At 49.4% G+C, this 115,343-nt stretch carries 103 protein-coding genes, 7 tRNA genes and 1 pseudogene (1 of these 111 running past the window's edge); 31 read left to right on the top strand and 80 right to left on the bottom strand.

Annotated features, from left to right (window positions below; all coding sequences use genetic code 11):
- The 7 genes from ACI955_RS00555 to ACI955_RS00525 all read right to left on the bottom strand — a co-directional run.
- Positions 1–943 carry the 5' portion of a quinone-dependent dihydroorotate dehydrogenase gene (locus tag ACI955_RS00555; protein WP_415241781.1) on the bottom strand. It extends 83 nt beyond the left edge of the window, so the window shows 943 of its 1,026 coding nt (coding positions 1–943); it begins with the start codon at positions 941–943; its stop codon lies off the left edge, out of view.
- Between the two features lie 90 nt (positions 944–1,033).
- Entirely contained in the window at positions 1,034–1,690 is a 657-nt protein-coding gene (locus ACI955_RS00550; protein WP_415241780.1) for a phosphoadenosine phosphosulfate reductase family protein, read from the bottom strand.
- 223 nt (positions 1,691–1,913) lie between these two features.
- Positions 1,914–4,577: an aminopeptidase N gene (gene pepN / locus ACI955_RS00545; RefSeq protein WP_415241779.1), complete on the bottom strand. Its 2,664-nt coding sequence runs from the start codon at positions 4,575–4,577 to the stop codon at positions 1,914–1,916.
- A gap of 18 nt (positions 4,578–4,595) precedes the next feature.
- Positions 4,596–5,435: a DUF2797 domain-containing protein gene (locus ACI955_RS00540; RefSeq protein WP_415241778.1), complete on the bottom strand. Its 840-nt coding sequence runs from the start codon at positions 5,433–5,435 to the stop codon at positions 4,596–4,598.
- 4 nt (positions 5,436–5,439) lie between these two features.
- Positions 5,440–5,718 (bottom strand): YeaC family protein, encoded by a 279-nt coding sequence (locus ACI955_RS00535; RefSeq protein WP_415241777.1) that lies wholly within the window; start codon positions 5,716–5,718, stop codon positions 5,440–5,442.
- 88 nt (positions 5,719–5,806) lie between these two features.
- Entirely contained in the window at positions 5,807–6,655 is an 849-nt protein-coding gene (locus tag ACI955_RS00530; protein WP_415241776.1) for a rhomboid family intramembrane serine protease, read from the bottom strand.
- A complete protein-coding gene (locus ACI955_RS00525; protein ID WP_415241775.1) occupies positions 6,648–7,541 on the bottom strand; it encodes an NAD(+) kinase in 894 nt (297 codons plus the stop codon). Before ACI955_RS00525 ends, ACI955_RS00530 begins: the two co-directional genes overlap by 8 nt.
- A gap of 180 nt (positions 7,542–7,721) precedes the next feature.
- Between ACI955_RS00525 and ACI955_RS00520 the strand changes: the two genes are divergently transcribed.
- Positions 7,722–8,585 (top strand): DUF1853 family protein, encoded by an 864-nt coding sequence (locus tag ACI955_RS00520; protein WP_415241774.1) that lies wholly within the window; start codon positions 7,722–7,724, stop codon positions 8,583–8,585.
- On the opposite strand, the gene ACI955_RS00515 is transcribed toward ACI955_RS00520, so the two are convergent.
- The 5 genes from ACI955_RS00515 to ACI955_RS00495 form a co-directional block, all read right to left on the bottom strand.
- Positions 8,582–9,427 (bottom strand): 1-aminocyclopropane-1-carboxylate deaminase/D-cysteine desulfhydrase, encoded by an 846-nt coding sequence (locus ACI955_RS00515; RefSeq protein ID WP_415241773.1) that lies wholly within the window; start codon positions 9,425–9,427, stop codon positions 8,582–8,584. The two genes, ACI955_RS00520 and ACI955_RS00515, sit on opposite strands and share 4 nt — an antisense overlap.
- A 93-nt stretch (positions 9,428–9,520) precedes the next feature.
- On the bottom strand, positions 9,521–10,864 hold the full coding sequence (locus ACI955_RS00510; RefSeq protein ID WP_415241772.1) for a hypothetical protein: 1,344 nt from the start codon (positions 10,862–10,864) through the stop codon (positions 9,521–9,523).
- A gap of 185 nt (positions 10,865–11,049) precedes the next feature.
- Positions 11,050–11,126, bottom strand: a tRNA-Asp gene (locus ACI955_RS00505).
- An 80-nt stretch (positions 11,127–11,206) separates the two neighbouring features.
- Positions 11,207–11,283: transfer RNA gene (locus tag ACI955_RS00500), tRNA-Asp, on the bottom strand.
- A gap of 19 nt (positions 11,284–11,302) precedes the next feature.
- Positions 11,303–11,378 (bottom strand) — tRNA-Val (locus ACI955_RS00495).
- A gap of 261 nt (positions 11,379–11,639) precedes the next feature.
- On the opposite strand from ACI955_RS00495, the gene queD reads away from it, so the two are divergent.
- Complete coding sequence (gene queD, locus ACI955_RS00490; RefSeq protein WP_415241771.1) at positions 11,640–11,996, top strand: 6-carboxytetrahydropterin synthase QueD; 357 nt, start codon at positions 11,640–11,642, stop codon at positions 11,994–11,996.
- A gap of 618 nt (positions 11,997–12,614) precedes the next feature.
- Positions 12,615–13,589, top strand: a complete 975-nt coding sequence (locus ACI955_RS00485; RefSeq protein WP_415241770.1) for a porin — start codon at positions 12,615–12,617, stop codon at positions 13,587–13,589.
- A 170-nt stretch (positions 13,590–13,759) separates the two neighbouring features.
- Here the strand turns inward: ACI955_RS00485 and ACI955_RS00480 are convergent, their stop codons facing one another.
- The 7 genes from ACI955_RS00480 to ACI955_RS00450 all read right to left on the bottom strand — a co-directional run bounded on the left by ACI955_RS00480 (position 13,760) and on the right by ACI955_RS00450 (position 21,187).
- Complete coding sequence (locus tag ACI955_RS00480; RefSeq protein ID WP_415241769.1) at positions 13,760–15,928, bottom strand: PQQ-dependent dehydrogenase, methanol/ethanol family; 2,169 nt, start codon at positions 15,926–15,928, stop codon at positions 13,760–13,762.
- 88 nt (positions 15,929–16,016) lie between these two features.
- The gene (locus tag ACI955_RS00475) at positions 16,017–16,589 is read right to left on the bottom strand and encodes a lysophospholipid acyltransferase family protein (protein WP_415241768.1); all 573 of its coding nucleotides are present in this window, start codon (positions 16,587–16,589) and stop codon (positions 16,017–16,019) included.
- Between the two features lie 134 nt (positions 16,590–16,723).
- Complete coding sequence (locus ACI955_RS00470) at positions 16,724–17,554, bottom strand: crotonase/enoyl-CoA hydratase family protein (RefSeq protein WP_415241767.1); 831 nt, start codon at positions 17,552–17,554, stop codon at positions 16,724–16,726.
- A 2-nt stretch (positions 17,555–17,556) separates the two neighbouring features.
- Positions 17,557–18,114: a nitroreductase family protein gene (locus ACI955_RS00465; RefSeq protein WP_415241766.1), complete on the bottom strand. Its 558-nt coding sequence runs from the start codon at positions 18,112–18,114 to the stop codon at positions 17,557–17,559.
- The gene (locus tag ACI955_RS00460) at positions 18,114–18,632 is read right to left on the bottom strand and encodes an SRPBCC family protein (protein ID WP_415241765.1); all 519 of its coding nucleotides are present in this window, start codon (positions 18,630–18,632) and stop codon (positions 18,114–18,116) included. Before ACI955_RS00460 ends, ACI955_RS00465 begins: the two co-directional genes overlap by 1 nt.
- A gap of 118 nt (positions 18,633–18,750) precedes the next feature.
- The gene (locus tag ACI955_RS00455; protein ID WP_415241764.1) at positions 18,751–19,167 is read right to left on the bottom strand and encodes a PilZ domain-containing protein; all 417 of its coding nucleotides are present in this window, start codon (positions 19,165–19,167) and stop codon (positions 18,751–18,753) included.
- Between the two features lie 142 nt (positions 19,168–19,309).
- The gene (locus ACI955_RS00450) at positions 19,310–21,187 is read right to left on the bottom strand and encodes a beta-ketoacyl synthase (RefSeq protein ID WP_415241763.1); all 1,878 of its coding nucleotides are present in this window, start codon (positions 21,185–21,187) and stop codon (positions 19,310–19,312) included.
- A gap of 104 nt (positions 21,188–21,291) precedes the next feature.
- On the opposite strand from ACI955_RS00450, the gene ACI955_RS00445 reads away from it, so the two are divergent.
- The 7 genes from ACI955_RS00445 to ACI955_RS00415 all read left to right on the top strand — a co-directional run bounded on the left by ACI955_RS00445 (position 21,292) and on the right by ACI955_RS00415 (position 28,331).
- Positions 21,292–22,281, top strand: coding sequence for a GlxA family transcriptional regulator (locus ACI955_RS00445; protein ID WP_415241762.1), 990 nt, complete (start codon positions 21,292–21,294; stop codon positions 22,279–22,281).
- 154 nt (positions 22,282–22,435) lie between these two features.
- Positions 22,436–23,611, top strand: coding sequence for a thiolase family protein (locus ACI955_RS00440; protein ID WP_415241761.1), 1,176 nt, complete (start codon positions 22,436–22,438; stop codon positions 23,609–23,611).
- Positions 23,612–23,896: 285 nt separating this feature from the next.
- Positions 23,897–24,730: a S1 RNA-binding domain-containing protein gene (locus ACI955_RS00435; RefSeq protein WP_415241760.1), complete on the top strand. Its 834-nt coding sequence runs from the start codon at positions 23,897–23,899 to the stop codon at positions 24,728–24,730.
- Between the two features lie 48 nt (positions 24,731–24,778).
- Entirely contained in the window at positions 24,779–25,195 is a 417-nt protein-coding gene (locus tag ACI955_RS00430) for a pyridoxamine 5'-phosphate oxidase family protein (protein ID WP_415241759.1), read from the top strand.
- 326 nt (positions 25,196–25,521) lie between these two features.
- Positions 25,522–26,655, top strand: coding sequence for an NAD(P) transhydrogenase subunit alpha (locus ACI955_RS00425; protein WP_415241758.1), 1,134 nt, complete (start codon positions 25,522–25,524; stop codon positions 26,653–26,655).
- A 9-nt stretch (positions 26,656–26,664) separates the two neighbouring features.
- Positions 26,665–26,955 (top strand): NAD(P) transhydrogenase subunit alpha, encoded by a 291-nt coding sequence (locus ACI955_RS00420; RefSeq protein WP_415241757.1) that lies wholly within the window; start codon positions 26,665–26,667, stop codon positions 26,953–26,955.
- Entirely contained in the window at positions 26,955–28,331 is a 1,377-nt protein-coding gene (locus ACI955_RS00415) for an NAD(P)(+) transhydrogenase (Re/Si-specific) subunit beta (RefSeq protein WP_415241756.1), read from the top strand. The genes ACI955_RS00420 and ACI955_RS00415 overlap by 1 nt, the downstream gene beginning before the upstream one ends.
- Before the next feature lie 67 nt (positions 28,332–28,398).
- Here the strand turns inward: ACI955_RS00415 and ACI955_RS00410 are convergent, their stop codons facing one another.
- Positions 28,399–28,866: a MarR family winged helix-turn-helix transcriptional regulator gene (locus tag ACI955_RS00410; protein WP_415241755.1), complete on the bottom strand. Its 468-nt coding sequence runs from the start codon at positions 28,864–28,866 to the stop codon at positions 28,399–28,401.
- Positions 28,863–29,345 carry a glutathione peroxidase gene (locus tag ACI955_RS00405; protein ID WP_415241754.1) on the bottom strand — a complete coding sequence of 161 codons (483 nt, stop codon included), beginning with the start codon at positions 29,343–29,345 and terminating at the stop codon, positions 28,863–28,865. Before ACI955_RS00405 ends, ACI955_RS00410 begins: the two co-directional genes overlap by 4 nt.
- A gap of 185 nt (positions 29,346–29,530) precedes the next feature.
- Between ACI955_RS00405 and ACI955_RS00400 the strand changes: the two genes are divergently transcribed.
- Positions 29,531–30,844 (top strand): flagellar hook-length control protein FliK, encoded by a 1,314-nt coding sequence (locus ACI955_RS00400; RefSeq protein WP_415241753.1) that lies wholly within the window; start codon positions 29,531–29,533, stop codon positions 30,842–30,844.
- The gene (locus tag ACI955_RS00395) at positions 30,841–31,122 is read left to right on the top strand and encodes an EscU/YscU/HrcU family type III secretion system export apparatus switch protein (RefSeq protein ID WP_415241752.1); all 282 of its coding nucleotides are present in this window, start codon (positions 30,841–30,843) and stop codon (positions 31,120–31,122) included. Before ACI955_RS00400 ends, ACI955_RS00395 begins: the two co-directional genes overlap by 4 nt.
- A gap of 10 nt (positions 31,123–31,132) precedes the next feature.
- Here the strand turns inward: ACI955_RS00395 and ACI955_RS00390 are convergent, their stop codons facing one another.
- From ACI955_RS00390 to selD, 6 genes are all read right to left on the bottom strand, one after another.
- Positions 31,133–31,933, bottom strand: coding sequence for an energy transducer TonB (locus ACI955_RS00390; protein WP_415241751.1), 801 nt, complete (start codon positions 31,931–31,933; stop codon positions 31,133–31,135).
- A gap of 22 nt (positions 31,934–31,955) precedes the next feature.
- On the bottom strand, positions 31,956–32,915 hold the full coding sequence (locus ACI955_RS00385) for a response regulator (RefSeq protein WP_415241750.1): 960 nt from the start codon (positions 32,913–32,915) through the stop codon (positions 31,956–31,958).
- Between the two features lie 3 nt (positions 32,916–32,918).
- Positions 32,919–34,682 carry an ATP-binding protein gene (locus ACI955_RS00380; protein WP_415241749.1) on the bottom strand — a complete coding sequence of 588 codons (1,764 nt, stop codon included), beginning with the start codon at positions 34,680–34,682 and terminating at the stop codon, positions 32,919–32,921.
- A 483-nt stretch (positions 34,683–35,165) separates the two neighbouring features.
- Positions 35,166–35,582, bottom strand: coding sequence for an MAPEG family protein (locus tag ACI955_RS00375; protein ID WP_415241748.1), 417 nt, complete (start codon positions 35,580–35,582; stop codon positions 35,166–35,168).
- A gap of 306 nt (positions 35,583–35,888) precedes the next feature.
- Positions 35,889–37,007: a tRNA 2-selenouridine(34) synthase MnmH gene (mnmH, locus tag ACI955_RS00370; protein WP_415241747.1), complete on the bottom strand. Its 1,119-nt coding sequence runs from the start codon at positions 37,005–37,007 to the stop codon at positions 35,889–35,891.
- Entirely contained in the window at positions 37,004–38,059 is a 1,056-nt protein-coding gene (gene selD, locus ACI955_RS00365) for a selenide, water dikinase SelD (RefSeq protein ID WP_415241746.1), read from the bottom strand. Before selD ends, mnmH begins: the two co-directional genes overlap by 4 nt.
- Before the next feature lie 310 nt (positions 38,060–38,369).
- Between selD and ACI955_RS00360 the strand changes: the two genes are divergently transcribed.
- Entirely contained in the window at positions 38,370–38,552 is a 183-nt protein-coding gene (locus tag ACI955_RS00360; RefSeq protein WP_415241745.1) for a hypothetical protein, read from the top strand.
- A gap of 186 nt (positions 38,553–38,738) precedes the next feature.
- Here the strand turns inward: ACI955_RS00360 and ACI955_RS00355 are convergent.
- The 13 genes from ACI955_RS00355 to uvrB all read right to left on the bottom strand — a co-directional run bounded on the left by ACI955_RS00355 (position 38,739) and on the right by uvrB (position 49,727).
- Positions 38,739–38,815: transfer RNA gene (locus ACI955_RS00355), tRNA-Pro, on the bottom strand.
- A 43-nt stretch (positions 38,816–38,858) separates the two neighbouring features.
- A complete protein-coding gene (locus ACI955_RS00350) occupies positions 38,859–39,215 on the bottom strand; it encodes a MerR family transcriptional regulator (protein ID WP_415241744.1) in 357 nt (118 codons plus the stop codon).
- The gene (gene ihfA / locus ACI955_RS00345; RefSeq protein WP_103685879.1) at positions 39,196–39,498 is read right to left on the bottom strand and encodes an integration host factor subunit alpha; all 303 of its coding nucleotides are present in this window, start codon (positions 39,496–39,498) and stop codon (positions 39,196–39,198) included. Before ihfA ends, ACI955_RS00350 begins: the two co-directional genes overlap by 20 nt.
- A 4-nt stretch (positions 39,499–39,502) precedes the next feature.
- Positions 39,503–41,866 (bottom strand): phenylalanine--tRNA ligase subunit beta, encoded by a 2,364-nt coding sequence (gene pheT, locus ACI955_RS00340; protein ID WP_415241743.1) that lies wholly within the window; start codon positions 41,864–41,866, stop codon positions 39,503–39,505.
- Positions 41,867–41,932: 66 nt separating this feature from the next.
- Entirely contained in the window at positions 41,933–42,949 is a 1,017-nt protein-coding gene (pheS, locus tag ACI955_RS00335) for a phenylalanine--tRNA ligase subunit alpha (protein WP_415241742.1), read from the bottom strand.
- A gap of 166 nt (positions 42,950–43,115) precedes the next feature.
- A complete protein-coding gene (gene rplT, locus ACI955_RS00330) occupies positions 43,116–43,472 on the bottom strand; it encodes a 50S ribosomal protein L20 (protein ID WP_368376402.1) in 357 nt (118 codons plus the stop codon).
- A gap of 31 nt (positions 43,473–43,503) precedes the next feature.
- Positions 43,504–43,698 (bottom strand): 50S ribosomal protein L35, encoded by a 195-nt coding sequence (gene rpmI / locus ACI955_RS00325; RefSeq protein WP_368376403.1) that lies wholly within the window; start codon positions 43,696–43,698, stop codon positions 43,504–43,506.
- A gap of 56 nt (positions 43,699–43,754) precedes the next feature.
- The gene (gene infC, locus ACI955_RS00320) at positions 43,755–44,291 is read right to left on the bottom strand and encodes a translation initiation factor IF-3 (protein WP_415241887.1); all 537 of its coding nucleotides are present in this window, start codon (positions 44,289–44,291) and stop codon (positions 43,755–43,757) included.
- A 2-nt stretch (positions 44,292–44,293) separates the two neighbouring features.
- Positions 44,294–46,219, bottom strand: a complete 1,926-nt coding sequence (gene thrS, locus ACI955_RS00315) for a threonine--tRNA ligase (RefSeq protein ID WP_415241741.1) — start codon at positions 46,217–46,219, stop codon at positions 44,294–44,296.
- Between the two features lie 136 nt (positions 46,220–46,355).
- On the bottom strand, positions 46,356–46,634 hold the full coding sequence (locus ACI955_RS00310) for a DUF1488 family protein (RefSeq protein ID WP_415241740.1): 279 nt from the start codon (positions 46,632–46,634) through the stop codon (positions 46,356–46,358).
- Between the two features lie 66 nt (positions 46,635–46,700).
- Complete coding sequence (locus ACI955_RS00305) at positions 46,701–47,159, bottom strand: thermonuclease family protein (protein WP_415241739.1); 459 nt, start codon at positions 47,157–47,159, stop codon at positions 46,701–46,703.
- Positions 47,160–47,553: 394 nt separating this feature from the next.
- Positions 47,554–47,630: transfer RNA gene (locus ACI955_RS00300), tRNA-Val, on the bottom strand.
- Between the two features lie 72 nt (positions 47,631–47,702).
- The gene (uvrB, locus tag ACI955_RS00295) at positions 47,703–49,727 is read right to left on the bottom strand and encodes an excinuclease ABC subunit UvrB (protein WP_415241738.1); all 2,025 of its coding nucleotides are present in this window, start codon (positions 49,725–49,727) and stop codon (positions 47,703–47,705) included.
- Between the two features lie 191 nt (positions 49,728–49,918).
- Between uvrB and ACI955_RS00290 the strand changes: the two genes are divergently transcribed.
- Positions 49,919–49,994, top strand: a tRNA-Asn gene (locus ACI955_RS00290).
- A gap of 219 nt (positions 49,995–50,213) precedes the next feature.
- Here ACI955_RS00290 and ACI955_RS00285 read toward each other — a convergent pair.
- On the bottom strand, positions 50,214–52,424 hold the full coding sequence (locus tag ACI955_RS00285) for an alpha/beta hydrolase-fold protein (RefSeq protein WP_415241737.1): 2,211 nt from the start codon (positions 52,422–52,424) through the stop codon (positions 50,214–50,216).
- A 606-nt stretch (positions 52,425–53,030) separates the two neighbouring features.
- Here ACI955_RS00285 and ACI955_RS00280 point away from each other — a divergent pair.
- Positions 53,031–53,405, top strand: a complete 375-nt coding sequence (locus ACI955_RS00280) for a hypothetical protein (RefSeq protein WP_415241736.1) — start codon at positions 53,031–53,033, stop codon at positions 53,403–53,405.
- Positions 53,406–53,418: 13 nt separating this feature from the next.
- Here the strand turns inward: ACI955_RS00280 and ACI955_RS00275 are convergent, their stop codons facing one another.
- The 14 genes from ACI955_RS00275 to gyrA all read right to left on the bottom strand — a co-directional run bounded on the left by ACI955_RS00275 (position 53,419) and on the right by gyrA (position 69,793).
- Positions 53,419–55,191 carry an SLC13 family permease gene (locus ACI955_RS00275; protein WP_415241735.1) on the bottom strand — a complete coding sequence of 591 codons (1,773 nt, stop codon included), beginning with the start codon at positions 55,189–55,191 and terminating at the stop codon, positions 53,419–53,421.
- 1 nt (position 55,192) lies between these two features.
- Entirely contained in the window at positions 55,193–56,164 is a 972-nt protein-coding gene (locus tag ACI955_RS00270) for a DHH family phosphoesterase (RefSeq protein WP_415241734.1), read from the bottom strand.
- Positions 56,165–56,206: 42 nt separating this feature from the next.
- On the bottom strand, positions 56,207–56,908 hold the full coding sequence (gene pyrF, locus ACI955_RS00265; protein ID WP_415241733.1) for an orotidine-5'-phosphate decarboxylase: 702 nt from the start codon (positions 56,906–56,908) through the stop codon (positions 56,207–56,209).
- 9 nt (positions 56,909–56,917) lie between these two features.
- A complete protein-coding gene (locus tag ACI955_RS00260; RefSeq protein ID WP_415241732.1) occupies positions 56,918–58,114 on the bottom strand; it encodes a lipopolysaccharide assembly protein LapB in 1,197 nt (398 codons plus the stop codon).
- 6 nt (positions 58,115–58,120) lie between these two features.
- Positions 58,121–58,414 carry a LapA family protein gene (locus ACI955_RS00255; protein WP_368376418.1) on the bottom strand — a complete coding sequence of 98 codons (294 nt, stop codon included), beginning with the start codon at positions 58,412–58,414 and terminating at the stop codon, positions 58,121–58,123.
- Positions 58,415–58,490: 76 nt separating this feature from the next.
- On the bottom strand, positions 58,491–58,787 hold the full coding sequence (gene ihfB, locus ACI955_RS00250) for an integration host factor subunit beta (protein WP_103685775.1): 297 nt from the start codon (positions 58,785–58,787) through the stop codon (positions 58,491–58,493).
- 119 nt (positions 58,788–58,906) lie between these two features.
- Positions 58,907–60,586, bottom strand: a complete 1,680-nt coding sequence (gene rpsA / locus ACI955_RS00245; protein ID WP_415241731.1) for a 30S ribosomal protein S1 — start codon at positions 60,584–60,586, stop codon at positions 58,907–58,909.
- A 138-nt stretch (positions 60,587–60,724) separates the two neighbouring features.
- A complete protein-coding gene (gene cmk / locus ACI955_RS00240) occupies positions 60,725–61,417 on the bottom strand; it encodes a (d)CMP kinase (RefSeq protein ID WP_415241730.1) in 693 nt (230 codons plus the stop codon).
- Positions 61,418–61,422: 5 nt separating this feature from the next.
- Entirely contained in the window at positions 61,423–62,724 is a 1,302-nt protein-coding gene (gene aroA, locus ACI955_RS00235; RefSeq protein ID WP_415241729.1) for a 3-phosphoshikimate 1-carboxyvinyltransferase, read from the bottom strand.
- A gap of 38 nt (positions 62,725–62,762) precedes the next feature.
- Positions 62,763–63,659, bottom strand: a complete 897-nt coding sequence (locus ACI955_RS00230; RefSeq protein WP_415241728.1) for a prephenate dehydrogenase/arogenate dehydrogenase family protein — start codon at positions 63,657–63,659, stop codon at positions 62,763–62,765.
- Positions 63,652–64,767 carry a histidinol-phosphate transaminase gene (hisC, locus tag ACI955_RS00225; protein ID WP_415241727.1) on the bottom strand — a complete coding sequence of 372 codons (1,116 nt, stop codon included), beginning with the start codon at positions 64,765–64,767 and terminating at the stop codon, positions 63,652–63,654. The genes ACI955_RS00230 and hisC overlap by 8 nt, the downstream gene beginning before the upstream one ends.
- 33 nt (positions 64,768–64,800) lie before the next feature.
- Entirely contained in the window at positions 64,801–65,946 is a 1,146-nt protein-coding gene (gene pheA / locus ACI955_RS00220) for a prephenate dehydratase (protein WP_415241726.1), read from the bottom strand.
- A 4-nt stretch (positions 65,947–65,950) separates the two neighbouring features.
- Positions 65,951–67,030 carry a 3-phosphoserine/phosphohydroxythreonine transaminase gene (serC, locus tag ACI955_RS00215; RefSeq protein WP_415241725.1) on the bottom strand — a complete coding sequence of 360 codons (1,080 nt, stop codon included), beginning with the start codon at positions 67,028–67,030 and terminating at the stop codon, positions 65,951–65,953.
- Between the two features lie 105 nt (positions 67,031–67,135).
- The gene (gene gyrA, locus ACI955_RS00210) at positions 67,136–69,793 is read right to left on the bottom strand and encodes a DNA gyrase subunit A (RefSeq protein WP_415241724.1); all 2,658 of its coding nucleotides are present in this window, start codon (positions 69,791–69,793) and stop codon (positions 67,136–67,138) included.
- A 272-nt stretch (positions 69,794–70,065) separates the two neighbouring features.
- On the opposite strand from gyrA, the gene ACI955_RS00205 reads away from it, so the two are divergent.
- From ACI955_RS00205 to ACI955_RS00190, 4 genes are read left to right on the top strand one after another with little or no spacing between them, the layout of a single operon-like run.
- A complete protein-coding gene (locus ACI955_RS00205; protein ID WP_415241723.1) occupies positions 70,066–71,394 on the top strand; it encodes a TRZ/ATZ family hydrolase in 1,329 nt (442 codons plus the stop codon).
- Position 71,395: 1 nt separating this feature from the next.
- On the top strand, positions 71,396–72,127 hold the full coding sequence (ubiG, locus tag ACI955_RS00200) for a bifunctional 2-polyprenyl-6-hydroxyphenol methylase/3-demethylubiquinol 3-O-methyltransferase UbiG (protein ID WP_415241722.1): 732 nt from the start codon (positions 71,396–71,398) through the stop codon (positions 72,125–72,127).
- Positions 72,127–72,792, top strand: coding sequence for an HAD-IA family hydrolase (locus tag ACI955_RS00195; RefSeq protein WP_415241721.1), 666 nt, complete (start codon positions 72,127–72,129; stop codon positions 72,790–72,792). The genes ubiG and ACI955_RS00195 overlap by 1 nt, the downstream gene beginning before the upstream one ends.
- 15 nt (positions 72,793–72,807) lie before the next feature.
- Positions 72,808–73,569, top strand: coding sequence for a YciK family oxidoreductase (locus tag ACI955_RS00190; RefSeq protein ID WP_415241720.1), 762 nt, complete (start codon positions 72,808–72,810; stop codon positions 73,567–73,569).
- 191 nt (positions 73,570–73,760) lie between these two features.
- On the opposite strand, the gene ACI955_RS00185 is transcribed toward ACI955_RS00190, so the two are convergent.
- The 3 genes from ACI955_RS00185 to ACI955_RS00175 all read right to left on the bottom strand — a co-directional run bounded on the left by ACI955_RS00185 (position 73,761) and on the right by ACI955_RS00175 (position 77,559).
- A complete protein-coding gene (locus ACI955_RS00185) occupies positions 73,761–74,603 on the bottom strand; it encodes an HDOD domain-containing protein (protein ID WP_415241719.1) in 843 nt (280 codons plus the stop codon).
- Between the two features lie 178 nt (positions 74,604–74,781).
- Positions 74,782–75,960, bottom strand: a complete 1,179-nt coding sequence (locus ACI955_RS00180; RefSeq protein WP_415241718.1) for a pyridoxal-phosphate-dependent aminotransferase family protein — start codon at positions 75,958–75,960, stop codon at positions 74,782–74,784.
- Positions 75,961–76,074: 114 nt separating this feature from the next.
- Positions 76,075–77,559: an exonuclease domain-containing protein gene (locus ACI955_RS00175; RefSeq protein ID WP_415241717.1), complete on the bottom strand. Its 1,485-nt coding sequence runs from the start codon at positions 77,557–77,559 to the stop codon at positions 76,075–76,077.
- 247 nt (positions 77,560–77,806) lie between these two features.
- On the opposite strand from ACI955_RS00175, the gene ACI955_RS00170 reads away from it, so the two are divergent.
- From ACI955_RS00170 to ACI955_RS00160, 3 genes are all read left to right on the top strand, one after another.
- Positions 77,807–78,361 carry a glutathione peroxidase gene (locus ACI955_RS00170; RefSeq protein ID WP_415241716.1) on the top strand — a complete coding sequence of 185 codons (555 nt, stop codon included), beginning with the start codon at positions 77,807–77,809 and terminating at the stop codon, positions 78,359–78,361.
- Between the two features lie 23 nt (positions 78,362–78,384).
- Positions 78,385–79,464 carry a DUF3080 family protein gene (locus tag ACI955_RS00165; RefSeq protein ID WP_415241715.1) on the top strand — a complete coding sequence of 360 codons (1,080 nt, stop codon included), beginning with the start codon at positions 78,385–78,387 and terminating at the stop codon, positions 79,462–79,464.
- Between the two features lie 318 nt (positions 79,465–79,782).
- Entirely contained in the window at positions 79,783–80,304 is a 522-nt protein-coding gene (locus tag ACI955_RS00160) for a fasciclin domain-containing protein (protein WP_415241714.1), read from the top strand.
- Between the two features lie 196 nt (positions 80,305–80,500).
- Here the strand turns inward: ACI955_RS00160 and ACI955_RS00155 are convergent, their stop codons facing one another.
- The 3 genes from ACI955_RS00155 to ACI955_RS00145 form a co-directional block, all read right to left on the bottom strand.
- The gene (locus tag ACI955_RS00155; RefSeq protein WP_415241713.1) at positions 80,501–80,761 is read right to left on the bottom strand and encodes a hypothetical protein; all 261 of its coding nucleotides are present in this window, start codon (positions 80,759–80,761) and stop codon (positions 80,501–80,503) included.
- Positions 80,762–80,966: 205 nt separating this feature from the next.
- Positions 80,967–81,137 carry a hypothetical protein gene (locus tag ACI955_RS00150; protein WP_415241712.1) on the bottom strand — a complete coding sequence of 57 codons (171 nt, stop codon included), beginning with the start codon at positions 81,135–81,137 and terminating at the stop codon, positions 80,967–80,969.
- 157 nt (positions 81,138–81,294) lie between these two features.
- Positions 81,295–82,761, bottom strand: a complete 1,467-nt coding sequence (locus tag ACI955_RS00145) for a RimK family protein (RefSeq protein WP_415241711.1) — start codon at positions 82,759–82,761, stop codon at positions 81,295–81,297.
- A gap of 242 nt (positions 82,762–83,003) precedes the next feature.
- Between ACI955_RS00145 and ACI955_RS00140 the strand changes: the two genes are divergently transcribed.
- Together ACI955_RS00140 and ACI955_RS00135 are read left to right on the top strand one after the other, a co-directional pair.
- The gene (locus ACI955_RS00140) at positions 83,004–84,113 is read left to right on the top strand and encodes a GNAT family N-acetyltransferase/peptidase C39 family protein (protein ID WP_415241710.1); all 1,110 of its coding nucleotides are present in this window, start codon (positions 83,004–83,006) and stop codon (positions 84,111–84,113) included.
- A gap of 10 nt (positions 84,114–84,123) precedes the next feature.
- On the top strand, positions 84,124–85,434 hold the full coding sequence (locus ACI955_RS00135; protein WP_415241709.1) for a flavohemoglobin expression-modulating QEGLA motif protein: 1,311 nt from the start codon (positions 84,124–84,126) through the stop codon (positions 85,432–85,434).
- 210 nt (positions 85,435–85,644) lie between these two features.
- Here the strand turns inward: ACI955_RS00135 and ACI955_RS00130 are convergent, their stop codons facing one another.
- The 10 genes from ACI955_RS00130 to ACI955_RS00085 form a co-directional block, all read right to left on the bottom strand.
- Positions 85,645–85,926: a pyrimidine/purine nucleoside phosphorylase gene (locus ACI955_RS00130; protein ID WP_415241708.1), complete on the bottom strand. Its 282-nt coding sequence runs from the start codon at positions 85,924–85,926 to the stop codon at positions 85,645–85,647.
- Positions 85,927–85,993: 67 nt separating this feature from the next.
- A complete protein-coding gene (locus ACI955_RS00125; RefSeq protein WP_415241707.1) occupies positions 85,994–89,098 on the bottom strand; it encodes an efflux RND transporter permease subunit in 3,105 nt (1,034 codons plus the stop codon).
- Positions 89,099–89,173: 75 nt separating this feature from the next.
- The gene (locus ACI955_RS00120; protein ID WP_415241706.1) at positions 89,174–90,334 is read right to left on the bottom strand and encodes an efflux RND transporter periplasmic adaptor subunit; all 1,161 of its coding nucleotides are present in this window, start codon (positions 90,332–90,334) and stop codon (positions 89,174–89,176) included.
- Positions 90,335–90,961: 627 nt separating this feature from the next.
- The gene (locus tag ACI955_RS00115) at positions 90,962–91,258 is read right to left on the bottom strand and encodes a helix-turn-helix domain-containing protein (protein ID WP_415241705.1); all 297 of its coding nucleotides are present in this window, start codon (positions 91,256–91,258) and stop codon (positions 90,962–90,964) included.
- A 428-nt stretch (positions 91,259–91,686) separates the two neighbouring features.
- A tRNA-Ser gene (locus tag ACI955_RS00110) sits at positions 91,687–91,778 on the bottom strand.
- 145 nt (positions 91,779–91,923) lie between these two features.
- Positions 91,924–92,103, bottom strand: a complete 180-nt coding sequence (csrA, locus tag ACI955_RS00105) for a carbon storage regulator CsrA (protein WP_269617968.1) — start codon at positions 92,101–92,103, stop codon at positions 91,924–91,926.
- Between the two features lie 77 nt (positions 92,104–92,180).
- On the bottom strand, positions 92,181–93,410 hold the full coding sequence (locus ACI955_RS00100; protein ID WP_415241704.1) for an aspartate kinase: 1,230 nt from the start codon (positions 93,408–93,410) through the stop codon (positions 92,181–92,183).
- Between the two features lie 111 nt (positions 93,411–93,521).
- A complete protein-coding gene (gene alaS / locus ACI955_RS00095) occupies positions 93,522–96,146 on the bottom strand; it encodes an alanine--tRNA ligase (RefSeq protein WP_415241703.1) in 2,625 nt (874 codons plus the stop codon).
- A 183-nt stretch (positions 96,147–96,329) separates the two neighbouring features.
- A complete protein-coding gene (locus ACI955_RS00090) occupies positions 96,330–96,515 on the bottom strand; it encodes a Trm112 family protein (protein ID WP_415241702.1) in 186 nt (61 codons plus the stop codon).
- 88 nt (positions 96,516–96,603) lie between these two features.
- The gene (locus ACI955_RS00085) at positions 96,604–97,434 is read right to left on the bottom strand and encodes a M23 family metallopeptidase (RefSeq protein ID WP_415241701.1); all 831 of its coding nucleotides are present in this window, start codon (positions 97,432–97,434) and stop codon (positions 96,604–96,606) included.
- A 78-nt stretch (positions 97,435–97,512) separates the two neighbouring features.
- Between ACI955_RS00085 and greB the strand changes: the two genes are divergently transcribed.
- On the top strand, positions 97,513–98,013 hold the full coding sequence (gene greB / locus ACI955_RS00080) for a transcription elongation factor GreB (protein WP_415241700.1): 501 nt from the start codon (positions 97,513–97,515) through the stop codon (positions 98,011–98,013).
- A gap of 173 nt (positions 98,014–98,186) precedes the next feature.
- A complete protein-coding gene (locus tag ACI955_RS00075; protein WP_415241699.1) occupies positions 98,187–99,473 on the top strand; it encodes an alpha/beta hydrolase fold domain-containing protein in 1,287 nt (428 codons plus the stop codon).
- A 67-nt stretch (positions 99,474–99,540) separates the two neighbouring features.
- Here the strand turns inward: ACI955_RS00075 and ACI955_RS00070 are convergent, their stop codons facing one another.
- The 3 genes from ACI955_RS00070 to ACI955_RS00060 form a co-directional block, all read right to left on the bottom strand.
- Entirely contained in the window at positions 99,541–100,137 is a 597-nt protein-coding gene (locus ACI955_RS00070; protein ID WP_415241698.1) for a DUF1134 domain-containing protein, read from the bottom strand.
- A gap of 55 nt (positions 100,138–100,192) precedes the next feature.
- Positions 100,193–100,795 carry an NUDIX domain-containing protein gene (locus tag ACI955_RS00065; RefSeq protein WP_415241697.1) on the bottom strand — a complete coding sequence of 201 codons (603 nt, stop codon included), beginning with the start codon at positions 100,793–100,795 and terminating at the stop codon, positions 100,193–100,195.
- A gap of 625 nt (positions 100,796–101,420) precedes the next feature.
- Positions 101,421–101,723, bottom strand: a complete 303-nt coding sequence (locus ACI955_RS00060) for a hypothetical protein (RefSeq protein WP_415241696.1) — start codon at positions 101,721–101,723, stop codon at positions 101,421–101,423.
- 529 nt (positions 101,724–102,252) lie between these two features.
- Here ACI955_RS00060 and gcvP point away from each other — a divergent pair.
- The 3 genes from gcvP (at position 102,253) to ACI955_RS00045 (ending at position 109,433) form a co-directional block, all read left to right on the top strand.
- Positions 102,253–105,129, top strand: coding sequence for an aminomethyl-transferring glycine dehydrogenase (gcvP, locus tag ACI955_RS00055; RefSeq protein ID WP_415241695.1), 2,877 nt, complete (start codon positions 102,253–102,255; stop codon positions 105,127–105,129).
- Positions 105,130–105,369: 240 nt separating this feature from the next.
- Entirely contained in the window at positions 105,370–108,051 is a 2,682-nt protein-coding gene (locus ACI955_RS00050; RefSeq protein ID WP_415241694.1) for a hypothetical protein, read from the top strand.
- Positions 108,052–108,119: 68 nt separating this feature from the next.
- The gene (locus tag ACI955_RS00045) at positions 108,120–109,433 is read left to right on the top strand and encodes an OmpA family protein (RefSeq protein ID WP_415241693.1); all 1,314 of its coding nucleotides are present in this window, start codon (positions 108,120–108,122) and stop codon (positions 109,431–109,433) included.
- 87 nt (positions 109,434–109,520) lie between these two features.
- On the opposite strand, the gene dinB is transcribed toward ACI955_RS00045, so the two are convergent.
- Positions 109,521–110,615: a DNA polymerase IV gene (gene dinB, locus ACI955_RS00040; RefSeq protein WP_415241691.1), complete on the bottom strand. Its 1,095-nt coding sequence runs from the start codon at positions 110,613–110,615 to the stop codon at positions 109,521–109,523.
- Positions 110,616–110,744: 129 nt separating this feature from the next.
- Between dinB and ACI955_RS00035 the strand changes: the two genes are divergently transcribed.
- Entirely contained in the window at positions 110,745–111,146 is a 402-nt protein-coding gene (locus ACI955_RS00035) for a hypothetical protein (protein ID WP_415241689.1), read from the top strand.
- A 29-nt stretch (positions 111,147–111,175) separates the two neighbouring features.
- On the opposite strand, the gene ACI955_RS00030 is transcribed toward ACI955_RS00035, so the two are convergent.
- Positions 111,176–111,472 (bottom strand): DUF1244 domain-containing protein, encoded by a 297-nt coding sequence (locus tag ACI955_RS00030; protein WP_415241688.1) that lies wholly within the window; start codon positions 111,470–111,472, stop codon positions 111,176–111,178.
- Between the two features lie 123 nt (positions 111,473–111,595).
- Between ACI955_RS00030 and ACI955_RS00025 the strand changes: the two genes are divergently transcribed.
- The gene (locus ACI955_RS00025; RefSeq protein WP_415241687.1) at positions 111,596–112,126 is read left to right on the top strand and encodes a hypothetical protein; all 531 of its coding nucleotides are present in this window, start codon (positions 111,596–111,598) and stop codon (positions 112,124–112,126) included.
- 37 nt (positions 112,127–112,163) lie between these two features.
- On the opposite strand, the gene ACI955_RS00020 is transcribed toward ACI955_RS00025, so the two are convergent.
- The 4 genes and pseudogenes from ACI955_RS00020 to ACI955_RS00005 form a co-directional block, all read right to left on the bottom strand.
- Complete coding sequence (locus ACI955_RS00020) at positions 112,164–113,333, bottom strand: helix-turn-helix transcriptional regulator (protein WP_415241686.1); 1,170 nt, start codon at positions 113,331–113,333, stop codon at positions 112,164–112,166.
- A gap of 84 nt (positions 113,334–113,417) precedes the next feature.
- Positions 113,418–114,206, bottom strand: coding sequence for an SDR family oxidoreductase (locus ACI955_RS00015; RefSeq protein WP_415241685.1), 789 nt, complete (start codon positions 114,204–114,206; stop codon positions 113,418–113,420).
- Positions 114,207–114,520: 314 nt separating this feature from the next.
- Positions 114,521–114,922 (bottom strand): group III truncated hemoglobin, encoded by a 402-nt coding sequence (locus ACI955_RS00010; protein WP_415241684.1) that lies wholly within the window; start codon positions 114,920–114,922, stop codon positions 114,521–114,523.
- A 74-nt stretch (positions 114,923–114,996) separates the two neighbouring features.
- Positions 114,997–115,343, bottom strand: a pseudogene (locus ACI955_RS00005) (ribosome biogenesis GTPase Der); the annotation flags it as partial.

The raw sequence follows: 115,343 nt of genomic DNA, 5'->3' as shown, positions 1-115,343 counted from the left end.
GTACTAGGGACGCCCCAGCCGCGATTTTTTCCACTGCGGATGCACCATCGCTAATACCGCCCACTCCAATAATAGGCAGGCGACCCTGTAATGCGTCTGCCAAAATTCGAATAACCGTGGTCGAACTATCTCGAACCGGTAGGCCGCTCAAACCGCCCATCTCGTCACAGTGGCGAAGCCCAGCTACGGCATCCCGCGCAATCGTAGTATTAGTGGCAATCACACCATCTATGCCCTGCTCAACAAACACCTCGGCAACGCGACGAATATCATCTTCCGCCATATCCGGCGCAATTTTCACCGCCATAGGAACATAGCGACCATATTTTTCAGCCAGCTCTAACTGGGCTTTTTTAAGCGCGGCGAGTAAATCAATCAAGGGCTGACCAAACTGTAAATCCCGCAAACCCGGCGTATTAGGCGAGGACAAATTCACGGTGACGTAACTGGCGAAGGAATAAACTGCGCGCAAACCTATCAAATAATCATCAACTGCATGCTCAGCAGGGGTATCTTTGTTCTTGCCAATATTAATGCCAAGTACGCCCTTGAATCCGCTAGCCTTAACCTGCTCAAGCAAATGTTCTAGCCCTAGATTATTAAACCCCATACGATTAATAATCGCTTCCGCTTCGGGCAAGCGAAACATGCGTGGCTGAGGATTACCCGCTTGCGCCTTTGGCGTTACCGTACCGACTTCTATAAAGCCAAACCCTAGGGCCGACAGACCATTTATATACTTGGCGTCCTTGTCTAAGCCCGCCGCCAACCCCACAGCATTAGGGAATTCTATACCCATCACGGTAAGCGGTGATGACACCATTGGTTTGGCAAACAAGCGGCTCAAACCTAGTTTTTGCATTAACCACACCGAGCCTAAAGACAGATTATGTGAGGTTTCAGCGGGTAGGCAAAACAATATGCTACGTAAGACAGAATACATAATGGTAAACCTTAACTCAGAAGCGGCAGGATAACGAAAATGACGGGATGGAGGAAGGTTTGCAGGCCAGCAAAAACTGACCAAAGGAGCTTACGCTGAGGTATGCAAACCGCATTCACGATTTTCTGCCACCTTAGTTGGATCGAAATAATGTTTGGATGACGGCAGTTTATGCGCTGCCATAAAAGCCAACACGTCAGTTTCTTGCCAATAAAAAATAGGCGCCACTTTTAAAATACCGCGACCATCCCATGACAATATATCTAAATTCTGACGAAACGCGGTTTCCTCTTTACGAATACCCGTCACCCAGATTTTTGGAGCTAAATCGGCAAACGCACGACTAAACGGCTCCAGCTTTACCTGCCGAGTAAACTCCTTATGTAAATCTGGATTGTCGTCAGGATGGGGAATACCGCCCATGATGGCATTGCGATGCTCAGCCGTTATTTCGGGAATATATAATTTCAGGTTCGGGTTCAGCAGCTTTTTCAACTGTTCAGCAACCCGATACGTATCTGGCACATTATAACCGCTGTCTGCCCAGACCACAGGCATGTCTGGCGCTACATCGGTAATGAACTTAAGCATCACCGCAGCATTCGGTGCAAAGCTGGTTGAACCCATCATTGGCTCGCCAAGAGACATTGCCCACTTAATAATATCGGCAGCCGACTTGTGGCGAAGCTCAGCGTTTAATGCTTTTAGGTCCAGATCCATCATTTTCATCAATTCGAGTCTAATCAAGCGCGCAACTGTACCACAAAGCATTCAAAAATTAGAATAAAAGCTTTAAAATCATACGCTTATAACTTAAGCATATAATGTTATAACAATTTGAACAGTTATTATAAAATAAACATCGCAGGAAAAACCAAGCTCACTGGGCCCAACGGTGAAGAGTTACCGCTCGCCAAGCTGCCCCCAGATGACACCTTGAATAAAGGCCAGCCGGGGACAATTAGATTTTTTACTGATAGTCCTGCAAACTTTTTGACACCACCTCATAAACATCACTAGACAGCTCTGGATCTGCAAGCACGCGCTGTAATTCCGCGCACATGAGCTGCTGAGCCGCCGGCAAGTATTTGCGCCACTTAGTCAGCGGCACCAACAATCGAGATGCTATTTGTGGATTACTGCGGTTAAGTAGCAAGACCTGATCTGCTAGAAAACGATAGCCAGCGCCGTCTTCAAGATGAAAATTAACTCCGTTTTGGCCGCAGAAGGCCCCAATCAATGCGCGCACTTTATTGGGATTGCGAATATCGAAAGCCGGATGCGACATTAGTCCCTGCACAACTTCCAAGGTGCCCGGCAAGCGACACATGGCCTGCACCTGAAACCACTGATTTATCACCAAGGGTTCATGCTGCCACTGCTGATAAAACCGCAGCAGAGCCTCTGCCTTGTAAACCGCAGCACTGTTTACTAAATACGTCAGCGCCGCAAGGCGGTCAGTCATATTGCTACTGCTCTCGAACTGGCGAACTGCCAAGGCGATACACTGTTCATCGTCTAACAACATCAGGTATGAGAGCGCGATATTCTTTAAGCTGCGACGGGCAATTTGAGCCGCGTCTGGCGCATAGGCCTCGTCACTTTCACAACGAGCATAACAGGCACTAAATTCACCGCTAAGTGCAGTTGCTAGGGCTTTGCGCAAGGCTTCTCGGGCATGATGAATGCCATGGACATCAACTGGATGAATAATCTCTGCCAAATAAGCCTCTGAAGGCAACTGCAGCATCAGCGCAACCATCGCCGCATCGAGCGATGCATTTGCCAGCAACTCGCGACAGGCACTTATATACTCAGGGTCAGCAGAGACCTGCTGGCCCGCAGCTAGGGCCGTAATCGCCCGTTTAATTTCTACTAAACCAAGCTGCTGGCTGGCATCCCAGCGACAAAAGCCGTCACTGTCACTGCGCATAAGGCGCAACAACTGAGCGCCGCTGTAATCAAAATCAAGTTTTACCGGCGCAGAAAATCCTCGCAGCAAACTCGGCACTGGCTCTTCTTGAATATTTGCGAATACAAAATGCTGCTCTGGCTGAGTGACGTTGAGCACCAGCTCGGTATTATCCGGCGACTCGATATTAGGCGCCGCTTCTGCTAACTGCAAAGCAAGCTGCCCCGCCTCACCGATTAGCGCAACCGCCAAGGGAATATGGAAAGGCGCTTTCTCGGTCTGACCGGGCGTTGATGGACAAGACTGCTTAACCGCCAAGGTATACGTTTGCGCCTGCTCGTCGTATATGCCGCTGACGTGCAACCGCGGCGTACCCGCTTGGGAATACCAGTGACGGAACTGCTTAAGATCGATGCCGCTGGCGTCTTCCATTGCCAAGACAAAATCTTCGCAGGTCACTGCCTGACCATCATGGCGATCAAAATACAGATCACTGCCTTTGCGGAATAATTCAGGCCCCAGCAGGGTATGAATCATGCGCACGACTTCCGAGCCTTTTTCATAGATCGTCACGGTATAAAAATTAGAAATTTCTATAAAGGAGTCGGGCCGGATCGGGTGCGCCATCGGACCCGCGTCTTCGGCAAATTGCGCGGTCCGCAATAAGGTCACGTCTTCAACCCGCTTAACCGTGGGCGAGCCCATGTCTGAAGAGAATTCCGAGTCCCGAAATACCGTGAAGCCTTCCTTAAGACTCAACTGAAACCAATCGCGACAGGTGACGCGATTGCCAGACCAGTTGTGAAAGTATTCGTGGGCGACAACCCCTTCCACGCGCTGAAACCCGGCGTCAGTAGTGGTCTCTTGTTTGGCCAGCACGCAGGAGGTATTAAAGATATTGAGGCTTTTGTTTTCCATCGCCCCCATATTGAAATCGTCTACCGCCACGATATTAAATATATCGAGGTCGTATTCGCGCCCGTAAACCTCTTCATCCCAGCGCATTGCGTTCTTGAGGGACAACATGGCGTGATCACATTTATCGATATCTTTTTCGTCAACATAAATTTTGAGATCGACACTGCGTCCACTCGTCGTCAGGAACTGGTCTTCCACCACCGCAAGCTTGCCAGCAACCAGGGCGAACAAATACGCCGGTTTGGGGAAAGGGTCGTGCCACACAGTTTTATGAATACCATCCGCCAAGCTTTCAGTCTCAATGAGGTTGCCATTAGACAGCAATACCGGATACCGCGACTGGTCAGCAATAATCTCTACGGTAAACACCGACATTACATCTGGCCGGTCGAGGTAATAGGTTATTTTTCGAAAACCTTCCGCCTCGCACTGAGTGCAAAACATACCACTAGATTTATAAAGGCCCTCGAGTGAAGTGTTATCTTGCGGTCGAAGACGGGTTTCGCAGCACAAACTAAAGGAAGCAGGCACATTGACTATGCTTAGCTGCTCACCGCTCTGCGACCATTCACTGTCATCTAACTGACGGCCATCAATACTCAAAGAAACCAGCTCGAGCTCAGTACCATGAAGCTGCAATGGCGCATCTTGGCTGGCTGCGTCTGGGTTGCGCCTGAGCGCAAGAACTGAGCGCACGAGACTGCTAGCTTCCCCCAACTCAAACCGTAAGGTGGTGCTATCGATTAAAAAGTCAGGGACGCGGTAATCGCTTAAAAAGATAGTGCTAGGCTGCGCATCGCGCATGAAACAACTCCTGAATCTCTAAGATTCACTGCGTAATTCAATATGGTATCCGGCGTATTTACGAATATTAATCACGCCAGTGTCAAAGATCAGATACTGACCCTTTATGCCGATCAAAGTGCCCTCAACTACCGGCACTTTATCTAAGTTGAATGATTTAACTTTCAGTAGATAGGTCTCGACCGGAAAACGAATATGCTGCACCGGAATATCACTAATGGCTTGGATCGCCTGCAGACCATGGCTCTCTTGCAAGTCCTTAAGGCCGAGCTGGCAAAGATCAAAAAGCTCATCGCGGCGCGCGGCTAAATCTACTTCGTCTGGCTCACCTTTTAACATCGCCTGCCAGCTGGTCTTATCCGCAACATGAGCTTTATATAAGGTCTCAACCAAACCGGACTGCAAACGATTACTAACCCGAAAAATTGGCAATGCGGCTACAGCGCCCTGATCAATCCAGCGGGTGGGCACTTGGGTGCCGCGGGTAATACCCACTTTTATACCTGAAGAGTTTGCCAAATATACAATATGATCAGTCAGGCAGTGACTTTCGCCCCACTCCGGCTCCCGGCATGTGCCCTCAAAATAGTGACATTTTTCAGGACTCATTATACAACTATCACACTGTGCTAAACGCTGAAAACAAGGGTAACAATAGCCTTGATTGAAACTCTTTTTGGTCAATCTGCCGCAGTGCACACAGTTAATCTGCTGCCGAAACTCCATCCGCAAGGTGCGACCAATTAAAGCATTCATTCCAAGCAGATCATCGCCGATAGGCATGCTGTACACGGCTAGATCATCGACCAACAGAGTTTTCATTTTTGCGACAGGACCGACTAGCGCGGATATACTCATTGAATTATTCCGCCCACTTTAATACTTGATCTTTCTCGGGGTCGTCATGACTATGGTCATCACCACAGACTTCACCCTCAGCTTTCCTGCCACGGTCTATAAAACCGACGCGCTGTTCCTCGGCACTGGTCTTTAAATCGTAGGCAATGACTCCAGCCATACAATGCTCGCGCTGCTCAGGTGATACTACTCGACCGTCTGGCCACCTTCCTATTTCTACCGCGCGCTTGAGCCCCTCGTAAATTGTTGGGGTGATATTGTCAACTAACTGCTCATAATCCATCACAACTCTCACTGTCTTCTGGCGCTATATTCTTTCACTACCGCCTATCACCGCCGCTGGATAGCGGTCGCAGATTATATACCAAAACTTATATCGGTTTGCGATCTAGGAGCGCGGCCGCAAGACCTAAGACAAAGCCTAATAACAAACCACTGACGTGAGCGGTATTAGCAATCGAGCCGAGACCCAATAACTCGGTGAAGCCAGCCACACAAATTAACAGCCACACCAACATTATTGTCGCGACGCCTTTAGCCAGCGGAAACACCTGAGTGGGCCGCAGGCGATTCCATATCACGATATAACCCAATAAACCGTATATCACCCCAGACATACCGCCGAATAAGGAAACGCTACTGATGGCCTGCGCAATATTCGATCCCGCCGCAATGAGCAAGACTAATCCGAGTATCCGCACCGCGCCCTGACGGCGCTCGATCATACCGCCCAACTCCCACAGCCAAAGACTATTAAACACGATATGCAAGACGCCAAAATGCAAAAACGCTGGGGTAATCACTCGCCACAATTGTCCAATCGGCCAATCGCCGCGCAGGGTGCCATCAACAACATAGAGTTGATAAAAACTCAGGTAGGGCAAGTATTGATAGTCGCGATCAAGAGCGGGCAATAAGGCCCCGAGAAAACTCAAAAAAAGTAATATCGCCACCACAGGTACGCTGAAGAAACGGCGATACCATGCCCGCTTAGGCTGCACACGACGGCGCTCAATAGTGCCTGCAAGCTCTGGATCGCCGGTCTGCAAGCGCTCATAAAGTGTTTTTACCTGCGCCGCATGTTGGTCCGAGCCAACCCAAAGCACCTGCATGCCACGCTCTTCGGCAATGCGGTGGGGTATTGAATCCTGCCATAGCAATAAAGAAAATCTCGCTAAATCTGTACTTAAGGGCAAGCGTAAACCCACTACTTCAGACATCTGAATCCTCTTTACCGATATGCGTTCCCCAGCCCAACTTATCTCTACAACTTGCATAAAAACTGTGATCTAAGGGATGCACCAAGCGCAATTTGTGCGGCTTTTTACGCACATAAATAACATCGCCAGGCTGGGACGTAATTTTCACCTGACCGTCGCAGGTTACCGGCGGATGAACCACATTCCCGCGGCCAACCACCATTTTAATTTCACTTTTCCCATCGATCACGATCGGGCGACTGCTGAGGGTATGTGGAAACATCGGCACAATGGCTATCGCATCAAGGCGCGGGTGCATTATTGGGCCACCTGCAGATAGCGCATAGGCTGTTGAACCGGTCGGGGTCGCGATAATCAACCCATCGGAGCGTTGGCGATACACAAACTCCCCGTCAACAAACAACTCAAACTCCATCATATGGCCCGAGGTGCCAGAATTCAGCACCACATCATTCAGGGCGTCGCCGCGACCGACAGGTTCGCCGTCGCGCAGCACTTCAACATCCAGTAAAAATCGCTGCTCTAGCCGGTAGCGGCCATCTAGTACCGCGCCAACTTGGGTTTCTATTTCATCTGGAGAAATGTCGGTTAAAAATCCAAGGCGGCCGCGGTTAATACCGAGAACAGGCGCATTGTGACGAGCCAACGTTCTGGCTGCGCCTAGCAGGCTACCGTCACCGCCAACAACTATAATAAGATCACAAACCTCACCAATCATACGGCGCGAACTCACACGTAGATCGTGATCATCTAATAATTCAGACACCGCCTCGTCAAGTACTACACCCAACTCTCGGACTTGAAGAAATTCAATCAGACGCCTTAGAGTTTCAGCAACACCGTTGCCTTCGCGCCCTATCACACCTATATTGCGAAACTGTTCCATAGTACCTACTGTCGATTATTGGGCATTCATTGTACTAAAAGCGCAGGCCAGTTGGGCGCCATTGGCGAGTTTGGGACATAACAACGCTAAGCCGCAAGTAAAAACCCGCAGATTTCTAGCAAGATCACCTGCCTTAAAGTCAAAGTTGACCTATGGAGCCTCACCATCACTGCCGCCACATTGCCCTATTTTAAGTCTCACCTCGTTCGCGCCCTAGCCTGGAGCTGCTTTAGCGAAACTCTTATTAACGAAATAACGGCCCCAAGCACGCCCATCCGCCGCCCGAACTTCCCACTAACTGCTTATCGCCTGAACTGGTTACAAAAGCTTGATGCCGACGATCTCGCTCTTAAAGAGTATCTACACCAACACTGTCACAGCACGCGGCTAGGATTAGTATTTGAAAGCTTATGGCATTTCTTTATGCTGGAGGATCCCGACACCGAACTGGTCGCCCATAATATCCCCGTGCGAGACGGCAAGCTAACGCTGGGAGAGTTCGACCTGATTTATTATTGCCGAAACTCCAAACGCCACATTCACCTTGAACTCGCAGTGAAATTCTTTCTTGGTATTCCCAATAAGCACAAGACACCCGATCTGGATCAATGGTTTGGCCCCAACCGCGCCGACCGCCTAGATCGCAAACTTGCCCGACTCACCCAACACCAATTGCCACTTGCCTATACCAAGGCAGGCCAAGCAGTTATTAAGCAAATGGGCATCAATTGTATTGACCAAGAACTCCAGGTTAGCGGCATTTTATTCCACGCCAATATCGAGGATACCGAGAATCCACCTTTGAACCCCAATCACCAACGGGGCGATTGGCTCAGTATCAGCGCATTCCAACTAGCCCAGTCAAAATCAGGCAAGCAAGATGGCTGGCGGTATATCGAAAAACCCAGCTGGTTGGGAGCCGAGTTTAATACCGCAACACTATTGACAGATAAGCATCTAGAAATGGCGACTCATAAACCCATCATGCTGATTAATGCCCAACAGCAACGGCGCTTTTTGGTCGCTGACGACTGGGCAGACTAGCGATCTGCCGCGTCCAAATCCAAGCCAAAACCACGCCGCCCCTGCAGGCCGCCAGTATGAATAAGCAATAATCGGCTGCCGGGGTCAAACTCCTTATTGTCGACCATATACTGAACCGCATACGCCGCTTTGGCGGTATACACCGGATCAAGTAAGACATTCTGACGGCGCTCGAACGCCGTCATATATTCCGCCACATGCTGCGGCAATCGTGCATAAGCATCACCGTGAAAACGATGGTCAAGCTGCCAATTTCCCCTGTCGCGACCCAAGTCTGACAATAATATCGCAATATCCGTGGCCATAAATTTCTCGGCCTTTAATACCGGTATTCCTATCACCTTTACCCCATCGGCAATCTTTGATGCCACGCCGACTAAGGTTGTGCCGGTGCCACAGGCTAGTACTATCGCAACATAGGCTTGACCGGCGGCCGGAATCAAATCGACGATACTTCCGCACCCCTGAGCGCCAAGCGCATTGGCGCCGCCTTCAGGAATCATATAAGTATTAGGATATTGAGCGCGCAGCTCAGCAATAAATTCCGCATCGCCACGGCGACGATAATCACTGCGACTTAAATAATGAAGATACATTCCCCAGTCTTTGGCATCTTGCAAGGTTGGTGTTAGCTGGGAATTCACATCTGCACGCACGCAGCCAATAGTTGCGATCCCTTTGGCGCGGCCCACTGCTGCAAGAGCATGCAAATGGTTTGAGTATGCACCGCCAAAGCTTAGCACGCTGCGAGCGCAGGTATTTTCGGCAGCGACGATGTTTGGCAATAACTTAAACCATTTATTGCCAGGAGCAAGACTGTCGAGTGCATCTAATCTAAGCACATCGACTCTTACCCCGCTCACTGAGGTATACAAATACTGAATCACTTGGACCTTATACCACCTTGATTAAATCAGCGGAAAAAAGCAAAGCCCTCACGCCAACCCTGAGGTGCTATGTTCGTGACAGCGATCGCTTTCACCCGAACGGAACAACATAGGCCGCATCACTTTCTTGATAGGTTGACCACAATATTGCATCTCATCATCAGTCGCCCTGCATATTGGTAAACGATAATGCGCAAGCCACTCTCGATACTGTGTATCCGACACCTCGCATCGCGACGCAATGTAAGCCAGCGGGTCACAAAGATATTCCGGCATTTCATCTTGGGAGATAACCAAATGTTCAACGCCAGGGTGGTAAGCAATAAACACTACGCCTTTTTCAACCATGGCCTTAAGCAGCTTATCGTCACTATCCACCATTAGCCTACGATTTTGCTCTCGCAGCGTACTTAACTCACCACGCAACTCGACAATTTCAGTGGCGCGATCATAAAGTTCTTGTTCGCGCCGACGCAGAGCATCCTCTAAATGAATGGCTTGATCTTTTAAGCGGCGCTCCAGTTCATCAGCGTACTCCTTACGCAAGCCCGCCATTTGACTCTGGTAGTCCTGTCCGCCTTTTTCAAACAAGGCTTCCAAGTCTTCGGTCTTTTGCGCCATTAAGCGCTGCTGGCGATCTAAACGGGACTGCACCTCTTGCTCTAAGACCAGTGATTCGTCCAGTTTGACCTTTTGGTTCCTGATCAATGATTCACGATCTAAAAGCTGGCGAGTAAAACCCTCCGCCTGCAACTCGAGCGCGCGACTAAAGGTTTCCGCTTGGGTGGCAAGCTTTAGCTGCTCGGCCCTGCGTATGGCCTGTAATTTATTGCGATATCGACGATGAAATACCGGACCCGCCACCGAGCTGGTGGTCGTCAAGTGCTCTGCCTGCGGCGCACCATAAGCCGGGATTTTAAAAAAATCAGCTACATGTGCTCGAGAAACGACACGATCGGCACCCTCGCTAATAATGCCTAGCCGGTTGCGCAGCGCTGCCGCACTAATTCGACTAAACGTGCCAGCCGCAGTGGTGTCTGGATCCCACAGCTGTCGACGATACCATGCGACAGGGCAGGCGCTGCGGCAGGCCACACGGATAGGCCCAGCGCCCAAGTCAGGTCCGTAGCTAGAGTGATCAAGGAGATGACGAAGGGGGATATTCCACTGTCCTGTTACTTTTCCGCGGCTGTCAAAACTGATGGTAAAAAACACCACACCAGTGACCCTTAAGGTCTCATCGATTTGCACGAAAGCAGCTTGAATCTCATCGTTCGCGAAATCGGGAATACCGACCACATCATCCAGCACTGCCTCAAACTCTGCAAAGAACATTTCTTTAACGACTTCCGCGTCTTTAAAGAAAACGACCGCTTCCGTTAACCCAGCCAAATAAACCCCCAGGAATACTTTATTTTGTCGGTTGTACATGCACGCAGAACGTAACACGCAATGCCTTAGCAATACGGCATTACCTACGTAGAATTATAGGGGAGAAATACAAGGTACAGGAAAAAATCACGTAGCAAAGAAACGAAGGCGGGGATTTAGGGGAATGGTGCAATAATAAGATTTGTTGGCGGACCGGACGAGACTCGAACTCGCGACCTCCGGCGTGACAGGCCGGCATTCTAACCAACTGAACTACCGGTCCAGATATAAACATAAGCCACAGGCATCAGGCGAGCCATGCGAAATATGAGACAAACAAGAGGAGGTCTACAACTTAAAAGTTGGCGGACCGGACGAGACTCGAACTCGCGACCTCCGGCGTGACAGGCCGGCATTCTAACCAACTGAACTACCGGTCCGCATACTTTTACTCGATTATGGTGGGTGATGACGGGATCGAACCGCCGACCCTCTGCTTGTAAGGCAGATGCTCTCCCAGCTGAGCTAATCACCCTCTCAATCGAGTGAGGCGCATTCTACAGGAATCGCTTTGGGTGTCAAACGCTGCGCGGTTTTTTTTCACAATTTCTTTGGAAAAAAGCTATAACACTGATTTTGCTCATTTTTTATCCAACTTCCCCCGGCCCAGAAACGACCAGCAAGCCAATCAAGTAAGACGAGCTGTACAGCGCCCTGCTAGCTGATTAACATTGGCGCCCAATACATTAACTGATACCAAGCAAGCGCTCTTGCATCATAAAACCGAGACTGACACGTGGAAATATACAAAGAGTTTACCTTTGAAGCGGCTCACCGACTTCCCAACGTTCCCGAAGGGCATAAATGCGCTCGGCTACACGGCCACAGCTTTCTGGTCAGAATATTTATCGCTGGTGATATCGATCCCCACACAGGCTGGCTTATGGACTTTTCAGAGGTGAAAAAAGTGTTCGCGCCAATTTACGAACAATTGGACCACAATTACTTAAATGATATAGACGGACTCGAAAATCCTACCAGCGAAAATATTGCGATCTGGATATGGACGCAATTGAAGCCCTTACTCGGCGCACTAAGTCAGGTCGAAATCCGAGAAACGTGCACTAGTGGGTGCATTTATAAGGGAGGGTAATTTTTAGGCCGCGCACAGCTAGTGAACATCATAGAAAAAATACTCAGTAATAGGTGCAAATACGTAACAGGTAACATCATTTAAGCCTTGACGTAACACTTATTCACAGATAGGCGGCCAAGAGGAGAAACTTGCCGCTTAGAGCAACAAAGTCACATCGAGAATTACAATTAACCCGCAAGTCATTGTTTTTAATCATTTTTATTAAAGTGACTGTTTTTTGAACAATTTGTTAAAATGCCGATTACCACTCTCTCTCCTGCGACAACCTACAAGTTATCCACCAAGTTATCCACAGATACTGTGGACAACATTTCATCTCAATAACAGCAGCAAGACGTTACTACAAGAATTTTTTTATATTAAATTTATCCATCAAGGGCTTGCAATTCCTAATCGCCATGAGGCGCCGAGCCACAGATACCCTCTCTATCTCGCCCAGAAATCAATCCACTTTAACCTCAGCAATTCAAGAACCTTAAGCTGTAATAATTCCGTCATAATAAAAGACAAACTGTCATATTATTGTAATAAATTGGAGGGCGAATGAAACTTCAACACCAAAAATAAGAAAAGTGATCCCAGCACCTACCTGACATCACACTGAGACATATATATATGAAACAACAAGTGCTACCTACCATACTAATACTCTGCGCTGCGCCGCTCGCGCACGCAGATGTCTCCTTTTATGGTAAGGCTAATGTCTCATACCAAAACACCAAACGGGAAATCGGCTCAAACACTAATCAATGGGAATTAAATAGCAACGCCTCAAGAATCGGTGTAAAGAGCAAAATCCCAATTGATGACAGTAAAATAAGTGCAATTATTCAAATCGAGTACGAAGTTGCTATAGATGATGGCGAGACCGGGAACAACCAAAGCCTAAAGCAGCGCGACACCTTTGCGGGCCTAACAGGCAGCTGGGGCAGTATGGTTGCAGGACAAATGAATACCGCAACTAAAAATATGAGTCGAGAAGTCGACTTATTCAACAACCTTGCTGTCGGAGACGTCAAACACTACTTGAGCGGTGAAAATCGGCTGAAAAACACTATTCGCTATAGCACACCCCGCCTACTCAACCACCTAAGCGGCAGTATTGCGGTGATACCAGGCGAGGACAGCGGCAGCAACAAAGAGGGCACAGCCGACGGTTCAACCGTCTCAGTGCGCTACGATGGCGACGGTGTGGCAGTTGGATTTGCGCATGACCAAGACGTTAATGGCAAGAACCTTAATCGCGCGATTGCACATCTAAAGATCATGCATGTTGACCTTGGCATACTCATTCAAACATCCGAAGTCAGTAAACCAATGAATAATAACGACGAAGACGAACAAGCCGGCGTATTAAGTCTATCCTACCACGCCAACATAAAGCTCGATTTTAAAATTCAAATAGGCCACACCGAGATCGATTTATTTAATGGCGACAAACAGTTAAATCAAATTGCGACGGGTGTCGACTATAGAATCAGCAAGTCATTAATGGCTTATGGCTACAGCGCCCAAGTGACAAGTAAATCCAGTGCAAGCAGCACTTCAAAAGACCGCACTACCGGTATCGGCATGGTACTGCGGTTTTAGTAAGCCAAATGGCTGCGACGGGAACGGTGGTTGATTGTTGAGGTATATGCTCTTTAACAAGCATATAAAGTCAACTCCAGCCCTCCCCTAAAAATAAACTCCGACGATCGGCTAGCGATCAACACAAAACTGCGCAACATTATCGCCGTTAGACTTTATGATGACCTTGACTAGCTAAAGCTCATCGCAAAACCTAATAACTTAGCAACCACACCGTAAACCCACGTCTTGATGGTTTTCCACCACTCAGGCTGCTCGCGGCTCTCCTTATCTACATTGGCCTGCTCTAAAATATACGCGTGTAATGCATAGGCATCCGCGTCACTTAAAACTTCAGAGAAACCAACCATCCCCGCTTTCGCCATAATACCATCGAGCACAATCGCATTAAAATTATCATGGAAAGCCTTGGGCAAATGACGTAAATCAGGGATTGCTCCGTTTGAAATAGCCTCGGTGCCGTGGCAGGCACTGCAGTAGGCGTAATACAGCGTTCTACCCTTCTCAAGCACTGCTTTATCTGCCGTTAAGCGCGCTGGTGGCTCGTGCATTTGTTTGAGTGGGTTGGCTGGTAATGGCGCCGCCACACCTCCTAACTTAAAGGTCAACACGCGACTTGGCGGCGGTGACACCTCTTGCTCTAGCCCGGCGATCAAACCAAAAGCACCGCCCCAGCCGGCTAAAATTGTTACATACTGCTCGCCGTCAACGCTGTAAGTGACTGGCGGCGCCATAACACCAGTATTTGCGTCAAATGACCAAAGCTCTTCGCCATTACCCGCACGAAACGCCAGCACCTCACCCTCCGCCGAACCTTGAAATACCAGACCGCCCGCAGTCGCTAATATGCCACCATTCCACGTTAGCTTATGCGGCACCTGCCAGGCAGCTTCTTGCTTAACAGGATCCCAGGCCAACAACGCGCCCTGCGTGATTTTACGGACCAAGATTTGGGCTAAAATAGGGTCTGCAACGGACTGCTGCTGCATATGCACACCTAAATTCCACTGCCCCCACTCATATAAATAATCATCCACTGCTTTATATTCAAACAAGCTATTAATAACAGGGATATACACCAAGCCGGTTTGTGGACTATAAGCCATTGCCTGCCAATTATGGGCGCCCATAGATGACGGTCTAACCAATTGCGCGCCGTCCAAATAACGAGCATTTTCAGTTTCGACAGGACGGCCAGTTTCTAAATCGTAGTGACTTGCCCAGTTCACATCAACATAGGGCTCAGCGGAAAGTAATTTGCCATTGAGTCTGTCTAAAATGAAAAAGAAGCCATTTTTAGGTGCATGCCAAATAACCTTGCGCGATTCACCTTTAACGTCCATATCAGCAAGCATAATATGCTGCGAGGCGGTGTAATCCCAGGATTCGGCCGGCGTTTCCTGATAGTGCCAAATGTATTCGCCACTGTCGGGGTTAAGCGCAACAATCGACGATAAATAAAGATTGTCGCCACCTTCCGGACTGCGTATTTTCGCATTCCACGGCGATCCGTTACCGACACCGATATAAAGTTGATCTAATTCATTATCGTAAACAATAGAATCCCAGACCGTGCCGCCGCCACCGTTCTCCCACCACTTACCGGTCCAGGTCTCCGCCGCAGCTCTCATCGCCTCGTTTTCAAAGCCGTCTGCAGGGTTAGCGGGAACCGTGTAAAAGCGCCACAATTGCTCACCGGTGTTCACATCGTAGGCGCTGACATAGCCGCGCACACCATATTCCGCCCCGCCATTACCAATAAAAACTTTACCCTTGGCTACCCGCGGCGCGCCCGTAATCGTATAGGGATAGGCCTTGATATCAGCGGTTGCCACTTCCCAAACTTTCCCACCAGTCGCAGCATCTAAGGCAATTAAGCGCGCATCGAGGGTACCGAATATTATCTTGCCCTCGTAGGCTGCCACGCCGCGATTAACCACATCACAACAAGCCATCTTCGCCCACTCACGAGGAACCTGCGGATCATACTTCCACAGCAACTCGCCACTTCGGGCGTCCAGTGCGTAGACCACACTCCAGTTACCCGTTAAGTACAACACACCGTCTATTGCGATTGGCGTTGCCTCAAGACCGCGATTAAAATCAGTATCAAATGACCACGCCAAACTTAAATCTGCAACATTGCCGACATTGATTTTATCTAGTTCACTGTAACGCTGCTCTTTGTAATCCTTGCCATAAGACAGCCAATTGTCCGGCGAATTAGCAACGATACTCTCGGTATTAACCGTTGTTGCATCGGCATAACCAAACAATGAATGGAATACCATACCGGCAATAAATACCGCCGACATAATATTGCTACTGATTTTTACCATGTTCATTTCTCACTATTATTATATTTTATTAGCTGTCAATCATTGCATACCGAGGTAAAACAGCATTCAACCCGAGGCACTATTCACTCTAGGGGTTAAACCCGACCTTATCGCTGTAGAACGCTTTTATCTCAGCAAGATCTTTTTCGTAGTTGCCACTAGGATAAAATACTTTGCCAATGCCGGTCTGCCGCTTTTTGGTGTCAAGAAAAGCAAAATAAATTGGCACGCCAGCGCCGATCGCAATGTGATAGAACCCTGCCTTCCAATTGTCGACCTTGCTTCTAGTGCCCTCTGGCGCTATCAATACCAGCAGATCATCTCGCAAAGCGTACTGCTCAATAATTTGATCAACGGTGTTATTGGTTTTACGTCTATCAATACTAATGCCGCCAAACCAACGCATGACAAAGCCCACCACTCCCTTGGGAAACAAAGTGTGTTTACCGATCCAGTGGACGTCTAAACCCAATACAAAAGCTGCCCCCATCATCGTAGGAAAATCCCAGTTGCTGGAATGCGGCGCTGCAATCAATATATATTTCTTATGGCTAGGTTTTTCACCTACTACTTCCCAGCCTCGAAGCCAAGTAAGAGTTTTAAACACCAAACGGAAAAAGTCGCGCACAATAGGCGTATTAAAGACAGTACGGGTTTGCATGAATCAGAATCACTCTGGCACAACTAAACAGACGCTACATCATTGTTGCGCTAATTTTTGATTACGGGGAGTTTACCAACAAGCAGGGTCAGTACAAGCACCCTGCCCTTGTGAACAAGGTATTTAAACGAATCTTAATCTTTAAAATCGGCAGTCTTACCTTCGCTCGTCGCGGCAATGGCTTGCATCACATCCTCAAAACTCAGCATGCCCGCATTCCACGTCGCTTGGTAATTTAAGGCATCTGCGACGCTGTGATCACGGGTATAAAGCAACATTTGCTTGCAACCGCGAATCGCCAATGGCGACTTACGAGCAATATCTTGAGCAAGCGCGGAAACCGCTTCAATCATTTCCTCATAGCTATCAAAACGTTGATTGACCAAACCAATACGCTCTGCCTCAACTGCATCCACATTGCGACCCGTATAGGCAAGTTCACGCATCACCCCGGCGGGAATAATATGCGGCAGCCGCTGCAGGGTGCCGACATCTGCCACCATGCCTATATCGATCTCCTTTATCGAAAATTTAACCCCATCACAGCAATAGCGCATATCGCAGGCGCTAATAACATCAACACCGCCACCCACACAACTGCCCTGAATAGCTGCCAAAACCGGCTTTCGACAGCGTTCAATAGCGGTTAAATTTCCCTGCAAACGCAAAATTACTGAGCGAAATTGTTCAACAAAGCGAGATCTTTCTAGTTCATTTTCCCCACCACCCAAACCCGCAAACATTGCCAAATCAATACCGGCGCAAAAGTGGCGACCTTCACCGCATAACACCACAGCACGCACAACTGGCTCTTGATCTAACCATTCAAAGCAGGCCTGAATCTCATCCCACATTACTTGGTTAATCGCATTAGCTTTGTCGGGACGATTAAACGCAACCCAAGCGACATGCTCTTCCATTCGCACTTGCAAGGTGGTGTAACTAGGGGGAACCACATTATTCATTATTATCTCCACTCTTTCATAAAATCAGTCTGAGCCAACTCAGGAAGGGGTTTTGACTTTCCATCCTGTGTCCCCAGATATAAAAATCCGGAAATTTCCTCGTAGCTCTCTAGATTTAAGCCACAGCGAACCACTTGATCACTGGCGTTGGCACCTGTGCGCCAAATACCTGCGTAGCCCAAGGCTTCGGCGGCCAGTAGTGCACCATGTGCAGCGCAGCCCGCCGACAGTTGTTGTTCAATTGGCGGTATCGTCGGATGCTCATTAATACAGGCGATCACGACTAAAATAAGTGGCGCACGCAAGGGCTGCTGCCGACAGCGCTGAAGATTTGCCTCACTCGCATTGGCATCACGCTGCTGTGCGGCATCAGCGAACAGCTCACCCAGAGCCGATAAAGCGTCTCCACGAACAATCAGGAACCGCCAGGGCCGCAGACGACCATGGTCAGGCGCCCGACTCGCACACGCGAAAATTTCAGCCAGCGCATTATCATCTGGCCCCGGCGCGCACAATCTGGCCGCCGAATTACGACTTTTAAGTAGCGTTAGTGCATCCATTATGCCGCCTGCTTGGCGCTGACACGAAGTTGCTTCAATTGCTCAGGACTCACTGGCTCTCCACTTTCATAGTATTGCTTCATACTTATTGCCACATCACGGATAACGCCTCGAAATACTTTGTGTAACAAGCGCTCATGCAGAAATCGGCCAAATCCGCCCCAGCGCATATCGAACATAAGGCTAGTGGTGAGTGCCGTGCAGTTATGACCGGCGTCATCCAAGCGGTAGCGAAACGCGGCCCTAGCGAACGGCGATGGTGCGCCCTTCTCGCCGTTGTGAAGCCGAATTAAAAAACCCTGCCCGTCATACCATTCCGACACCGTTTCATCCAGCGGCTTACCCGATGCCTGAAACACTCTGCGGCTGGCATCCACGCCCTCAGTCTTATCTGTGGTTATTTCAGTGCGAGTAATGCCTGGCACGTAATTATGGGCAAGCGACAAATCCTTTAGCAAATTCCACGCCTGCTCCTTTGGAATATTTATAACGACTCGCGCAGCCGCCTCATATCTCATTGTCCATTTCCTCTAGGCAAAAAAACTCCCGAAATTTCGGGAGATCTATTCAACCATGAATTCAATTAGCTGTCTCGACTTGAAAAGCATCTATTAGACATTTAGGGCTGCTGAGGGATTAGGAAAATCGGCGATTAAAATCCTCTGCGTAGGCAGCTATCCATTCAACCGCCGCCTCTTCGGGATCAAGCTCCCGACCCTCACGCTTTTTTACTTCGCGGCGATAGCTCTCAATCTGACAAACCTGCTCAACCATCCGTGTGCGATAAGCATCTTGCTCATCTTCAAACGCTACACCTAAGCGATAGCTAGAGCGCAGTGGCCGACACCATATAACGCGCCCACGCCCAGCTGACTCGTCAGACAGAGATGGCACATAGTAGTCTATTCTACTGCCGACCGTAATTTTACACGCTACATCAAAGGAAAGACCTGCAATGCTGACGTCGTGCAAACACCCGAGCCGACAAGCTGACTCCCCTATCACTTTTACAGCAACCGGAAAATCGCTGGCATGACGAATAAATTTCCGCATACAAGCCCCTTTAGGTATTCTGTGTAGCGCAACACACCTTAAAGTGGGCCACATATGCTGGCACTTACCTATCCGTACTTACCCGTGCCCCAACGTCGCATTAGCGACATAAAAACATAATGAGTAAGCAGCTGCCGCTTAGTTAGTCCTTAGATTTCAACCACGATGCATAGGGCGACTCAAACTCAAGCGCCACTTTTTCTGCCCAGCCCTTAATACCGATACCCGCGCGACTCATCTCAAGATCGCCGCCATCAAGCACGTTTTCACCAAACTGGTAGCGCACACTAAAACCGGTTTCACAGGCGGCGTTATCATAAGCCGCAGCTGCAGCCTGAACCTGTTCTCGACGACCCAAATAGGCCTGCCACGCTTTATTGCCGTGACGTCCCCTGAGCATTTTTTCACTGAGTTGCGGCGCCAAGAGGGCAACACTGGCATTGTTGCCACCGAAACCCTTGGCATTCAAGATTGCAACATCAAGGCTATCGGACTCAACATGCATATGCTCTTTTTGCAGACGTAGATTACTTTGATGAACATCGTCAGCGATATGATCGATAGTTGCTATCCCAGGCAGGATATTGTCCTGCCACACCCCTAGGCTGGCGATAAGCTGATCACCAGAGGACGCACCGATACTGTGGCCGATATAAGCTTTTATCGCAGCGACAGGCCAATTCTCGATACCAAATATTTTGGCCGTCTCATTCAAAATATGCGACTCCGTGACCCTGTTTTGTGGGGTGCTTGTACCGTGAGATTGCACAAAGCTTCGCGTCTTTATTGCCTTGTCGCCAATAATGCTGGCTGCTGCCGCTACCGCCTTAGCCGCCGTCAAATAATTACCAACACCGGGGGAAGAAATCGATTTTTTGTAGCCGTCGGCATTAGTAAAAACATCGGCCACTGCCCCGTGGATTTGGGCGCCAAGCTGCAAAGCAAGTTCGTCGTCAAATAACACAATAAACTGCGAAGACTCTGAAATCGTAAACCCACAGTTGCTACTAAATGGCCGACTTGCACGGCGGTAATCTGGTTCGGTAAGACCGTTTTCCGCATCAAGCTTCAGTAAATCTGCATCCGAGGCCAAGGCGCCCATAGTGTAATAGCCGTCAATAACACGGGGATCAACCCCCGACTCCGCAACGCCAACGACAGCCACCTTGGTAAGACCATTACGAATATCATTGACTGCTTGGCGCAGATTGTAAAAGAAGGTCGCGCAAGCACCCAAACTAGGGCCGCTAGTGCCAACATTGCCCAGAACATAGGCACTCACAAAGTCGGCTGGCATATCCGCCAAACCCAAAGCCAATTGTTTAGAACTCACCCGGCCACCATTGGCACGCGCGCCCAGCAAGCCACCAAAGCCATTTTCATCTAACTGCGCCATTGCCGAGCTAGCATATACCCCCATTTGATCTGGGCGGATATTATCCATCACCGTCTGCCACTCCAGCCCCATTGACTTTAAGGCATCTGAGGCTCCGCAGATGGCCATTTGTAATCCACGCGGATGATTTCTAGAGGCGTATAAACTGGCCGGATCAAACCCGGTGGGCAACTGCCCCGCTGAAGACACCTCAATTTTTCGAGTGGTCGGCACTAAAACATGACAGTCTTCACCCACGCGGACCGACACCTTTCCGCCACCCAGCTCCGTCACTTCCCAGCCACCGGGCAAGGTATCAGGCAAATCCCGAGCGCGCGTTACAAACTCCAAAACGCCGTCAGCACCGCTTAGCGCCATGCGCTTATTCCACGCGACCTGATCTGTATCGAAAATATTGCCTTCAATTTTGCGAATCAAGGTGTGATCGCGCATATATTGACGCTGCGTATCTAAGCCGGCCTGATCTGCAGGGATACCCATTATTGCTGCCAAACTGCGGTAGGTGCGCGCAGCCTTGTCCTCGGGTAGAGCGTCTAATACCAAGCGGCGATAACCGTGATGAAATGAACTCCGGCCGGCAGCGTTGACGCCCCCAAACCCGACTATAATTGGCAACTTACTCACATTAAATCCCTATACACGGCATAAACTATATTAGCGCTAGTCTATCGATGTTGGTCAGATTGAAATAGAATATAACCGCCAATAGATAAAACGATTACGCCAACATGAAAAACATTGCCCTGCTTGCTTTTAACGATGCACTCGCCACCAGTATTAGCCTACCCAATGAGCTGTTAACGGCGGCAAACAGCGTGTCACGTCGAGACCAGCGCCAGCCCATTATGCATTCAGAATTTATCGGCCTAGACCCCTCGCCTATTAGCGTGTCTGGGGGTATGCAGATTCTGCCAAATGCCGATCTCTACAGTGGCAAGGAATACGACTTTATTATCATTCCGAGTCGCTGGCGTCACCCGCATCGCGGCTCGCCCACTCGAACCGACGTACAGCAGTGGCTCCAAGAGCATGCCGCCAGGGGCGCTGAAATTTGCGCGGTCGGCAACGGCAGTTATTTTCTGGCCGAAGCAGGCTTGCTCAATGGACGAGTGGCGACCACTCACTGGCACTATTTTGACGATTTTGCCGCCCGCTACCCACAAGTCTCACTACACCGTGACTACCTCATCACCCAAGCTGACAATATTTACTGCACCGGTAGCGTAAATTCCGCCGCTGATCTCATTATTCATCTTATTGATCGCTACTGGGGGCCCTCTATTGCCAATCGGGTAGCTCAACAATTTTCACCCGAAAGCCGGCGACCTTTTTCCCGTAACAGCTACCGCGTCAATCGTAGCGATTTACACCGTGATGAAGTTATTGCACTCGCCCAAAACTGGCTGGCCCGCAATATCGCCACCCCCCTTAATATTCCGGAGCTAGCCAAGCAAAGTGGACTCAGTGAGCGCAGCTTCCATCGTCGCTTTCGCCAAATCACTGGCCTACCGCCATTGCAGTACCTGCAAAAATTACGTATCGACCTCGCCAAGGACTTATTGCAAAACAGCAATCTAAGCGTTGAAGAAACTGGCCAACAATGCGGCTATAGCGATACCAGCTACTTTTGTCGACTGTTTAAGCAACACAGCAGTGCAAGCCCCGGCGAATACCGCCGCGCCGTCCGCCGGAAACTGTTTGAAGTCAATAAAACATGATAGTTGGCATCACCGATGGAAATGCCGTAAAACCTTGAAAAATGGGCCTTCACGTGGCTAAATATGTCGCCTCTAAAAGTTCATTTTTTCAAAATTAGCGTCTAAAGATCGCGTATCTTGCGCATCCAAACGCATATCAACAGGAAAACATCCTATGTCTCACGTATATATTGTTTCCGGCGCGCGCACGCCTATGGGTGGCATGCTGGGCGTATTTAGCTCGCTCACCGCGGTAGAACTCGGCGCAACCGCCATTGCTGAAGCGGTAAAACGCGGCAATATCGACGCAGCAAAAATTGAAGACGTGATAATGGGCTGTGTCTTACCTGCTGGCCTAAAACAAGGCCCCGCGCGTCAAGCCGCTATCGCTGCAGGTATTCCAAAATCCACCGGCGCAGTCACGGTGAACAAACTGTGTGGCTCTGGTATGCAAGCGACCATCTACGCACACGACCAAATTAAAGCGGGCAGCTGTGACATCATTGTCGCTGGCGGCATGGAAAGCATGACCAATGCACCACACATTGTATTGAACGCGCGTAAAGGTGTCGGCACCGGCGGCAAGGCGCTTGAAGACCATATGTTTATCGATGGCTTACAAGACGCTTACAGCGGCCGCATGATGGGCAGCTTTGCCCAGCAAACTGCCGACGATAATGATTTTACCCGTGAACAAATGGACGCCTACGCGATTGAATCCTTGACCCGGGCTCGCACCGCCATTGAAAACGGCTCGCTTAAAGCCGAAACCGCGCCAGTGACAGTTAAAACGCGTCACGACGAAACCATCATCAGTGATGACGAACAGCCACTCAAAGCTCAACTGGAAAAGGTACCTACACTGCGGCCAGCCTTCGCTAAAGACGGCACTATTACCGCGGCAAACGCCAGCTCGATTTCTGACGGCGCCTCTGCCATGGTTTTAATGAGCGAAAAAGCGCTTAAAGAAACCGGCGCAACGCCCATGGCACGTATTGTTGCTCACACCCGTCAATCTTTAGATCCCGCGCTGTTCACCACCGCACCTGTTGGCGCCATGCAAAAACTGCTGGCTAAAACTGGCTGGAATAAAGACGATGTTGATCTTTGGGAAATTAACGAAGCCTTTGCCATGGTAACCATGCTGGCGATTCGTGATCTTGAACTCGACCATGCCAAAGTTAACGTTCACGGCGGCGCCTGCGCCCAGGGCCATCCTATCGGCTCTACTGGCGCACGTGTTATTATTAGCCTGATGTATGCCTTACAACAATATGGCAAAAAGCGCGGTATCGCCTCGCTATGCATTGGTGGCGGCGAGGCACTTGCCGTGGCAATTGAGCTGGTCTAGTAAACACTAGCTTGGCGGCCAGAGGCTTCGCTGGTCGCTATCTCCATCACCCTTTAAATCGTATAACTTCAATTTTCATTTCCAACATCACTGCGTCGCGTATAATCTCGCACAGCGCGCGCGGCACGAACCCAACTTTTACTTTTTGGCAAGATAAGCGCAGACAATAGGGCCGTTTATAATTATAAATAAACCATTACCCAAACTGTTAACAACGCCAGAGACCAAAACAACGTTGATACAACGATCTCACTATTATTTTCTTTCTGTAATGAGGAACACCCCATGACCGCAATCGGTCGCACTAGCCGCCTTACCATCAAACGTCACACCCAAGCTGGGTATTACTTAGACGGCGGGAAGCTCGGGGATATTTTTTTAAGCCGCAAGAGCGCGCCGGAAAATTGTGAACTAGACGACGTCTTAGAGGTGTTTGTTCATCATCATAGTGACGGCAGCTTAATCGCAACCACCAAAACACCTTTTGGCCAATTAGGTGATGTGCTGCCATTAACCGTCTCGCAGATCAACGATACCGGTGCCTTCCTAGACTGGGGCTTAGACAAAGAATTACTCATGCCCTATGCAGAACACGTGGGTGAGATCACTGCCGGCAAAAAAGTCCTGGTCAAAATCTATCTCGATAAAAGCTATCGTATCGTCGCGTCCATGAAGCTGGATGAGTTTATTGAAGACACCGCGCCGCATCTCAGCCGCGGTCAATCGTTCACGGTCACGGTTGCCAATAAAACTGAACTTGGCTACAAGGCGGTGATAGAAAATCAGTACTGGGGACTACTCTATGACAGCGATCTCGTTCGCCCAATACGCAAGGGCGAAAGACTCACGGCGTACGTTAAAAAAGTGCGTGACGATGGCCGCATCGATTTAAGCATTCAGCCCGTGCAAACTGCTGGCGGCAGCGATATAGCAAGTAAAATAATTAGCCAGCTTGAAGCGAATGATGGTTTTCTTGAGGTCGGAGATAAAAGTTCACCAGAAAAAATCTATGCTCAGTTCGGGGTGAGCAAGAAGATTTTCAAACAGGCAATCGGTCGTCTTTACAAGCAACAGCGCATCACCATTGAAGATACTGGCATTCGATTAATAGAATCATAACTATTCTTCCTTAGCTCAAACACAATTAATATAACGGAAAAAAACGCAATGGATGCCCTGACATTCCTAAACACGCAAAGCAGCCCCATTAGATTAGCCGTTATTGATGACGATGGTTTCCCCATCGTCTGCTCGCTTTGGTTTATCCTTAATGATGATCATATCCTTTGCGCTACCCACGCTTCTGCGAAAATAATTCGGGTGCTAAAAAAAAATCCACACTGCGCATTTGAGGTTTCAATTAACGAAATGCCATATAAGGGCGTAAGAGGTAAAGCACTTGCTAGCCTTGAAAAAGATAGCGGAGGCCACGTGCTTGAGCAATTATTAGAGCGCTATGTTGGCAGTTCACAACCCAGCTTGACGAAGTGGTTACTGAGTCGCAGCCAAGATGAATATGCCATCCGGCTAGATATAAAGACCATGTCGACCTGGGATTTTAGCGAGCGAATGCAGGGCAAGTAGTGGCCCTACGAGCAGCGGTGAGAACGGCTGCCGCTGCATGGCCACGTAACAAAAGATTACCCGTACTCGGCTTATATTATTCCTTTTAATTGGCTGCTTGGTGGGGCCAAGACCATCAAATACTATAAGGATAAGGGCTTAAATCAAGCAAGCCAGACAAGCACTATCAAGCTAATATATGGCGCTATCATAGTAATTTATGAAGCATTTCCGTTCCGTTAGGCTACTTAGTTAAACCACACTGTTATCGCTTCTTACGCTCAGTTGTAATATCCTACGCCGTTTTACGCAAAACTAAATTGTTAACCATTAATGGATCTACAACAATGCTCATAGGAATCCCAAAAGAACTCGCAAACGGTGAAAACCGCGTAGCGATCATTCCGACAGATGCCAAAAAGCTAATCAGGGCCGGTGCTACGATTCAAATCGAAGCGGGCTTAGGCTTAGGCAGCGGCTTTAGTGACGAAGAATATACCGACGCTGGCGCCACTATTATTACTGACCGCAACGTCGTACTGGCGAGTGCCGATATCATTTTACGTATCAGCAAACCCAGCTTGGACGAAATTGGACAGATGAAGTCCGGCTGTATCCACGTCAGCTATCTGGATCCATTCAACGAACACGACCTTATTAAAGCGTTCCGTGATCGTGGTATTAGTGCGATCAGCATGGAAATGATACCCCGTAGCACGCGCTCGCAAAAAATGGACGCACTGAGCTCACAAGCTAGCTTGGCAGGATATGTGATGGTATTGCTTGCCACCACTAAACTCCCGCGCATCCTTCCCATGATGATGACACCAGCCGGCACCTTGAAGCCGTCTACTGCCTTCATCATCGGCGCTGGTGTTGCCGGCCTCCAAGCCATTGCCACCGCCAAACGTCTTGGCGCCAAAGTTGTCGCGTTTGACACCCGCAGCGTCGTTGCCGAGCAAGTGCGCTCACTGGGCGGCAAGTTCCTAGAGATTGACTTGGGCGAAACCGGACAGACCAAAGACGGTTACGCACTAGCACTAACTGAAGAGCAGATGAAACTGCAGCTCGAAGGTCAGAAGAAGCAAATTGCCGAGTCTGACATCGTGATCACAACGGCTCAGCTATTCGGCCGCAAGCCACCCGTCCTAGTAACCAGCGACATGATTAAGGGCATGAAACCCGGCTCTGTGATCGTTGATATGGCAGCTGAAAGTGGCGGTAACGTGGAAGGCTCTGTTGCTGGCAAAACCGTGGTTGTAGACGGTGTCACCATTATTGGCGACGGCAACTGGTCGAATTTCGTTAGTCGAGATGCTAGCCAAATGTACTCTGCCAACCTCTTCAACTTAGTTGATGAAGGCTGGATCGCCGATGACAAGAAAATGGTTATCGACATGGAAAACGATATTCTGCAGGGCTGTGTGATTACCCACGGCGGCGAGATCGTTAACGAAACCATTAAAAACCTGATTAACTAGGAGAAGATGATGGAAAACGCTGTCTTTTTGGCTTTCATCTTAATGCTGTCTATATTTTTAGGCTTTGAGCTGATCAATAAAGTACCCGCAACCCTGCACACCCCGCTGATGTCTGGGTCAAACGCGATCTCCGGTATTACTCTGGTTGGCGCACTGACCTCGGCCGGCGCCGAACACGCCCTGCTTGCAACTATTCTTGGTACCGTGGCAGTCGCCATGGCAACCATCAATGTTATTGGTGGCTATATGGTCACTGACCGCATGCTAGCCATGTTTAAGAAAAAAGGGAGCGCTAAGTAATGGGTATTGAATTACTGGTCAACCTATCTTATGTGATAGCGGCCGCGCTGTTTATTTTTGGTCTTAAAATGCTGGGCTCTCCAGCGACTGCCCGTAAAGGTAACCTAATATCTGCACTGGGTATGTTTATCGCGGTAGTAGTTACTTTGCTCGATCAAAGTATTATTGACTACAAATATATCGTTGCTGGCATCGTTGTCGGTGGTTTAATCGGCGCAGTAATAGCACGCCGCGTTGAAATGACCGGCATGCCAGAAATGGTAGCGCTCTTTAACGGTTTTGGCGGTGTCGCGAGCTTATTCGTTGGTTGGGCCGCACTGTACGGCATGCAAGATCCCCACACCTTTGTATTGATCACCATTGTGCTATCGATCTTGATAGGTGGCGTGACCTTCTCTGGCAGCATGGTAGCTTGGGGTAAACTCAGCGAGCGAATCTCTGGTAAAGCCCTAGTATTTAGCGGCCAACGGATATTTAACATCCTGTTGATTATTGCCATTATCGCGGCTGCCGCGATGTTCACCATCAGCACTGGCCCAGCTACTTCCATCTACTTGTATTTGGTTATTGGTCTGTCGCTGCTCTTAGGTATCATGCTGGTTATTCCTATCGGCGGCGCCGATATGCCGGTAGTTATCTCGCTACTAAACAGCTACTCAGGCCTAGCCGCTTGCGCGGCGGGTATTGCGATCAATAATATCATCCTGATCGTAGCCGGCGCGCTGGTTGGTGCCAGCGGTATCATCCTGACTAAAATCATGTGCAAGGCGATGAATCGCTCGCTGAGTAACGTCTTATTTAGCGGCTTCAGCGCAGTCACTGCTACAGGCACTGCCGCTAAGATTGAAGGTGAAGCCAAGCCCATGACAGCAGAGGATGCCTACTATGTACTTGAAGCCGCTGCTAGCGTCGTGATTGTACCTGGTTACGGTATGGCAGTTGCACAAGCACAGCACGTAGTAAAAGAGCTACAAGAAATTCTGGAAAAGAATGGCGCGGAAGTGGTTTATGCCATTCACCCGGTGGCTGGCCGCATGCCAGGTCATATGAACGTACTGCTTGCAGAAGCCGACGTATCCTATGACTTACTACTTGAAATGGATGCGGTTAACCCGCGCATGGAAACCTTCGACGTGGCGATTGTTATCGGCGCCAACGACGTGGTTAACCCGGCCGCACGTGAAATGGAAGGCAGCCCAATTTACGGCATGCCAGTCATCAATGTGGATTTGGCACGCAATGTCTTCGTTTTGAAGCGCTCAATGGCGTCTGGCTTTGCCGGTATCGACAACCCATTGTTCTTCAAAGACAACACGCGGATGTTATTTGGTGATGCCAAAGAAATGCTGGGTAATATTGTTAAAGCGTTTAGCTAAGTTCCGCTTAGTGCTTAACAAAAAACGGGCTCTTAAGAGCCCGTTTTTTTTGCCTTAATAAACTGTATTAGCCCTTGCCTGCGCCACCACTCAACACTGGTAATAGCCGAGTTAATATATCCTTTAGCTGCAGTACATCGTCCTCCTCAACGGCTAACTTATCTAGCAAAGCCTCCGGAATACATTCACAGTCATCGCGCAAACTAAGCCCCGACTCGCTAAGATACAGCATAACAACGCGCTCATCGTCGACCCCTCTGCTGCGAATAATAAACCCCTGTTGCTCTAGGCGCTTCAAAAGTGGTGTCAAGGTATTGGTATTCAGCAAGGCCCGCTCGCTAACGACCTTAACCGCGCAAGGCGCACTCTCCCACAAAATCATCATGACAATATACTGTGGATACGTTAGCCCCAACGGCGTCAACTTATCCTGATACAAGCGGGTAATCATTCGCGACGCCGCATACAAGGGAAAGCACAGTTGATTATCTAAGCGAAGCTGCAGCGGAAGCGCGTCTGCCAGCCCATCACTCATACGGCTAAGGCCGCCTCGATATCTGCCACCAAACTCCCCGGCGTGGTTGTTGGCGCATAGCGCTTAATGGCCACACCATCTTTACCAATCAAAAACTTGGTGAAATTCCACTTCACAGTATTACTGATGGTACCTGGCGCCGCCTTTTTCAAATACGCAAACAAGGGGTGCGCATTTTTGCCATTCACATCAATTTTTTCCGTGATCGGAAAGCTAACCCCGTAGTTCATCAGGCAACTGCCTTCGATGGTATTCGCGTCACCAGGCTCTTGGTTCGCAAATTGATTACAGGGCGCACCCAATATCACCAAGCCCTTGTCTTGGTAGGTATCATACAAAGCCTGCAAGCCTTCATACTGAGGCGTCAGCCCGCATTTACTCGCGGTGTTAACCACCAGCACCACTTTGTCTTTATAGGCAGATAAGTCCAGCGGCTTACCCTGCAAGCTTGAAATTTCAAAATCGTATAATGTGGTCATATTGACTCCCCAGTAAATAATTTTATTGGCGCGGAGTAATTAACTCCCCAGCCAGTATTAAAGCAAAATTGTATATCGCACACAAGTATGTCGTGCGCGATATAAATCATTCCTCAAGCGCGGCGATTTTCTGCCGATAGGGTATATGATTACTTGTATAGATAACTGCGGACGCCCTCTCAAATATGGTTATTATCAACCCCAGTTTTGCCACCCAACCCGCGGCGGTTAACCGCCCGGCAGGGCCCGCGCCGGTACTAGCGATTGATCGCGTATTAACGGCGGTGGTCATTGGTCAGCGTGCCAATCACGTCTATGAGCTCGCATCAGGCGGCTTAAAAATGATGGCTGAAAGCCAGACTGCACTTCGCCAAGGCGAACAACTGCTACTCCAAGTTATCGGCAAAGATCAAAAGCAGCGCCCAAGACTACAAATACTAAAGCCCGAAATCGGCTTTATTCAGAACCAGCTCCGTGCCACATTGCCCCAACAACAGAATGTGAGCCAACTACTGGCGAATTTAGCCAAGCTCAGCAGCATGCCCGACCAACAGCTAGCGGCAATCGGTAAAGGATTTGTCGATGCCATCGCCGGCAGAGCTCAATCCAGCGATCCAGACGGGCTGCGCCAAGCTATATTACAAAGCGGACTCTTTCTAGAAAACCAACTCGCCAAAGGCCAAGCCCCAGCGGGTGATCTAAAACGCGCCTTACTTAAGCTTAGCCAGCAAATTAGCCAGCAACTCGCTAGTGATCCGAAAAATAGCGGCAGCGACTTTCCGCCAGCGAAGACTGAAGGCAAAAGCCCACCTCTAGCGAGAGAATACTCACCGCAATCACGGCTAAGTCCATCGTTAAATGGCGCGCATGCCACAACACCAAAGCTATCAAGCCAAAGTTACCCTCAAAGTCCTGTAACTAAGCCGAGCGGCACAGAGCTGCCCGGTGAACTGCGCCCCCAAAGTCGGCAGCTGCCAACACTGAGGCAAGCGGACTCTAATACAGACATTTTGCAGCAGGTGCTGCGGGATGTGCGAGGTACAATTGCGCGCCAAGAATCGCACCAATTACAGCACCTCCAGCAAAGTGATAAATCTCAAGCCCAATATATGATTGAACTGCCTGTGCGCAGCAATGATGGTATTGATGTCTGGCAGCTCCACTTTGGCAAGTTCGAGCAAAAACACAAGGATCAACAAAACCTCCAAGAACAAACCGCTGCTGAAAAACCGCAGCATAATTGGACAGTCACTTTAAGCTTCGACCTGCCGGGACTAGGCCCCATTAAGGCTCAGGTTACTCAAACACCCGATATCAATATACGCTTCAGTGCCGACAACAGTGCGACCACTGCGCTGATAGAATCTCAGCGCCACCAACTAGAGCAAAGCTTGGAATCCCAAGGGGTTAGCACGCAAAGTATTCAATGCAATAACGAATCTATCACCGTCGATTCCACTGCCCTTTATGCAAAGTCATTGTTGGATACTCAAGCATGAATCCGGAAGCAGGAGAAATCGCAGTTTCACTGCATTACGATGGTTACAATGCGCCAGTGGTGAGCGCTAAGGGGGAAGGCGAAACCGCTCGCCAGATACTCCAAATTGCGACCGAATACGATATACCGATTTATCAGAACAGCGAGTTAATACAGCTGCTATCGAGGGTAGAGCTAGATAATGAAATACCGAGGGAACTGTATATTGCTGTGGCCGAAATCATTGCCTTCGCCTACCGCTTAAACGATCAGCTTCCCAAAACATGGGAAGCTGAATGATGACGGGGTCTTAACGCGTCAATTTCCAAGTAAAGCGCACTTGCGCTAACGATGCCACCGCTATGCCGTTAGCCTGCCCAGGCTCAAACTGACAGCGGGATAGTGCTGATAAGGCACGGTAATCTAGACGACGCGTTCCGCTACTATCGACTATTTTGCCATCCGTCGGTTTGCCTTCTGAATCAACCAAAAATGACATTGTCACCGTACCCTGCTTACCAAAGCGCACAGCCTCATCTGGGTATGCAGGCCGCGCGCAGCTGCTCCAATCAATACTCGCCGGCACATCGAGCGCTACGGAGGTTTCACTAGCAGACTCAGCCTGTGAGGCCAGCTTAAGTCTTGCTGAGGCGTCTTTTTTCGCCGCCGCTGCCTCTTTCTCGCGAACTTTTGCCAAAGCCACTTGGCGCTCCTTCTCTGCGTTCAGCGCTCGCAGCTCAGCCACCTCGGCCGCTCGAGCCTCAGCCTCGGCCGAGGCCTCAGCCAGTGCGTCTGATTGTTGCTGCATGACCAGTAACTGAGCCTGCTGCCGCAAAGTTTGTTCACGCTCACTAAACTCACCATCCAAGCGACTCTGCCAAGCAGCAAGGACAGCCTGCTCTTCAGAGTATAGCTCTTCATCAGCCTGTACCGATGTCACCTTTGCCGGCGCATTTTTATCAGGAGTAATGACTGGCAACTCATCACCAGACAATAACCACGCCGCCAAGCCTGCAGCAGCGCAAACGCACAACAACGCTATTGCGACAACTGATTCGGCAGACTGCCCTGTACCCTGCTTACCACCCTCTGCGCCCACGGTTTTATTCATTTAAAAACTCTCCAACACTTACTCACGCCGTCAAACCGAATAAGCGCCCAATGCGCTGAAACATACCACGACGATCAGCTTCTGGTGGCGGTGGCGACGAGGCCGCTGCCGCAATACGCAGAGTCTGTGCTGGGTGCTTCTGCAGTATCTCAAACCGACGCATCGCTAAATTAACGCTGCCACGCAATAAGCCCTCGCTTATTGGCTTACTTAGAAAGCGATATATCTGTCCTCTATTGATGAGATCAATACCCTGCTCAGCATCTGATTTCGCCGTTAAAACTATTGCCACCAAACTGGGGTGGTGTTGGCGCAGCGCACTAAGCAAATCGGTGACCAGTTCACCGTCTACGGCTATCTCAGTGATGATCACCCCAATTTTATGACGCTCTAAAAGATTCAGACCTTCGTCTAAATTTGCTGCTGTATAGACTGAGCGGTCACGCCCCAAAACCCGCTGCAAGGTATTCCTAGTGGAGTCATCGTCGTCTAGTATTAAGGTGCCAACATCGTCGATACCGGGAACATGAACCCGAGCCGTTAAGTCTTCTTGAGGTGCCACTGCTTCTTTTACATAGTCGACAGTTGATGCCTTGACCGCGGCAGCAATGGTTGATCGCAAGTCGACGTTTGACCACGGTTTGTTAATAAAGCGGAAAATTTCACCGTCGTTAATAGCAGACAGTATGGCGCTCAAATCTGAGTAACCTGTCAATAAAACCCTGATCGCTCGCGGCCGAAGATCTTTGGCCTGACGCAAGACCTCTACACCAGTCATCTCCGGCATGCGCTGATCACTGACCACGACATCAATATCGTCCTGCCGCAGGATTTCCAGCGCATCCGCACCGCACGCCGCCGTCATTACCTCATAATCCCTTCTAAACAGGGCCTTTAGCGCAACAAGGATGCGGGGCTCATCGTCAACAAATAATATTCGCGCACGAGGCGCTTCAGCGGGGGTCTCAACGGTCGTATTCATACTCTATGCATCTCCAAGCAAGACCACGTCTTGCTCCGCCATGGTATCCGAATCTTTGCTCACGCCAGCCACAGGCAGCCGAATAAAGAACTCGGTGCCCTTCCCTAACGTGGACTCCACTCGTATTGTGCCGCCGTGATCTTCGATAATCCTAAATACAATAGACAAGCCAAGCCCAGTGCCCTTGCCGATCGGTTTGGTAGTAAAAAATGGTTCAAAAATATGGGCGCGAGTTTCATCGTCCATGCCACTGCCAGTATCGCTAATTTCCACCTCTACATTGTCACCATCTAGGCTGGTGCGAATGTAAATTTGGCCATTACCATCCATGGCCTGCGCAGCATTGGTAATAAGATTGAGAAAAACCTGATTTAATTGCGATGGCGCGCAACTGATCTGCGGCAATTCAGAAAACATCCGCGTTACTTTAACGCCGTCTTTAAGTTGGCTATTACAAATCTTAAGCGCCGTTTCAATACCGGCATTTAAATCAAAAAGCTGCGATTGCGAGCGGTCTACGCGGCTGAAGTCCTTCAGGCTCATCACCAACTCGGCAATCTGTTTTAATCCATACTCCGTGTCCGCGAGCAGCATATCAAATTCAGCGATACTCTCCGCATCCACACTGCCGTCCATGGCTTGCATTGATTCCCGAACAATCTCTACATTACTAGAGGCGTATCCAAGCGGGGTATTTATCTCATGCGCCACACCCGCAATCATCTGCCCGAGCGAGGCCATCTTTTCAGACTGAATCAACTGCCCTTGCTGCATTTTCAAGTCATCTAGGGCCTTGCTAAGCGCTTCCGTGCGTTTTTCAACAGTTTCCTCCAAATTCACGTTGGCATTTTGTAGCTCACTATTCAAACTATCCAATGCCGAGAAACTTGAGCGCAAGCGAACAGCAATCACGCCAAACGCTAGTAGCAAAGCGACCGCGTAGACCGCCAGTGTTTGTCGATAATTACGCGCGGTAGATTGTAAGTTATGAAAGTAATTTTCGTAGCTCGTCCGCAAATCATATACCGCGGCGCCCGTGGGCAAGGTATCAAATTGTTCAGTGAGCAGCTGCACTTGGTCTCCAGCGTCGCGTAGCGCATCTACCGTACTCAATAAATGTCGCAAAGCGCCCCGCTCATCATCACTATCAAGCTGCGCTTGAGCATCAGCAATATCGCGGTTCAGCTCATTGATATAAGCACCGTTGGTGGGTACTGATTGGATTCCATAAGTGGTCGCCTCTCGCAAAATAGACATAACGTTCTCACGTAGCTCGTCAGATGCATTTACCGAGGGCACATTCAAAAAAGAAATACCGGCAAGCCGCAACACCGAAAATTGCTGCGCCAATCCTAGCAATTCCCCCGAATAATCATTTAACAGATTCAGCTTTGCCGCCGTATCGCTATTGTATTTTGCCAGCGCTGCCTCTATGGGCTGAGACAATCCGGCTAACGTAGCTTGACCGCTATTGATAGCCTCTTGGCTTATCGTAAAGCGATCCCGCGCCAACTCCAATTGCTGCGTGCCGGCGTCAAGCGACAGACGTCCGCGCGCTATTTGCTGATTCAGATCGGCATCAGCTTTTGCCGCGGCATCCAACTGTTCAAGCCGGATGACATGCAAGCCGGTTTCGATTGGGTTCCGCAAGGTTTTCCACAATAAAAATGAAATCAAGATCAAAGCCAGGGCAACCGCTAACAAAGCAATAAACCGCTGAACCGAAAAACCCCGTGAAACGCGCGCAGACACACCCAGTTGAACCATAAAATTCTTCTTATTTTTGTATTGCTTCATCTAACTTACAAAACAACTTTGCGAGACAGTTGATTGTAGCTTGACGTAATAAATCAGCAATACGTTGAGGTTAGCACCCAAAATACTTTTCGAATTTATACGTTAAGAAGAGTAAAAGTTGCCAGCGCAAATGTCTAGCACTAACACAATATCACCGGGGGCAATATAGGTGATTTTATATACATTTAACACGCAAAAGCAAAGCTAAGTAGAGCTAAACTCAAGAGCCGTTGACCATAAATAGCGCCCATTAGCACAGAGCCATGCAATGTGATTCGCAAAATACAAGTCACTTTATCATTTCGCAAATGAGAGGCAGATAAAATAAATTATCACTTAAAAACAACAACTTAAATATAAACCGAAGGGCCCGACGCTTTTGATTATGATTTCTCAGCCCCAATACCACTGAGACCACTTTAATTTAAATTAAAGTGGTCTTTTATTACATTCCTAGATTATCGAAGTGAGTAACAGCAACCACCAAACCAACAACGCCACTTGCACCAAAAAGGCAGGAAAGCGAACTAAGAAAATCATTAGGTGGTGAACTGAAATAAGGTGCGACACCGACTGTAGTGCGCGCGCGCCTACGTACACCATTGCCATGCCGTCAGTGACTGCCGTTTGGTCCGTCACTTGGGCAAGCAGCATAATACCAATAAACAAGGGCGCCGTTTCCAAACTATTGCTGAGTGCGTCGGAAATTCGTTTGAATAGCGGGCCATCTTGTATGTCACCGCCGCGTGTCCACGCGTCAGCCTTGCGCTGAGCGCTCATCACCATAAAGCCACGATACGCAATAACAGCAAGCAACAACAGCAATACCCAGCCAATATACGCAGCCATCGCCACAAGGGATGTAGTCATCTTATTCTCTCCAAAAGTCAGTAAAAATGCGACAAAGCGCATTAAGTTTTTTATTAAAATCACCTTAGTTTAGGCGCGCTCACTATCTCAGATAAGATGCAAAAAAACAAAAGTAGCTGCTAGCATTAGCATCTTAAAGCCAACAGAGGCCCTATTTTCAAATCTGATCGCCCCTACATGAATACTGCTTAAATTTACGAATTGCCGATAGATCTAGGAATAAACACTTTAGTGTTTTACGCCATCTTCAGTAGCCAACATCGGCAGACCTTTTAGGGTGTTTGAAGTGCCTTAGCCACACGCAGATCAGAATTCGATATTCAACCAGTCGCACACCGCGGCCCGGTCGCCACGAAAAACGATAAGATCGCTGCGCGAGCGCAGCTGGTAGTCATACATGGGATCGTAATAGTCCACCAACAAGCGCTCTATCCAGCCACGATGCTTTTCGGGATCGCCCTTTCTGTGAGCGTTGAGGGCCTGTTCCAACAAGTTACTTATCTCACCATAAACCACACCGCCAAGTCGCTTGCGTACTCGGAAAAGTGCCTGAGTCAGGTCCTCGGCGAAGGTATCGAAAGCATATGCCTCCCCCAGTTGCTGCTGCCACTCCGCCAACTTATTAAGGATGTAGTTGCGGTGACTATGCTCGACGCGCTCTTCCAGCGAGGCCTCAAGCACCACTATAGAGCTGCGCTTCATGGCGGCCATCAATGCCGGAGGCAAGACGCAACGTCCCAGTAGGCGCCCCTCATCTTCAAACAGCATCGGCTGCCCCGTCTGCGCCGCTTGCCGCTCAGCTTTGAGCATGGAGATAGCCAACGCATTCTCAAAATTAAGTTGGCTTGGCTGACCATCGGCGCGTCGCCCAAAACTAGAACCGAGATGATTTGCCAGGCCCTCTAAATCAGCCGCCCGGCCCGACCCCTCGATCAATGCCGTTTTATTACAACCGGTGCGACCGCCCAGCAACAGCAGTGGATGCTGGCTACAAATGCGCTCGAATTCGTCGATCAAAAAGCGGCGCATGGCCTTATAACCGCCGTCGACACGCGGATAATCACAATCCGCTTCGGTCATCCACTGCTCGCAGATTTGACTGCGCAAGCCGCCGCGCCAGCAATATAAATACCCCTGAGGATTACGCCGAGCAAATTCAATCCATGCCGCGACGCGCTGCTCCTTTACCCCGCCGCAAACCAGTGAGTGCCCCAATTCGATGGCCGCTTGCTGGCCATGCTGTTTATAGCAGACACCTACTTTGGCGCGCTCGTCATTTGTCATCAGCGGCAAGCTGACGCTGCTAGGAAAAGCCCCTTTCTCAAATTCGATGGGAGCACGAGTGTCAATCAAAGGGATATCGTTAAGGAAAATAGAACGAAACAGCGCCATATTTGAGCTAGTGTCGATTAGGCCTGCACTCACAGTGGCGCCTCTCCACTCACCCGAATCAAGGCTTCGCCACTCTGCGCTTGCAGCTCGCCGATGCAGGCGGCGTAAAGCCCCCGCTCCAGCAATAGGTTCTCTAATACCTTAGCTTGATCTGGCCTTACCGCGATTAGCAGACCACCACTGGTTTGGGGGTCACACAACAAGTTCTGCAATCGCTCGGTCATCGGCGCCAATTTGTGCCCGTAACTATCCAGATTTCGGCCAGTACCGCCCGGCACACAGCCCCGCGCCAGATAATCGAGCGCTTCAGGAATCATCGGCACTGCACTGGCGTCTATCACCGCTTGCACATTACTGCCTTCACACACCTCCAGGAGGTGCCCCATCAGACCAAAGCCAGTGACATCGGTGATCGCATTTACACCCTCTAATTTTGCCGCTGGAACGCCGACGCTATTTAGCTCGCACATAATATCTCTGGCTAAATGGGTATGCTCCGGCAGCAGCTTTTTCTGCTTTTGCGCCGTAGTGAGAATACCAATGCCCAATGGCTTGGTCAGATAAAGTTTGTCACCAATCTGTGCGAGATTATTCTGCTTTAGCTGACCGCGCTGAACGAGCCCGGTCACAGCCAAGCCAAACATCGGTTCGGGAGCATCAATACTATGGCCGCCGGCCAATGGAATACCGGCATCAGCACAAGCGCGACGCCCGCCCTCAACCACCTGCTGCGCCACTTCAGGTGACAACACATTGATCGGCCAACCCAGAATCGCAATCGCCATGAGCGGCTGACCACCCATGGCATAAATATCGCTGATCGCATTAGTAGCCGCAATACGCCCGAAATCGAAGGGGTCATCCACTATCGGCATAAAAAAATCAGTGGTGCTGAGAATCACCTGGCCATTACCCAAGTCAAAGGCCGCAGCGTCATCCTTACTGCTATTACCGACCAATAGCTGCGGAAAATCAGGCAGTTCAAGCCGCGACACCAAAATTTTATCCAGCACCTTAGGCGAAATTTTACAGCCACAGCCGGCGCCGTGACTGTACTCGGTTAGGCGAATAGAGGATTCAGTCATGCGCAGGGCTCCAAGGGTAAATAGGATTGAAATGATACGGGCAACAGGGCGCTTTGTCAGTGTGTGATTTAGTGATGACTCGAGGGAGTTTGCACAGCACGCCAGACTGCTCATCGCTTAGTGGTATAAGTTGACCTAGCTCAACGCGACTCAGGAGGAAGCTGATTTAATCAATAGTCAAAACAAGGAGAGATTAATGGATGAGCGGATTTATAAAAAAATGGCAGGCACCTCGGCAGTAGTCGTCCCGGCAGATTTATCCGGTCCCGCCCCGATTGAGCGCGACGGTTTGGCATGGACCTAGCTCAGCATGCCTTCCAGCAGACAAGTGCTGAAGTGGAAGCCGCCCTTTGATAGCGCCATAGCATTGAAAGGGTTAGAGGATTACAAGCCGCCCGCTGCAGGTGATGCCCGCTACGTTGCCAACCTAGGTATCGCCTTGGTCTATATTCGCAAAATTCGAGGCTGGGTAGCAATAAGTCATTTTGCTTAAGCCTCAACTCTGGCGCAGGCTATTAATAATAGTGGCTAGAATAACCAAGCGTAGATAGCGCCGGCCTCTAACAAACAGCGCCTACGCTTAAAGCTTCGGGAATTAATAAGATTTTTGTATTTATTTTATTGCGAAGCCACAAACAAAAACAGCGACCATAATAGGCCGCTGTTTTTATTAAATATTTGGTCGGAACGGCAGGATTCGAACCTGCGACCCCTACACCCCCAGTGTAGTGCGCTACCAGACTGCGCTACGCCCCGATTTTAGGGGGAGCATCATACCCCAAGATCTTAGTTGAGTGAACTATCTTTTCAGTAGTTTCAGGACGCCATCAAGTTCGCCGAGCATTTGTCGAATCACTTGGCGAGCTTGCGAAGACTCATCTTTGGCGATCTCGCCAGACATACGCTGTCGAGCGCCACCAATGGTGTAGCCCTCTTCGTAGAGTAGGCTGCGAATCTGCCTAATCATCAGCACATCTTGATGCTGGTAATAGCGTCTATTACCGCGACGCTTAACCGGAGTTAGGTGAGGAAACTCCTGTTCCCAATAGCGTAGAACATGAGATTTAACACAGCATAACTCGCTTACTTCACCAATTGTGAAGTAACGTTTTCCCGGTATGGGGGGCAATTCATCGTTATGACTTGGTTCCAGCATAGTCCTCTACCCTGGATTTCAGTTTTTGTCCGGGGCGGAACGTCACTACACGACGCGCAGAGATAGGAATCTCCTCGCCTGTCTTGGGGTTACGTCCGGGACGCTGACTCTTATCCCTAAGATCAAAATTTCCGAAGCCAGATATTTTAACCTGTTCGTTGTTTTCTAAGCAGTGACGAATTTGTTCAAAAAATAATTCGACCAGCTCCTTGGCCTCACGCTTGTTAAAGCCCAGCTCTTCGTATAATCGTTCAGCCATCTCTGCTTTCGTGAGGGACGTCATCACACTAGTTCCTTAAACTTGCGCCAAATACCTCCTTCAAGGTTTGTACAACCGCGTCTACCGATTGACTTACCTCTTCTTCTTTCAGGGTGCGCGATGAATGGCGGAAGGTCAAGCCCAGCGCTAAACTTTTTCGTTCAGGATCAATGCCTTTACCCTGATAAACATCAAATAGCTTCAAGTCGCTGAGATATTCACCTGCTGAGGTCTTCACCACTGCGAACACATCGGCGGCCGCAAGTTGTCGGTCAACTATTAAGGCCAAGTCGCGCCGCACTTCAGGGAAACGCGATAACTCAGCAAACTCGGGCACATTGCGCTTTAAAAGTGGCTCTTGGTCTAGCTCAAACAGGTAAACCGGATTAACAAAATCCCAGCTTGCCTGCAGACTTGGGTGTAAGGCGCCAATACGACCAATATGCAAATCGTCGCAGTACACATCGGCCGTTTGGCCGGGGTGCATAGCTACATATTTCGCCGCTTTAAACGAGATTTTGCCTGTCGTCACAGAAAGCAGGCTTTCTAAGTCGGCTTTCAAATCATAGAAGTCGACCAACTCTCCCGCTTCACTCCAACTTTCCGGCTCCCGCCGACCCATCAGTAAGGCGGCCAAGGTGGGTATTTGCTTTAACCCATCATCGGACTTCAGAAACCGCAGCCCAGATTCAAACAGGCGAATACGTGGTTGCTGACGCTTGGCATTATGCATAGCGGTTTTTATTAAACCCGGTAATAGACTGGTTCGCATAATCGACATATCAGCAGATATGGGGTTTAGCAATTCAACCCCCGCCTCGCCCTCTGACATCGCTTGATGCATTGCCGGATCGATAAAACTATAAGTAATCGCCTCTTGATAACCACGCGCCACCAATTGCTGACGAACTTGCGACATACCGCGCAGGCTCTCTGGTGCGGGGCGAATAGTGAGGGTGTCGTGAATTGGCGTTACTGGCAGACGATTGTAGCCGTAGACTCTGGCCAGCTCTTCCAACAAGTCGACTTCAATACTGATATCAAAACGCCAGCTGGGGGCCGTAACTGTCCAGCCGCCTTCAATAGCATCTACCGTCATGCCTAAGCCACGCAAGATCGACTCGACATCCTGCGTCGTCAAAGCCATACCCAGCAGTTTCTCAATGCGCTTTTCACGCAGCACAATCGGCTCTCGGGCCGGCATCTGCCCCTCTATACAGCTAACTGGCCCCGCTTCACCACCACAAATTTCAAGAATCAATGCGGTAGCTCGCTGAATTGCACGCACCGGCAGTTCAAAATCGACGCCCCTCTCAAAACGGTGAGAAGAATCAGTATGTAAACCGTAGGAACGAGCGCGACCGGCAATTTTATCTGGTGCAAAAAAAGCCGCTTCTAAAAATAAGTGTTGGGTGCCACTGGTCACAGAGGATGGCTCGCCACCCATAATACCCGCCAAGGCTAGGGGCTGCTGTGCATCGGCAATAAGCAACGCACCTTCGCGCACCGCCAACGTTTGCCCGTCAAGCAAGGTTATGGCTTCGCCCGCTTTTGCATAACGCACTGCCACGCCGCCCTGAATTTTATCTAAATCAAAGGCGTGCATCGGCTGGCCTAATTCCAGCAAGACAAAATTACTGACATCGACCACCGCGTCAATGCTACGTAAGCCGCAGCGACGGAGCTTTTCCTGCAGCCATAATGGACTTGGCTTGCTGACGTCTACATTGCGAATAACTCGGCCAACATAACGCGGGCAATCGTCTGCAGCCACCACAGTGATAGGTAGCACGTCTTCAATTGTAGAGAGCACATCAGCTACCGGCACTTCGATAAAAGCCAGCTCGCTCAATACTGCAGCCTCGCGGGCAATGCCGCGAACACTGAGGCAATCGGCGCGATTGGGAGTTAATCCCAGCTCGATCACGCTGTCATCAAGATTCAGATACTTGCGAATATCCTGCCCAACCGGAGCGTCAAGCGGCAACTCCATCAAACCATCGGACTTTTCTGCCAGACCAAGTTCTTCCTCAGCGCACAACATACCGAAGGATTCCACGCCGCGCAGCTTGGCTTTTTTAATCTTAAAATTACCAGGCAACACCGCGCCGAGACTTGCCAGCGGAACTTTAATGCCGACCCGTGCATTAGCCGCACCGCAAACGATTTGCACCTCGTCTGCGCCGTTATTAACGCGGCAAACTTGTAGTTTTTCAGCATCAGGATGGGGTTCAACTGCAACTATTTCTGCGACTACCACACCAGTAAATTCGCCGGCGACGGGGTCAATCGCATCTACTTCTAATCCCGCCATGGTCAACTGCGCCGCTAATTGCTCGGTATCTACTGCCGGGTTTACCCACTCTCGCAACCACTGCTCACTAAATTTCATATTCTTTCCATCTAAAAACTTTGGGGCAAGACACGTCTCAATACACTATCTATTACTGAAACCCGCTTACTTAAATTGAGCCAGAAAATGTAAATCATTTTCAAAGAATAATCGCAGATCATTCACCCCGTAACGCAACATCGCCAGGCGCTCGACACCTAAACCAAAGGCAAAGCCAGTAAACCGCTCCGCATCAATGTTTGAGGCTTCAAAAACACTTGGATGAACCATGCCGCAGCCCAAAATTTCTATCCACCCAGTATGACTGCACACCCGGCAACCATCGCCGCCACACATCACACACTGAATATCAACTTCTGCAGAGGGCTCGGTAAATGGGAAGTACGAGGGCCTAAAGCGGACATTTAGTTCTTTTTCAAAAAAGCTCCGCAAGAACGATTCAAGCATGCCCTTTAAATCCGCAAAGCTAGCGTCTTCGCTGATCAACAAGCCCTCTACTTGATGGAACATCGGGGTATGAGTCAGATCTGAGTCACAGCGGTAAACACGGCCAGGACAAATGAGCTTCATCGGCGGCTCGCTGCTCTCCATAAACCGCACCTGCACCGGCGAGGTATGGGTTCGTAACACCGTGGATTCATCAACGTAAAAGGTGTCGTGCATGGCCCGCGCCGGATGATGAGCCGGAATATTAAGAGCTTCAAAGTTATGGTAGTCATCTTCAATTTCAGGGCCTTCAACCACCTCAAAACCGATACTGCCAAAAAAGGCACTGATACGCTCGATAGTGCGAGTCACCGGATGTAGACCGCCAGCATGCTGGCCACGACCCGATAGCGTGACATCGATCTTTTCAGCCTCAAGACGCGCATCGACAGCGGCTTGATCTAAGCGTTGTTTAAACTCAGAGATTTGATCGGACAAGGTCGATTTAACACGATTAATCTCTGCACCGGCCGCCGGCCGCTCTTCAGCAGATAAGGCACCTAGCCCTTTTAATAGCGCAGTGATATACCCTTTCTTACCAAGATACTCCACCCGCACTTGGTCTAGTGCCTGCGCGTCTTTTGCGGCGGTAATTTTTACCGCAGCCTCAGCCGCCAAGCCTTCAAGATTTTCCATTACGCGCTCCCAATCTCTGCGCCGCTGTCACCATCAGACAAACCCTAAGGATTTAAATAATGGCGACTTAAATTAGTGTCTTAAAAACAAAATAGGGAAAGGGCACAAGCCCTTTCCCTATAGTAAAACTAAGCATAATGACCGCTACGCAACGGTCAGAAACTTTTTAAGCTAAGGCTGATTTCGCACGTTCAACGATCACAGCAAAGCTTTCTTTGTCATGTACTGCCAAATCGGCCAATACGCGACGGTCCAAAGTGATGTCAGCTTTTTTCAAGCCAGCAATCAAACGGCTATAGCTAAGGCCATTAGCACGCGATCCTGCATTGATACGGGCGATCCACAATGCGCGGAAAACACGTTTCTTGGCACGACGGTCACGGTAGGCATATTGACCTGCTTTAATTACCGCTTGTTTCGCAACGCGATAAATACGTGAACGAGCGCCGTAGTAACCTTTGGCTTGCTTTAGAATCTTTTTGTGACGACGGTGTGCGGTCACACCACGTTTTACACGGGGCATAGTATATTCCTCTTAATCTCGATGACGTTTATTAGCTTGCGCGCAACATGCGATCTACTAGAACCTTGTCCGACTTATGGACAGCACTAGTGCCGCGTAGCTGACGCTTACGTTTGGTGGTCATCTTGGTTAAGATGTGGCTTTTATGAGCGCTTTTGCGCTTATAACCGCTACCGGTTTTCTTGAAGCGTTTTGCCGCCCCGCTATGTACTTTTAACTTTGGCATCGTTAGATACTCCGCATTCTTAGTGTAAATTAAATCAAGTAGGCCCTAAGAGCTCACTACTTTTTCTTTTTCGGAGCAATAACCATGGTCAATTGACGGCCTTCCATTTTCGGAAACTGCTCTACAGCACCAAAATCCGCAAGGTCTTCTTCAACCCGCTTCAATAGCTGCATACCCAGTTCCTGGTGGGCCATCTCACGACCGCGGTAACGCAGGGTTACCTTGGCTTTATCTCCGTGTTCAAGGAAACGTGTCAGGTTGCGCAGTTTTACCTGATAGTCCCCGTCTTCCGTACCCGGCCGGAACTTAACTTCCTTAACCTGGGTTCGAACTTGGTTTTTCCGGGCCGCAGCTTGCTGCTTCTTGGCCTCGAAAACATGTTTACCGTAGTCCATGATTTTACAGACAATAGGGTCTGAATCAGTAATTTGGACCAAGTCCAGTGTCGCTTCCTGAGCGGCTTGCAAGGCTTGCGCAAGCGGAACAACGCCAACCTGGTCGCCTTCGGCGTCGATCAGGCGTACTTCACTGGCTTCAATTTCTTCGTTTATTGGCGCTCTTTTGCTGCGCCCTTTTGCGTTATCGCGTTTAATTGCTAGTTCTCCGAATTTGCGCGGCTGCGTTTAGCTACGCTGTCTGCGAGGAGTTTACTGAGATCACTAATTGCTACTGATCCCAAATCTTCGCCGCTACGTGCACGTACCGAAACAGTCTGCGTTTCCACCTCTTTGTCACCAACGACAAACAGGAAGGGTACCTTCTGAATTGTGTGCTCGCGGATTTTAAAGCCGATCTTCTCATTTCTCAAGTCCGCATCGACTCTAAAGCCACATTCTCTCAATAAATCTTGCACATTATTGACATATTGGGCCTGATTGTCGGTGATATTACAAACCACCGCCTGAACTGGCGCCAACCACACTGGAAACGCACCTTCATAATGCTCGATCAAAATACCGATAAAACGCTCAAATGAACCCAATATAGCGCGGTGTAACATCACCGGTGTTTGGCGCTGACCAGACTCATCAACATACTGAGCGCCAAGACGACCCGGCATTGAGAAATCAACCTGAATGGTGCCCAACTGCCATACCCGACCAATACAATCCTTTAAAGAGAATTCAATCTTTGGACCATAAAATGCGCCCTCACCCGGCAGCATCTCCCAAGGCAGTTCTTTGCTGTCCAATGCCAAGGCCAAGGACTGCTCGGCGCGATCCCAATCTTCATCACTACCCACACGCTGTTCAGGCCGAGTGGAAAGACGGTAGATCACCTCACTAAAGCCAAAGTCTTGATAGACCTCGTGAAGGAAATCGATAAACGAGGCAACTTCTGGCTGAATCTGCTTTTCGGTACAAAAAATATGCGCATCGTCTTGGGTAAAACCGCGCACCCGCATAATACCGTGCAGTGAACCTGAGGGCTCATTGCGATGACACGAGCCAAACTCTGCCAAACGCAGGGGTAAGTCGCGGTAGCTGCGCAAACCTTGATTGAATACTTGCACGTGGCAGGGGCAGTTCATGGGCTTAACAGCAAAATCACGCTCATCGGCGGTGAGCGTGAACATGCCGTCGCTGAATTTATCAGCGTGACCAGACTTCTCCCACAGAGATATATCTACCAGCTGCGGCGTGCGAATTTCCTGATAATCATGCTTTAGCTGCTTACCACGCATATATTGTTCTATCGCCTGATAAATACTCCAACCCTTGGGGTGCCAAAACACCATACCTGGCGCCTCTTCCTGCATATGGAAGAGATTAAGCTTTTTAGCGACTTTGCGGTGATCACGTTTTTCAGCTTCGGCAATACGGTTCAAATAGGCCTTCAGGGCTTTCTTATTGCCCCACGCCGTGCCGTAAATGCGCTGCAACATCGCATTGGCCTGATCGCCACGCCAATAGGCGCCCGCCACTTTGGTCAATTTAAATGCGTTAAGCTTGCCCGTGCTCGGCACGTGAGGACCGCGACACAAGTCCATCCAGTCGCCTTGCCTGTAAACAGAGATATCTTCGTCGCCGGGCAGGTCTTTAATGATCTCGACTTTATATTCTTCGCCCAAATCACTAAACGCCTTCACCGCCTCTTCGCGGCTCATCACCACCCGAGATACCGCCAAATCATCAGCGGACAATTCCGTCATCCGCACTTGAATTTTTTCTAAGTCTTCTGGAGTAAATGCGCGCTCATAAGCGAAATCGTAGTAGAAGCCATCGTCAATCACAGGACCGATAGTGACCTGCGCACCAGGAAATAAATCCTGCACAGCCATCGCCAATAAATGCGCGGTAGAGTGGCGAATAATATCAACACCCTCTTCATCGCGCTCGGTGATAATACCCAATTCGGCATCATCGGCAATCACAAAACTAGTATCGACTAAGGTGCCATTAACGCGACCGGCCAGCGCGGCCTTAGCCAAACCGGGACCAATGTCCATGGCGACATCCGCCACCGAAACAGGATGCTCGAAAATACGCTGACTAGCGTCAGGGAGGGTAATAACCGGCATTACACTATCCTTTCAGTGGTGACCCCTACTAAAGGCCACGTGAGTAATTGAAAACTGAGGAATTTTAGCTCACATATTATGCGGATTGCGGGACTGACCTGCAAGTCCGCCGCCCAATTAAAGCCAGCAAAGGCTGCTAAAGTTGGTATTCAATACACCTCAAAAACGTAACCACAATTGGGCCATCATCGTGAGGGAAGCGCTCTCCAATTACAAATCTTTGGACCATGCTCTCGAAGCGCGACCGATTCTCTTCAAAGTTTAAAATTGCCTGCTCCGGCGTATCCACCGTCTGGAAGAAATCCACCAACGCAGTCCGAGACACGGCAAAAACATAGCGCTTGCCGTCAGTAGACCCGACAAACTTCAGGCCGCTAAATTTACTATCCCACCAATAATTTTCTTCAAATTCCATAGCTCCTCCCAAAAGCACAAGCAATATTCATTAGCCGCGCGCGCGCGCCTGCTTATAAATCGCCATTCAGCACCACACTCGCTTCTTGCCGCCATCATAACGCACCGCCAAACCGGCATTTAACAGCTGCGCGCCCAGACTGACGCCGTCAATCCAAACCTCAGCCAGTAGCCGGAAATATTTATCACGCTCAATAAATCGCAGCTCAATGAGTTCACCTTCCCCGAGCCGAGCCACCGAGAATTGCTTGGCAGCTCTAGCGGCATCTTTTTCAGACTGACACTTACCACGCAATTCCGGCGTATCAACACCTTTAATACGCACCGGCATACTTTCACCAACCACGGCTGGCCAATCACTAATATTTACACGGAAAGTATCACCGTCATATACGGTGCGCACCGATGCCACCGTGGCAGTACCAAATTCGGCGGCGCTCAATGCCATAGCAAAAAAGCAGGCGACTGCAAAGCCGAAAGCCTTACTTAAAAATAAGCGAGTAGCTGGAGCTAACGGTGCTGGCATGATCCCGACTTTTTAGTAACTGCAAAAACGAGTCGGGCATCCGTGTTCCGAATCAAGTTAGGTGTTAAATATTCCGGCGGCGAGTATAGCAGCTTGCATAACAGAAGCGGTTAACTGAATTCCAGGTGAAACTGGCTAACCCGGGGATTTGGGCAAGGTTTGAATTTTGTGCAAGGTTTAGATTCGATGTTGGGATTAGGCACACACCGCTAACGTCGTTAGCAGTGTAGTGGGCAAACGCCAAAAAGCCGCGCTGCTCGGCAGGCCATTAATGATAAATCTGAAATCCAGCGGTGTATCTTCGGCTTGGTATAAATCGCTGCCGTCATTTAGCGACGGGGTTCACTTGCCAAATACCAAAAAGGCCCACTAATTAGTGGGCCTTTTTGGTATTTGGTAGGCACGGGCGGACTCGAACCGCCGACCCCCACCATGTCAAGGTGGTGCTCTAACCAACTGAGCTACGTGCCTATAAAGGAGGCGCATTATAATCACGCCGTTGCAGCAGTACAAGGTTTTAACCGAGTTTTATAAACCTAGCCTTCAGGTGGTGAAGAAGCGCTGCTTTATCTCAGACAATTTATCCCTAATATTCGCTGCGGCTTCAAACTCTAAGTTTTTAGCGTGTTTTTGCATGTCCTGCTCAAGTGTTTTAAGAAGCTTAGCCAACTCGGCATTAGACATTCTTTCAGCATCGAGCAAGTAGTCCCCAGAAGGTTCTGCAACTTTGCGATTATCTCCTCGCTGCTTCTTCTTGGAGCCCGGGATTACGCCGGCATCGAGAATATCCTCAACCGATTTTATAACCCCGACAGGCGTAATATTATTTTTCAGATTGTGGGCAATCTGAGTGTCACGGCGCCGCGTGGTTACATCGATGGCACGCTGCATAGATCCCGTCATGCGGTCACCGTAAAGAATTGCCTTACCATTTAAGTTTCGCGCCGCGCGGCCAATGGTTTGTATCAATGACCGCTCAGACCGTAAAAAGCCCTCTTTATCCGCATCTAAAATAGCGACTAGAGACACCTCCGGCATATCCAAGCCTTCGCGCAATAGGTTAATACCCACTAGAACATCAAACTTCCCGAGCCGGAGATCACGAATAATCTCCACCCGCTCAACGGTATCAATATCAGAGTGCAGGTAGCGAACCCTCACGCTGTGCTCATCTAAATATTCTGCCAAGTCTTCAGCCATACGTTTGGTTAGCGTGGTCACAAGCACTCGCTCGCCAACAGCGGTGCGCAAAGCGATTTCCGACAACAGGTCATCTACCTGGGTGCTCGCAGGGCGCACCTCTATCTGAGGATCAATCAAGCCTGTCGGCCTGACCACCTGCTCAACAACACGCGCAGCGTTTTCCGCTTCGTAATTACCCGGCGTTGCTGACACCAAAATAATTTGCGGAACCATGCGCTCCCACTCATCGAAGCGCATTGGCCTATTATCCAGCGCCGACGGCAGGCGAAAACCGTATTGAACCAAGGTCTCCTTTCTGGAACGGTCACCTTTATACATGGCACCTATTTGCGGAATAGTGACATGGGACTCATCAATCACTACCAGCGCATTCTCTGGCAAATAATCAAATAATGTCGGCGGCGCCTCGCCTGGATCTCGGCCAGATAAATAGCGCGAGTAGTTCTCTATACCATTGCAGTAACCGAGCTCCCGAATCATCTCGATATCGAAGCGGGTCCGCTGCTCAAGGCGCTGCGCCTCCACCAAAAGGTCATTAGTACGCAGGTGGCCTAAACGCTCAACAAGCTCCGCCTCAATAAAATCAACGGCTTTTAGCAAGGTATCGCGAGGTGTTACATAATGACTTTTAGGATATATGGTGACCCGCGGATACTTGCCGTAAGACTCACCGGTGAGTGGATCAAAGCCGGTAATGGTCTCGATTTCATCGTCGAACAACTCAACGCGTATCGCATTTTTATCGCTTTCAGCAGGAAAAATATCAATTACGTCGCCTCGCACCCGATAAGTGCCGCGCTGAAAGGCAATGTCATTTCTGGTGTACTGCAACTCCGCTAAGCGACGCAATAACTTGCGCTGATCAATCCGTTCGCCGCGCACTAGATGCAATATCATCTTAAAATACTGTTCAGGGTCACCCAAACCGTAGATCGCTGACACCGACGCCACAATAATGGCGTCACTGCGCTCCATTAACGCTTTGGTAGCGGATAATCGCATTTGCTCGATATGGTCGTTAATAGACGAGTCTTTCTCTATAAAGGTATCTGAGGCAGGAACATACGCTTCCGGCTGATAGTAATCGTAATAAGAAACAAAATACTCAACGGCGTTATTGGGGAAAAACTCTTTAAACTCACCATAAAGTTGCGCCGCCAAGGTTTTATTAGGCGCCATAATAATAGTAGGACGCTGCAGGGCTTCAATAACGTTGGCAATAGTAAAAGTTTTACCCGACCCCGTTACCCCCAGCAGCGTCTGAGCATGCAGGCCTGCGTTCACACCTTCAATTAATCCGGCAATCGCCGCTGGCTGATCACCTGCTGGCGCAAACTTTGACACAACCTGAAACGGCTTACCCATTACAAACACTCATTGCTAAACCCCCATATTAACCCGCCGCGAACATTGCAGCAAAACACTATACGATTCACCTACATACGCTAAATTGAGGAATATGTTCAGAAAATAATCAAAATAAGAAATTCTTAGCTCAGGGGTTGACGCCTCAAAGAAACATCCTTAATATGCGCGACCTCAGCTGTTAAAGCTGTTCCGCCTTAGCTCAGTTGGTAGAGCAAATGACTGTTAATCATTGGGTCGCTGGTTCGAGCCCAGCAGGCGGAGCCATACAAATGAAAGGCTTACCGAAAGGTAGGCCTTTTTTGGTTTTGAGGTAGGTGAAAGCGGTAACCGCTTCTCTCAAGCAAATACGGCTACGCTCTTCAGATTATCATCTCACAGCAATTAATTAGCGCTTTGAGAATTTCATGTGGCAAGACAGGCACCTAGCAATTTTCATATCATATTCTGCATGATATATATCACCGGGCACCTCACTCAGACCTATTAGCAACCAGTAAGTTTGACTTCAACTGGACTATCCGCGTCAATCCTAATATCTGGAAAACAACTCAATCCAGCCCGCACCGGGTCTATTTGCAAATATTTTACATTCTGGGCCTTAATATGTATGCGGTCTGTGGGCGGGATAGGTGTAGACGAAATCCACTCACGCTGGCGCCGAGCATATGGCGCTGGCTCGTGACTTCCTCCCGAGAGAACACCCGTACTTGAATTAACAGCTTCCGGCTCACCCTGCTTGGCGCCAAGACCTTCAGTGATGATATCGACTGCGCCAATAGAGAGGTCCTCGTTGTTTAATCTAATCTGCGAAACCCAATATGCTCCGCGTGGCGCGACAACCCCAGCACGGGCACTGTCCTGTTCTAGATCAACAATATAGCGCACACGCGAAGGATTGCGCTCGATACGATATTCACCTAAGAACTCGTTCGCCTGAGGATAATAATCGTACGTAGACGGCGAGAGATGATCCCAGGTTGGAAAGCTTAAAACATCATAGCGTAGACCAGCTGCATCAAGTGCTTGCACCGTAAGCTCAGTCTGCGGCAATGGCTGCAATTCATCTAAGGCAGACACCCACATCATAACTGGGACATTGTGCATGTTGGCCGTCAAGTATTCGACCGGATTCGTTGCCACCACTGGTGCGATTCGAGCAAATAGATCCGGATAGCGTGAAGCGAGCCTGAAACTGCCAATACCGCCCATTGAAATACCACTCATGGCAACCCAATCTGGATTAAGTGGGTAATATCGTGCAACGTCAGCCCAGACCTCAAAAACGTCAGCTTCGGCCATATCAATGTAAAAACCATCTGGCCCACGAGCTGCCGGCGTTATTACAATGCTGCCTGGACCCCGCTCGCCGAGCTGCTCTGCATGCCGACTACCGAGATACTGATTAAAATTGGCTGAAAGTGCATGCAATAATAGGGTTAAACCATAGCCATCCTGAGGCGGTGAGTTTCGCGGGACATAAATTGCATATGGCTGCAATTGCCCAACCAGAGGACCATCGCATTCGCCACTTGTACCAAGACCGCACTCACGTGAGTAATCAATGCCTTGTCCAAATACGAATCTACTTGCGAAAATACGATTCATATGGCCAGTGGAAGGCACTCCAGATTCGTCATTCACTCCCTTTTGAAGCTTTGCGAAATCCACTATTGCGTGGAATTTACTAATATCACCAGATGCGAGCGCATCAGCTTGTGAACGCTCCCGCCAAAAGCGAGCTTCAACTAGCGCTTGTGCAGCAGCATCGGCAATTGTTCGTCCACTCTTAGCAGTAAACTCCGGCATCGGCTCGCTGCGAAACGCCACGTTAAATAATGCCGCCCCAGAAAGTGCCGCGCCTCCTGGTGCTGTTTCATTTGCCAGCAGCCCCGGCTGAAGGTATTGACTTGATTCTATATCCCACAGGCCCACGCCGGCTGCCAAGCGCACCCTACCATCCCCTGGATTCCATAAATCGTGAGGAATAAGCACTTCTATTTGTCGTCGCTCCTGATCGACGCTGAGGGAAATATCACCGCTCAAAGGAATTGGGTTATTAGCCTCGTGTACAACTGCATGCTCGCCATGGACGGTTACGAATATCGCCGCAGGAGATCGAACAGCTGACCCGAGCGGCCAATCAACTAACGCATCAGAACCACCTAAAGCTATCGTGAACGCTACCCGTTCCGGCTCAATCATTGTATTTAATGTGATCCGAAAAGCGGTCACTTGATCTAAAGAGCGCACACGGAGCTCAACGAGATCCGCCGCATTGTTTGCGTAAACAGGGTTCGTTGGATAGGTTAACGTTCCAGCTTTTCGTGAGAAAAGATAACCTGTACTTCCGACTCCATGAGGATCATTAAAATCAGGCGTCCCAGCAGCGCCTCGATCATCAAGCAGCCAGTCCTGATAAAGGAACTCACCAGAGCGATAAGCTGTAGCACCGGATATAAGAATAGGCTGCGCCTCCCAAATACCGGAATTTTCAAGCTGAGGCGCACTTGGGTATGGCGCGTACAGAATTGGCGGACCAGGTCGCGGATTGATCTGAGACGGTAAGTTTATACTAGGCTCAATCTCTGATGGCTGAGCGTCAGCCTGCGGGCTACTACTTTTACAGCCGTGAATTGATAATACCAGCAATAAAAATACCAAATATTTAATCTTCCCAGCTCTGAATATACGCATCAAAATGTTGTCCTCCATGGACTTTAAAAACCTTTATTATTTCAACTCTGGTAATTTCGATTCGACCGTACTTATCAGACGCGCCCCTATATACGACCTATCCGCAGATAGAAAACATCAATCATCTCCCGAACAAATTCGAAACTAATACCGCGGCTAATTTTGATAACACGCGGTCACTGTGAACAAGATCATCGTTAATATGAGCAGACGACCTGAAGGACGATGCCTGAGGACAAGTCGTTGAGACTTACCCGCGAGAAAAAATTGCAGCGTGGTACATTAACATCCCGTCCAAAGGATCGCTCTCAGTTTTTATGCTCGAGGCGATCCTTCTACGTGACTACCAATGATAATTCGCCTAGACGGCGATACTCCGCGGCGCCGCTAGAAAACCATTCAGCAAAGTCACTGCAGCATTACAGTCAAATACAAAGATCTTCATAAGTTGACTGCCCCACCCTATCTAATGAGACTCAATTAGTCTCAATTAGTCTCAAAGTATTGGGCGACCTCAATAGCAGATTAAATACCGTCGCCCACAACTTCTTCGACGACTAAGCTATACTTTTGCAGGCCACCCTAACTATCACTGCGATATAATCAATGCGAAGTACATTCCTCTGGAAATCTGAAAGTGCCACTTACTCAGCCCTCATTACAATGGCGCTATTCATCAGCACATTGGTGATACTGCCCGCCAACGCAGGTCCAAACTTCAGCAATGGTCACAAGAAAATAGAGCGCGCTCTCGAGCGGGCCCAAAATGGGAATGTCGATGCGATATGGACGCAGCATAACGGCTTAGTGATTGCGATTGAAAAAGATCATTTCAACGCTAAAAACTATGCCAAATCAGTGTGTGAATTTCTGCTAGCGAATGGTTTTGCCGAAGGTAAAACCAAAATTGTCATTGCCGACAAGGATGTACTGACCAGCCAAAACCAATGGTCACAGCTGGCAGAACGAGATTGCAAATAAAACAGTTTGGCCCTTAAAAAGGCCAGACTAATGGCACAATAGATATTGTCACCACACCAACGATCACGGTCAGCGGTATACCCATTTTAAAGAAATCGCTGAAGCGGTAATCCCCGGGACCATAAACCATGAGATTGGTCTGGTAGCCGATCGGTGTCGCAAAACTTGCCGACGCCGCCATCATTAAAGTAACCGCAAACGGCAGCATACTGACATCGAGCTGGTGACTCGCTGCCAGTGCAATTGGAAATACAATCACCGCCGCGGCCAAGTTAGAAATGACCGCAGAAAATAATGTTGTTACGATGAAAATAGCCGTCAGGGTCGCTATGGGTGAACCCGCAGCTAAGCCAATGATTTGCTGGGCAATCACTGCGGCTGCCCCGGTTGATTCCAAGGACCCACCTAAGGCGATGGAAGCCGCAATTACCAATAAAATTTGCCAATCCACACTTCGGCGCGCGTCCACCGCCCGAATACAGCGTGTGGCAACCATTAGCCCCGCCGCCAGAAAAGCGGCTTTGAGCATCGACAACCAGCCAACAGCAACCACCAGCACCATGGCGATCATGATTATACCCGCGCGGCCGCGGTGCTCATGACGCACGGGGCGCGAATTTTCAATGGCACTTACCAATAAAAAATCTCGCGAATAACGCTGATTGGGAACAAAATCCTCATAGGCTTCAAGCAATAAGGTATCACCAGGCTCCAACTCCAGATCACCAATTCGACCTTTGAGTTGTTCGCCATTTCGAGAGATGGCTATAATCGCTGCACCGTAATTATTGCGGAAGCGCATCTCACGAATAATACTGCCTAAATAGGGGAAATTCGGGGAAATAACCACCTCAACCAAACAGCGTGATAAATTGTTGCCGCCAAGTTTAAAGGCTTGATCTTCCGCCAACCTAAGGCCATGGAAGTTTTTAAGATCGACAACCGAGCGGACATCACCCGCAAAAATAAGACGATCTCCCGACATTAAAATTTCCTTTGGCGACACTACTGTCATGAGACGATCATCGCGAACAATCTCGATCAAGAACATAGCCGGCAATTGCCGCAGCCCAGCTTGCTCTATCGACTGACCTATCATTGGACTATAAGGCTCAACCAGCATCTCGACAATATACTGCCGAGTATCACCAAAGCGCTCCGCGTTACCATTACTAGTTGGCAACAAATAGCGACTTGCAAAAATAGTAAACGCCAACACCAAAATAACACTGGGCAAACCCACCCAGGCCAAATCAAACATCCCCAAAGATTGATCCGGTAGCGTATCCAGCATCATGCCATTGACGACCAAGTTAGTGCTGGTACCGACTAAGGTGCAGGTACCCCCGACAATCGCAGCATAGCTCAGGGGAATCATCAGCTGCGACACAGCTAAATTATTACGCTTAGCCCAGTCCCGCACCGCAGGTATCATCATCGCCACCACGGGCGTGTTATTAAGGATCGAACTAAAAATAGCCACAGGCGTCATCAGGCGAAACTGCGCCATACGCGCTGATTTAGGGCGTCCCAGCACATTCAAAGAAATCCAACTGACAACACCGGTTTCCGACAACGCCTGGGCAATAATAAACAGCACCCCGACGGTGACCATACCCTCATTCGCCATACCCGCTAACGCTTCTTTAGGCGACAACACTCCGAGCAGCAGTAACACTACGACCCCACCGCACAAGATCATATCTGGTGGCTGGCGGGTAAAAACTAAAGTCAGCAGGCACGCTGCAATAACACTAAGGGCGATCCACGCGTCGATAGTAAACATTTTATGCAGACAAGCTCCGGAAAAACTCTTGGAATCGCTCAAGAAAATCATTTAGGCAACTCAGCGGTAAATCATTAATACCCGCTGCGGCGGCTCGGCCACCGCCAGTAGGAAACTGCCGGCAAAACTCATCAGCGCCACGCTTATTATTTAGCGGCGCCCGAATACTTACAAGATAGTTACCATTATTTTTCTCTGTCAGCACTGCGTGCGCACGATCGGGGAAATCGTTAGCCAGATCATTACTGTAGACACCACTAACACGCCTTGCCCAGCGCTCATCAGGAAGTATAAATACGGCACTTATCTGATCACAATGCACCGACGGCAATTGACTCGCCGCGCGCATATCGTTGATATAACCCTCTTCCAATTGTGAAAAAGTATCCGCGGCCTCTTTCATAAATTGACGCGGACTCGCAAATGACGCAATGCGACGATACAATTCAGCGGGGTCAAAATGAAGGTCATCAATACTGGCGCCGTAACCATTATAATTGAGGTAGATACCCAAGTTTTCTAGCTGCTGCAATTCGCCATCACTTAACGCTAGGGTTTTAGCAAGCGCCATTGCACTGTTGCGAAGGTTGTCGCCAAATGCACCGACCACTGCCCACTCAGCAAACTGCCCCTTCAACATACCGTTAACTAGTAGACTGGTGCACACATCTGCTGCCGGATTGATGTTCACCGTTAAATTATTATGCTCAGGGATTTCACCAGCGAAGTGGTGATCAATATAAACCACTTCGGCACCGGCTTTTAATACCGCGCTTAAGCCATCACGATTTTTATCCAGAGACACATCGAGCACGGTCACTTGGTCACCGGCTTGCGCCGTAACACGGTCAAGTAAATTAATATCGCGTTTTACACCGGTAACAAGCACGCTGTCCTGTGGGTTCGCATTACGCAACTGAACTAGGGCGCACAAGCCATCTGCGTCGCCATTAAAAACATCAATCACTACCATTAATTTTATTTACCTATTTTTAAAAATCTATTAGATCTGCAATCAATAACCAAGTGTTGCATTAATCTGCTTCAACGCCGCCAAAGGATCTTCACTGCGAGTAATAGGACGACCAATAACCAGATAATTACTGCCCATCGTCATCGCCTCAGTTGGCGTTGCTACTCGTTGCTGGTCACCCAAGGCACTGCCTTGCGGACGAATGCCCGGTGTCACCAGCAAGAAATTATCTGGGATTAACCCTCGTAACACCGACACTTCTTGCGCCGAGCACACCACACCATCCAAGCCACATTCTGACGTCAACATCGCTAACCGGCTGACTTGTGCTAGCGCATTATCATGCACTCCAATGTTAATCAGCTCATCGCTGTGCATTGATGTTAATACTGTCACGGCAATAAGTAGCGGCGCATCTTTACCAAACGGCTGCAATGCGTTCTTAGCGGCCGACATCATCTTCCCACCACCAGACGCATGAACATTAACCATCCACACGCCCAAGTCTGCGGCAGCAGCCACTGCCGCCGCAGTAGTATTGGGAATATCGTGAAATTTTAAATCTAAAAAAACCTCAAAATCACGGCGTTGCAGGTCTCGCACCACCTCCGGTCCATATAAGGTAAAAAGCTCTTTGCCCACTTTCAAGCGACATAGGGATGGATCAAGCTTGTCTACCAAGGCATCAAGTTCTGAGCGCACAGCAAAGTCTAGCGCTATAATTAGCGGCGGTTTCTTAATCATAATCTTACTTCAATCACCGTGGATTCCACGTAGTGGCGCAATGGTACCCCACTGCTCACAGCTGGGACACAGCCAGTGCAGCTTTTGCCCAGAAAAACCGCAATGCCGGCAGCGATACGTCGGCCGCTCTACCTTAAGCAAATCCAATAATTGCCGAACTAAGGCGAGACTTTGCTGATGCTCACCGCCTGACCGCTCAAGCACCGCTGACAATAATCCTAATGTCGGACGTTGCATCGCGGCATCATACAAATAAGCCACTGCCGATTTCTGACCCTCGCGCTCCGCAATGACCATCGCACACTCAATAATAAACGCGGTGCTATCAGCCTTAGCTGACATACGTTGCAGCGCATCTAAGTACGCGGTTTTATTACTAAGCCCTGCAAAGGCCTCACGAAAAAGGGGTAGTACCTCACTGGCAAATACCGGCTGATGCTCAATCACTGACTGCAGAAGATTTAAAGCCTGCAGTGAATTATTTCGAGTTATTTCTAGGCCTGCCAATAATAAATACGCACGGACGTTACCTGCATCAAAGTGGCGCGCGAGCTGCAATTCTTTAGCGGCCGCCCTAGTATCATTATTGGCAAGCAAGGGCTGCGCTTTCTGGCAGTGGTAATGGCTTAAGGAACACTTTACTGCCTGCTCTCCCGCACTGGGGGCCACCGACTTTTTAAGCCAGCTACGCTGGGGCAAACGTAAGTGCGCCACTGCGATCGCTTGATCCCACTCTTTTTCACTCTGATAGATGTTTTGCAAAAGCGCTAATGCATCGGCGCGATACATTGCTGATTCATCGACAACATCGCGAAGCAGACGCTCAGCCCGATCTAGCAAACCCGCGGATATATAATCTCTGGCAAGCTCAAGGTGAACTTGATACAGCTTATCTTTGGGTAAACTGGGTCGTGACAATAAATTTTGATGAATACGAATTGCGCCATCAACCTCACCCTTACTGCGCATTAAATTGCCTAACGACAAATGAGTGGGAAGCGTTTCTATATTGACTGGCAATTCGTTGATCACAGTCATAACAGCGGCATCGGCTTGCTCGCCAAGCAAATAATTCAAGCCCTTGTAATAGGAGCTTTCATTGCTATTACTGCTGCGGTCCTTTCTCGGGCGATACCAATACCCAAGCAACCAGGCGCTGGCCACTGCCACAAGAATTAATAATAGTTGAACTAGTTCCCCACTCATTCCAAGCTAGCTACCTGTCAGCTTGCTTCTTTCGAACTTGGCTTTCTGAGCATTCAAAAGACGACGAGAGCGGAGCCGCGAAGCCTGCAAGCGCAAAATAACAAGGGAGCTAGCAGCCAATCCGGCAAGACCACCAAGGAAGAAGGACAATATAATCCAAGTCGACAGACGTTGAGCAGGAAGCTCAGCAACCAGCACATTCAAAGGCACCAGCACGTCATTTTGAATAGTAAACAATAGCCCAACAGCTAAGACGAGGAGCAGTAATAACAATACTAAAATTGAGCGGATCAGACGCATCTAACCTTTCCAAAAAAAAACGGCATGATCAGTGACCATACCGTTTCTGTCATCATAACGCTAGTAGCTGCGAAAGCTACGTGCCTGACTGCAGGCTCAAATTTACACGTTCACGCAACTCTTTACCGGGCTTAAAATGTGGCACATATTTACCGGGCAACTCCACAGTTTCACCTGTCTTGGGATTGCGCCCCATTCGGGGTTCACGGTAATGCAGAGAAAAGCTACCAAACCCTCGAATCTCTATGCGATCACCGGTAGCCAAAACCGTCGACATATGTTCGATCATGGTTTTAACTGCCAATTCAACGTCCTTATGAGACAGCTGAGGCTGACGTTCGGTAATCAATTCTATTAATTCAGATTTGGTCATTGCTTGTTCCAGTTGTTTCCAACAATCAAGCCTAGCTTAGCATTTTTTTGCATATAAGCCAGATAGTTACGGGCATTTAGTACAACTAAATGCCCGTAACTATAACCCAGACAAAGACCTTAGTCTTTATTTTCCATCTGAGCTTTGATCAAGTCGCCGATAGTTGCAGGAGCTGCCGCTTCGACTTCTTTCTCACGTAGTGACTTAACGGCTTCTTTCTCGTCGTCAAAGTCCTTGGCTTTAATAGACAAGGTCATGGCGCGATTTTTCCGATCTACACTGATGATCTTAACTTCAACAGCATCGCCCACTTTCAAGACATTACGCGCATCTTCCACTTTGTCACGGCTGATTTCAGACGCTTTTAGCACGCCTTCAACTTCTTCACTCAGCACAACGATTGCGGCTTTTGCATCAACTTCTTTAACAACGCCATTAACAATAGCGCCTTTGTCATTTTCAGCGACGTAGTTAGAGAACGGGTCGTCTTCAAGCTGTTTAACACCTAAAGAAATACGCTCACGCTCGGGGTCAATCGACAAAATCACAGTCTCGATCTCGTCACCTTTCTTGAACTTACGCACGGCTTCTTCGCCGGTTTCGTTCCAAGAAATATCTGACAAGTGAACCAGACCGTCGATGTTGCCATCTAGACCAATGAAGATACCGAAGTCAGTAATAGACTTGATAGCGCCTTTAATCTTGTCACCTTTAGTGAACTGACCACCAAATGCATCCCACGGGTTCTGCTGGCACTGTTTAATACCAAGAGAAATACGACGACGTTCTTCGTCGATATCCAAAATCATCACTTCCACCTCATCGCCAACTTGAACGACTTTAGATGGGTGAATGTTTTTGTTTGTCCAATCCATTTCAGAAACGTGAACCAGACCTTCAACACCTTCTTCAATCTCAGCGAAGCAGCCGTAGTCAGTTAGGTTAGTAACCTTAGCTTTAACACGTGAGTTCTCTGGGTAACGTGCTTTGATAGCAACCCAAGGATCTTCACCAAGTTGTTTCAGACCTAGCGATACACGATTGCGCTCGCGGTCGAACTTAAGAATACGCACGTCAATTTCTTGACCCACTTCAACGATTTCACTTGGGTGCTTAATACGCTTCCAAGCCATATCGGTGATGTGCAACAGGCCGTCGATACCACCCAGATCTACGAAAGCACCGTAGTCGGTCAGATTTTTAACGATACCTTTAACAACCATACCTTCTTGTAACGATTCCAGCAGCGCTTCGCGCTCTTCGCTGTTTACGCTCTCAAGAACGGCGCGACGAGAAACAACAACGTTGTTGCGTTTCTGGTCCAGTTTAATGACCTTGAATTCAAGCTCTTTGCCTTCTAGGTGCGCAGTATCGCGAACCGGACGAACGTCAACCAGTGAACCGGGCAGGAAGGCACGGATACTGTTGATGTCGACAGTAAAACCACCTTTAACCTTGCCGTTAATGATACCGACAACCGTTTCTTCAGCTTCATACGCTGCTTCAAGGGTAGTCCACGCTTCAGCGCGCTTGGCCTTCTCACGTGACAGTTTGGTCTCACCGAAGCCGTCTTCTACCGACTCCAGAGCAACCTGAACTTCGTCACCGATAGCCAGATTCAATTCACCGTTCTCATTCAGGAACTGCTCGCGAGGAATAACACCCTCTGATTTCAGCCCAGCGTGAACGGTAACCCAATCACTGTCGATATCGATAACAACGCCGGTTACGATTGAACCGGGTTTCATATCAATGGTTTTTAAACTTTCTTCAAATAGATCAGCAAAGCTCTCGCTCATTAGTCATTACCTGAGTATTTAGTAGTGGCAACGCCACCGTATCGCCGTATATCCAGCTTACACGGGTCAATTCATATTGCCTCAATACAACGCCAGCTGGTATTTGCGCTGTTTGCGACGGTTTTTGGCTAGCCTGTTTTAAGGGCTAACAAGTCGAGCATTAACTTGCGCCAATACTCGGTTAAACACTTCTTCTATCCCCAAACCACTGCTATCAATCTGCACAGCGTCGTCTGCGGGCTTTAATGGAGCCAATTCGCGCTCGGAATCACGCTTGTCACGCGCGCGTATCTCCACTAAAAGGGTCGCGAGATTAACATCATCACCCTTTGATTTCAACTGATTGTAACGCCGTTCGGCCCGTTCCTCGGCACTTGCGGTTAAGAATATCTTGACCGCAGCATGGGTAAAAACAACTGTGCCCATGTCACGGCCATCGGCAACCAACCCTGGGGCCTGAGCAAAATCTCGTTGACGACCCAATAAAGCACTGCGTACCGCTGGCAATACTGCGACTTTTGACGCCAACATGCCGGTGTTTTCCGTGCGCAAATCACCGCTAACATCCACGCCCTCCAATAGCACGCTGGTTGGCTCACCCACTTCACCAGCAACAAATTCAACATCTAAATGTGCCGCCAGCTTAGCTATGGCGGCTTCGTCATCAAGCGCAAATCCATGCTTATCGGCCGCCATACCCACTAGGCGATACAGCGCGCCGCTATCTAACAAATGCCAACCCAGATGTCTCGCTAATTTTTGACATAGCGTGCCCTTACCAGAACCACTGGGACCATCTATTGCAATAACCGCCGCTGCGGTTAAATTCATCTCACTCATTCCTGCACTTCTATATTCATACCCAGACCGGCAGCCAAGCTCACAAAGTTAGGGAAAGAGGTTGCCACATTATCGCAACCCCGCACTCGAATCGGGTCGCTAGCGCGCAGCGAGGCCACCGCAAACGACATCGCAATACGATGATCGTGATGACTGTCTATCGTTGCACCGGTAATTTGTCCGCCCTGTATCACTATGCCATCCTCTGTTGGCACCGCACTGATGCCCATGGCTTGCAAACCATCTGCCATCACCTGGATACGATCACTTTCCTTAACCCGCAACTCTTCGGCGCCGGTAAGTACTGTTTGACCTTTTGCGCAGGCAGCAGCCACAAACAGTACCGGAAACTCATCAATAGCTAAAGGCACTTGATCTTCTGGAATATTGATACCGTTGAGCTGGGCATGACAAATACGGATATCGGCAACCGGTTCGCCGCCCACTTCCCGCTCATTGAATACGGTGATATCACCACCCATGGCGCGCAAAATATTAATCACACCAACTCGGGTAGGATTAATACCCACGTGCTCCAAGGTTAAATCGGCATTAGGGGTAATACTCGCCGCCACCATAAAGAATGCCGCCGAAGAAATATCAGCGGGAACATCAATATGAACAGCGCTTAGCCGACCGCCCCCTTTTAGCTTCGCTACCGGGCCATCGACCTCAACCTGATAACCAAAGCCACGCAGCATACGCTCACTATGATCACGGGTTGGCGCAGGCTCGGTAGTAGTAGTTTCACCATCGGCATACAAACCTGCAAGCAAAACGCAGGACTTCACCTGAGCACTTGCCATCGGCAACACATAATCAATCGCCTTCAACGATCGACCTCCACGCAGGGTCAGCGGTGGACGACCGCCCTCTGCGGTTTCTACCAGCGCTCCCATTTCTCGCAGCGGCTTGGCCACACGCTCCATCGGGCGTTTACTCAATGACACATCACCTGTCATCGTCACATCAAATTTTTGCCCAGCCAACAAGCCTGCCAACAGGCGCATCGAGGTACCGGAATTGCCGACGTACAGCTCGCCGACCGGCGCTTTAAGGCCGTCGCGCCCCACACCATGAATGACAACACGACCATTTTCCGGACCTTCAATCTCCACACCCATTGCCCGCAGGGCATTGAGCGTAGACAAGGCATCATCACCCTCAAGAAAGCCGTCTACGGTAGTCACGCCGTCAGCAATCGCGCCCAACATAATAGAGCGATGTGAGATTGATTTATCGCCAGGGACACGGGCTGTACCGCGCATTTGACCACCGGCTTGCAACAGAAAATCCACAATAAGAGTCTCTTTAATTTAATCAGAAGGATAGGAATTTACGATGACGGAGACTTTTTTTCACGGGTGAGATACTGCCCCAAAAAATGTTCATCACGAGCGTGCTTAGCGCGATCGAAGCTTGCAAAAATAGCATCGCCGTCACCGTCTGCAATCGCTTTGCGAACCAGATCTAAATGCGAGCTAAACGCATCAATACCTTGCAATATTGCATCGCGATTCGCCAAAGCAATGTCGTGCCACATAGTCGGGTCACTAGACGCAATGCGCGTAAAGTCCCGAAAACCGCCCGCCGCAAATTTAAAAATATCGGCCGCAGCGCCATTCTGCGCCAGCGCGTCCACCAAGGTGTAAGCAAGAACGTGGGGAAGATGGCTGGTGGCGGCGAGCACGGCATCGTGCTCTGCAACGTCCATACACACCACTTCTGCCCCACAGGCCTCCCACATTGCCTGAATGAGAGACAAGGCCGAATCAGACGTATTTGCCAAGGGCGTTAATATCACCCGATGATCGAGAAATAAGTCGACTGCCGACGCCTCAACGCCGCTTTGCTCGGAACCCGCAATGGGATGACCAAGCACAAAATTAGGCGGCACCTGACCAAAAATTCCTTCCGCCGCCCGCTGAATATTACCTTTCACACTCGCAACATCGGTGACCACCATATTCGGCGTCATCAATGGCGCCAATTCCGCCATAACTTTTTCGGCGACCAGAGTCGGCGTGGCGATCACCACTACGTCAGCACCGGCAACCGCCTCGGCCATATCAAGCGTGTAGGAATCGATTACCCCTAGCTGCAAACCGCGCTCAAGTGATTCAGTGCGCCGCCCCGTGGCGACAACTTCACCAACTGCACCTTGGGCCTTGAGTGCCTTGGCCAAAGACCCACCCATAAGGCCGAGGCCGATAATGGTCAGCTTATTAATCAAGACAGCCCTCATCTATTGACTTGCGCAGGGCAATGAGAAATCGAGCATTTTCATGTTCCAAACCAATTGAAACTCGCAAATGTTTCGGCATTTGATAAACGCCGACCGGCCTGACGATAACGCCCTCACGCAAAAGCGCTTGGTAAACCGGCAGGGCATCACAGGGTAGCTCCACTGCTACAAAATTACCTACTGAGGGAATATACGCCAAACCTAGTTCATTAAAACCAGCGCACAACTGCGCCATACCGGCACTATTCACCTGCCGACTACGGCGTAAATAATCGTGATCATCTAGCACTGCAAGCGCTGCTGACATGGCGGGAATATTGACATTGAAAGGTGCCCGCACACGGTTTAGCAAATCGGTAATTTCCGGACTACTTATCCCATAACCAATCCGCAGCCCGGCTAAGCCATAGGCCTTTGAAAACGTACGAGTCACAATAACATTGGGGTATTGAGCCAGAAAGCCTAAACCATCGGGAAAATCGTCAACCTCGGCGAATTCGACGTAGGCCTCATCAAGCACCACAATTACACGCTCGGGGACCTTAGCCAAAAACGCACTAACAGCGTCGCTATCAAGATAATTTCCGGTAGGGTTATTCGGGTTGGCAATAAAAACTACTTTGGTATCAGGCTCGATAGCCGCTGCCATCGCGACTAAGTCATGTCCCCAATTTTTAGCTGGCGTAATAATAGCGCGAGCGCCCGCAGCTTGGACCGCAATAGGATAGACAATAAAAGCGTGTTGCGAAAATACGGCGGAACTACCCGCACTTAAAAAAGTACGAGCAATTAGATCGAGGACATCATTGGAGCCATTACCAAGCGTAAATTGCTTTGCGGTAACTCCCAATTTTGCGGCGAGCTTTTTCTTGAGTTCAAAACCGCTAGCGTCGGGGTAAAGGTGCATTTGTTTTAATGCAGTCTGGGCAGCAGCCATCGCCACTGACGACGGTCCCAACGGGTTCTCGTTACTCGCCAGTTTAACGACATTATCCAAGCCCAACTCACGCTGTAACTCTTCAATAGGTTTACCAGGTTGATAGGGATGCAAACCCTGAACGCCAACATTTGCCAGCGCAAACACATCACACGTCACTTACTTGCCCTCACTTTAAACCCAACAACATTGCTAAATAGCCGCCTTGGGATAAGAACCCAACACCTTAAACATAATGGAATGCTGCTCAATATCATTGAGAATATCAATAATTTTACTATCGTCGCGATGACCTTCAAATTCGATAAAGAAGACATAGGTCCACGGCTCGGTGCGCGATGGTCGCGTATCGATACGCGTGAGCATCACGTTTGCTTTTTGAAACGGTTCTAGCAACTTAAACAAGGCGCCAGGACGATTACGCGCAGAGACCACCAAAGAAGTTTTATCACTTCCGCTGGCAGCCACATCTTCGCGACCAATAATTAAAAAGCGCGTGGTATTGTCCGGCTGATCTTCAATATTCGCCGCCAATTGCAATAAGCTGTACTGCTGCTCAGCCATATCTCCAGCAACTGCGGCAACACCTTCTTCTTCTGCCGCCATCCGCGCGGCTTCGCCGTTGCTGCTAACCGCTGCGCGCTCCACTCCGGGGAAATGTGCATCCAACCACTTGCGACTCTGCGCCAATGCTTGCTGATGCGCGCAGATACGGGTTATCGGTGTATCTTTACCGCCTTTACCCACCAACAAGTTCAGGCGAATACGCAATTCCAGCTCACCACAAATCTTCAGTGGAGAATTAATAAAGGCATCTAAGGTGTTAGAAACCATGCCTTCGGTGGAGTTCTCTACCGGCACCACGCCGTAATGACACTGACCATTGGCAACTTTTAAAAACACTTCATCGATTGATGATTGCGGAACACTAACCACAGCATGGCCAAAATGCTTTAGCGCCGCAGCTTGACTGAATGTACCCAGCGGTCCCAAGTAAGCAACTTCCATGGGCTTTTCTAAGGCCAAGCACGCCGACATAATTTCGCGAAAAATAAACGCTACAGTGTCATCGGCTAGGGGGCCTTTATTTGCCGCCTTCACTCGCGACAGCACCTGTGCTTCACGCTCGGGACGATAAAACAATAATTGCTGCGAGCTACTACTATCAGCATTAGATTCAAACTGCCGCGCCGCGGCAAACTCCCGCAACTTAACCTCGGCCACCTGCTTGGCGCAGCTGGCACGACGATTGAGCAGATCGTGAATCTGCGTATCGATGCTATCGATGCTTTGACGTAAATCATCAAGATTTACCGGCGGCGTGTTGGATTCGCTCATAAACTCAGCCGTGTTGTTGTGCAAAATCTTTCATGTAGGTAATCAAGGCGTCTACGGCTTCTTCCGGCACCGCGTTATAAACGCTGGCCCGCATACCACCCACAGAACGATGCCCTTTCAGATTCAGCAAACCAGCCTCTTCTGCACCAGCAAGAAACATCTTATCCAAACCGGCGTCAGCCAAAACGAAGGTGATATTCATCAATGAGCGGCTGGCAACTTCCACTGGATTGGTGTAAAAACCACTGTCATCAATGTAGCTATACAACTTTTTAGCTTTACGCCGGTTGATGACTTCCATTGCCTCTAGGCCACCTTTCGCCTTGAGCCACTTAAAGACTAAACCGGCCAAATACCACGCCCACGTTGGTGGCGTGTTGTACATAGAATCGTTATCGGCAGCCGTTTTATAATCCATCATGGCCGGTATAATCGGACTCGCCTTACCCAGCAAATCGTTGCGAACAATAACAATGGTCAAACCGGCAGGACCGATATTCTTTTGAGCACCGGCGTAAATAACGCCGAATTTACTCACATCAACAGGCCGCGACAAAATCGTCGATGACATATCGGCAACCAAAGGCACTTCACTCTCAGGCGTCCAGAAAAACTCGAGACCGCCAATCGTTTCATTGGGTGTGTAATGCAAATACGCCGCATCTTCGCTTAACTTCCAACTTTCAAAGGCGGGAATCGTAGAGAAGTTAGTGTCTTCAGAAGAGGCCACCACATTAACAGTGGCGTAGCGCTTAGCTTCTTTAATTGCTTTTTTAGACCACTCACCGGTGTTGACGTAATCAACAACCTTGCCCTCACCCATCAGGTTTAGCGGCACAGCAGCAAATTGACTACTGGCACCACCTTGTAAAAACAAGACTGAGTAATTGTCGGGAATGCCCATCAGTTCACGCAAATCAGCCTCTGCCTCTTTGGCAATACCAACCATTTCATCGGAGCGATGACTCATTTCCATGACCGACACACCCCGGTCCTGCCAATCTAGCAGTTGCTCACTTGCTTCTTTTAACACTGATTCAGGAATTGAAGCCGGGCCTGCACAAAAATTAAAACGACGCGCCATATTGAATCGCCACTCCGAAAGATTAAAGAATAAAAAAATAAACGGCGCCAGCGGCGCCGTTACCTATTTTACTTAGCTATAGATATCAGCAAAACAGAGCACGACTTACTCCTCGCCGCTATCGTCCGCTGGCGCTGCAGTATCATCGCCATCAGTGCTTGCGGCGGCTTCGCCGGCAATCACGTCTTCTGATGACGCTGACTCTGTATCTTCCTCGCCCTCCAACAATTTCTCGTCTTCTTCGTCAACACGCTGAACGCCTACCAAATGCTCGTCTTCTTTCAAACGAATAACTCGAACACCTTGGGTATTACGACTCAGGATCGACACTTCATCAGTACGCGTCCTTACCAGCGTACCTTGATCACTGATCAGCATCAGGTCATCACCTTCAAAAACCTGAACAGCACCTACCAATGAACCATTGCGTTCACTCATGGCCATCGCGATCACACCGCGGTTACCGCGACCTTTGGCAGGAAAATCATCAACCAGAGTCCGCTTACCATAGCCATTCGCCGAAACGGTCAGCACCCGACCACCTTCTTGCGGAATGATCATGGAAATTGCACGCTGACCTTCGTCCATACGAATACCGCGCACACCGCGAGCGGTTCGGCCCATGGCGCGCACATCTCGCTCCGCGAATCGAGCCGCTTTACCGGCGCTGGTCAGCAGTAAAATATCATTTTCACCGTTGGTTATGGCAGTGCCAATAAGGACGTCGCCCTCATCTAATTCTATTGCCCGCAAACCCACACTGCGCTGGCGAGAAAAGGCTTGCAAAGGCGTCTTTTTAACCGTGCCAAGGCCTGTTGCCATAAAGATGAAAAAGCCTTCGGTGTATTCATTGACCGGCAGAATGGAAGTAATACGTTCATTCGCATCCAAGGGCAATAAATTAACCATTGGCCGACCGCGAGCATTGCGACCTGCAACAGGAATCTGGTAAGCACGCAGCCAATACACTTTACCAATATTACTGAAACACAAAATGGTGGTATGGGTATTCACCACTAACAAATGCTCAACAAAATCTTCATCTTTTACCGACGTCGCCGACTTACCCATACCACCGCGACGCTGGGCCTGATAGGTATCCAAGGGCTGAGACTTGGCGTACCCACCATTAGAAATGGTAACGACACGGTCTTCTTCTGGAATCAAATCTTCGTGATTAAGATCGAGCTGCGAGGCCACGATCTCACTGCGACGTTCGTCGCCGTAATCGGCAACCACTTGCTCTAACTCACCACGGATAACGGCGATCAGAACATCAGGATTTGCCAAAATATTTAGGTATTCAGCAATTTCTAATAGGCGCTCTTGATACTCGCCCAATAATTTCTCGTGCTCAAGACCCGTCAGCTTTTGCAAGCGCAAATCAAGAATCGCCTGCACCTGCACTGGCGACAGATAATACTGACCATCGCGCATGCCGTATTGATCTTCAAGCTCATCTGGGCGGCACGCATTTTCCCCGGCGCGCTCCAGCATGCCGGCGACGTCACCCAACTTCCAAGGCCGCGAGATCAAACTCTCTCTGGCTTCCACGGTGGTTGCCGAGGCTTTAATCATTGTGATGATTTCGTCAATATTGGAGATCGCAATCGCCAATCCTTCCAACACGTGACCGCGCTCGCGGGCCTTACGCAGAAGATACACAGTACGACGAGTAACAACTTCACGGCGGTGACGAATAAAATATTCAATCAGCTGTTTGAGGTTCAAAATACGCGGCTGGTTATCTACCAAGGCCACAATATTGATACCAAATACGTTTTGCAGCTGGGTTTGCGCGTACAAATTATTCAGGATCACTTCGCCGCTTTCACCGCGCTTCATTTCGATCACCACGCGCATTCCATCTTTATCAGATTCGTCACGCAGCTCAGAAATACCTTCGATCTTCTTCTCCTTTACGAGCTCGGCGATTTTTTCGATCAACCGCGCCTTGTTTACCTGATAAGGCAGCTCATGGATAAGAATGGTCTCGCGATGGGTCTTTTCGTCGACAATTACTTCAGCCCGAGCCCGAATGTAAATACGGCCTCGACCCGTTCTATAAGCTTCAACAATGCCGGCGCGGCCATTAATAATCGCTGCCGTTGGGAAATCAGGGCCAGGAATGTGCTCCATCAGCTGATCAACAGTAATATCTGGATCATCCAACAAAGCCAAACAACCGCTAATGACTTCGGTCAAATTATGCGGCGGGATGTTCGTCGCCATACCCACGGCAATACCCGACGAGCCATTAATTAACAGTGCGGGAATTTTGGTTGGCATAACCGCGGGGATTTGCTCTGTGCCGTCGTAGTTAGGCACCCAATCGACAGTCTCTTTGTCGAGATCGGCAAGAATTTCGTGGGCAATTTTGCGCATACGAATTTCGGTATAACGCATAGCCGCCGCGTTATCGCCATCAATAGAACCGAAGTTACCCTGACCGTCGACCAGCATATAGCGCAAAGAAAAGGGCTGCGCCATCCTAACGATGGTGTCATAGACCGCAGAATCACCGTGGGGATGATATTTACCGATAACATCACCAACCACACGGGCGGATTTCTTATATCCTTTATTCCAGTCGTTACCTAGCTCGCTCATAGCGAACAATACGCGGCGATGAACAGGCTTTAGACCATCTCGGACATCGGGCAGCGCCCGACCTACGATGACGCTCATTGCATAATCAAGGTAGGACTGTTTGAGCTCGTCCTCAATGTTTACCGGCAGAATCTCTTTAGCTAAATCAGCCATGAACGGGGTAATTCCTTATTATGGATAGTCGTTACGTGGCAGTGTCGCCTCGAAATCGGCCTAATCCGGTATTTAACTGACCACTGCCACCGTCTTCGCTGACGGCGCAGCTAATCTAAGCGGAAAATAAAGGGGCGATCATAGCATAAATCCAAAGCCTGTAGACAGCTCAAAATCGCCGCAAATCAATGTGCTAAGGCAAGAAATCAACCCACAGCGGGCTCGTTAACAGGTATACTTGCGGCTTTGTGTAAATAGATACGGACAGCCCCATGCCTGCCCAAAGCCAACACCCCGTCGACACCCTGATATTTGCTCGCTGGATTATTCCCGTCGCGCCCAACTGCACGCCGCTTACAGACCATGCCCTAGCCATTCGCAACGGCGAAATTTATGCTCTATTACCGGCAGATGAGGCTGAGCGTTTAGAAGCCAGCGAGATCCTGCGGCTAGACAACCATGTACTTATGCCGGGCCTCATCAACGCCCACGGTCACGCCGCAATGAGTTTGTTTCGCGGCATGGCCGATGACAAACCATTATATACTTGGCTGAATGACCATATCTGGCCGGCGGAAGGCCGCTGGGTAGACGCCGCCTTTGTTCGCGACGGCTGTGAACTCGCCATTGCCGAAATGCTTCGCAGTGGCACCACCACATTTAGTGATATGTATTTTTTCCCTGAGGCCGCCGCGACGGTCATCCGCAAAGCCGGCATTCGTGCCCAGCTCAGCTTTCCTATATTCGATTTCCCCTGTGCCTGGGGTAGCGGCCCTGACGACTATTTACGCAAAGGTCTTGCCCTGCGAGACGAGCTTAAACACAGCAAGTTAATCACCGTCGCATTTGGACCTCACGCTCCCTATACCGTCGGCGATGAGACCATGCAACGCGTGGCCACCCTCGCCGCCGAAGCCGATGCCGCCATTCAGATTCACCTGCACGAAACCCAGCAAGAGATTGACGATGCCGTCGCCCAGTCAGGCAAGCGGCCGATACAGCGCTTGGCTGAACTCGGTTTATTGGGGCCCAAAACGCAATGCGTGCATCTTGCCGCATTAAATGATGATGATATTAAAACGCTTGCTAATTACGGCTGCCACGCAGTGCATTGCCCAGAATCTAATATGAAATTAGCCAGCGGGTTTTCGCCTGTTGAAAAAATGCGCAAGGCCGGCATTAACATTGCTATTGGCACCGACGGCGCCGCCAGCAATAACGATCTCGATCTATTTAGCGAAATGCGCAGCGCGGCGCTGCTGGGCAAGATCGTAGCCGGTGATGCCAGCGCACTACCCGACCACTACGCACTCACTATGGCAACATTAAATGGCGCAAAAGCTCTAGGCATTGATCATTTAGTGGGCAGCTTAGAAGTTGGCAAGCAAGCAGATCTGATCGCCATCGACTTATCAGACGTAGAACAGCAGCCGGTTTACAACCCGATATCTCAACTGGTCTACACCAATATCAGCCATCAGGTTCGCTATAGCTGGATAATGGGCCGCAAGGTGCTGGATAATGGCGAACTAACTACGCTAGACCGCCGAGACATTATTGCTCGAGCAGAACTCTGGCGCTCAAGAATTAGCGGAGAATAAAATGCAGCAAGCAGAATCGCAGACGCCTACCAGAAGTAATGTTGATCCGGCAGAAATTGCAAAATTTGAAGAGTTGGCCCATCGCTGGTGGGATCGCAATAGCGACTTCAAACCCCTACACGACATCAATCCACTGCGTGTAAATTACATAGACGAGCGTTCACCGCTGGCAGACCGCCGCGTGGTGGATATTGGCTGCGGTGGCGGCATTTTGTCAGAATCAATGTTTCAGCGTGGCGCAAGTGTCAAAGGCGTTGATATGGGCGAAGCCCCCCTCAGCGTCGCACGCCTGCATCAGCTAGAATCCGGCGCGGAAGTTGAGTACGCTCAAACGACCGCCGAAGAACTTGCAGAAAATGAAGCCGGCACTTACGACATCGTCACCTGCTTGGAAATGCTGGAACACGTCCCGGACCCCTCGTCTGTTATCCGCGCCTGCGCGGCCCTGTGTAAACCAGGCGGCGACCTTTACTTCTCGACCATCAATCGCAACCCCAAAGCCTTTGTTTTTGCGATAGTCGGCGCCGAATATTTACTCAAAATGCTTCCCAAAGGTACTCACGACTTTAGCCGCTTTATTCGGCCCGCTGAATTAGGCAATTGGATTCGTGATGCTGGCTTGCAGATGCAGCACATGACCGGCCTTACGTACAATCCATTACTCCGCAAATATCGCTTAAACGATAATGATGTTGACGTAAATTATATGATTCACGTAAAGAAGCCGCTCTGATGCTACACGCAGTATTATTTGACCTAGACGGCACGCTGCTCGATACAGCCACAGACTTCACTGCGGTGTTAAACGGCATGCTCGACGAACACAAGCGTCCGCAGCAAAGCTACGACGCCGTGCGCCAATGCGTTTCAGATGGCGCCCGCGCGGTGGTTGGCCTGGGGTTTGACCAAGCCCAAGAAAGCGATGACTTTGCTCTATTACTGAGTGAATTTCTCGATCGATATCTAGCCCAAGTGTCGATAAGTACCACCCTATTCCCCGGTATGGCAGAGGTGCTCATTCATATTGAGTCACTGAATTTAAAGTGGGGCATCGTCACCAATAAGCCCTCGCGCTATACCGAACCCTTGCTGGCCGCCATGCAACTATCGGCGCGCTGCGGCACGACCATTTGTCCAGAACATGTAACGCACAGCAAGCCCCACCCAGAACCCATTTATTTGGCCTGCAAAGAACTCGACTGCCGGCCAGCGAATACCATCTACGTGGGTGATCACCGGCGCGATATCGAGGCCGGCCACAACGCGAGTATGCGCACCGTTGCCTGCCGTTACGGCTATATTTCACGAGACGATAGTGCCGACAACTGGGGCGCGAGCTTTATTGTTGACACCCCCACCGACCTCATTCCACTGATTAGTCGATTACAGCAGTCATAAACCTGAGGATCCGACGTGCCTTTAACGCTCCCGCAAGACTTTATCGCCGGCCCAAAATGCCTGCAGGGCAAAATTATTCTAGTTACTGGAGCCGGCGACGGCATCGGCCGCGCCGCAGCACTGAGCTATGCCCAACATGGCGCTACCGTCATTCTACTGGGCCGCACCACCGATAAACTCGAAGCGATTTACGACGAAATTGAAGCCGCTGGCTGTCCCCAAGCCGCAATATATCCGCTACATCTGCGCGGTGCGGTAATGAAAGATTACGAAGACCTGGCAAATACCATTGAACGCGAGTTCGGACACCTCGATGGATTACTGCACAACGCCAGCATACTCGGACAGCGCAGAACCTTGGCGCAAACCAACGTAGAAAGCTGGGATGATGTCTTACACGTTAATTTAACGGCGCCATTTATGATGACCCAAGCATTATTACCAATGCTTGCAGCGGCACCAAACGCGTCCGTCATTCTGACGTCCTCCGGCGTTGGTCGCAAAGGCCGGGCTTTCTGGGGAGCTTATGCGGTGTCAAAATTTGGCACCGAAGGAATGATGCAAGTCCTAGCCGATGAAGAGTTCGACCTATACAAAACCCGCGTCAACAGCATAAACCCCGGCGCTACCCAAACCGGCATGCGACGCACCGCTTACCCCGGTGAGAACCCGCAAGACAACCCGCTTCCAGACGCTATTATGCCGCTATACCTTTATTTAATGAGCGAAGACAGTCTTGCGGTAAACGGCCAGCAGTTTGACGCGCAAGCTAAGTGATATCAGATTTTACGCGCCTTAATTAGGGCGCCCTTCCGTTTTAGCACTGCGAACATCTGCAAGCACCCTCTGAGTAGAGTTAGCTGAAAAGAATAGCGAGAGCGCCTTCCAAACAAATGTATAGCCCCCAGCAATGAGCTCGCCTACCCCGAACTGGGGCACTCTTTAATAGCATCAACACTTAAAACGGCTTAATCCCGCAGCGCACCCTGCATGGCTTCAATTTGCTGCCGGTAGCCTTCGCTCTCGTCAGGCGTCACTGGCAAGCCTAGGCGCTCAAATGCACTAACAGTCGACCAATCCACGCTTGCCAGCGGATGCTCTGCACCTAAATAGCTATGTAAATTAGCCACCGTCACCAAATCCACATAATCGCCCTTAGGTGCTTCACGGTCAAAATCCATATGCTGCAGGGGTACAATCACCAACTCTTCGGCGAACCCCCAAGCCTCGAGAATACGACTCCCGATCTCGGGACTCAGGCTAATTAAGATTTGATCAAGCAAATCGGGATGATCCCGTAAAAAGCCCCTGCCAACGGCGTAATTCAGTACCGGCAAGGTGCCCACCTGATGAACAATACCCGCTAGGGTCGCCATTTCTGGTTTAAGGTGGCTCTGCGACTTAGCAAGGGTATTACAAATCGCTGCCACATCGGTGCTATGCACCCAAATGGCACGCATTCGCTGATTAAGCGCTTCTTTAGTCGACAAAAATATCTGCTGCATCGCCAAGGTTGTGACCAATGTACTTGTATAGCCAAGACCGATTCGACCGATCGCCGACTTAACGTCGTGAATAGGCTGAAAGCCCCTCAATAATGAGCTATTGGAAATACGTAAAATTCGGGTTGCGATAGAGCTATCATTTTCGATAATGGTTGCCAGCATTCCGACATTAACATCGGGGTCGATAGCCGCTTGTCGAATTTCTAATGCTACTTCAGGTAAAGTCGGCAGAACAATCGAGTCGCTCTCAATCGCCGCCAACAAATCAAGCCTAACCTGTTCGATTAAGGGGTTACTTAATGACACATCTCTTCGCTCACTAATGCACGTAATGAGAGATTAGCAGAAGAAACACCAAGTCATCAGTGCTAAAAATACTTATGCGCTGAACGCAAAAATACCGAGGCAGATCAATATCACCTCAGCACTTCTCAACAGCGCTTTTGACAAGCGCCTTAAAGAGGGTAAAGCCCTAAGTCAAAATTTAAGCAACCGTCGCTTGCGCAGCTGCAATCGCGCTTGCAGCATCGCAACTATATCCCTGCTCGCTCATTGCCGCAGCCAGAGCAGTCAGCAGCAAAGTGATGTTTTCCATTCTTGCGCTATATCCCATCAAACCAATTCGCCATACTTTACCAGCGAGAACACCTAGGCCAGCGCCAATTTCCAAGTCATAATTGGCTAGCAGATATTGACGTGTTTTTGCGTCATCAATACCCTCAGGAATATAAATAGTATTGAGCTGCGGCAGGCGCTGCCCTGCCGGCACCACAAATTGAATCCCTAAAGAGTCTAAACCCGCAGCCAATGCAGTGTGCATCGCCGCGTGACGCTGCCAAGCATTTTCTAAGCCCTCTTCCTGCAACATCACCAATGATTCGTGCAAACCGTAAAGTGCGTTCACTGGAGCCGTGTGATGATAAGCTCGCTTGCCGCCTTCGCCCCAGTAGCCCAAGATAAGATTCATATCTAAAAACCAGCTTTGAACTGGATGTTTACGCGTTTTTATTACTGCCACCGCAGCGTCACTAAAGGTGACCGGCGACAAACCTGGAGTGCAAGACAAACACTTCTGGCTACCCGAATACGCCGCGTCCGCCCCCCATTCATCAACCAGCAATGGCACACCACCCATCGACGTGACTGCGTCAACGATACTCAAGACCTGATATTTTTTAGCCAAACCACAAAGCGTCTGCGCATCACTAAGCGCACCGGTAGAGGTTTCGGCGTGAACAAACGCCAAAATCTTAATGTCGTCATGCTCTTTTAACACCGCTTCAACCGCAACTGGATCAACTGCTGTTCCCCAAGGGAAATCAAGGCGTATTGCCGTGGCACCACAACGCGTGGCGTTTTCAATCATTCGAGTGCCAAACACCCCATTGACGCAGACCAGCACTTTATCGCCAGGCTCAATAAGGTTTACAAAACAGGCTTCCATACCGGCAGAACCCGGCGCCGAAATCGGCAGGGTCAGTTCGTTGCTGGTTTGAAACGCATATTTAAGCAGCGTTTTTGTCTCATCCATCATTCCAATAAACAAAGGGTCGAGATGACCCAAGGTTGGCCGCCCAAGGGCATCAAGGATACGAGGGTGCACATCGGAAGGACCCGGGCCCATCAAGGTACGAACTGGGGGATGAAAAGAAGAAATTACCATAATAAAAGCTCACAAATCTGCCGCAGGGGCCCAAATAAACGCAGCAATATTAAACAGGGCCAATAAAGTTGAGGGCGATTATACCTGAATACTGCGCAGTGTTAGAAACCCCATTCATAGCGCCTTACTAGCGGCAAACTCAGATAGCGGCAGACATTCAAAGTGATCTATAAATCCGCGCAGTAGGCGGTAATGCTCATACTGAAAATCTTTAACTTGCTCACACCGGAGACGAGCCTCTTGCAAGTCTATTGGCACTGGCACGTCGGCTTCACTTTTGGCTTGTTCCGATAAGCGCTGAAGATTAGCGTCCCAACTATAGCTGCCGTAATGCCGCCAATCATGAATTAGATGCCATTCACCGAAGCCAGATTCATTTTGCTCATAAATCAATACTGGCTCGTCAAACGGCCAAGATACATAAAGGTAGGCAGCAAACGCCGCCTTGGCTCGCAGATTAAAGTCTGCTAGCTCGACACCCGTCAGTCCTTGTAGGCACACCGGCATACCACCGCTTATGATACAGGCGCTGCACTCGCAGCTCTCGCCATCCGCCAGCACACCCAGCTGCACAAGACACACACCAGACTCTGCAGCAAGCGCCAAAATACGGGTTTTAGCGTGTTTGCGGTCACGAAAGACAGCGAGAGACTCTTGGGTCATAGTAATATTGGCAGGCAGGCCAGAACGCAAACGCAGCTGCATGCCACCATTATCACCTTCAATAAAGCGCACGCAGCAAGGTCTACCTGTGGCCTTCGCACGGCGCTGCATTTCTGGCTGTTCAGCGCGCAAGGCGCGACTTAAATAAAGCCCGGCAGACAGCGCTCCCGACAGCATCTGCCATTGAACGCCGCACACCCTGCGCGCCAGCTTAGTCGCTTTACTATCTTCAGTACTATTGGTGAAATGGCTGAGCACCTGTTCTTGTAGGGATTCAGCACTCCCTAAATACAGCAACTCCCCAGTCTCACCGAGTAAGCGATAAATACCCGGCTGACATGGAATAGCATCAATATCCTTTTGAGAAATAGATGGTGGCAGCACCGGCAAACCCAGTTGTAAGCCGACCTCAAAATTAAAAACCGCCTCGCCCCTGTCCGCTCGCGCGTAATCAAGAAACGCCTTCATGGCATCTACATCGGCCATGGCGCGGTGATGCACCTCCGAGTAAAAACCAATACGATGACAAATAGCCTCTAAGCCGTGTTTCGGCCAGTCTGGATATAAAACCCGCGCCAGCTTTAAAGTACACAACACCTGCGGTTGATACTCGCGACCAACCCGCGAATAATTTACCCGCAAAAAACCCGCGTCAAAGCGCGCGTTATGGGCAACTAACACCGCATTATCGAGATAAGTCCAAAGCTCGGCTTGCACAGCATTAAACGTCGGTTTATCTTTAAGTATTGACGGAGAAATACCAGTCAGACCCTGAATAAAACTGGGCACCGCACAACGAGGATTAAGCAGCGACTGCCAGCTAGAGTCGACACTATCACCAACTAGGCGAACTGCGACCTCCATAATTTCATCATGGGCGGGTTGCCCGCCTGTTGTTTCAAGATCCACCAAGGCAAAAAGTACACCGTTCAGCATTAAAAACTCCGGGATTGATGACCATGCTCTCTACAAACCAGCGAACCAAGCATCTAATCCCCCTTCAGCAGCGTAATAAAGGGCTATTATGAGTAATCATAGGGACACTCACCAGCATTGAAACAACCAGTGATGGCGACAGCCGTGTTGGTGCAGTTAAAATCACTCCCTGCGGCATCAGAAAATGCAGAATGGAAAGACCTACACTGCGATTTACTGTTCAAAATCAAAAAACGGAGCTTTAGTTATGCGCCAAATTTCGACTTTTCTACTTCTCTGTATTGCACTGACGTCGATGGCAAAAGCCACTGACAGCAACTGGCAATGTCCAGAAAACTTAAAGCAAACTCGCCCCACCTTGGAAGCAGGCACTCTCGATTTATGTGAAACTGTAAAAAGTGCAAAAGTAGTGCTCGTGGTAAATACCGCTAGTATGTGCGGATTCGCACCACAATTCGAAGGCTTAGAAGCCTTGTATAAGGAATTTAAAGATCAGGGCCTATTAGTACTCGGTGTACCCACTGCAGACTTTGGTGGCCAAGAATACGATGACGCCAAAAAAATCTCAAAAGTCTGCCACGCCAATTACGGGGTCAGTTTTCCTGTCTTTCACAAATCCTGTATTAAATGCGATACCCCTGACCCACTGCTTAAACTAGTCGCAGATACCAGTGGCACTGCCCCCAAATGGAATTTTTATAAATATGTATTCGATCCCGCTACAGGTCAGTCAGAAAGCTTCAACTCTATGACAACGCCGGATGCGAGCTCATTGCGCGACGCAATAACAACACGGCTTTAATGCGCGTAACCCAGCCCACCCTTATGACCAGCCAAAAGGGCATCATTAGACACTGTCTAGCTGCCGCCACGTGTTTATTACTACTGCAAGGCTGCTCAGATACCAGTGGGCTAGAGTCCAGTTGGCAGGATTATCTGTCTAGGCTGAGTCGAGTGCTCGACCGAGATATCAGTCGCGACCCCGATGACAATGTATTGCAGTTCCCGCGCACCCGCGAAGTTGCAATGACTTTTGCACCAAGTAATATCGATATATTAGATTTCTTACGTATGCGCCGCTGCGTCTTGCGAGACACCATTGCCGAACGCAATAGCATCCTCGGCAGACACGGTGATGAGAGCGCCAAATTACTTTTTGATTTGCGCTTTTTGGGTGAAGCTCGCGAATGTATTCAATTACTTAAAGAAGAAGGTAACGATAGCTTAGCCTCGCAGCTCAGCGTCGCCGTAGCGCTAAAACAGCAAGAACTACCCGGTCGCATCTTTGCTGCCGGAATCGCTGGTGATGAGTTTCGGGAGTTTTGGCAAATGCCACCAGATTTACGTAACTACCCTACTGACGGAGAAGACCCCAGTATTGCCGCACTAGCGCGCTGGCAACGCTGGCAATACCAGTGGCTCGCCGGAAACTGGGAGCACAACGCCAACGATGTGCTAACAACCTTAGGCGAGATACGTATGGGCGGTGGCGGATCGTTACTCAAAGCAGAAGACCTGAATACCCGTGAATTGCGCGCCTCTGCTAAGCTTATTGATCAGCGAATATCGGGGCGTGCACTTTGCTTGAAGCCATCGCCAACAACATCGGCACAGCAATTTCGCAACGTGCTCGGCAAATATTTTATTGGAGTTATACAGCCGCAGGCGAGCCTGATAAACCAGCATAAATATGGTCTGATGAATAATATTGATGCTATTGAAAGCGAGTTGTTTTCAGCGATGGCCGCGCAGAGGACTGAAGTGCCATTGGCTTACCTTGACTGGCATAGCCAGCGTACTAAACTGCTTGCCAACGCCACCGTTGCACATCAGCGCCACGTTAAACTTGCCGGCGAACTCCTAAGTCAATGCGGACTATCACCCGGCAGCAATGATAGTCCCTAGCCAGGATGATCAACGTCGATATTTTTCCATGCGGCGAAAAAAAACCTCCATAACCGGATCGTTTAGTCCGTCACCGAGACACAGATCTTCCAATACCGAATCAATACTAGGGTTATCATTTACCTCAATGACTACCACACGATTATCAGACTGTTTGACGCCTACCCCGTAAAAGCTACTCCGGACCCTCCTACCCAGTCATTACCGTTAATCGGCCAATACTCGAGATTGATGGTCCAATTAGATCTTGCCAGCGTAAAGATTTTCGTCACAAATGACTGTGGCACCCGAGGTAAACTAAATTTAGAGGTTATAGAAATGAACATTACCACAAAATTCTTAACGTCAATTACATTGTTCAGCTTCCTATCGAGTGCGGCGGCTGTGAATGCCGGTCATCATGCAGCGGAAGAAGCTGTTACAACCCCTAATATCGTAGAAGTCGCGGCTAGCAATACCGATTTCTCAACACTGGTAGCGGCAGTTCTGGCTGCTGATTTGGCAGATACACTGTCTGGTGAAGGGCCCTACACAGTATTTGCTCCAACTAACGAGGCGTTTGCCAAGCTGCCAGATGGAACCGTAGCGATGCTGCTTTTGCCGGAGAATAAAGACAAGCTGGTTGCCATCCTTACCTATCACGTAGTCGCCGGTGATGTCACTGCTGCAGAGGTCGTAAAGCTCACCGAAGTGACCACCCTGCAAGGCCAAACAGCTGCAATAGTCGTTACAGCGGCCGGCGTTACAATCAATGGAGCTAACGTAATCATCACCGATATTGATGCCTCTAATGGCGTAGTTCATGTTATCGACACAGTGATGATCCCCCCCTCTGAGTAATTCCTCCAAACCACAGGCTGCGCCCAAAGCGAAGCCTGTCAAAGAGTGCTTAGAGTAAAACTGTTGGCAATTAGGCAGTGACTCGAACCCTCCGTGCGTCATCGTATACACGCTTCCCGTGCTCGAGCCTTCAACAACTCGAGCACGTCACCATCAGGGCGTGCGGCACGCTTGCCACTTTCCGACAGCGCAAAATTTACTCGTTAACCCGCCTAGCTATTTGCTGCCTGTTGAGTCGAGTTAATGGCTGAGGGGTGCTGTCCGTGCGGTGAAACAGGCCAATATCGAGTCCGCCACGACGAATGTAGAACGCTTGGATATCAAAAATATCGACATCACATCGCATAACGATATCGATAATCATGGGTTCTAAACCCTGTTCATGAAATCTCTGATGCTCATGGTGGGTGATGATATCCTGCAGTAATGCAGCCCTGCCCCCCGATAGTGCAACCATCGGCAGTCCAATCGGGTTGACCCGTGACTGGGCGCAATGAACGTATCACGCGACTGTACAGCACCTCTTCCACGATACTGCCTGACTCCAACGCTAACTGTATAGCATCCGGCTCATCGCGCCGCAGCTCAATAGTGTATTCATCAAGATACTCTCCGGACAGTGTCATCCCCCGCCAGCCCCCGGCCATCGACTGCATACAGGGTTAAAGCCATATCTGGCCAGCCACCGACATGGTGTCTATCGTAATAGTACCCCGCGTGTATTCACCGCAACTAAAATGACAGTTATCGAGTGCGTTCAGATACGACTTAAATGATTTGGATTCAATGATGTTAGATGACTTAGCGAGCACACTATAACGTCCTACCCGCACCTATCAATTTACAGGCCTTAACTGCAACATCTAACACCTTCTTTGGTGCCTCCCATGTTGGCGTAGTATAAAAGCCACCAGCCTCGCTATTGCCGACGAACTTCTATGCCAATGCGGACTATCACCCGGCAGCGAAGATAGTCCCTAGCCAATAATCTCAACGTCGACGTTTTTCCATGCGGCGTAAAAAAACCTCCATAACCGATTCGTAAAGTCCGTCGCCAAGAAATAGGTCTTCCACTCCAGAATCAATACTGGGGTTGTCGTTTACCTCGATGATCACCACACGATTATCAGACTGCTTAACGTCTACCCCGTAAAAGCCATCACCTATCAATTTACAGGCCTTAACTGCAACATCTAAGACCTTCTTTGGTACCTCGTAGGTTGGCATGGTGTCAAAGCCGCCAGACTGGCTTTTACTACTACTGTGCTTATAGATCTGCCAATGATTGCGCACCATATAATAACGACAGGCAAACAGCGGCTTACCGTCGAGTACGCCAATTCGCCAATCGTAATCGGTATACATAAACTCCTGAGCAAGCAGCAGGGCCGATTTATCCAGCAAGCGCCGACTTTCAGTAACTAAGCTTTCCCAGTCCTCCACCTTCACCACACCGCGAGAAAATGATCCGTCGGGCACCTTGAGGACAATTGGGTAGCCAAACGTGTTGGCGATACGCTGCAGCTCCTCAGGATTATCACGCCGCAAAAACTCCGTGCGAGGCGTCGCTACTTTATGACTGCTCAGTAAATCGGCGAGATAAATTTTATTGGTACAGCGCAAAATAGACGTCGGATCATCCATCACAACCAAACCTTCTGCGGCCGCTTTTTTTGCGAACCGATAGGTGTGGTGATCCACCGAGGTGGTCTCACGAATAAATAGGCCGTCATATTCTGGCAATCGCAGATAGTCCCTCTTAGTAATCAGCTCCGCAGAGATACCTAAGCTTGCAGCCGCCTTGGTAAATTTACGCAGTGCACCCTTGTCACTCGGTGGCAACTTCTCGTCGGGATCAACCAGTATGGCCAAATCATAGCGGAAGCTTTTTCTCGCCTTCGGCTTGCGCCACATCTTGCTACTGAAACGTTCAAACGTTGCGGCAAACGCCTCTTGCTCACCGCCGAGCTTCAGGGATTTGAGCGCTATCATTTGCAGCTTTTTAATCTGCCAGCGGTGTTTATATTCTAGGGTGATTTCAATGAGTGGCGACGGGAAGCGCTCGAACACCGCCTTTACAATGGCTGCGTATTCCGGTGCCAAGCACTCTCCAAACCAGCTTCTGATACTAACGCTGTCACCAGGTTCAGCAGCAGCTAATTTAGCCAATAATGGCTCAACGCCTTCTAACAAAATATCTGACAGGGATTTACGGCCCAGCTCGCTAAGGGTATTCACTGACGGCAGCACATTGTGGCTGCGAGCCTCTGCCAATAGCGAGCAATAGTAACCGGTGCCTAAATATCGATAACTTCGGCACAGATTAATCACTCGTACCCGCTCGCCACTGCTCTGCGTTACCCGTTCAAGATAGTCGTCAAAGGTAACTACATCCTGCGACGGATAGTAAGGTGACCAATCTTTTAGATCATCAACCACAACAAAAAAACGCGACATCAGTCAAATCCTAAGGGGGCAAACAATAACCGGCATTCTGCGGCCAATTTATACCGTTAACAATATGCTATTTGTGATTGTGCACAGTAAATATTGCGCAGTATGATCCATGCTTTAGCGGGGGGTATTAGGACCATGCATTCAGCATCATCAAGCGACGGCGGCAACATCGCAGCGACGACATTCGTGATTTTTATCACTACCAATGGCAAGCGTATTGCCCAGCCTTGCGTTGCCGTCTGATGAACCTCATTCGCGCCGCTCTCAAGAACGATCTAGATACCCTAGAAGCCATAGAACAGCGCTGTTTTAGCGGCGACAAACTCTCGCGAAGAAGTTTTAATAGCTTAATCAAACCCGGCGCCCATTCAAGCTCCATCATACTGAATAACAACATTCCATGTGGCTACAGCATTGTGTTGTTCCGAACCGGCACCAGTCTGGCCAGATTATATTCAGTAGCTTTGGATCCCGACTTTCGCGGCAGAGGGCTCGCCCAAGAACTCATTGCCCACGCAGAAGCTCAGGCTCGCCAACGCGACTGCCTATTTATGCGGCTAGAAGTCCGCGTAGACAACCCAACTGCTATCGCGCTTTACGAAAAATTAGGCTATTTGTCCTTCGATCATATTAAAGACTATTACGAAGATGGCTGCACCGCCCTCCGTTTTGAAAAACGACTGCATGCCCAAAGAGGCTCGCTGATTACTGAACCGCCGATCTATTATCGGCAAACCACCGAATTCACCTGCGGACCGGCAGCGCTGATGATGGCGATGCGCAATATAGACGAAAAATACCCGATTAGCCGTCGCGAAGAACTGCAAATATGGCGAGAAGCTACAACAATATTCATGACCACGGGGCATGGTGGCTGCTCACCCCAAGGACTCACCCTCGCCGCCCTAAGGCGTGGTTTTGCGGCGCGCTTATATATAAACCGCAGCGGCACACCGTTTATTGATAGCGTACGCAGCGAAGAAAAACGCCAAGTTATCGACGTTGTACATCAAGATTTTAGCGAGCAACTTCAAGACTACCCCGGCAGTGCAGAGATTAACGCTCTAGGGCCGGGACAGTTTCGCGAGATTCTGGATCGTCACGATCATGTTATTGCCCTTATCAGTACGTGGGCCCTCAACCGCAACCGGGCTCCGCACTGGGTGTACGTCAGCAAGTCAGACCAACACTTTGTGTATATTAGCGACCCCGACACTAACGACAGCCGCTGGCAGAGTGAAACTGACTTTATGCATGTCCCGATCAGCATCAATGCCTTCATTAATATGGCAAGCTTCGGACGTAACCGCCTGCGCTGCCTGCTGGCCATCCACACGCAAAATTCAGAGTAGATTGCTGCATATGAGTGATAAACTAAATCTTCAATATCAAGAGTCTCTCAAGCAGCTTTCCGAGTCGCTAATTGCTATTCAAAAACCCATTCTTATTCTTGATGCTATTAAATGGCCGCAATCCATAGAGCAGCAGTTTTTCCGCGATAAGGCAGAAAAATTGCCCGCCGTTGATCGCGACTATTATCTACGCAATCCTCTCAATTTTGACCCTGCCGCTAAAAGCGCCGAGCTCTCTAAATTACACCGGCAAGTTGAGCAACGCCTGGGCAAAAATGACCCCCTCGGCAATATACTGGCCGAAACGATCGAGCAGTATCTCACTGTGATTAAATTGGTCGAAAACCGTGGCAAGCCTGAATTTTTGAAAGCCAGCAGAGACCTCTACGGTTCAGCCCGAGATCATTTACGAGGCGACAACCTCACCCTGATCGAAATGGGTCAGCGCCTTTGCCATATTTTCTCATTGCCGGCGGCTAAACATCTGGCGGCAGCCTACCCGAAAAATATAAGCGCCGAAGCCGCCGTCGAACAATTACAGCAACGTCTAAAGCCTTATTTTGCCGAGAGTGCCTTTACGGTGAGAGAAACTGACGGTATCGTCTCCGACGCTTCCGCGGGAGGCGATTGCATCAAGGTTAATACCCACTCATCGTTTTCCAGTCTCGACTTGCAGGTATTAGAAGTCCACGAGGGATGGGTTCACGTTGGTACCACCCTAAACGGCCGCAACCAACCTTGGGCGACTTGGCTGAGTGTAGGTTCGCCTAGAATCACTGCCCTTCAAGAAGGTCTAGCGGTATTGATTGAAACCCTAACCTTCAGTTCCTTTCCTGAACGCGCACGGCGGATAAGCGACCGTGTCGTGGCCATTGATATGGCTGAAAATGGCGCGGATTTTTTAGATGTCTACCGACACTTTTTAGCCCAAGACTTAAGTCAGCACGACAGCTATAAAATTGCTCAGCGTGTTTTTCGCGGCGGCATGGTGGAGGGTGGCAGTTGTTTTACCAAAGATCTTTCTTATGTAAAGGGATTTGTTGAAACCGTAAACTTTATCCGCAGTGCTATTTTAGCAGACAAGCCAGAACTTCTACCCATGCTGTTTGTGGGTAAGGTCGCTCTAGACGACATTCCTGTGCTCCATCAATATCAACAGGCTGGTTTAATAAAAGCACCACGCTATTTACCGCCGATGTTCCGCGATCTAAATGGCCTATATGTGTGGTTTGGTTTTTCTAGCGGTATGTCGCTTTTAGACATAGAGCGGGTTCAGCTACATTTTAAAAACTTATTCGAGCAAAATATCGTCATAGCCTAACGCAATAAAGACAAAGGCGACCGGAATCGGCTTTGTCTTTAATTTTTTGACCCCCAGACTGGGATATCACTTAACATTTTAGTGCAAAAACACAAATTTCTATTTAACTGCAATGTACTATTTTACCGCGTAAACGTGTTTATCTAGCCGTCTGCTCGCTGATTGTGAGCAAAGCGCACTGAGGAAGCGCGCTTATTAGGCCAGTTTTTATCAGCCGTAAATACAAAGATAGGCACTATTAACCGCAACCTGCAAATCAAAATGACTGTTAGCTGGCACATCAAATCCTTGGCTCGCTGCAAACGTCTGCCATTCAGTTTGACCCGGCAAGAGCACAGTCAAGGCGCCGCTTATAACTTCCATACGCTCTGCCGCTTCTGTCCCAAAACGATACTCACCCGCTGACATCACCCCAACAGAGGCGGGATTGGTGTCTGTCGCGAACCCTAGCGACTGGACCTTTTCATCAAAATAACTACTGTGCTTAATCATAAACGTTTCCTAAAGGTATAAAAATCCGCGCCATCATACTTGGCCGTTACAAGGTACACCAGCGCCCTTAACCATTCTGTGGCTGCGGCAGTCGCCCTTGATGATCTCGGCCAAGATACATATACATTGCCGGCACCACAAACAAGGTAAATAGCGTGCCTATACTCATGCCGGATGCGATAACCATACCAAGGGAGAAGCGTGATGCCGCGCCAGGGCCTGTCGCGATCAATAATGGCACCATAGCCACGACCAAAGCAGCGGTTGTCATCAAAATCGGGCGCAGGCGAATCGAGGCAGCTTCTTCAATAGCATCGCGCTTAGACATGCCCTGCTCCTGCATAATATTTGCAAAATCCACAATCAATATACCGTGCTTAGAAATAACCCCAATTAAGGTCACCAAGCCAACCTGAGTGTAGATATTCAAGGTCATGCCAGAAAAACTGGTGATCTGCATACCATTGGTCATCGAAAAAATATTCAGCGCTAATAAGGCACCGCAGATAGACATGGGCACAGTAACTAAAATAATCAGCGGATCACGATAAGATTCAAACTGCGCCGCCAAGACCAAATAGATAATAATTAATGCAAAGCCAAAGGTCGCCAGCAGTGCAGAGCCCTCCTGCTTAAACTGCCGCGAACTGCCAGCGTAATCGATTTTAAAACCCACCGGCATTTCTTCACGAGCAATATCCTCGAGTAAGGCTAAAGCTTCGCCCTGCGAAACATCCGGCCGCGGCACCGCAACAATGGTATTGGAGCGCAACTGCTGAGCATGCGATAAAAACCGCGGTGTAACTTTTTTACTAATCGTTGCAATAGTTGACAGCGGCACTAAATCTCCGCTCCCGGTGCGCACATAAAAATCACCTAATTGATCTGGGTTTAACCTAGCATCCCTAACAACTTTGGTAATGACTTTGTAAGACCGGCCCTGAAGTTCAAATCGATTCACTTCAGCACCAGCCATCAATGAGGCCAAATCTGAACTTAATGCACTCATATCAATATCGAGCAGAGCCGCTTTGTCGCGATTAATATCAATGACCGCCTCTGGTCGATCAATATTCAAACCTGGCGCCGCAAAAAAGAAGCGATTGCTCGCCAGCGCTCTCGCCACCACTCTATTGCCAACATCGGCAATTGTTTGCGGGTCGGCTGTCGATTTCAGTACAAACTCAATGGGGTAGCCCTGGCCGGGCGTTGGCAACGGTGGCGGTTGAAATATCGCCGCTCTAATTCCAGCAATTTTTTGGAATTCGGCATTTACCTCGTTAGTAATCTGCCCCATGATTTTTTCTCGATCATCCCAACCCTTCGCTATCATCCCCAAGAATGCGGTATTTGTCCCGCCGCCCTGATTAATAGTAAACGCGAAAATGTGCTCAATAGACTCATTGGCCAAGGCCATCTCTTGACTCTGTTGAAAATACTGCTCGAAATACTCCGGCGATGAATAACCATCAGTTTCGTGCAAAGATCCTGCATAACCGAAGTCTTCTGCAGGAGCCAATTCCGACGGGATAGCAACAAACAAAAAATAACAGGAAATAAAAACAATCAGTCCAAAAATCCCAATCACATGACGCTGATTTAAAGCGCCGTGTAAATTCTGGCGATATACCTGCCGCAAACGCTCAAATTTTTGATCAAGGAAATGTACTAGCCGACTACTCGACGCCTCACCTTGCGACGGTTTTAAAATTTTCGCACACATCATTGGTGTTAAGGTCAGCGCAATCACGCCTGATATCAATACCGCGCCAGCTAAGGTAAAGGCAAACTCAGTAAATAGCGTGCCGGTTATTCCGGTCAAAAAACCAATAGGAGCATAAACGGCAACTAGGGTGATCGTCATCGAAATAACTGGGCCAACCAACTCGCGCGCACCAATCAACGCCGCCTTTTCAGGCTCCAAGCCTTCTTCGATGTGGCGATGGATATTTTCTAAAACGATAATGGCGTCATCAACCACCATACCAATAGCCAAAACCATCGCCAACAGTGTCAGCAGGTTTATCGAAAAGCCCATGCTGTACATTAGGAATAGGGCGCCGATCAATGATAGCGGAACCGTGACCGCAGGGATTAATGAACTGCGCACTGAACCAAGAAATAAAAATATCACCACAATAACGATAACAACTGCTTCGACCAAAGTTGCTCTTACATCACTTATTGCACTGCTAACATAGACCGTACTATCAAAGCCGATTGCCCCCTCAAGCCCTTCTGGTAGCGCTTTAAATATAGCCGGAAGAACAGCCCTCACCTCGCTCATTACGTCCAGTAAATTCGCATTCTGGCGCACAGTTAAGCCTACAAACAGGCTGGGCTTACCATCCCACTTAGCGCTGCTACCGTAAGTTTCTGAGCCTAAAATAACATTGGCAACATCCTGCAGACGCACCAAAGTATCGTCGTTTGAACTCACCACCATTTGGCGAAATTGCTCGGCGTTTTGCAGGCCTGTTGCTGCTGACAAACCAACTTTTACATAATTACCGTTAGTTACACCGACAGCCGATAGGACATTCTGCTTACGTATTTCATTAAATACCTCACTAGCAGTTAAATTGTATGCCACCAGCTTTTCTGGCTTTAGCCACACCCGCATTGCGTAGTTTTGGGCACCGAGGATTATTACCTGTTCAATACCGGCAATGGCAGCAATTTCCGGCTCGACAACCCGCCCCAAATAGTCGGTAATCTGACTCTCATTAAGGATGTCTGAGGAAAATGAAATATACATCGCCGCAGTGCCGCTGCTATCCGCGAGTTGAATAATAGGATCTTCCGATCCCTCTGGTAATTGATTGCGAAGCTTACCTACTTTTGCCGATATTTCGGTTAGTGCTTCATTGGCATTTTTATCTAACCGCAAGTTTGCAGTGATAGTTGAACTACCCTGAGCAGATTGCGACGTTAAGAAATCGATACCGTCGGCAGAGGCAATTTCACGCTCCAAGGGCGTCGTTACAAAACCTTCAACTAAATGGGGGTCTGCGCCTGGATACGCCACTGAAACGGTTATTTGGACATTTTGTAATTCTGGATACTCGCGCACGGTCAAATCCATGCCCGCACGCAAACCCAAGAACAAAATAATTAAACTAACGACAACGGCTAGAACCGGCCGCCTTATAAAAATATCAGTGAAATTCATCGCTTCTCTCAGCTAAATCTCGCGAATGGTTGCCGGATCGCTGTGGTGCCTTATACACCACATTGACTATTACTATCATCCCTGAGGGGGATTTGGATTTAGTTCCGGCATTGGCGCGTTGCTATTATCGATAATAACTGGCTGCTTATTGCGCAGCTTAAGCAATCCAGTGCTGGCTAGTTCATCACCGGCATTCAAGCCTTTACTGACAGCAATATAGTCACCTCTGGTATCTCCCAAGGTAACAAAACGCTGAATCACTTCCAGACTCGTGCGGGCACCGACTTTCGGGGTCGACGAGTCTGGCGGTGGCCCTGCGTCAGGGTTATTCTGGACTACAAATACTGAGTCACCATAGGAGGTATAGTTAACCGCCGAATGCGGAATCACCACCACCGCATCGCTTGTTGGCAAATTAATAACAACGCTCGCGAATAAGCCCGGCTTCAAATGACCACCTGGATTTACCAAGCGTGCTCGCACATCAACATTGCGGGTTTGCGGATCAACCTTGGGCTCAACCGCCAGTACAATACCGTCATAGACCTCGTCACCGAAGGCATCGACTGTCACCGACACTTTGAGATCGGCTTCCAAAATCGACAAATACCGCTCCGGTATACTGAAATCAACATCAATAGGATCAAGTTTTTGCAAGGTCACAATAGCTACCCCAACCCCAAGATACTGACCCACATTGACACGGCGAAGACCTAATTTACCGTCGAAAGGCGCTTTCACGGATTTCTGTTGCAAACGACCTTGTTGAGCCTGCACCGCCGCCAGCGCAACATTGGTTTCAGCGACAGCGGTATCGTATTCAGACTTTGAGATTGTTTTGCGGTCGAATAGCTGTTGGCTTCGTCTGCGATTCAGCTCTGTTAGCTTCGCCTGAGCCTCCAATCGCTTTAACTCACCTTGCTCACTAGCGGAGGCCATGCTTAATAGTAACTCACCGCGCTTTACGGTATCGCCTGAGTCGAAATAAATTGCAGTAACAACGCCGTCCACTTCAGCCGTTAGGTCAGCGCCGTTAACGGCCACCAAGCTACCGACAGATTCAAGACGATTGTCCCAAATCATCGCTTCTGCCTTAGTACTCGCCACCGTCACCGCTGGCGTTGGCATCGCATTCAAAAACTCATTCATTTTCTGGTTGCCAAACCACTTCATGCCAAACACGCCGCCAAACAAGGCCGTGCTAAGCAACAGCATTATCAACATCCGTCTGCTCATGATACTTCCCTATGGAACTCGAAGATTAAATTATGAAACTAACGCTATGCTCAACATTGCGTCTATGTCAGCCCTATTAATCTAAAAATGAATAAAAACGTGAACTTAGGCGTTCTATGACTGGCTGAAAAGTAGCATTGTCACGATCAAAGGTCGAGTATCGCCTATGTATTTTAAGGGCCTACAATCGTTAATACATCATCACTGCGAACCGCGGACTGAATACTTATACCACAGCAAAGAAAACGGAAAACGTTATGTAGAAAAAAATATAGCCTCCTAAATCGTCACTAAAATGAAAGCAACGTTGCCAGTTAGGTGCCAACACCGGGGGAAAATAAAAAAGACCGTAATATCGCGATTACGGTCTTTAGAACATTAACTATTATATCAGTCTTAAGAGAAGTAGGCAGCTACGTCCTGAAATGAAATACCCCCGTTATACTAGCAACAAGACTTTCGTCCAAGAGCAGCGCTGCATAATGACATCGGACATCATTTATCACTAAACCGACATCAAGAGCGTTCCCTGAACGAAGCCAATATGCACGCGGCCGTTGTTATATTTTTTGAATTCATCGACAGAAGCTAAAAGAATGGGGCCATGAATAGCGCCTATTATCCCGATTATTTTTTGTTGAGGTACTGTGTGGTGGAATAGCCTGTCCAACCCTTGAAGACCACGCTGAAATTACTGGAGTTATTATAGCCTAGGGTATCGGCAATATTATCCAGCGTCATGCGCTCATCATCTAGCAATTGGATAGCTCGATTAAAGCGCTCGGAATTTTTAATATGTTGGAAATTACTGTCAAGCTGTGCGAGCTTTCGCTTAAGGCTACTCACCGACATAAGCAAGGCACCTGCAAGCTCTTCAATGCTACGCCCGTAGTTAGGTACTTCGCAGTGCAGTAAATCTTGCACTTAATCAATAAGCGCATGGCAGGGAAATTCATGGATTTACGCCCCGTCATCAATGTTCCCACTGGATGAGAAAAAGTTCATACGCCCTTGATTGCCGAATGGTAAATTGATTACCCCTAGCTGGCGGGCTCTGCACAGCAAGTACTCAATTCACCAGTTGAGTGGCATTTACTAAAAAATACGCTTAACCACAAACTCCAGACGAAAAAAAACCCGCTGTATCAGCGGGTTTTTTCAATAATGGCGGAGAAGGAGGGATTAATCAAAACAGCCACAGGGCTGCTTTGACCCTTCGGGCTGCACCACTGGCGTGGCTTGTTCCAATTGCGCTGCAATTGGTCGAACCAAAGGGTTCTACCTAAGCTCCGCTCACAACAGACTAATAAAAAAGGCCCCAGTCTTTCGACTGGAGCCTTTTTTATTTGTAATGGCGGAGAAGGAGGGATTCGAACCCTCGATGCAGGATTAACCGCATACTCCCTTAGCAGGGGAGCGCCTTCAGCCACTCGGCCACCTCTCCGGAATATCTCACTGTTTCGCTTTTCCCACTAGGAACTCAAGCAAAAAGTGCAACGTTAATCAGCACATAGCCCTGATCAACGAATCGGGCGGCATGATACCACACTGAGATAATAAGCAAAGACCTAGAGCGTATTTTCCGTATATTACTTGTTGCCGTCTTTCTCTGTTTGAATACGTTCGTAAATTTCTTCACGATGAACCGCGATATCTTTAGGCGCATTCACACCTAATCGTACTTGGTTACCTTTCACTCCAAGTACAGTGACAGTCACTTCATCACCGACCATTAAAGTCTCACCAATACGACGAGTTAAAATTAACATTATGGCATCTCCTTGTAAGAGCCTAACCCTAGCCTCTGGCGCCAATCCTTCTGCGGCAGAGTAAGTAGGGTTTTAAATTAAATACACGGCTCCAAATCCAAATCAAACGCTGCATGCAGCGAACGAACGGCTAGCTCCAAATACTTCTCATCAATCACCACCGAAATTTTAATTTCCGATGTTGTGATCAACTGGATGTTGATTGACTCTTCCGCCAGAGTTTTAAACATCTTGCTGGCTATACCAGCATGGGAGCGCATTCCTACGCCGACCAAAGACACCTTGGCGATTTTGTCATCTGTTTTGACTTCTCGCGCTCCTGTTTGTTTCACCAGCTTGCGCACAATGGCTTCAGTCTTTGCCATGTCCCCTCGACTTACCGTAAAGGTGAGGTCGGTGGTGTTGTCTTCTGCTACGTTTTGAACAATTACATCGACTTCGACGTTAGCGTCGCTGACAGGCCCGAGTATCTGATATGCCAAGCCTGGGGTATCTGGCACCCCTAACACTGTAATTTTCGCTTCGTCGCGGGTAAACGCAATACCGGAAATTGCCGGGTTTTCCATATCCGATTGTTCCTCTAAGCTGATCAATGTGCCGGGGCCGTCCTGAAAAGCATGTAACACCCGCAGGGGTACATTGTACTTGCCAGCAAATTCCACTGCGCGAATTTGCAGTACCTTTGATCCCAAGCTAGCCATTTCTAGCATTTCTTCAAAGGTAATGCGATCCAATCTACGCGCCTTACTCACCACCCGTGGATCGGTGGTGTACACCCCATCCACGTCAGTATAAATCTGACATTCATCTGCTTTTAAGGCCGCAGCTAAAGCCACACCGGTGGTATCTGAACCACCACGGCCAAGTGTTGTAATATTACCGTTCTCATCTACGCCCTGAAAGCCGGCAACCACAACTATATTGCCAGCCGTTAAGTCGGCTCTGATCTTGGCGTCATCAATCTCCCTGATTCTCGCCTTGGTATGGGCCTCATCAGTTAATATCCGCACTTGAGAGCCGGTATACGACTTAGCGCCCTGACCTAGATCATGTAAGGCCATGCACAGCAGGGAGATGGTCACCTGCTCACCGGTAGACACCAGCACATCCAGTTCGCGCGGTGTTGGCTGCGACTGCATGGCTTTCGCCATATCAATCAGGCGGTTGGTTTCACCGCTCATGGCCGACACTACAACGACAATATCGTGGCCTTGTTCACGAAAACCCGCCACCTTTTTGGCAACGGCTTTTATACGCTCGACGGTACCTACCGAGGTCCCCCCAAATTTTTGAACTATCAGACTCATGATTCACTTCTACTTAATAAACACCCGCCAAAGAGGGCGCTCATTAAACACCAGAACAAATTTAAAGGAAATAACTCAGTGTCGGCTATACGTGATTTACGTAGCGCTGCATTATTTTCCAAGACAATAATCCCGAACCACCTGCAATGCAGCCGGAATAGCTGAGCTATCGACACCACCACCTTGGGCCATATCTGGACGACCACCACCCTTGCCGCCCACCGCTTGGGCCGCCAATCTCATTATATCGCCGGCCTTAAAACGAGCCGTAAGATCCTTAGTCACACCCGCAACCAAGGACACCTTGTCGCCCTCATCGGCCGCAAGTAGCAAAACCCCAGAACCCAATTTATTCTTGAGCTGATCAACAATATCCCGTAGGGATTTAGCGTCTGCACCTTCAAGCTTGGTCACCAAGACCTTAATACCGTTAATCTCCTCTACTTGGCTCATCAGATCATTGCCCGCTGAACTTGCCAGTTTACCCTTTAAGGCCCCTAGCTCCCTCTCCAGCTGTTTCTGCTGAACAAGCAACTGCTGAACTTTGTCTGCGATTGTTTCGCGACCAGTCTTCAGCAAGCCAGCCAAATTACTCAATTCATTTTCAGCGCTGTCAAAAGCCGCCAATGCTAACGCACCGGTGACCGCTTCAATACGACGAACGCCTGCGGCAATGCCCGATTCCGCACTAATACGCATTAGACCGATATCGCCGGTGCGCTCAACATGGGTGCCGCCACAAAGCTCAATAGAAAAATCTCCCCCCATGCTAAGTACCCGCACGCTATCACCGTATTTTTCACCGAATAACATCATGGCGCCGCGCTTGCCGGCGCTTTCCATATCCGTAACTTCAGTTTGGACGGGGGTATTGAGACGAATCTGCTGATTCACCAAGCCTTCAATTTCTGCCAGTTCCTGCTTGGTCACTGATTCAAAATGAGAGAAATCAAACCGCAATCGCTGCGAATCGACGAGCGAGCCCTTCTGACCTACATGCTCACCCAAAACCTGACGCAGCGCGGCGTGTAATAAATGTGTGGCCGAATGATTTAGAGCCGTTGCCTGGCGAAGCTGGCTATCAACATCGCCGCGTAGTTTCTCGCCTTCACTGATAACACCACTCAATACCACGCCATGATGTAAATGATGGCCACCAGATTTATGGGTCTCGCGCACTTCAAAACGCATCCCTTCGGCACTTAAATACCCGGTGTCGCCAGCCTGACCACCAGACTCACCGTAGAAGGGTGTGCGCTCTAAAATAATGATGCCGGCGTCGCCTTCTTTTAGGGAACTCACGCGCTGACCATCGCGTAATATAGCAGTGACTGAGGCGCCCTCTTCAACCAGACTCTGATAACCACAAAACGCGGTCTCACCCTCTAGCGCCAGCTCATCACTTAAATCCACTTTAAAATTAGACGCTGAACGGGCACGTGTGCGCTGCGCTTCCATCGCAGTCTCAAAACCATCCAGATCGATACTTAAGCCTTTTTCTCGGGCAATATCAGCAGTGAGGTCGACGGGAAAACCGTAGGTGTCGTACAGTCGGAAAACGGTGTCTCCAGGAATTTGACTAGCGCTCAAATCTTGCAAATCTTGTTCGAGAATTTTCATACCCTGCTCAAGAGTTTTAGCAAACTGCTCTTCTTCTTGAAGCAAAACTTTTTCGATTTGTGCCTGCCGAATAAGTAATTCTGGGTAGGCCTCACCCATTTCTGCGGCGAGCGGTGCCACCAATTTGTGAAAAAACGCAGTAGTTGCGCCGAGCTTGTTGCCGTGGCGAGCAGCGCGGCGAATGATTCGACGCAAAACATAACCGCGACCTTCATTAGATGGCATCACCCCGTCTGAAACCAAGAATGCGCAGGAGCGAATATGATCAGCAATAACACGCAAGGAAGTGTGCTCAAGATCGCCAACATTAAGAACGCTGGCAGTCGCTGCAATTAAGTTTTGGAATAGGTCAATTTCGTAATTACTGTGCACATGCTGCATCACCGCAGAGATACGTTCCAACCCCATACCGGTATCTACCGAGGGCGCTGGCAATGGCGTCATGGTGCCATCAGCGTCGCGGTTAAACTGCATAAACACATTATTCCAAATTTCGATGTAACGGTCGCCATCTTCATCTGGACTTCCCGGTGGACCGCCAAATACGTCGGCGCCGTGGTCGTAAAAAATTTCGGTACAGGGCCCACAAGGACCGGTATCGCCCATCGACCAAAAGTTATCTGACGCGTATTTTTCGCCCTTATTGTCCCCAATACGCACCATGCGCTCAGCGGGAACACCCATCTCTTGGGTCCAAATCTGGTAGGCCTCGTCGTCGGCGGCGTACACCGTTACCCAGAGTTTTTCAGCAGGAATGGCCATCCACTCAGGCGATGTTAAAAACTCCCAAGCATAGCTAATAGCGTCGCGCTTGAAGTAGTCGCCAAAACTAAAATTACCGAGCATTTCAAAAAAGGTGTGGTGTCGGGCGGTGTAGCCTACGTTTTCTAAGTCATTGTGTTTACCGCCGGCGCGCACGCAGCGCTGCGAGCTGACAGCTCGAACGTAGTTACGTTTCTCGCGGCCCAGAAAAGCATCTTTAAATTGCACCATCCCCGCATTGGTAAACAACAAAGTGGGGTCATTACCCGGCACCAGCGAACTACTGGCAACTTGGGTATGTCCTCGACCTTCAAAATATCGAATAAATGCATCGCGAATGGTGGCGCTTTTCATTGGAACTTTCTCACTCCGTGGGCATTTTAGGTAGCCGATAATATTGACGTACCGACCTCTCACCACAGGCCAAGCTGCGGCGAAAAAACCTCAAGTATATCGAAATTGCGGGTATTTGTATCTGACTCAGACGGCAGGCGCAGACGCGCCACGCCATCCATCTACATTGGCAAAATATGAATGCTAGCCAAGTTTTTCATCGGTTGTTAGCACCCGAGCCGCTGATTCCAGCATCACTGGGATGCCGTCGCGGATAGGATAAGCAAGGCCACTGGCACGACACACTAACTCATTGCGCTGCTCGTCATAGTTTAAGGGCGCCTTGCTAACAGGGCATACCAGAATTTCTAGAAGTTTCTTGTCTATCATTAGTTTTTACGCACTCAATATTCGTGGTTTTTCAGCATCACTATAGTGCCGATTATTTAGTAAGCACTGCCAAGGTTCTGATAAATCTCTACTCAGACAGTGGCTTTTCAGGCATGGGGCCCATCACTAAGGCAGGATCGAGACGTTGATCGGCCCAATTGATACGCCAGTCTAAATGCGGCCCCGTTGCACGCCCCGTTGCCCCAACCTCGGCAATCGGATCACCCTGCATCACCAGCTGCCCCTCCTCAACCAAAATTCGACTGAGATGAATAAAAGTCGAAGACACACCCAAACCATGATCAATAATCAAGGTGCCGCCAGAATAAAACATATCTGGATAAGCTAGGGTAACAACCCCATCGATAGGCGCCGATACTCGCGTTCCCGTAGGTGCGGCAATATCTAACCCATAGTGCGGTCGGCCGGGGCTGCCATTATAGACACGCTGACTGCCGAATACACCCGTGATTGGTCCAAGTAGCGGCCATTTAAATTTTTTAACAAAATCCTGTCTGGCGGAGAATTGACTGCGAGCCTTGCCTACCAAAGCAGCTTCACGCCTAATTCGCTCTAGCACACTGGTGGGCGGCGTCACGGTTTCTTGAGGCACGCCGTTAACACGCTGAACATCATAACTGCGCTGGGCAATCGTCAAATTTCGCTCTACGCACTCTCCCGCTGGGCTGCAAACCTTTAACATCGCTGTCGATTTAGCATCACGACCAAACCCTGCCACCAATAGGCCATTATCTGCAATGGGCAAGACCTTGCCATCCAATTCCGCGCTGCTACCGGGCTCTAAAGTGGACCAGATCAAGCCGCCCTGCTTCAAGCTGCCCTGTAAATCTAGGTCGCCATAGGACATCGGCACCAAGGCGAGTAAGGTCAGACTTGCTACACACCACTTTTTCATCATTACGTTATCCTCTAAGCGCCACCGCTGCGCTAAACTAGCGCGCTATAATTCCTTAAATCACTATTTGATACCACTATAATGACTCGTTACCGTCCGCCACGCCCCAAGGGCTCCTGCTACATCACCCCGGAGGGTGAAAAGACCTTGCGCGACGAAGTCCGTCAGCTTTGGAAAGTCGAGCGACCACAAGTCACCGCCACCGTACACGAAGCTGCAAAGAACGGCGATCGCTCTGAGAACGGCGATTACATATATGGCAAACGCCGGCTTCGCGAAATTGACGGTCGCGTTCGCTTCCTCACCAAACGCTTAGAGGAGCTTACTGTGGTGTCACATACCCCTAGCGACCACAGCAAGGTCTATTTTGGCGCCTGGGTGACGTTAGAAAACGACGACAGTGAAGAATATGAATACCGCATCGTCGGCCCCGATGAATTTGACTTAACCCAGCGCAAATTATCAATGGACTCACCTCTCGCCAAAGCATTGCTAGGTAAGCAACTAGACGACGAGGTCATTGTCACAACCCCAAAGGGCCCTCAAACATATTATGTTGTCGCCATTCGCTATAATAACTAAGCCTTCGTCAATGCCATTAATAACATAGCTAATAAAGATCAACCGGCCAGCAATTAGAACCTGTCGGCGGGAGATCAAGCCAACAGCTGCGCTCTGCGCTGTAGAGATCGTTATACACATGTCCTATGATGGCGACATAATAATTCACCAGCACCTCTTCACGAGAATTCCCTATGTTGTTGTTATCACTAATCTGGGCTTGGACAGCATGGAATGTCTATCACCCCCATAAATCAGCGCCAGAATTACTGAGCGTTTTCAGTTTTATCTTTGGCGTTATTACCGGCGAGCTCGCCCTGCACATCATCGCCTTAGAAGTCGGTTTAACCCTGATCATTATTATGCTTGGCGAGCTTAGCGGTATTAGCGATGCTCTAGGTCTCGCCATTGCTATCGTTAGCTGGACGGCAATTGCCGTATTCTATTTTAGAGCCCAGCGCGCCGACCCCATCATGAGTCAAGCTGTTCGCTACGCGCTGCAATTAACGCCAGAACAAACCCTCAATACCAGCAGCTCACTGCTGATAGACGCGAACATCACGCGCCTGGCCAAACCCTTCGCCTACAAATTAGCCAATGTGACGTGCCAAAAAAACATTGAATACGCGCGTATTAATGGCCGCTCGCTGCGGGTAGATATCTATCGCCGAGCCGACACGCCGAAAAATGCCCCCGTGCTATTTCAAATGCATGGCGGCGCGTGGTTAGAAAAAATGGGTAGTAAGAACGAGCAAGCCCTGCCTCTTATGACCCAAATGGCAGCCAACGGCTGGGTGTGCGTGGCGGTTGAATATCGCCTTAGTCCCGGCTCAACCTTCCCCGATCATATTATTGACTGTAAACGCGCACTCCACTGGATCAAAGAGCACATCGCCGAATATGGCGGCAACCCCGATTTTGTGATCGCCACAGGCGGTTCGGCTGGCGGTCACTTATCGAGTTTGCTGGCCTTGAGTGCCAACGCTCCGGAGTTTCAGCCAGGCTTTGAAACAGCTGACACCACCGTGCAAGGCTGCATACCCTTCTATGGCGTTTACGACTTCCTCAACAGCCAAGGTCAGCGCAGTAGCGAGTCACTAACCCAGTGGATATCAGCCAAGGTCCTTAAAAAAACCCGCGCTGAATCTCCAGAATTGTGGCGGCAAGCTTCGCCACTGTATTGGGTGAACGAGAATGCCCCACCGTTTCTAATAATTCACGGCGAAGCCGATACGCTAGTCCCGGCAGAAGAGTCACGTGTTCTATTTAAGGCATTGCAAGAAGTTTCCACTCAGGCAGTTAGCTACGCTGAATTGCCTGACGCCCAGCACGCCTTCGACATTCCGGTGTCACTGCGGACCCAAATTGTCGTCAACCACCTCACCGTTTATTTAAACGAGCTTTACCGTCGCCATTTAGCCCGCGACCTAGCAACAACTAGTACAGCAGACCCGGCTGAAACCGAAGAAGTGGCAGAGTGAGGAATGGCTAAAAAAAAGGGGAGCATCGCTCCCCTTTTTTTTAGTCCAGTTTTAGGCAGACACTAAATCAAAACGGTATCCACGACTTTTTATCGTTGTAGTGAACGTAGCCCACGCTGGCACCAGCACGCAAACCAACGCCGGTTCTAATCGGCGCTAAAATCAAATCTCCACTCTGCTGGTAATTCACCCCCACGCCAGCAACCACATAAAAACTGCCATCAACACCGGGGATTCGCTGCATCAACTGCTGCATTTCATCCAAATGGTAAACCAAGGTAAATACTTTGGAGACATTCGCCCCCATATCAAACCCAACTGAGGGCCCCTGCCAAAAAATTGGTTTCATATCGCCGTTATAACGCTGCAACTCACCTTGGCCGTAACGAACGCCAACGCCCAATGCCGCCGACACCTCTTCGCCGGCAATAATGGCATTGGGGCTGCCCTGCTCAGCAAATACTTTTTCTATCGCCTTAGCCAAATTCACGGTCGTTTCACCGAAAAAACCATCGGCTTTTTCTAATACTTGCTCCTTAGTAAAACCCTCATTCGATTTGGGCTTTACGGCCTTATCCTCTGCAAAAGCAGGCGCTGCCAGCACTAGCGTCATCAACAGCACTAGCCGCATCGCATCTTGGAGTTTAGTAAATATCTCGCTCATTTCGTTCTCCATTTATAGTTATAGTCCACCTGCAACATCATTTTATCGCCTAATCTTACAATATCGCAGCTGGTAGCGATGTTAAGACGCGCTGAGCATCGCCTTCACAGCCAAGTAACAGTATGTGCAACTTTAATAGCGCGGACACGCTAATCGCATCGGTAATACGGCCGTCCATCGCCATCGTTATCGCCCCCGCTAAAGGCAAACGAAGCACCTCTATATCTTGCTCTGTTGGCTCTAAATCAGCCTCACCTTGACTCAAACTCATCGCCAAAAATACTTCAGCACGCTCATCTGTCACCGAGTTTGACGTATGCAAGTCCATCAGTTTCGCCCAACTCTTAGCGGATAATCCGGTTTCTTCAAGCAGCTCACGGCTAGCCGTTGCCAGCGGCGAACTCCCCAGCGGGCAACCGCCCTCAGGTATCTCCCAACTGTCTTCCTCCAAGGGGTAGCGGTATTGCTTGACCAAATAAGTACACCCCTGCTCGTCTAGCGGAATAATACCCACCGCTATACTCTGAAAACAAATCTTGCCGTAAATTCCATCGGTGCCAGCCGGCGTTTTTACCTCGTGATGCTCTAAACGCAACCACGGATTCTCATAGAGGGTCTGACTGCTCAATTGCAACCAGGGACCCAGCTTTTTACTCATAACGCCTCCAAATGGGGTTTGCTCGCTTGCGCAGCCGAGATACTAGCGCAGCATCAAACCAAGAGCTCCGCCGCAACTACAACTGATTTCGCGGCGAGGGATGAATTTAAGGCAATATAGACTGTCTTCAGCTTATTTTGCTGTCCGCTCGATAAGCGTTTTTAAGATGCCGTACAAATAATACTTTTGCGCATGCTGTGCCTATCCAGAATACCAGCTCCAGTGCCGATCTTTGTGTCAATGGCACTCATACCAAGCGGCGCGCATTCTTTGCGGAGTGCTAAGTCGCCAGACTTGCCCTTAACGGGGTAACGAAACTCCAGCGGCATCATTGCCAATCGGCTATCGCTATAAAATTACTCTCGGTTAAAATTTAGCTGTTGCCGCAAACAATTGCCAGAGGGAACACTTCGGGCAATAGCGCTTTTATGAATCTTTACACCTCGCGCTCGGACGACAATAGGCATTTGCAAAGCTACACCAGCAATGACGCCGCTTAATGTGTAAGCAGCGTGCAAGGCGTCATTTAAATCCCCGGGGCACCGAGCCTATTCAGTGGCAACGCCCGCTCTCCAAGCCCACTCCTCCGGTGATTCGATAACCACGGTTTCATACCGCGCAGGGCTTAACAATACTTGCTGACTTTGCGGCGGCGACACCAGCGTCCGTTCTTCCTGCCATTGTAGGTCGCCGGCACTACCGTAGGACGGCAATGGGCCTCACTGACCGGCAACGGCTGATCAAACCATTTGAGTTTTGCCGAGATCATTTCTCGAAGCTCGCTCGCCTCCTTAATTAAGCGACGCTCAACACGGCATACATAGCTTGAAGGCACGACCAGCTTCGCATAGCAGCGACCGGTTTCAGCATCAGGCGGAATGGCAGAAAGGGTATCGGCATCATCGGCCCGCGCCTTTATTTTCTCCACTTTAATTAAACCATCGGCAAGTGACGCCCCTGAAGACCAAATACGCTTTTCTTTCGTATCAAATTATTGAGACAGCTGATTCCCGCTAGCCGGGGCATAAACCGCACGGGCAGTAATATTAAGCACTACTGATAGGCCGCAACATGTGACCCTAGGATTCGCCATTTACAGCGTGCATTTACTTGTCTAAGCACAGCTACCAGAATCCTCTCAATCACGACCTTAACTCGCGAAGCGTAAAAAATGACGCCAGCCAGATCAAGGCTAAAAATCTATTAAAGTGTATTATTTTCAACAACTAAGATATAAAAAGTATTACATATTTTACCAACTTACGACTGCCGACTAACAGTCGTATCATGACTATAAAGTGGCAGGAAGTAGCGACAATGAATATGCCAATATGGATCGGAAATATGCTGCTATCTGCAGCTGGAGCCGTATTGGTCGCAGAAATTCGCTAAAGAAAATGCAGCCTCAATATGGTTTAATACACATCGCACATCCGACGACGCAGGCAAATTGCAGAATGACCGAAAATCTTACCGCTCTCTCGCAAAATGATGATTTCCTAACACGCCATATCGGCCCAGATGAAGCCCAAACTGCAGCGATGCTGCATACTGTTGGCGCAAGTTCGCTGGACGAACTGATTAAACAAACCGTACCTGCATCGATATTACGCGGCGAGATGCCATTGCCCGCCCCCCAAAGCGAAACCGCAACCCTGAATCGCCTGCGCACTATAGCGGCCAAAAATCAGATCGCTCGATCGTTTATTGGCGCCGGCTACTACGGCACCATCACACCGCCGGTAATTCTGCGTAACGTCCTGGAAAATCCCGGCTGGTACACCGCTTACACCCCATATCAGCCAGAAATTGCCCAAGGACGGCTAGAAGTCCTACTTAATTTCCAGCAGATGATAATTGATTTAACTGGCCTAGAACTTGCCAATGCCTCACTACTCGATGAGGCCACCGCTGCCGCAGAGGCGATGGCGATGTGCAAGCGGTCGGCCCGCAAAAACAAAAGCAATGTTTTCTTTATAGATAATAGCTGCCACTCACAAACCGTCGCCGTCTTAAAAACCCGCGCGCTTCCTCTCGGACTTGAGATTGTATTGGGCAATGCCGAAACCGAGCTCGCCAGCACGCCTTGCTTTGGTGTGTTACTGCAATATCCGGCGACCGATGGCAGCATCAAGGCCCTTACGGAGATTTCCGCGCAAGCGAAAGCCCAAGACGCTATGACCGTCGTTGCGGCAGATATCATGAGTTTGATTTTGCTAACACCACCGGGCGAACAAGGCGCAGACATTGTGGTCGGCAGCACGCAACGTTTTGGTGTACCCATGGGCTTCGGCGGTCCCCACGCTGCATTCTTTGCCACCCGCGATAGCTTTAAACGCTCAATACCAGGCCGCATCATCGGCGTATCGATAGATAACCGCGGCAACAAAGCCCTGCGCATGGCAATGCAAACCCGGGAACAACATATCCGCCGAGAAAAGGCGACATCGAATATTTGCACCTCGCAAGCACTGCTCGCCATTATGGCGGTGTTCTACGCCATCTATCATGGTCCCGACGGACTAAAAACCATCGCATTGCGCATAAATAGAATGACCGGGATCTTCGCCGCTGGCTTAAGCGAGCTCGGCTATACCACCAATACCGCTTTTTTTGACACTGTGTCAGTCAATACCGGTGATGCCAGCAGCGCAATTGCAGACCAAGCAGAAGCTGCACTATTAAACTTGCGACGCGGCACTAAGCAGCTAGGTGTCAGCTTTGATGAAACCACCACGGTTGATGACATTGAACAATTATGGCAAGTCTTTGCCGGTGATAAATCCCTGCCCTCGGTAAACGCACTGGATAACTCTTTAGGAAAGATGCCGGGCATCCCCGCCTCACTAGAACGCAAGAGCAGCTATCTCAGCCACCCAGTATTTCATCTGTACCGCTCAGAAACTGAAATGCTGCGCTATATGAATCGTCTTGAGCGCAAAGACATTGCCTTAAATCACTCAATGATTGCACTAGGCTCCTGCACTATGAAGCTAAACGCGACCGCCGAGATGATTCCCGTATCCTGGCCAGAATTCAGCAACATACATCCCTTTGCGCCGCGTAATCAGGTAGCTGGCTACCTACAGCTAATTGACGAACTTGAACAGCAGTTAATGGCTTGCACCGGCTACGATAAATTTTCTATGCAGCCGAACGCCGGCTCGCAAGGTGAGTACGCCGGCCTTCTCGCCATTAAGCGCTATCACGAAAGCCGCGGTGATGCCGCCCGTGACATTTGCTTAATCCCTAGCTCTGCCCACGGCACCAATCCCGCATCAGCGGCGATGGCTGGGATGCGCGTTGTGATTGTAGGCTGTGATCAGCTCGGCAATGTAGACATTGACGACCTTCGCCAAAAAGCCGAACGCCACGCCGACCAACTGTCCGCACTAATGGTCACTTACCCGTCAACCCACGGTGTATTTGAAGAGGGAATTCGCGAAATCTGCGACATCACTCACCAGTATGGCGGCCAAGTCTATGTCGACGGCGCCAATATGAACGCCCTAGTGGGACTCGCGGCGCCGGGCGAATTTGGCGCCGACGTATCGCATCTTAATCTCCACAAAACATTTTGCATTCCTCACGGCGGTGGCGGGCCAGGTATGGGACCTATCGGGGTTAAAGCCCATTTAGCGCCTTTTTTACCCAGTCACCCGGTATTTCCGGTAGAAGGTTTAAACCCACATAATGACACCGTCTCTGGCGCTACCTACGGCAGCGCCAGCATTCTGCCAATATCGTGGGCGTATATTTCATTAATGGGCGGCAGCGGCTTAAAGAAAGCGACTGAAATTGCCATCCTCAGCGCCAACTACATCGCTACCCGCCTTCACGAACACTACCCCGTGCTTTATACCGGACGCAATGGTCGCGTTGCCCACGAATGTATTATCGATTTACGGCCACTTAAAGAAAGTACCGGTATCAGTGAAGAAGACATTGCCAAACGCTTGATGGACTATGGCTTTCACGCCCCCACTATGTCGTTTCCGGTACCGGGCACATTAATGATTGAGCCGACCGAAAGCGAATCGAAGATGGAAATAGATCGCTTCTGTGACGCCATGATTCATATTCGCCGCGAAGTGGGTCGCGTGGAGAGCGGGCAGCTACCCGCCGACAACAACCCTTTAGTGAATGCACCCCACACCCTTGCCGACATCGTCGCCGACTGGGATCGCCCCTACTCTCGCGAAGAAGGCAGCTTCCCCGTTGCCAACTTACGCGACAGCAAGTACTGGCCAACCGTGAACCGTATTGACAATGTATACGGTGATCGCAACCTCATTTGCTCCTGCCCACCGATAGAGAGCTATATGGCAGACTGAGTAACATGCCCTCGAAAGAGGGCATATTCCCGCCAAAACATCGACTTTTACGCCTTTTTCTTGGGCGAAGGCGGTTTCATATGACTACTTCACAGAAATGTTGTTGTTTTTGCACCTAACATGGGAGCTTAGACGCATATGGTATTGTTTTTACAAATAACATCCGTGAAACTACGTACATGTGAATCTTAAAATCTTCCGCAATGTGTTTCAGCTAGTCTCTCTCCGGGAGGGGAATAAATGAAAACGAATATCTTAGCTTTATCATTAGCACTGACAACGAGCTTGCTCGTTGCCTGTGGCGGCGGCGGTGATGCCCGCAGCCCCGACCGTCCAAGTGCCAAACTTGACCCAAGCACGTTGCGCATAGAATTCCCCGTTACCAACAAACTGGCAGGCCTAGGCACCAATCAAACCGAAGACGGCATTTTTGCACGCATGGTCGCCCTGCAAACCGACGGCGTTGAGGTCAATCTTGGCCCTGAACTGAACGTGACCGAGGGAACCAGCTGGTCAATCACTGGCCCCATTGGCGACCCAGCCATTGCCGGTTTAGCCGCCGCGGTGAGCAATGCCATTCTTTACGGAAAGGTAAAATACATTCTCAGCACCGCTTTTCTTGCCGAACCCGAGGGCACAATTAGCCTTACATTAAATGGCAGCTACATATTTGAAGGCCGCACTTACACGGCCACCCCTGTCGAATTTTTGGTGGTGCCACCCATACGTGTTCCACCGCCATCTATTGTTGGACCCGAAATCATTGCCATCGACCCCCTTGATGCAAACGCGATTGCTATGGCCGACTACAGGCTGTTAAATGAACTGCTAGACCTAACAATGCTGGAAAACCGCACCGGTGAGGCAAAATTCTGCGCCAGTCAACCCTTTTTTACCTTTGCCGAATACTCTGCCGAGCAAGCGACTGCCCTAGCAACCATTACCAACCCCTTTGACGGCACTAACAATCAAGAAGGCATTACCGTTATTATCAGTGCTATAGATCCTGAGTCTGACTGTACAACAGTTACCGACGGAGACCCTGACACTAACCCAGCAACATTATTTGCGGTTAAAACAGTTATCATCAAACCGGCTAGCGTTAAATCCGTTGACGTCTGTGTAATCACTAACCCTGCAGCCCTAACGTGCAACAGCAATGGCGTCTTAGACCAAGCCGTTACACCGCTAAGCAGCTGCCAAGGACTAGACAGCGCAAACGTTGAGATCACGGGCGCAACCTTACCGGCTGCATCAACGCTGCAAATGGTCGCCAAACTAAACTATGAAAATCCTGTAAATAGTAATCAGTCATTTAATCGCTATCAGTGCCGCGGCGCTAATCTATTGGCGTGGAGTTCAGTGCCGGTACCGAGCACGATTTACAGCACCGAGCTGAACGCCACTGACGGCACGGCAACCTTAATAGGGCAGCTTGACTATGATGCCATTCGCAATGACGCGGCGAAAAATAACAGCACCGTGACGGCCAGTTACAACAACTCCAGCACCAGCATCATTACTGGCACATTAAAGCTTAACTTGAGCGACGAAACAGTCACTAAAATTGATATCCTGCCCAAGATTGGCGCTGCTGACCCTGACAAAAAATACAGCATCAATTTGAGCTTTTTGGAATCAGAAAAAACCTTTACCGCCCTTTGCACCTACACTAGCGGTCAGGCGCCTTGTGGCAGCGGCACAGTAAGCTGGACCGTTGGCAAGGCCGACACATTGAAGGTGAGCCCGCTCATTGGCAGCGAGACCACCGCAATGCCAACAACGCCCAACAACCCGGTATTTGTTGGCAATTCAAGTCTGACCGCGACCTACAAAGCTTCGGCCATTAGCGACACCGTTACCGTCAGTGTTGTCGATGACGCGCTAGTCGCCTTAGTGCTGATGCAGCAAGACGACACCAGCGGCGATCCGGTTGTTGACGAGTTCTCGTGTTTAGGCAGCGGTAGCGTCAGCCTTAATGCAAGCCAAGAAAATGGCTTTGAGGCTGGCGCTACAAAAGGCAGCCGTCGTTTCTTTGCGCACGCGCTATTCACAAGCAACACGGGCGAAGGAATAGATACGTCTAATCCAGCCGACCTTACGGTCTACCGCGATGTAACCCAGGTTCCATCGGTGGTATTTAGTGCCGATGTTGGTTATTACGACAGTGCCAACAACACCTGTATTACCACGCCGCAATCTGGGGATGTTCCAATTCCCGTCGGCGACATCAGCGCCAGCAAGCCGGCAGAGTTCAGCGCAATTGACAAGGGCCTGCTTGAAGCCCAAGGTGAAGCTCGCTTCTCTACTATGTGCATACGTGTTTTTACCGACCGCAACAGCAATAGCAAATACGACGCGCCAGTGGCTGAAACACTACCGAGCGAAGTAGAGACGCTGTCTAACAACGGCGCTACAACACTGGTACAACCAGCGGGAACCCTTGCGCTAGCCGACCAATCTGGCTCCGCCTGTGCGATTTATGAGCCCATACTTTCCGGTGACAACCCTCTAGCCGAACCGGTGCTCTTGCCATTGCTGTTTGAACTCGGTTATTACGCAGACCCGATCTTGTCCAACCTCCCTATTGATCAAATCACCGGCCAACTGCCGATCGATCAAATCAATGAGGCCTTGATGTCAGGTGACCTCAGCACGATAACTGACTTACTGGGCGGCGGTGGAGGTTTGCCAACACCCCCTGCCGAATTGCCGGGCGCAGAGCAAATTGCAGCATTAGCTGAAGCGCTGAACCAAGAGACCCTAACCGCCATCATAGACACCTGCTTAGTCAGCGAAGCTGACGTGACCACTTTCTTTGGCACTCTCTCCGGTGGCGACCCCCAAGCCGCTGTCACCGGACTGCTCGACGGCACTATCACTTCTGATGATTGCAGCGCGGCGTTCCCAATAGCGCCCTAATAACGACTAAAAAATGAAATGCGGCTTAGGCCGCGTTTTTACAATGCTTAGCAACGGAGAATAAATTAATGAGTAAACTGCGTAATATAACGCTTGCTCTTGCTATGGGGTGCAGCACTATTTCTGCTTTTGCAGCAGATGACGAAGAGACAGTCATTGATAGCCGCTGGCGCATGCACGGCATGATTGGTTCTACTGTCGCTGATGGTAGTGACTTCGATTCAGGCAACCAAGGCAAGATTGGTATTGGTAAACCCATCAGCGCCTATGTCATGATCGATACTCACCTTAACTACGGTGAGTTTAAGAACACAAAAAATGACACCTATAGTCGCAGCGCGGGTGGTTTAGACTTTTTATACTTCCCTCGCGGCGCATTTATGCTCGATGCCGCCCCTATTCAACCCTTCTTGGGTATAGGCCTGACTTATCATGAAGTAGAGTATGAAGCGCCCGGCATTACGGCGACTCAATCTGACTATGGCAGTGACGCTATCCTCGGTTTTAGTTATGAACTGGATAAAGTTGCCATCCGCGGTGAAGCTCGCTACCAACTAGACTCTATTAAACGGCAAGCACCTTTATTTCCAGATAACGATACCTTTTACACCTACGCATTTTTAATAGGTATATCAGTACCGTTTGGCGACAAGCCGATGCCATACAACTATGACTCTGATGGCGACGGCGTGCCAGACCGTTTGGATAAGTGCCCCAACACGCCTCGTGGCACCCCGGTTGATGCTACCGGTTGCCCGCTAGACTCTGACAATGACGGCATACCAAACTTCCGTGACCAATGTCCTAACACTCCTCCTGGTGCGAAAGTTAATGTCAACGGCTGCTCAATCGATGATGACCGTGACGGTGTACCTAACGACATTGATCAATGTCCAAACACTCCCTACGGCGTTCCTGTTAACTCTCAGGGCTGCGCATTGGATAGTGATGGCGACGGCGTTCCAGACAAAATAGACCAATGCCCTGGCACGCTTCCAGGCTTGAAGGTAAATTCGCGCGGCTGTGTTATTTCACAAACCGTTGAGCTTACTGGTGTCCATTTTGAGTTTAATAAATCGCGTTTGATGCTCGATTCACAGACCATTTTGAACAAGGTAGCTGAGTCTTTAAGCAACGAACCTGACGTCAGTATTATTATTATGGGCCACACCGATTCTGTCGGTAGCGACACCTATAATTACACGCTGTCGCAACAACGTGCGCAATCGGTTGTTAACTACCTGTCAGGCAAAGGCATTACTCCCTCACGTCAGCAGGCGAAAGGTTACGGCGAAAGTAAACCCGTTGCTGACAACAATACCGACGAAGGCCGCGAACGAAACCGTCGTGTTGAACTGCAGGTTATCAGCCCTAATGAATAAGGCTACTGCACTTTGAAAAAGGGCGGTTTTTACCGCCCTTTTTTATTGCCTAAAATCTCATTCGGCCTTCAGCGCCGCGTCAGTTGATCAATTAAAACCAGCAAACAAATCTAACTGTTTTTCATGAACGTCTTTAAATAATGCCTTTTCAGTTTCATCCTCGCCCTTGGATGCAAAGCGCACACCAACGCCAATAAGGCGCAAAGGCGAGGCCATTCTCACCCACGCCTCTTCAAGTAGCAGCTCAAAAAGTTCTGCCCTTAAATCACCATCATGCCGCCGATCAATGGTGGTTTGGCGAAAATCGGCCGACTTCAATTTTACAAAAATGCCACTGAATCGCTTATCACCTAGCAGAAGTAACCTTTTCTCAAGCTCATCAAATAAAGCAGCTATCCTACTTTTTGCAGCATCGACACCGTCAATATCTTGTGCAAAGGTGGTTTCAACACTGAGGGATTTGCGCTCTCGGTGCGCTTTAACCGGACGATCATCAAGCCCGCGTGCATAGCTATATAACTGATGGCCAAACTTACCGAACAAGGTCAGTAACTCTTCCAGAGATCGGCACCGTAAATCAGCGCAGGAAAAAATCGCGTGCGCCGCCATGCGAGCGGCCATGACCTTACCCACACCGTGTATTTTGCTCACCGGCAGACTAAGCACAAACTCATCAACTTGGGCCGGTGTAATAACGGTCAAGCCATCAGGTTTATCCCAATCACTCGCCACCTTGGCTAAAAACTTATTGGGTGCAACACCCGCTGAAATAGTAATGCCCACCTCATCACGCACCTGCTGACGTATTGCTTGCGCAATACGTGTTGCACTGCCTTGAAAAAGATCACAATTGCTCACATCAAGGTAAGCCTCATCCAGTGATAAGGGTTCGATATGCTCGGTGTACCGGCCAAAAATCGCCCTTATTTGCAGCGCAACTTCACGATACTTCTCCATGCAGGGAGCGAGAACAATAAGATTAGGACAGCGCCGCAGCGCACTGGCAGTCGGCATTGCAGAATGAATGCCGAAGGCTCGGGCTTCGTAATTACAGGTTGCAACAACGCCTCGGCGCTCTGCTGAACCGCCTACTGCAACCGGGCGATCTTTTAAGCTCGGGTCGTCTCGCAACTCCACCGAGGCATAAAAGCAATCACAGTCACAGTGAATAATCTTGCGCAAGAACCACCACCCATCAGGCCTACATACACAACTGTATGAATAGCCAGCAAAATAGCAAATACCATCGCGTAAGTCACCCTCGATTGTGCGCTATACTGGCGGCTTTCTTGGCAAAGTGGATCGTGAAAGATGGCAATTGGCAGTTGGACACCAGAAAACGAAAAGAGCGCACTCTCGATAGATCTGCAGTGGCTGCACCGCTGCGTTGTTATTAGTAAAGAAGGTCAACTCGAAGAATTACCCTCGCCGTTTACGGATGACGAACAGCAACGCTACGGCGTATTTATGCGGGTATCCCAAGCGCACTGGCAAGCGGCGACCGCTGACTTCAGCAATGACGATATTGTTGCCCTGATCCGGTTTTTCACTCGTGCAGAGAAACTCATTAACGGCTGGGATGCCGGTAAAGAATCACCTGCAATATGGCTCAACAAGGTTTTACGCAGCCGTGGCGAGAAGTTAGATCGAGACATGCTGATATGGATCCGCAGCAATACCGACAATCGCTTCATTCCCAACGGCGGCTTCTAAGTCGCTATAAACCGGCGCCAGTAAATAAGTTATTCTTCTGGCTTATTTTTAGCGAAGCCCGCTAATTGATCGGCGCTGGCTTCCGCCTGAAACTCGGCCTTCCATTGCGAATATGGCATACCATAAACACGCTCGCGTGCCGCCTCGTAATCCACGCCGACGCCCTCATCGCCCGCTGCTGTGACATACCACTTAGACAAACAGTTACGACAAAATCCCGCAAGATTCATTAGGTCAATATTCTGAACATCTTTACGATCATCTAAGTGCGCTAGTAAACGACGAAATACTGCCGCCTCGATAGCATCAGTTTGTGCTTTATCCATAATTTTGCCCCAATAAATTAAAGTTTCGCTGTGTATTATCGCAAAGTTTGCTATGTTACCACTGTTGCAAGTACTGAAGTTCGTCGATTAATAACCATAAAACGCTTACCGAGGCTCGCTGATATGACAAATAAAAAAATGGATCCGGTTGCATTGATCCGTAGAGAAATCGAATTACTAGAATCCAAAGTTGAACAGCTGCGTGATCGCTTAATGACAGACGCCCATAGAGCCATTGACAAAGCGAAAGCGCAGGCAGAAAAAGCCCGCGAAAAATTAAAAGCAGAACAAACTAAACTTGGTGAACTGCAAAAGAAAGCCAAAGCAAAAATGGACAGCCGTATTCAAAAACAGGTAGATAGAGCCCACTCTGCGGTCGATGGTGCAAGGGAGCTTGAGCTAGACGCCAAGGCCGTTATGATTATGGCAAAGAATCAGCTCGCAGAGCTTAAAGGCGACTATCAACGCGCCAAGGCACTTGCTAAAGCCGCGCAAGATGCAGCCAAGAATTTCGATAGCAAAACTAAGGCCGCACCTAAAAAAGTAACTACAAAAAAAGCCGCAGTTAAAAAAGTACCCGCTAAGAAAGCAGTCGCCAAGAAAACTGCTGTCAAAAAAGCACCTGCTAAAAAAGCGGCACCCAAAAGCACTTAATCCCGCCAGATAGACCTAAGCGCAGTGAGTTGTAATGTTAGGACCTACACTTTACAACTCCCTCATCTATTACTTGTACCCCAGCCAAAGTCACCACGCTATTCAGTATTAATTGGATAAGCTGGGTTTGCCTCGTCGCGCCGGTCTTTGAAAAAATTGCACTGAGGTGAGACTTCGCTGTGTTACGCGACACGCCCAGACTCATTGCTGCCTCCTCTAGGCTAAAGCCATTAACAAGCCTAACAGCAAGACGAGCTTCGGCTGGAGTTAACCCAAATAAGGCCGTTAACACTTCACTGGGAGCTTGTCTCGGCGCCATCGGATCACTAATAAACACCGCCACCGCTGGACTGTTTTCACCGCTGCGATCGCTGAGTGGCAAGGGTCTCAACAATAAACTCAAACCTTGCAACTGCGCATTATCGGCAAGTCGGAATGCTCGCACGCAGCCCGCCAGCTGCTGATGGTGGGCGCTTACGACTTCTGCTAGTAGGGTGCCAAATGCCCGTTGCTCTCGACTGACTTCTAACTGCAAAGTGCCATTACGCAACACTATGCCCCTAGACGTATCTATGAGTCGCCTCGCCACCGGATTACTGCTTAAAACCGCTGCCTGTGAATCTAGAGTAATAACACCAACCGCCAATTGCCCAAACGTATCGGCGTACAGACTCCTCTCCAGTTCAGACTCCCGCAAGCGCGAATGGATTTCAATCGCCAGACGTAAATGCGGAAGAAGCAGCCTACATAGTGCTTTCTCGGTATCGCCAAAGTCATCTGCGCAGTCCGGCCTTGTGACTCTGAGGCGAGCCAGCAGCCCCTCACTCCCCCATAGATCAGCCCCCAAGATATGCATCACATCACTGGGTTGCAGATAGCTGCGGAAATACTCAGATTGCTGAAAATCTGCCACCGAAAGAAATTCGGAAATAGTGACAACATCACCATCCGGCAAATTTACGAAAGGGTCTAAAGCAAAGTAGGTATCGTTATAAGCATGGTAAATATCAGCAGAAAATACCGCCGAATTTAGTACCACACCTTTCTCATGAATGTTCGGCGGACGCAGTAACAAGGTAGCAAAATTACCACCGAGTAGTGTCCGTAATTCACCCAAAAATTGCTGCCAAGGGGGCGACTCTAGCGCCCCGCGATAAATTGATTGGATCACCGCATCCATCTGCGGCGAGATACTTAAATCAGCCATAAATAATTTGGGTCACCTTGTAGAAATGACCCGATTCTAACTGCTGTCTAAAGGGAATTCACCATCGAATACCCGAATCTGCTGTTAGTGAGGCAAATACTCACCACCATTAACATCCAGTGCTGCGCCGGTAACCGCGCAGGCGTAATCTGAGCCTAAAAAGATCGCCGCTTTGGCACAGTCACCATCATCTGGAATATGGCCTATGGGAATATTTTTAGAAACCGCAGCCACTTGCTGGGCTACTGTTGGACCTCCTGCATCTGCGTTCATCTGCAGATAGCCTTCAACCGCAGGGCCCCACATCCATCCCATATACGCAGAATTAACCCGAATATTATAGCCCCCAAGCTCCAAAGCCAAGTGAGAGGTTGCGCTCGCCAAGGCGGCCTTAGATGCGCCGTAACCACCTTGGGTGTGAAGCGGCTTGCGAGTAATCATGGTATTGATCATGACTATCGCGCCACCACCCTGTTTTTTCATTTGTGGAATGGTTTCAAGTGTTAATGCCATAGTGCCAAATAAATTGACGTCCATTGCCGCGCGCCAACTGTCTAAATTTGCGCTTTCTATCGGTCCAAACTCACCGGGGTTATAAGCGCTATTAAAGAGCACGTCGATACGACCAAAACGAGCGATGGTTTGCGCCACCAAGTTTGCACATTGAAGACGGTCGCTGATGTCGGTGGCAACTTTTAATACCTCGGTGCCCAAGCCTAGGGCGCTGATCGCCGCCTCGGCATCGTCAAGCTTACTCGCTGTACGAGCACACATAGCAACAGAGGCGCCCTGTTTAGCCGCTTCTACCGCCAACTCTTGACCTAGTCCCGGTCCGATGCCAGAGACGATGACTACCTTGCCTTGTAAAAGCATAAACTGATCCTGTTATTAATAATTATAGGGATAACATTGATCAGCTTAGCGGAGCCGAAACAATCCGACACCACCCATATGGACGGGGTAACTATTATGCCGCGACGCCCGCCAAATCACTCTTCATTGGCGGTTATCTCCAGCTCTAAACTAGCGACATTATATGGAATATTGTGAGGGATGCAGTGCTGACGCATTACTAGGTCAGCCGTACCGAGACGGGCCGCAGAATCCGCAGTATTTACGCTGCCATCGAAGTACCTTCACTTAAGATAATTTGATGGATATAAAAAGGCGAATATTTTCTGCTAATATTAGTTATTCACGCTAAGTGCTCTGCGCATATTCTTGGCGATCGTGGTCGCAATTCGTTTAGCGTGCTCAGTTTTTGGGCCAGCAAAGCCGCTATCGGCTGATTGAATAAAATACCCTAGCCATTGATCAAAATCGCTGTCTGACAAACGCTGCTTCGCATCTAATTGACGATGGATATTCATCGTATGACGCTGGTAGTTATTTTCACCCAGCAACAGTTTTTCCCAATAGGCCTGTATGCGTGGAAAATGTTCAGCAATATCGATCCCGGCAACCTCAGTAAAGATCGGCGCCAAGCGCTGGTCCCTTAAAAGGCAGGCATAGAATGCTTCGACGAACATAGCAATGTGTTCAGGGGAGTCGAGGTCTGGCTTATTATTTATTGAAATATGAGGGAGCATTATAAAGGCTAAACTATGTCATGAAAGGGTATACGAGCAACATTCTCACTGCGAATATTGCTCGTGAGCAAAACCTATTTTTTCTTTCTAGCCGTCTTTGCCTTAGAAAAACGCATCACTCGTTGCTTGCGCTCTACCTGACGTTTGCTAAGGTCTTTCTTTTTGCCCTCGAATGGATTTTCCGACGTTTTAAATTCAATCTTAATCGGCGTGCCCATCATTTTCAATTCACGGCGAAAGACTTTTTCTAAATAGCGGGTATAGCTCGCGGGAACCCTTTCCGTCTGGTTACCGTGGATCACGATGATAGGTGGATTCTGCCCACCAGGGTGAGCATAGCGAAGCTTAATGCGGCGACCATTAATCATTGGCGGATTGTGGTCGTGCACTGCACCTTCCAAAATAGTCGTTAGCATTCGGG

Origin of the sequence: Zhongshania sp., from assembly GCF_047636175.1 — a bacterium.
Lineage (GTDB): Bacteria > Pseudomonadota > Gammaproteobacteria > Pseudomonadales > Spongiibacteraceae > Spongiibacter.
This window is presented reverse-complemented; position numbering and strand designations above follow the sequence as displayed.

What these genes read in the sequence shown, in the direction of transcription:
- ACI955_RS00125 (WP_415241707.1), bottom strand. Translation starts at nt 89,098, where the DNA reads ATGAATTTCACTGATATTTTTATAAGGCGGCCGGTTCTAGCCGTTGTC.
- ACI955_RS00075 (WP_415241699.1), top strand. Translation starts at nt 98,187, where the DNA reads ATGTTGTTGTTATCACTAATCTGGGCTTGGACAGCATGGAATGTCTAT.
- ACI955_RS00380 (WP_415241749.1), bottom strand. Translation starts at nt 34,682, where the DNA reads ATGGTTCAACTGGGTGTGTCTGCGCGCGTTTCACGGGGTTTTTCGGTT.
- ACI955_RS00420 (WP_415241757.1), top strand. Translation starts at nt 26,665, where the DNA reads ATGGAAAACGCTGTCTTTTTGGCTTTCATCTTAATGCTGTCTATATTT.
- gyrA (WP_415241724.1), bottom strand. Translation starts at nt 69,793, where the DNA reads ATGGCTGATTTAGCTAAAGAGATTCTGCCGGTAAACATTGAGGACGAG.
- ubiG (WP_415241722.1), top strand. Translation starts at nt 71,396, where the DNA reads ATGCAGCAAGCAGAATCGCAGACGCCTACCAGAAGTAATGTTGATCCG.
- ACI955_RS00195 (WP_415241721.1), top strand. Translation starts at nt 72,127, where the DNA reads ATGCTACACGCAGTATTATTTGACCTAGACGGCACGCTGCTCGATACA.
- ACI955_RS00010 (WP_415241684.1), bottom strand. Translation starts at nt 114,922, where the DNA reads ATGCTCCCTCATATTTCAATAAATAATAAGCCAGACCTCGACTCCCCT.
- ACI955_RS00090 (WP_415241702.1), bottom strand. Translation starts at nt 96,515, where the DNA reads ATGATAGACAAGAAACTTCTAGAAATTCTGGTATGCCCTGTTAGCAAG.
- ACI955_RS00045 (WP_415241693.1), top strand. Translation starts at nt 108,120, where the DNA reads ATGAGTAAACTGCGTAATATAACGCTTGCTCTTGCTATGGGGTGCAGC.
- ACI955_RS00445 (WP_415241762.1), top strand. Translation starts at nt 21,292, where the DNA reads ATGAAAAACATTGCCCTGCTTGCTTTTAACGATGCACTCGCCACCAGT.
- ACI955_RS00470 (WP_415241767.1), bottom strand. Translation starts at nt 17,554, where the DNA reads ATGAATAATGTGGTTCCCCCTAGTTACACCACCTTGCAAGTGCGAATG.
- ACI955_RS00455 (WP_415241764.1), bottom strand. Translation starts at nt 19,167, where the DNA reads ATGCGGAAATTTATTCGTCATGCCAGCGATTTTCCGGTTGCTGTAAAA.
- ACI955_RS00440 (WP_415241761.1), top strand. Translation starts at nt 22,436, where the DNA reads ATGTCTCACGTATATATTGTTTCCGGCGCGCGCACGCCTATGGGTGGC.
- ACI955_RS00035 (WP_415241689.1), top strand. Translation starts at nt 110,745, where the DNA reads ATGGCAATTGGCAGTTGGACACCAGAAAACGAAAAGAGCGCACTCTCG.
- ACI955_RS00120 (WP_415241706.1), bottom strand. Translation starts at nt 90,334, where the DNA reads ATGAGCAGACGGATGTTGATAATGCTGTTGCTTAGCACGGCCTTGTTT.
- ACI955_RS00255 (WP_368376418.1), bottom strand. Translation starts at nt 58,414, where the DNA reads ATGCGTCTGATCCGCTCAATTTTAGTATTGTTATTACTGCTCCTCGTC.
- ACI955_RS00530 (WP_415241776.1), bottom strand. Translation starts at nt 6,655, where the DNA reads ATGTCTGAAGTAGTGGGTTTACGCTTGCCCTTAAGTACAGATTTAGCG.
- pepN (WP_415241779.1), bottom strand. Translation starts at nt 4,577, where the DNA reads ATGCGCGATGCGCAGCCTAGCACTATCTTTTTAAGCGATTACCGCGTC.
- ACI955_RS00205 (WP_415241723.1), top strand. Translation starts at nt 70,066, where the DNA reads ATGCCTGCCCAAAGCCAACACCCCGTCGACACCCTGATATTTGCTCGC.
- rpsA (WP_415241731.1), bottom strand. Translation starts at nt 60,586, where the DNA reads ATGAGCGAGAGCTTTGCTGATCTATTTGAAGAAAGTTTAAAAACCATT.
- ACI955_RS00260 (WP_415241732.1), bottom strand. Translation starts at nt 58,114, where the DNA reads ATGAGTGGGGAACTAGTTCAACTATTATTAATTCTTGTGGCAGTGGCC.
- greB (WP_415241700.1), top strand. Translation starts at nt 97,513, where the DNA reads ATGACTCGTTACCGTCCGCCACGCCCCAAGGGCTCCTGCTACATCACC.
- ACI955_RS00460 (WP_415241765.1), bottom strand. Translation starts at nt 18,632, where the DNA reads ATGAGATATGAGGCGGCTGCGCGAGTCGTTATAAATATTCCAAAGGAG.
- pheT (WP_415241743.1), bottom strand. Translation starts at nt 41,866, where the DNA reads ATGAAATTTAGTGAGCAGTGGTTGCGAGAGTGGGTAAACCCGGCAGTA.
- ACI955_RS00310 (WP_415241740.1), bottom strand. Translation starts at nt 46,634, where the DNA reads ATGGAATTTGAAGAAAATTATTGGTGGGATAGTAAATTTAGCGGCCTG.
- ACI955_RS00410 (WP_415241755.1), bottom strand. Translation starts at nt 28,866, where the DNA reads ATGAGTGATGGGCTGGCAGACGCGCTTCCGCTGCAGCTTCGCTTAGAT.
- ACI955_RS00160 (WP_415241714.1), top strand. Translation starts at nt 79,783, where the DNA reads ATGAACATTACCACAAAATTCTTAACGTCAATTACATTGTTCAGCTTC.
- ACI955_RS00070 (WP_415241698.1), bottom strand. Translation starts at nt 100,137, where the DNA reads ATGAGCGAGATATTTACTAAACTCCAAGATGCGATGCGGCTAGTGCTG.
- ACI955_RS00385 (WP_415241750.1), bottom strand. Translation starts at nt 32,915, where the DNA reads ATGAATACGACCGTTGAGACCCCCGCTGAAGCGCCTCGTGCGCGAATA.
- ACI955_RS00525 (WP_415241775.1), bottom strand. Translation starts at nt 7,541, where the DNA reads ATGGAACAGTTTCGCAATATAGGTGTGATAGGGCGCGAAGGCAACGGT.
- pyrF (WP_415241733.1), bottom strand. Translation starts at nt 56,908, where the DNA reads ATGATTAAGAAACCGCCGCTAATTATAGCGCTAGACTTTGCTGTGCGC.
- ACI955_RS00485 (WP_415241770.1), top strand. Translation starts at nt 12,615, where the DNA reads ATGAAACAACAAGTGCTACCTACCATACTAATACTCTGCGCTGCGCCG.
- thrS (WP_415241741.1), bottom strand. Translation starts at nt 46,219, where the DNA reads ATGCCGGTTATTACCCTCCCTGACGCTAGTCAGCGTATTTTCGAGCAT.
- ACI955_RS00350 (WP_415241744.1), bottom strand. Translation starts at nt 39,215, where the DNA reads ATGCTGGAACCAAGTCATAACGATGAATTGCCCCCCATACCGGGAAAA.
- ihfB (WP_103685775.1), bottom strand. Translation starts at nt 58,787, where the DNA reads ATGACCAAATCTGAATTAATAGAATTGATTACCGAACGTCAGCCTCAG.
- ihfA (WP_103685879.1), bottom strand. Translation starts at nt 39,498, where the DNA reads ATGACGTCCCTCACGAAAGCAGAGATGGCTGAACGATTATACGAAGAG.
- pheS (WP_415241742.1), bottom strand. Translation starts at nt 42,949, where the DNA reads ATGGAAAATCTTGAAGGCTTGGCGGCTGAGGCTGCGGTAAAAATTACC.
- selD (WP_415241746.1), bottom strand. Translation starts at nt 38,059, where the DNA reads ATGACTGAATCCTCTATTCGCCTAACCGAGTACAGTCACGGCGCCGGC.
- ACI955_RS00400 (WP_415241753.1), top strand. Translation starts at nt 29,531, where the DNA reads ATGGTTATTATCAACCCCAGTTTTGCCACCCAACCCGCGGCGGTTAAC.
- ACI955_RS00130 (WP_415241708.1), bottom strand. Translation starts at nt 85,926, where the DNA reads ATGATTAAGCACAGTAGTTATTTTGATGAAAAGGTCCAGTCGCTAGGG.
- serC (WP_415241725.1), bottom strand. Translation starts at nt 67,030, where the DNA reads ATGGCGCGTCGTTTTAATTTTTGTGCAGGCCCGGCTTCAATTCCTGAA.
- csrA (WP_269617968.1), bottom strand. Translation starts at nt 92,103, where the DNA reads ATGTTAATTTTAACTCGTCGTATTGGTGAGACTTTAATGGTCGGTGAT.
- ACI955_RS00015 (WP_415241685.1), bottom strand. Translation starts at nt 114,206, where the DNA reads ATGCTTTTACAAGGCAAGGTAGTCATCGTCTCTGGCATCGGACCGGGA.
- ACI955_RS00140 (WP_415241710.1), top strand. Translation starts at nt 83,004, where the DNA reads ATGAACCTCATTCGCGCCGCTCTCAAGAACGATCTAGATACCCTAGAA.
- ACI955_RS00100 (WP_415241704.1), bottom strand. Translation starts at nt 93,410, where the DNA reads ATGAGTCTGATAGTTCAAAAATTTGGGGGGACCTCGGTAGGTACCGTC.
- ACI955_RS00390 (WP_415241751.1), bottom strand. Translation starts at nt 31,933, where the DNA reads ATGAATAAAACCGTGGGCGCAGAGGGTGGTAAGCAGGGTACAGGGCAG.
- cmk (WP_415241730.1), bottom strand. Translation starts at nt 61,417, where the DNA reads ATGAATTTAACCGCAGCGGCGGTTATTGCAATAGATGGTCCCAGTGGT.
- ACI955_RS00405 (WP_415241754.1), bottom strand. Translation starts at nt 29,345, where the DNA reads ATGACCACATTATACGATTTTGAAATTTCAAGCTTGCAGGGTAAGCCG.
- ACI955_RS00535 (WP_415241777.1), bottom strand. Translation starts at nt 5,718, where the DNA reads ATGGATTATGAGCAGTTAGTTGACAATATCACCCCAACAATTTACGAG.
- ACI955_RS00030 (WP_415241688.1), bottom strand. Translation starts at nt 111,472, where the DNA reads ATGGATAAAGCACAAACTGATGCTATCGAGGCGGCAGTATTTCGTCGT.
- ACI955_RS00375 (WP_415241748.1), bottom strand. Translation starts at nt 35,582, where the DNA reads ATGACTACATCCCTTGTGGCGATGGCTGCGTATATTGGCTGGGTATTG.
- ACI955_RS00170 (WP_415241716.1), top strand. Translation starts at nt 77,807, where the DNA reads ATGCGCCAAATTTCGACTTTTCTACTTCTCTGTATTGCACTGACGTCG.
- ACI955_RS00305 (WP_415241739.1), bottom strand. Translation starts at nt 47,159, where the DNA reads ATGCCAGCACCGTTAGCTCCAGCTACTCGCTTATTTTTAAGTAAGGCT.
- ACI955_RS00415 (WP_415241756.1), top strand. Translation starts at nt 26,955, where the DNA reads ATGGGTATTGAATTACTGGTCAACCTATCTTATGTGATAGCGGCCGCG.
- ACI955_RS00285 (WP_415241737.1), bottom strand. Translation starts at nt 52,424, where the DNA reads ATGCGTATATTCAGAGCTGGGAAGATTAAATATTTGGTATTTTTATTG.
- ACI955_RS00050 (WP_415241694.1), top strand. Translation starts at nt 105,370, where the DNA reads ATGAAAACGAATATCTTAGCTTTATCATTAGCACTGACAACGAGCTTG.
- ACI955_RS00065 (WP_415241697.1), bottom strand. Translation starts at nt 100,795, where the DNA reads ATGAGTAAAAAGCTGGGTCCCTGGTTGCAATTGAGCAGTCAGACCCTC.
- ACI955_RS00165 (WP_415241715.1), top strand. Translation starts at nt 78,385, where the DNA reads ATGACCAGCCAAAAGGGCATCATTAGACACTGTCTAGCTGCCGCCACG.
- rpmI (WP_368376403.1), bottom strand. Translation starts at nt 43,698, where the DNA reads ATGCCAAAGTTAAAAGTACATAGCGGGGCGGCAAAACGCTTCAAGAAA.
- gcvP (WP_415241695.1), top strand. Translation starts at nt 102,253, where the DNA reads ATGACCGAAAATCTTACCGCTCTCTCGCAAAATGATGATTTCCTAACA.
- ACI955_RS00270 (WP_415241734.1), bottom strand. Translation starts at nt 56,164, where the DNA reads ATGGTAGTGATTGATGTTTTTAATGGCGACGCAGATGGCTTGTGCGCC.
- ACI955_RS00430 (WP_415241759.1), top strand. Translation starts at nt 24,779, where the DNA reads ATGGATGCCCTGACATTCCTAAACACGCAAAGCAGCCCCATTAGATTA.
- ACI955_RS00155 (WP_415241713.1), bottom strand. Translation starts at nt 80,761, where the DNA reads ATGGTTGCACTATCGGGGGGCAGGGCTGCATTACTGCAGGATATCATC.
- ACI955_RS00025 (WP_415241687.1), top strand. Translation starts at nt 111,596, where the DNA reads ATGACAAATAAAAAAATGGATCCGGTTGCATTGATCCGTAGAGAAATC.
- ACI955_RS00360 (WP_415241745.1), top strand. Translation starts at nt 38,370, where the DNA reads ATGCCTTCCAGCAGACAAGTGCTGAAGTGGAAGCCGCCCTTTGATAGC.
- ACI955_RS00145 (WP_415241711.1), bottom strand. Translation starts at nt 82,761, where the DNA reads ATGTCGCGTTTTTTTGTTGTGGTTGATGATCTAAAAGATTGGTCACCT.
- ACI955_RS00275 (WP_415241735.1), bottom strand. Translation starts at nt 55,191, where the DNA reads ATGTTTACTATCGACGCGTGGATCGCCCTTAGTGTTATTGCAGCGTGC.
- ACI955_RS00435 (WP_415241760.1), top strand. Translation starts at nt 23,897, where the DNA reads ATGACCGCAATCGGTCGCACTAGCCGCCTTACCATCAAACGTCACACC.
- alaS (WP_415241703.1), bottom strand. Translation starts at nt 96,146, where the DNA reads ATGAAAAGCGCCACCATTCGCGATGCATTTATTCGATATTTTGAAGGT.
- ACI955_RS00020 (WP_415241686.1), bottom strand. Translation starts at nt 113,333, where the DNA reads ATGGCTGATTTAAGTATCTCGCCGCAGATGGATGCGGTGATCCAATCA.
- uvrB (WP_415241738.1), bottom strand. Translation starts at nt 49,727, where the DNA reads ATGGGTAAGCCGTTTCAGGTTGTGTCAAAGTTTGCGCCAGCAGGTGAT.
- ACI955_RS00465 (WP_415241766.1), bottom strand. Translation starts at nt 18,114, where the DNA reads ATGGATGCACTAACGCTACTTAAAAGTCGTAATTCGGCGGCCAGATTG.
- ACI955_RS00425 (WP_415241758.1), top strand. Translation starts at nt 25,522, where the DNA reads ATGCTCATAGGAATCCCAAAAGAACTCGCAAACGGTGAAAACCGCGTA.
- ACI955_RS00180 (WP_415241718.1), bottom strand. Translation starts at nt 75,960, where the DNA reads ATGGTAATTTCTTCTTTTCATCCCCCAGTTCGTACCTTGATGGGCCCG.
- rplT (WP_368376402.1), bottom strand. Translation starts at nt 43,472, where the DNA reads ATGCCCCGTGTAAAACGTGGTGTGACCGCACACCGTCGTCACAAAAAG.
- ACI955_RS00540 (WP_415241778.1), bottom strand. Translation starts at nt 5,435, where the DNA reads ATGAGTATATCCGCGCTAGTCGGTCCTGTCGCAAAAATGAAAACTCTG.
- ACI955_RS00280 (WP_415241736.1), top strand. Translation starts at nt 53,031, where the DNA reads ATGCGAAGTACATTCCTCTGGAAATCTGAAAGTGCCACTTACTCAGCC.
- ACI955_RS00395 (WP_415241752.1), top strand. Translation starts at nt 30,841, where the DNA reads ATGAATCCGGAAGCAGGAGAAATCGCAGTTTCACTGCATTACGATGGT.
- ACI955_RS00085 (WP_415241701.1), bottom strand. Translation starts at nt 97,434, where the DNA reads ATGATGAAAAAGTGGTGTGTAGCAAGTCTGACCTTACTCGCCTTGGTG.
- ACI955_RS00175 (WP_415241717.1), bottom strand. Translation starts at nt 77,559, where the DNA reads ATGCTGAACGGTGTACTTTTTGCCTTGGTGGATCTTGAAACAACAGGC.
- pheA (WP_415241726.1), bottom strand. Translation starts at nt 65,946, where the DNA reads ATGAGCGAATCCAACACGCCGCCGGTAAATCTTGATGATTTACGTCAA.
- ACI955_RS00135 (WP_415241709.1), top strand. Translation starts at nt 84,124, where the DNA reads ATGAGTGATAAACTAAATCTTCAATATCAAGAGTCTCTCAAGCAGCTT.
- ACI955_RS00480 (WP_415241769.1), bottom strand. Translation starts at nt 15,928, where the DNA reads ATGGTAAAAATCAGTAGCAATATTATGTCGGCGGTATTTATTGCCGGT.
- ACI955_RS00475 (WP_415241768.1), bottom strand. Translation starts at nt 16,589, where the DNA reads ATGCAAACCCGTACTGTCTTTAATACGCCTATTGTGCGCGACTTTTTC.